This is a genomic window from Aquabacterium sp. (assembly GCF_044226965.1).
Taxonomy (GTDB): domain Bacteria; phylum Pseudomonadota; class Gammaproteobacteria; order Burkholderiales; family Burkholderiaceae_C; genus Pseudaquabacterium.
The window spans coordinates 1-95,241 of record NZ_JBGAGA010000018.1 but is presented as its reverse complement, the minus strand read 5'-3'; the positions used below and the strand labels follow the sequence as shown (position 1 = coordinate 95,241).

Here is a 95,241-nt window from a genome sequence, read left to right as displayed (position 1 = left end):
CCGATCACCTGATGCTGTTCAAGCTGGCGGCGCAGGCGCTGGCCGAAGCGCGCGGCATGGTGTTCTCGATGATGGCCAAGCCCTTCGCCCAGCAGCCGGGCAGCGGCATGCCGATGCAGCTGTCGCTGTGGAAGGGCCATGGCGACAACGCCACGCGGCTGTTCGTGCCGCATGCGCCCGATGGCAGCGCGCTGGCCAGCGGTCTCTCGCCCCTGGGTCAGCAGTTCGCCGCCGGCGTGCTGGCGCACGCGCCGGCGCTGTGCGCGCTGGCCGCACCCACCGTCAACAGCTACAAGCGCCTGCAGGCCGGCGGCAGCACGCCTGCGGAGAGTGCGGCGCCAACCCATGTCACCCATGGCAGCCACAACCGCAGCGCGATGCTGCGTACTTTGGGTGCCAGCATCGAATGCCGGCTGGCCGATGCGTCGTGCAACCCCTACCTGGTGCTGGCCGGACTGATCGCCGCCGGGCTCGACGGCATCGAGCGCCGGCTGCCGCTGCCGCCCGGCACCGACGAAGACCTGCTGACGCTGTCGGCGGCCGCGCTGCGCGAGCGCGGCATCGCGCCGCTGCCGCGGCAGCTGGACGACGCGCTGGCGGCGCTGGCGGCGGACGCGGTGATCTCGCACGCACTGGGCCCGGTGTTGAGCGAGCAGTTCCAGCGCCTCAAGCAGGCCGAGTGGGCCGATTACCAGCGCCAGGTCAGCCAGTGGGAGCTGCAGCGCTACGCCGCGGCGTTCTGACCCTCGAGTGCCAGACCCTGAGCCCGCGCCACCCCCCGCCCCCCTTGCTGGCCTACGGCTGCCTGGCTGCCAGCATGGCGCTGGTGGGCAGCTACGTGGGCCTGTCGCGCCTGCTGGTGGCCACCTTTCCGGTGTTCCTGCTGGCCTGGCTGCGCTTCGGCATCGCCGCCGTGGCCATGCTGCGCTGGACGCCGCGCGCGCCGGGCGAGCCGCCGCTGTCGCGCCACGACCGCTGGCTGCTGTTCTGGGAAAGCTTCCTCGGCAACTTCCTGTTCTCGATCTGCATGCTGTTCGGCGTGCTGCTGACCTCGGCGGTGTCGGCCGGCGTCGTGATGGCCGCCATTCCCGCCACCGTCGCGCTGATGTCCTGGCTGTTCCTCGGCGAACGGCTGACGCGCCGCGTCAGCGCGGGCATCGCCTGCGCGGCGGCCGGCATCGCGCTGCTGGCGCTGCTGCGGCCCGCCGCCAGCCATGGTGGCCCGGCACCGGCCGCGGCCAGCGCCCTGCCCGGCTGGCTGGGTCCGCTGCTGCTGGTGGGCGCGGTGGTCTGCGAGGCCAGCTACGTGGTGATCGGCAAGCGGCTGACCGGCAGCGTCTCGCCGCGGCGCATCAGCGCGCTGATCAACCTGTGGGGCCTGCTGCTGGTCACGCCGCTGGGGCTGTGGCAGGCGCTGTCCTTCGACTTTGCCGGCGTGCCCGCGCGGCTGTGGGGCCTGCTGGTGTTCTACGCGCTGGCCGCCAGCGTGGTGACGGTGTGGCTGTGGATGAAGGGCCTGGCCAGCGTGCCGGCGCAGCGGGCCGGCGTGTTCTCGGTGATGCTGCCGGTGAGCGCGGCGGCAGTGGGCGTGCTGTTCCTGGGGGAGCCTTTCGGTGCCGGCCACCTGGCGGCGCTGGCCCTGGCGCTGGCGGGCCTGCTGCTGGCCGCGTGGCCGGCCCGAGGCGCTGCTAAGCCAGCACCCGCGGCGCAATGAACTTCAGGCGCTCCACCTGCGCCGGGTCGCGCGCCGCCGGCGCGGTGATCAGCGCATGGTCCAGTGCCCGGCGGCAGGCGCAGCCGGGGCCTTGGCCATCGGCCGCGATCGAGCCGACGCTGCGCGCCACCAGGGCACGCGCATTCTCGGCGTTAGACATCAGCACGCGCAGCACCGCCTCCACCGTCACGTGCTCGTGCTGCGGATGCCAGCAGTCGAAGTCGGTGACCATCGCCACCGTGGCGTAGCAGAGCTCGGCCTCGCGCGCGAGCTTGGCCTCGGGCATGTTGGTCATGCCGATCACGTCGCAGTTCCAAGAGCGGTACAGGCGGCTCTCCGCCAGGGTCGAGAACTGCGGCCCCTCCATCACCAGGTAGGTGCCGCCGCGCGTGGCCGGCACGCCCTGCGCCAGCAGCGCCGCATGCAGGTGGGCGCCGAGCCGCCCGCACACCGGATGCGCCATCGACACATGCGCCACCAGGCCCTGGCCGAAGAAGGACTTCTCGCGCGCGAAGCTGCGGTCGATGAATTGGTCGACGACGACGAAGTGGCCCGGCGGCAGATCGGCCCGCAGTCCGCCGACGGCGCTGAGCGACAGCACGTCGGTCACGCCCAGGTGCTTCAGCGCCGCGATGTTGGCGCGGTAGTTCAGCTCGCTGGGCGCGAGCCGATGGCCCCGCCCATGGCGCGGCAGGAAGGCCAGCTGGGCCTCACCCTGCGGCGTGGCCAGCCGGCCGAGCAGGATCTCGTCCGACGGCGCGCCCCAGGGCGTGTCCACCGCCACCCAGCGCGTGTCCGCCAGCCCCGGCAGGTCGTACAGGCCCGAGCCCCCGATGATGCCGATCATGCGCTGATCTCCGTGCCGAGTTCGTGGTCGGCGCTTCCGCGCCGCGCCTGGGTGGCCATCCGCGCGACCTCTCGCGCAGCGTGCAGCTTGAGGCGATGGTCGCTCCACACCTGGCGCCAGCGGCGCGCCCCCGGGCGGCCATGCCACAGGCCCAGCATGTGACGCGCGATGTGCGGCCAGGGCACGCCATGACGGGCCTGCTGCTGCGCCATGTAGTCGAGCATGCGCGCTTCGATCGCCGAGCGCCAGTCGTCGCCGGGCTCGTCGTCCCCGGGCTCGTCGTTCCCGGTGTGGGCCGCGACATCGGCCCCCGCCTGCAGGAAGCGCCGGTCCCAGCTCGCCATCAGGCTCGGGCGGTGATAGGCCTCGCGGCCGACCATCACGCCATCGACGTGGGCCAGCTGCGCAGCCACCGTGGCGTTGTCGGCGATGCCGCCGTTGATCGCGATCGTGTACTGCGGAAACTCGCGCTTCAGGCGATGCACGACCTCGTAGCGCAGCGGCGGGATCTCGCGGTTCTCCTTCGGGCTCAGGCCCTGCAGCCAGGCGTTGCGCGCGTGCACGACGAACACCGTGCAGCCGCCCTCGGCCACCGTGCCGATGAAGTCGCGCACGAACTCGTAGCGCTCGGTCCTGTCGACGCCGATGCGGTGCTTCACCGTCACCGGCAGGTCGGTGGCCGCGCGCATCGCCGCCACACAGTCGCGCACCAGCGTGGCCTCGCGCATCAGGCAGGCGCCGAAGGCCCCCCGCTGCACCCGCTCGCTCGGGCAGCCGCAATTCAGGTTGACCTCGTCATAGCCCCAGCGCTGCGCCAGCCGCGCGCTCTGCGCCAGGTCCTCGGGCTCGCTGCCGCCGAGTTGCAGGGCCAGCGGATGCTCCTCGGCATTGAAGTCCAGGTGCCGCGGCACATCGCCATGCAGCAGCGCGCCGGTGGTCACCATCTCGGTGTACAGCCGTGTGTGGCGCGTGATCAGGCGATGGAAGAAGCGACAGTGGCGGTCGGTCCAATCCATCATCGGCGCGACGGACAGGCGCCAGGGATTGACCGATGGGGCGGCGGTGGCAGACATCACCGGACGGATTATCCCAGCCGGTGCTGTCCAGCGCGGCGGGCAGCTCTACCCGGCCCGCGACGCGTTCTGCGCAATGCCTTCGGCAATGTGCGGCAGCAAGGCCTCCGGCAGATCGTGGCCCATGCCAGGGATGATGTCGGCCTGCGCCTGTTCGATCTTCTTGACCAGGTCGTGCGCGGCATGCACCGGCACCAGGGCATCGTCCTTGCCGTGGATCACCCTTGTCGGCGCGGTGATGCGGCCGAGCAGTGGCGAGCGGTCGCCGTCCGCGGCAATCGCCACCAGCTGGCGCGCGACACCGGCCGGGTGCCAGGACCGCTCGATCGAATGGGTCAGGCGCTGGCGCAGCCGCGTCGGGTCGGGCGCATAGCCCGGGCTGCCGATCAGTGCCCAGATGCGCATTGCATGGTTCACGCGCGAGGCGGTATCGCTGCCCTGCGGCCGGCTCAGCAAGGCCCGGCGCACGGCCGGCCGCGCCTGCGGCAGGTGGCGTGCGCCGGAGCTGGTCATGATGAGCGTGAGGCTCTTGACCCGATCGGGGTGCGCGGCCGCGATGTGCTGGGCGATCATGCCGCCCATCGAGGCGCCGCACAGGTGCGCGCGGGGGATGCCCAGCTGGTCCAGCACGCCCAGCGCGTCGTCGGCCATCGCCTTCAGCGGATAGGGCGAACGCACGCGCAGGCGCAGGGCATGGCGCAGGCTGGCGCGCAGCAGGCTGGGCACCCCCAGGTGGTCGAGGTGGCTGCTCAGGCCGATGTCGCGGTTGTCCATGCGGATGACGCGAAAGCCGCGCCTCACCAGCTCGGCCACCAGTTCGTCGGGCCAGGCGATCAGCTGCATGCCCAGGCCCATGATCATCAACAGCGGCTCGCCATCACGCGGGCCCTGGTCGTCGACCTCGAATTCGAGGCCATTGGCACGTACACGCATCGTCGTCGGGCCCGTCAGTCGTGGCTCGCCGCCTGCAGCGGCGAATGGTGGGTCACCTTGTAGAACCAGCGCCGTGCACCGCGCAGGTCGAAGCGCTGCCAGCGCTGCGGGTCCTGCTGCAGCCGGTCGGAGATGACGTACAGCGCCAGCGGATTCATGCCCATGCCGACATGGCTGGCGTGGACCTCGATGTTCTCGGTGTGCGGCTCGCCTTCGTTCAGGCTGCACTGCCAGGCCACGACGCCATCGGTCTTGCTGTAGATCGAGGTGGTGGGCACGCTGGGCGGCACGCGCAGCTGCGCGATCAGCGCGGGGTCGTGCGCCACGCTCTGGCCGCTGACCATCTCGTAGAAGCGCCAGGCGTTGGTGGCACGCGGATGGCCGGAGAACGGCGACCCCAGCGTGATGACGCAGCGCGCAAGTTCTGGCATCTCCTTGGCCAGCTCGCGGGCGTAGACGCCACCCAGGCTCCAGCCGATGAGGCTGACCTTCTCGCGGTGGCGCCCAGCGGTGTGGCGCAGCTGCTCGCGCAGCGCATCCAGCACGCCATGGCGCGGGCCGAAGTTGAAGCCCTGCTTCCACGGGTAGGCGGTGTAGCCACGGTCGGACAGGAACGCCCGCAGCGGCGCGGTGGTGAAGTCGGTGGCGCCCAGGCCGGGGAACACGATGACCGGATGGCCGTCGCCCACGGGCAGCTGGCGCAGCCAGGGTGTCGCCGCCAGCAGCGCGGCCCATTCCCAGGGCGCGCGGGCCTCGAGCATCAGCTGGAAGGGGCCGGGCGGCCTGAGTTCGTCCAACGCCGGCGGCTCGGAACGGGCGGCCTGCTGGCGCCGATTCAAGGTCATGCAGTGCACCTCTCGTGGTGTGCGGGCCTCCAACTGGCCACCGGGCAATGGTATCGGTTGCACTGCGCCTTCATTGGGGCACTTGCCCTAGCCTCCCCTGTCGCGCTTGCGACACGGCAAACCGTCGGCCCGCGGGGCTGAGCCACAATCCCGGGATGTTTGCTCGCCTATCGTCCGTATTGCGCGGCTGCCTGACCAGCCTGGTGCTGGCCCTGAACACGCTGCTGATCTTTGCGCTGATGCTGCTGCCGGCCTTGATCAAGCTGCTGCCCATCGCCCCGCTGCGCGGGCTGTGCGACCGGGTGCTGAACGCGCTGGCCTCGGCCTGGGTGGCGGTGAACAACGGCTGGATCGCACTGGCCGCACCGCGCGCCCGCTGGGATGTGGCCGGTCTCGAGGGCCTGCACCCGCGCGGCTGGTACCTGGTGGCCAGCAACCACCAGAGCTGGGTCGACATCCTCGTGCTGCAGCGCGTGTTCCACGGCCGCATCCCGTTCCTGAAGTTCTTCCTCAAGCGCGAGCTGATCTACGTGCCGGTGATCGGCCTGGCCTGGTGGGCACTGGACTTTCCCTTCGTGCGCCGCGGCGGCGACCCCGGCGGCGCCGACCTGAAGGCCACGCGCGAGGCCTGCGAGAAATTCAAGCGCATCCCGACCTCGGTGATCAACTTCGTCGAAGGCACGCGCTTCAGCGCTGCCAAGCATGCCGAGCAGCGCAGCCCCTTCCGCCACCTGCTCAAGCCCAAGATCGGCGGCCTGGGCATGGCGCTGGCGACGATGGGCGAGCAGTTCGAAGCCCTGCTCGACGTGACCATCGTCTACCCGCAAGGCACGCCCACCTTCTGGCAGCTGCTGAGCGGCCGCGTCGAAGAAGTAGTGGTGCGGGTGGCCAGCCGCGAGCTGACGCCTGAATTACGCGGCAGCAACGTCATGGCCAACCGCGCCGAACGCGTGCGCGTGGGGCGCTGGATGGAGCAGCAGTGGGCCGACAAGGACCGCCTGATCGACGAACTGCTGGCCGGCCGGCGCAGCAGCGGCGCGGCGACCTGAAGCCGCCGCGGCCGCGGCCCGAGCCAGCTCAGGCCAGCCCGCTGCGGCGCCGCTGCAGCGCGAGCAGCTCGTTGCCGAGCAGCGCCCCGATCACCAGCACCCCGCCCTGCAGCGCCGTCGGCCCGGGCGCCTCGTCGGCGCCGACCCAGGCCAGCAGCACGCCGAAGATGACCTCCAGCAGCGCGATCAGCGCGACCTCGGCCGCCGGCAGCACGCGCGCCACACGCACCGCGATCAGGCAGGGAATGGCCAGTTGCACCACGCCCAGCAGGCCCAGCAGCGACAGGTCGTGCGCCGAGGCGCTCATCGGCCAGGCCAGCGGCAGCGTGATCGCGGCCGAGCCCAGCGCGCCGATCAGCACCGCCGGCAGCATGTCCGGTTCCGGGGCGTCCGGGTTGCGCCGCTGCCGCTGCTGGATGTGCTGCAGCAGCGTCCAGTTCGTGGCGCCGGCCAGCGGCACGCCCAGCGCGACCAGGATGCCGGTCAGGGACGAGCCCCCTTCCAGCGCCTGACGGCCGAACATCCAGGCGATGCCGATGCCGGCCACGCCGATCGCGGCCCAGGTGCGCGCCGGCAGCCGGTGGTGCAGGAACAGGCGCGCGAACAGCGCGGTGACCAGCGGCGCGATCGACATCGTCACCAGCACGGTGGCCACCGTCGTCATCGTGATGGCCACCATGAAGTTGGTGTACATCACGGTCCAGCACAGGCCGGAGAACCACAGCGCCTTGCCGCCCTGCGCGATGCGCTGCACCAGGCTCGGCCCGCGCATCAGCGCGAACGCGACCAGCAGCGCCAGCGCGTTGAACAGGCTGCGCCAGAAGGTGACCTCGAAGCTGCGCGCGGAGTCCAGATGCCGTGTCACGACGCCCGCGATGCTCCACATCAGCGTCACGAGCACCATCAGGCCGACGGCGCGGCCGTGGCTCATCACGCCGCTTCGCGCTGGGCGCGCTTGCGATCGTGCTCCTTGAGGTGACGCTTGCGGATGCGGATCGACTTGGGCGTGATCTCGACCAGTTCGTCGTCGTCGATGAACTCGACGCCGTACTCCAGCGTCAGTTCGATCGGCGGGGTCACCTTGATCGCGTCTTCCTTGCCGCTGACGCGGAAGTTGGTCAGCTGCTTGGTGCGGGTGGCGTTGACGACGAGGTCGTTGTCGCGGTTGTGGATGCCGACGATCATGCCTTCGTACACCGGGTCGCCGGCTCGCACGAACATGCGGCCGCGGTCATCGAGCTTGCCCAGCGCGTAGGTGAAGATCTCGCCGTCGTCCATGCTGATCAGCACGCCGTTCTTGCGGCCGGCGATCTCGCCCTTGTAGGGCTCCCAGCTGTCGAAGATGTTGCTGATCAGGCCGGTGCCGCGGGTGAGGTTCAGGAATTCGTTCGAGAAGCCGATCAGCCCGCGCGCCGGAATGCGGTATTCCAGGCGGACGCGGCCGCGGCCGTCGGTCTCCATGTTGACCAGCTCGCCCTTGCGCTCGCCCAGTGCCTGCATCACGCCGCCCTGGTGCTGGTCCTCGATGTCGGCCGTGACCAGCTCGATCGGCTCGCAGCGCTCGCCATTGATCTCGCGGAACACCACGCGCGGCTTGCTCACCGCCAGCTCGTAGCCTTCGCGGCGCATGTTCTCGAGCAGGATGGTCAGGTGCAGTTCGCCGCGACCGCTGACCTCGAAAACGCCGTCTTCGCCGGATTCCTTGACGCGCAGCGCAACGTTGCTCTGCAGTTCCTTCTGCAGCCGGTCCCAGATCTGGCGGCTGGTGACGAACTTGCCTTCGCGGCCCGCCAGCGGGCTGGTGTTGACGCAGAAGTTCATTGTCAGCGTCGGCTCGTCGACCTTCAGCATCGGCAGCGGCGCCGGGTTGTCGATGCTGGTGACGGTGACGCCGATGCCGATGTCCTCGATGCCGTTGATCAGCACGATGTCGCCCGGGCCGGCCTCGGTGGCCTGCCGGCGCTCCAGGCCTTCGAAGGTCAGCACCTGGTTGATGCGGCCCTTGTAGGACCTGCCGTCCGGGCCCTCCATCACCAGCACGTCCATCATCGGCTTGATCGTGCCGGCATTGACCCGGCCCACGCCGATGCGGCCGACGAAGCTGGAGTAGTCCAGCGAGGAGATCTGCAGCTGCAGCGGTGCGTTCGGGTCGCCTTCATGCGCGGGCACGTGCTTGAGCACGGTGTCGAACAGCGGCGCCATGTCGGTGCCCCACTGCTCGCCCTGTGCGCCCTCGGTCAGCGAGGCCCAGCCGTTCAGGCCCGAGGCATAGACCACCGGGAAGTCCAGCTGCTCTTCGGTGGCGCCGAGCTTGTCGAACAGCTCGAAGGCGGCGTTGATCACGTAGTCCGGCCGCGAGCCCGGCTTGTCGACCTTGTTGACCACGACGATGGGCTTCAGGCCCAGCGCCAGCGCCTTCTTCGTGACGAAGCGGGTCTGCGGCATCGGGCCTTCCTGCGCGTCGATCAGCAGCACCACGCCGTCGACCATCGACAGCGCGCGCTCGACTTCGCCGCCGAAGTCGGCGTGCCCGGGCGTGTCGACGATGTTGATGTGGGTGCCCTGCCAGGTGACGGCGCAGTTCTTCGCCAGGATCGTGATGCCACGCTCGCGCTCGATGTCGTTGCTGTCCATCACGCGCTCGGCCACCTTCTCGTGGTCACTGAAGGTGCCGCTCTGGCGCAGCAGCTGGTCCACCAGCGTGGTCTTGCCATGGTCGACGTGCGCGATGATGGCGATGTTGCGGATCTGACGGGTCATGGTGCTTCTCTCGGGGGATTCGGTGTGCTTCAGGTCGCGGTCGCGGGCTCGCGGCGCGGGGCCTGCAGGGCCTGCACTTCGGGCGGGCTGAGCAGGCGGTCGGCGATCAGGTCGCCGGCCTCGATGTGGGCGGTGCCCAGGAAGGCGCTGTCGGGCAGCGGGCCATACACGCGCACGGCCGGCGCATCGGCCTCGCGCACGCGGCGGCGCAGGCCGGTGAGGAATCGCGACGCCTCGTCGCCGGCCAGGACCAGCCGCGGCCAGTCGGCCAGCAGGGCGTCCGGCGGCAGCAGCAGCGCCTCGCGCTCGGGCTCGGTCATCGCTTCGAGTTGTTCGATGGTCACGGCCGCATCGGCCTGCAGCGGCCCGCAACCGGTGCGGCGCAGCGCGGCCAGGTGCGCGCCGCAGCCCAGCGCCTCGCCCAGGTCTTCGGCCAGCGTGCGGATGTAGGTGCCCTTGCTGCAGCGGACGTCGATCACCAGCGTGGCATCGTGCCAGTCGACGATGTCGATGCGATGAATGGTCACCGCGCGCGCGGGCCGCTCCACCTCGATGCCGGCGCGCGCGTACTCGTACAGCGCCTTGCCATCCTTCTTCAGCGCCGAATGCATCGGCGGGACCTGCTCGATGTCGCCGGTGAAGCGGGCGCAGGCGGCCTCGATGGCCGCGCGGTCGACCTGCACCGGCCGCTCCTCGACCAGCGTGCCTTCCAGGTCGCCGGTGCTCATGCGCTGGCCCAGTCGCAGCGTGGCGCGGTAGGCCTTGTCGGCATCCAGGCTGACCTGCGAGAACTTGGTGGCCGCGCCAAGGCACAGCGGCAGCAGACCGGTGGCCAGCGGATCGAGCGTGCCGGTGTGGCCGGCCTTCTCGGCTCGCAGCAGCCACTTGGCTTTCTGCAGTGCATCGTTGCTCGACCAGCCCAGCGGCTTGTCGAGCAGCAGCACGCCGTGCACGGCACGGCGCTGGATGCGCTGGCGCGTAGCGTTCACGGCGTCAGTCTTCCTTCGCCCGGGAGGCGTTGGCCTGGCGGATCAGCGCGCTCAGTTCGGCCGCATGCTCGGTGGTGCGATCGAACTGGAAGTGCAGCGTTGGCACCGTGTGGATCTGCAGGCGCTTGAACAGGCCGTTGCGCAGGTAGCCGGCGGCCTCGTTGAGGCCCTGCTCGCACTCCTGCGCGTCGCCCACCAGCAGCGAGAAGAACACCTTGGCATGGGCGTAGTCCGGCGTGACCTCGACGGCATTGATCGTGACCATGCCGACGCGCGGGTCCTTCAGCTCGCGGATCAGCTCGGCCAGATCGCGCTGGATCTGGTCGGCAACCCGGAAGCTGCGATTCGGAATGGCTCGCTTGTGGCGCATCGTCTTTCTCCTGCTGTGCCCCTAAGCACAAACCCCGCCTTCTTTTGGAGGGCGGGGTTTGCGGTCGAGGGCAAATCCGCCTTACAGCGTTCGGGCGACTTCCTTGACCTCGAAGAACTCGAGCTGGTCGCCCTCGGCGATGTCGTTGTAGTTCTTCAGCTTGATGCCGCACTCGAAGCCTTCCTTGACTTCGCGCACGTCGTCCTTCATCCGCTTCAGCGACTCGAGCTCGCCGGTGTAGATGACCACGTTGTCGCGCAGCAGGCGGAAGCGCGCATCGCGCCGCACCAGGCCGTTGGTGATCATGCAGCCGGCCACGGTGCCGATCTTCGAGGCCACGAACACCGTGCGGATCTCGGCCGAGCCGATGACTTCTTCCTTCTGCTCCGGCGCCAGCATGCCGGACATCGCCGCCTTCACCTCGTCCACGGCGTCGTAGATGATGTTGTAGTAGCGGATGTCGACGTCGTTGCCCTCGGCCAGCTTGCGCGCGCCGGCATCGGCCCGCACGTTGAAGCCGATGATCACCGCCTTCGAGGCGATGGCCAGGTTGACGTCCGATTCGCTGATGCCGCCGACCGCCGCATGCACGATCTGCACCTTGACCTCGGCGGTCGAGAGCTTGACCAGCGACTGCGACAGCGCTTCCTGAGAGCCCTGCACGTCGGCCTTGATGATCAAGGCCAGCGTCTGCGCCTGGCCCTCGCCCATGTTCTCGAACATGTTCTCGAGCTTGGCGGCCTGGCGCTTGTTCAGCGTCACTTCGCGGTACTTGCCCTGGCGGAAGGTGGCGATCTCGCGGGCCCGGCGCTCGTCGGTCAGCACCATGAACTCGTCGCCGGCCTGCGGCACTTCGGTCAGGCCCTGGATCTCGACCGGCATCGACGGACCGGCTTCCTGCGTGGGCTTGCCGTTCTCGTCCAGCATCGCCCGCACACGGCCGAAGCTGGAGCCGGCGAGCACCACGTCGCCGCGCTTGAGCGTGCCGGACTGCACCAGCACCGTGGCCACCGGGCCGCGGCCCTTGTCCAGCTGGGCTTCGATCACCAGGCCCTTGGCGTTGGCGGCCACCGGCGCCTTCAGCTCCAGCACTTCGGCCTGCAGCAGCACCTGCTCGAGCAGGTCGTCGATGCCCTGGCCGGTCTTGGCCGACACCGGAACGAAGGGCGAGTCGCCACCGAAGTCTTCCGGCACCACCTCTTCGGCCACCAGCTCGCTCTTCAGGCGTTCGATGTTGGCCTCGGGCTTGTCGATCTTGTTCATCGCCACGACGATGGGCACCTTGGCGGCCTTGGCGTGGTGGATCGCTTCCTTGGTCTGCGGCATCACGCCGTCGTCGGCGGCCACCACCAGGATCACCAGGTCGGTGGCATTGGCGCCGCGCGCACGCATCGCGGTGAACGCGGCGTGGCCCGGGGTGTCGAGGAAGGTGATCTGGCCACGCGGCGTCTCGACGTGGTAGGCGCCGATGTGCTGCGTGATGCCGCCGGCCTCGCCCGCGGCCACGCGGGTGCGGCGGATGTAGTCCAGCAGCGAGGTCTTGCCGTGGTCGACGTGACCCATGATCGTGACCACCGGCGGACGCGGCACGGCATCGGCCTCGGTGGCTGCATGCTCTTCCTCGAGGAAGGCCTCGGGGTCGTCGAGCTTGGCCGCCAGCGCCTTGTGGCCCATTTCCTCGACGACGATCATCGCCGTCTCCTGGTCCAGCTGCTGGTTGATCGTGACCATCTGGCCCAGCTTCATCAGCTGCTTGATCACCTCGCTGGCCTTGACCGACATCTTGTGCGCCAGGTCGGCCACGCTGATGGTTTCGGGCACGTGCACCTCCTGCACCACCGGCTCGGACGGCGCGTTGTAGCTCGGTGCATCGTCACCGCGGTCGCCGCGGCGGCCACCGCGAGGCGCGCGCCAGCCGGCCCGGCCGGCGCTGGAATCGGTGCGGCCCTTCAGCGCGGCGCGCTTCTTGGCCGCATCGTCGGCCCAGCTCGACGACAGCTTCTCGGACTTGACCGACTTCTTGTCGCCCGGCTTGGCCGCGCCGCCCGCCGGCGCAGCCGCACCCGGGCCGGTCGCCCCCTTGGGCTTGTGGATCGTGCCGGTGATGCCTTCCTTGGCAGCCGCGGGCTTGGCCTCTTCCGGCTTCTTCGCGGTGAGCACCTTCTTCGGCGCATTCATCATCGCGCGGATGGCCGCGGCCTCGGATTCGGCAGCCTTGCGGCGCTTCTCGAGGTCGGCCAGGCGCTGCTTCTCAGCCGCCTCGTCGGTGCCGGCCTTGACGACCCGCAGGCCGGGCTTTGGCGTCTCGGCCACCGGGGCCGGAGCAGGCGCCACCGGCGCGGCAGCAGCCGGCGCCGGGGCGGCGGCCGGCTTGGCAGCTTCGACGGCCGGCTTCGCAGCCTCGGCGGCAGCGGCCTTCTCGATCGCGGCAGCGGCAGCGGCCTTGGCGGCGGCCTCGGCGGCCTCGCGTGCAGCGGCTTCGGCGGCGGCCTTGGCGGCAGCGGCCTCGGCGGCTTCGCGGGCCTTGCGCTCCTCTTCCTCGCGCTGGCGCTGGGCCTGGGCTGCGGCCAGCTCTTCGGCCTGGCGGCGCAGCGCCTCGGCCTGGGCATTGGCCTCTTCTTCGCGGCGCTGCAGTTCGGCTTCCTCGGCAGCGGCCGAGCGGCCCTCGTCGGCGCCACCGGGCACGTCGTCGCGCTTGACGAACACGCGCTTCTTGCGCACCTCCACCTGGATCGTGCGCGCCTTGCCGGAGGCATCGGCCTGCTTGATCTCACTGGTGGACTTGCGCGTCAGCGTGATCTTCTTGCGGTCGCCGCCGGCGGTGCCGTGGGCGGTGCGCAGGTAATCGAGCAGACGTTCCTTGTCGGAATCGGTCAGCGCGTCGTCGGGCGACTTCTTCGCGACACCGGCAGACTGCAGCTGCTCGAGCAGCGTCCCGGCAGGACGGTTGAGCTCGGCTGCGAACTGGGCGACGGTCGTCACGGCCATTGGCGGTTTCCTTGCGTGGTCTTCAGGGTGAGGCTGCGAGGTGTTTCAGTGCGGCATTCATGCCGTGAACCAGTGCTCTCGCGCCTTCATGATCAGTGCCTTGGCGGCGGCTTCGTCGATCTGCGTCATCTCGACCAGTTCGTCCACCGCCAGGTCGGCGAGGTCGTCGCGCGTGTGCACCCCACCATCGGCGAGCTTGCCGATCAGTTCGGGTGACAGGCCGTCGAGGTCGCGCAGGTCCTGCGACACCTCCTCGACCGACTCTTCATGCGCGATCTCCATCGTCAGCAGCGCATCCTTCGCACGGGTACGCAGCTCGGTGATGGTGTCCTCGTCGAAGGCCTCGATCTCCAGCATCTCGTTCAGCGGCACGTAGGCCACTTCCTCGAGGCTGGTGAAGCCTTCCTCGATCAGGATGTTGGCGACTTCCTCGTCGACATCGAGCTTCTCGACGAAGAGCTTGCGGATGGAATCGCTCTCGACGGCCTGCTTGGCCTGCGATTCCTCGGCGGTCATGATGTTGATGCGCCAGCCGGTCAGCTCGGACGCCAGGCGCACGTTCTGGCCGCCGCGGCCGATCGCGATCGCGAGGTTCTCCTCGTCGACCACCACGTCCATCGCGTGCTTCTCTTCGTCGACGACGATCGACTGCACGTTGGCCGGGGCCAGCGCGCCGATCACGAACTGGGCCGGGTCCTCCGACCACAGCACGATGTCGACGCGCTCGCCGGCGAGCTCGTTGGTGACGGCATTGACGCGCGAGCCGCGCACACCGACGCAGGTGCCGATGGGATCGACGCGCTTGTCGTGCGACACCACGGCGATCTTGGCGCGCGAGCCGGCGTCACGCGCGCAGCTCTTGATCTCGAGCAGGCCCTGCTCCATCTCGGGCACTTCCTGCGCGAACAGCTCCATCATGAAGCCAGGCGCCGAGCGCGACAGCATGATCTGCGGGCCGCGCGCGGTGGGGTCGATGCCGGCGATGAAGGCGCGCACGCGGTCGCCGGTGCGCAGGTTCTCCTTCGGGATCATCTCGCTGCGCTTCAGGCGCCCTTCGACCCGGCCGCTCTCGACAATGATGTCGCCCTTGTCGAGGCGCTTGACGGTGCCGACGAAGATCTTGTCACCGCGCGACAGGAAGTCGTTGAGCAGCGTCTCGCGTTCGGCATCGCGGATCTTCTGCAGGATGACCTGCTTGGCCGCCATCGCGCCGATGCGACCGATCGGCACCGACTCGATCGGCTCCTCGATGTGGTCGTCGACCTCGATGTCGGGAATCTGCTCCTTGGCCTCGAACAGCAGGATCTCGGAATCGGGCAACTGCAGGCCGGCTTCGTCCGGCACCACGTGCCAGCGACGGAAGGTCTCGTAGTCGCCGGTTTCACGGTCGACCGAAACGCGGATGTCGACTTCACCGCCATGGAGCTTCTTGGTGGCCTGCGCCAGCGCGGCTTCGACCGCGCCGAACACGACATCGCGGTCCACGCTCTTCTCGCGCGAGATGGCATCGACCAGCATCAACATTTCGCGGTTCATCAGTTCTGACCTCCGTCGTTCTCCTGGGCCGGGCCTGCTGCGCGGCGCCGACCCTTGAAGTCGACCACCGGCACCAGCCGTGCCTCGCGCACTTCATCGAGTGCAAATTCCAAAGCCTGCTCGGGGGCCGGCGCCGTCTCGGCCGCGGCCTTCTTGCGGTTCTTGCCGGGCGCTTCGGGCGGCGGCAGCACCAGGCGCCAGCCACCGTCGTCCCGCGCCTGCAGCAGGCCGCGCCACTTCTTGCGGTTCTGGAACGCTTCGCGCAAGGTGAGCTCGACCTCGCTGCCGGCGAAGCGCTGGTAGTCCGCCGGCTTCTTCAGCGGCCGATCCAGGCCGGGCGACGACACCTCGAGCCGACCGTAGTCCACCGCCTCGACTTCGAGCACGTACTGCAGCTGCCGGGTGACGCGTTCGCAGTCCTCGACCAGCACCGATTCGCCGGGACCGGTCTCGTACGCCTGGCCGGGCAGCCGGTCGATCGTCACGCGCAGCAAGCCGCCCGCCGACCTTTCGATGTCGACGAGCTCGTAACCCATGCCGGTGACGGTACGCTCGATGGCGGCCTGCCCACTCATTGCTGCTGCGAAGATCCCTGCTGCGAAAAAAGGAAAGCAAAAAAGCACAAATCGCGGTCGAGCAAAAAAAATGGGCTGGATGAATCCGCCCACTTTTGCCCAACAGCGAAAGCGCGAATTGTAGCCCGCGGGAACACCGCCCGCAAGCCTGGGGGGTGGGCGCAGGCCAACGTGCCAGAATCCTGCCCCTCGTCAAATCGGATCGCGACCCATGGGCTTTCTCGCCGGCAAACGACTGCTGATCACCGGAGTGCTGAACAACCGCTCGATCGCCTACGGCATCGCCCGCGCCTGCCATCGCGAAGGCGCCGAACTGGCGTTCAGCTACGTGGGCGAGCGCTTCAAGGAGCGCATCACCGAATTCGCCGCCGAGTTCGGCTCGCAGCTGGTGTTCGACTGCGATGTCGGGGACGACGCGCAGATCGAGCGCCTGTTCGCCGACCTCGGCCAGCACTGGGATCAGTTCGATGGCTTCGTCCACGCCATCGCCTTCGCCCCGCGCGAGGCGATTGCCGGCGATTTCCTCGACGGCCTGACGCGCGAGAACTTCCGCATTGCGCACGACATCTCGGCCTACAGCTTTCCGGCCATGGCCAAGGCCGCGCTGCCGCGCCTGCGCCCGGGCGCTGCGCTGCTGACGCTGAGCTACCTGGGCGCGATGCGCTATGTGCCGAACTACAACACGATGGGCCTGGCCAAGGCCTCGCTCGAATCGAGCGTGCGCTTCCTGGCGCAGAGCATCGGCGCCAAGGGCGTGCGGGTGAACGGCATCTCGGCCGGCCCGATCAAGACCTTGGCAGCCTCGGGCATCAAGGATTTCGGCAAGCTGCTGACCGAGTTCGCCGCCAACACGCCGATCCGCCGCACCATCACGATCGACGACGTCGGCAACGCAGCGGCCTTCCTGCTGTCCGACCTGGCCGCCGGCATCAGCGCCGAGATCGTCTACGTCGACGGCGGCTTCAGCCACGTCGCCGTGAGCAACCCCACGTAGTCGTTGGCACCGGCCGCCTGACGGCCGGTACCCTCAATTCCTCACGCAGTCCACGGCGTAGCGGCGGCCACCCTGGCCGTCGTCGATCTCGACCAGGCCGTGCACGTCGGTGTCGAAGCCGGGGAAGCGGGCATTGAACTCGCGCGTGAAGCGCAGGTACTGCACGATCTTGCGGTTGAAGCGCTCCCCGGGGATGAGCAGCGGAATCCCCGGCGGGTACGGCGTCAGCAGCGAGGTGGTGATGCGGCCTTCGAGCTGGTCGATGTCGACGCGCTCGGTGTCGCGGTGCGCGATGCGCGCGAAGGCATCGCTGGGCTTCATCGCCGGCTGCAGGTCGGACAGGTACATCTCGGTCGTCAGCCGCGCGATGTCGCCCTTGGCGTAAGTCTCGTGGATGGCCTGGCACAGGTCGCGCAGGCCCATGCGCTCGTAGCGCGGCTGGTGCTGGCAGAACTCGGGCAGGATGCGCCACAGCGGCGCGTTCTTGTCGTAGTCGTCCTTGAACTGCTGCAGCGCGGTGAGCAGCGTGTTCCAGCGGCCCTTGGTGATGCCGATCGTGAACATGATGAAGAACGAGTAGAGCCCGGTCTTCTCGACCACCACGCCATGCTCGGCCAGGAACTTGGTGACGATGGCCGCCGGGATGCCGGTCTTGGCGAACTTGCCGCTCACGTCCAGCCCCGGCGTGATGATCGTGCTCTTGATCGGGTCGAGCAGGTTGAAGCCGGGCGCCAGGTTGCCGAAGCCGTGCCACTTCTCGTTGGCCTTCAGCACCCAGCCGGCCGATTCGCCGACGTCGTCGCTGACGCCCTTGTCCGGGCCCCAGACCTTGAACCACCAGTCCTTGCCGAAGTCCTTCTCGACCTTGCGCATCGCACGGCGGAAGTCCAGCGCTTCCTTCAGGCTCTCCTCGACCAGCGCGGTGCCGCCGGGCGGCTCCATCATCGCCGCGGCCACGTCGCAGCTGGCGATGATCGAGTATTGCGGCGAGGTGCTGGTGTGCATCAGGTAGGCCTCGTTGAACAGGTGGAAGTCGAGCTTCCGCGTCTGCGAGTCCTGCACCAGCACCTGGCTGGCCTGGCTGATGCCGGCCAGCAGCTTGTGCGTGCTCTGCGTGGCGTAGACCATCGCCTCCTTCGGGCGCGGGCGGTTCTTGCCCATCGCGTGGTAGCTGCCGTAGAACTTGTGGAACGCGGCATGCGGCAGCCAGGCCTCGTCGAAGTGCAGCGTGTCGACGTAGCCGTCGAGCTTGGCCTTGATGGTCTCGGTGTTGTAGAGCACGCCGTCGTAGGTGCTCTGCGTCAGCGTCAGGATGCGCGGCTTGACCTTCTTCGCGTCGACCCCGGCCAGCAGCGGGTTCGCGGCGATCTTCTTGCGGATGGTCTCGGGCGAGAACTCGCTCTCGGGAATCGGGCCGATGATGCCGAAGTGGTTGCGCGTCGGCGTCATGAACACCGGCACCGCGCCGGTCATGATGATCGAGTGCAGGATGCTCTTGTGGCAGTTGCGGTCGACGACCACCACGTCGCCCGGCGCCACCGTGTGGTGCCACACCATCTTGTTCGAGGTGCTGGTGCCGTTGGTGACGAAGAAGCAGTGGTCGGCATTGAAGATGCGCGCCGCGTTCTTCTCGCTGGCCGCCACCGGGCCGGTGTGGTCAAGCAGCTGGCCCAGTTCTTCCACCGCGTTGCAGACGTCCGCGCGCAGCATGTTCTCGCCGAAGAACTGGTGGAACATCTGGCCGACCGGGCTCTTCAGGAACGCGACGCCGCCTGAATGCCCGGGGCAGTGCCAGGAGTACGAGCCGTCCTGCGCATAGTCCATCAGCGCCTTGAAGAACGGTGGCGCCAGCCCGTCGAGGTAGCTGCGGGCCTCGCGGATGATGTGCCGGGCCACGAACTCCGGCGTGTCCTCGAACATGTGGATGAAGCCGTGCAGCTCGCGCAGGATGTCGTTCGGGATGTGCTCCGAGGTACGCGTCTCGCCGTACAGGTAGATCGGGATGTCGGAGTTCTTGAAGCGGATTTCCTCGATGAACTTGCGCAGGCTCAAGACCGCGGGGTCGAGTTCGGGGCCGGGCGTGAACTCCTCGTCGTCGATCGACAGGATGAAGGCCGAGGCGCGGCTCTGCTGCTGCGCGAACTGGCTCAGGTCGCCGTAGCTGGTGACGCCCAGCACCTCCATGCCCTCCTTCTCGATGGCCTGCGCCAGCGCGCGGATGCCGAGGCCGGAGGTGTTCTCCGAGCGGTAGTCTTCGTCGATGATGACGATGGGAAAGCGGAAGCGCAGCATCGGGAGGCTCCTTCGGAGCGAGGGGGTCGGAAATCGGCGGAGGGCGAAGTGTAGGGCCGCCGGGTCACCGCTTGATGAAGGCCGGCCGCTGGCTACACTGACCGCATTCCTGTCTGTCCGACAAGGCGGTGACGCATGAACTGGAACGCCCCCACCTGGTGGTGGCTGATCACCGGCGCGCTGGTCGCGGCGGAGCTCGCCACCGGCACTTTCTACCTGCTGATGCTCGCCGTCGGCAGCGCTGCCGCCGCGGTGGCGGCACACCTGGGGCTGGGCTCGAACGCCCAGCTGGTGCTGGGCGCACTGGTCGGCGGCGGCGCGGTCGTGGTGTGGCACTGGAAGCGACCACGGCCGACAGGTGACGTCACCAGCAGCCCCGACCTCAACCTCGACATAGGCGCCACCGTGCAGGTGGCGCACTGGCAGCCCGACGGCAGTGCACGGGTACAGTACCGTGGCGCGGGCTGGGACGCTCACTTTGCAGGCCAGGGTCACCCACGCCCTGGCGAGCATGTGATCCGTGCGGTCCAGGGCAGCCGGCTACTGCTGGACCGCCCCGCCGCCTGAGCCCCCTGCCCGCTTCCCTTACCCCTTCCTGGAGTCTCTGGTCATGGAAATCGTCGCGCTGGTGCTGTTGATCCTGGCCGCCATCTTCGTCGTGCGCTCGATCAAGGTCGTGCCGCAGCAGAACGCCTGGGTCGTCGAACGGCTGGGCAAGTACCACGCCACGCTGACGCCGGGGCTTAACTTCCTGGTGCCCTTCGTCGACCGGCTGGCCTACCGCCATTCGCTGAAGGAAATTCCGCTGGACGTGCCGAGCCAGGTCTGCATCACGAAGGACAACACCCAGCTCACCGTCGACGGCATCCTGTACTTCCAGGTCACCGACCCGATGCGGGCGAGCTACGGTTCGTCGAACTACATCGTCGCGATCACGCAGCTGGCGCAGACCACGCTGCGCAGCGTGATCGGCCGCATGGAACTGGACCGCACCTTCGAGGAACGCGAGGCCATCAACGCCTCGGTGGTGCAGGCGCTCGACGAGGCCGCGCTGAACTGGGGCGTGAAAGTGCTGCGCTACGAGATCAAGGACCTGACGCCCCCGGCCGAGATCCTGCGCAGCATGCAGGCGCAGATCACTGCCGAGCGCGAGAAGCGCGCGCTGATCGCCGCGTCCGAAGGCCGGCGCCAGGAGCAGATCAACATCGCCACCGGCGAGCGTGAAGCCTCGATCGCACGCTCCGAAGGCGAGAAGCAGGCCGAGATCAACAAGGCGCTGGGCGAAGCCGCGGCCATCACCGCGGTCGCCGAGGCCACCGCCGACGCCATCCGCAAGATCGCCGGATCGATCCAGCAGCCAGGTGGCGCCGAAGCCGTGCAGTTGAAGGTGGCCGAGAAGGCCATCGATGCCTACGGTGGCCTGGCCCGCACGAACAACACGATGATCGTGCCCGGCAACATGACCGAGGTGTCGGCGCTGATTGCCAGTGCGATGGCGGTCATGCAACGCGCCGGCGGCGCGACCCGATGAAGGGGTGCCAGGCCAGGCGTGAAGGTGGCGGAGGGAGCGGGATTCGAACCCGCGGTGGGCTGTTAACCCACACACGCTTTCCAGGCGTGCGACTTAAACCACTCATCCATCCCTCCGCAGGGATGCGAGACCCGCGCGATGCGCAGGTCCTTGAAGGCAAGCCGCGCATTCTAGCCGACCGCCAGCGCCGGGCCGTGTGCATCGGGCTGCACACGGCCCGATGAACCAGCTCTTCGTCACGCTCGGCATCGAGGCCTGGAAGCCGCTGGTCAACGTGCTGGCACTGCCACCGTTGCCGCTGCTGTTGCTGGCCTTGTTCGGCGGCTGGCGCTTGCGCCGCCAGCGCCGCTTCGGCTGGCCCCTGCTGCTGGCCGGACTGTCGGGGCTGTGGTTGAGCTGCACCACCGCGCTGGGCGTCACCCTGATCGATGGCCTGACGCAGCCGCCGCCCGCGCTGCAGGCTGCCCAGATCCAGGCCCTGAAAGGACAGCCGCACACGGTGGTGCTGGTGCTCGGCGCCGGACGACAGGTGCATGCGCTGGACTATGGCCAGCCCGATGTGTCGGCACTGACCCTGGCGCGGCTGCGCTATGGCGTCTGGCTCGCCCGACAGACCGGCCAGCCGCTGGCCTACAGCGGTGGCATCGGCTACGGTGGCGATGCCGGCCCGACCGAAGCGGCCATCGCGCGCGTGGTGGCCGAGCGTGACTTCGGCATGACGCTGCGCTGGGCTGAAGACCGCTCGCGCGACACCAACGAGAACGCCCTCCACAGCGTGGCCCTGCTGCGCGCGGAAGGCATCCGCCAGATCGTGCTGGTGACGCATGGCTTCCATCAGCGTCGCGCGCTCGCAGCATTCCAGCGTGCCATCACCGCAAACGCCGCGGCCATCACGCTCGTGCCGGCACCGGTCGGCATGCTGCAACGCAACGGCCTGAGGCCGGCCGACTGGCTGCCCACCACCGACGGTTTTGCCCTCACGCGGCTGGCCCTGCACGAATGGATCGGGCGCCTCGCGGGGGCATGAGGCTCCGAGCGGGACGCTCACTTCAGACGCCATCGAACGCCGGCCGCCGGCTCGCCCCTCAATCGAGGGGGTGCGACCGGTGCGATGATGCTGCGTCCAGGGAGGAACAACAGCATGACCGCCAAAGCGCGCGGCCCCGCAGCTGCCATCGGCCTGCGGCCCGCCACCCATGCCGGGCCCGGTCCGGCCGATCTGATCACCGGCACCGACGCCACCGACTACCTCATCGGCACGGCCGGCAACGACACGCTCAAGGGCTACGACGGCGACGACGTGCTCGCCGGGATGGCCGGTGACGACCGCCTGGATGGCGGCGGCGGCGAAGACGTGGCGGTGTACTTCGAGGCCACCGGCCCCGTGACCGTCAACCTGGGCAGCGGCAAGGTGACCGGCGCGTCGGGCAACGACACCCTGGTCGCCATCGAGGATGTCTGGGGCTCGCCATTCAACGACAGCCTCAGCGGTGATGTCAGCGACAACCGCCTGTTCGGCGACGCGGGCGATGATCAGCTGCGCGGCAGCAATGGCGACGATGTGCTGGCCGGCGGGACGGGCGACGATCGCCTCGACGGCGGCCTGGGCGTCGACACGGCGGACTACACCTTCGCCGATGGCGCGGTGCAGGCGGACCTGCAGTCCGGGCGAGCCACCGGCGCGGACGGCACCGACACGCTGGTGTCGATCGAGAGCCTCTTCGGCTCGGCCTATGACGACACGCTGAGTGGCGACGCGCTGCAGAACTACTTCTTCGGCGAAGAGGGCGACGACACCATCGACGGCCAGGGTGGCTACGACTACGCCAGCTTCTTCAGCGGCATCGAGGAGGCGACGATCCGCTACGACGCGGCGACCGGCTGGCTCACGGTCAGCACGCCACTGGATGGCACGGACCACCTGAAGAACATCGAATCGCTGTACTTCGCCGACGAGCAGTTCCTGGCGACGCTGTTCACCACGACCGCCCCGCCCTCGCCCATTGCCTTCGGCCCCGAGAACGGCTCGCACACCGCGAGCGCAGGCGGCAACCTGCGGCTGACCTTCAGCGAGCCGGTGCATGCCGGCAGCGGCAGCATCGTGCTGCGCGACGCCGCGGGCAACGAGGTCGAGCGCTTCGACGTGGCGAGCAGCGGGCGACTGAAGTTCTCGGGCAACAACCTCGTCGTCGATCCCAGCGCCACCCTCGCCCGCGGCACCACCTACCACCTCGAACTGCCCGCCGGCGCCGTGCTCGATGCCCAGAACCAGCCGAACGCGGCGTTCGACGGCTATCGGTTCACGACGAGCACCGCCCCGGAACTGTCGCTGCCCGAACAGCTGTCGGTCGCGGAGGGCAGCGGCTCGTTCACCGTGCGCCTGGATCTCGGCGGCGTGTCCACACAACCGGTGAAGGCCACGCTCACGGTGGCCGCCGACAGCACGGCCAGCGATCCGGCTGACATCGTGGCGTTCACCCGCGACATCCTCATCGAGCCCGGGCAGAGCGAACTGCTGGTCACCGTGTCGCTGCCCGACGACGGGATCGTCGAACCGACCGAAGGGTTCCACCTGCGCCTGAGCAATGCGAACGGGGTGCAGATCGGCAATTCGGAAACGCTGGTGCTGATCACCGACGACGACGCGCTGGCCGGCACGCCGCCGGCGGACCCGCTGCAGGCGCAGCAATGGCACCTCTATCCGGGCCCTGGCGCCGACGTGCTGGCCGTGTGGCCCGACTACACCGGCGCTGGCGTGCGCATCGGCGTGTTCGACCAGGGCATCGATGCGACCCTGCCCGACCTGCAGCCCAACACGGACCAGGCCGCGGGCCGCCGCACGGCCGACCTGGCCGCCGGCGGCGCGCCGGTCGGCAGCGGCGACAACCACGGCACCCTGGTGGCCGGGGTGATCGGCGCGGCGCGCAATGGCATCGACGGGGTCGGCGTGGCCTATGGCGCAACGCTGGTCTCGCTGTACTCGCCGCTGGACAAGAGCTCCACGCCAGCCGAGATCGCCAATGCCTTCGGCTATGCGAAGCAACTCGACATCCTGAACGACAGCTGGGGCTATGCGCCGCAGTACTACCTGTCCGCACCCTGGGCCTTCGAAGACAACTTCCTGGACGACGCCTTCCGCGCCAGCGGTGCCGCGCTGAAGGCCCTGGCCGAGGAAGGCCGGCATGGCCTGGGCACCGTGGTCGTGCAGTCGGCCGGCAACAGCTTCTCGTTCGGCGACGACACCAACCTGCACAACTTCCAGAACAGCCGCTACATCATCACCGTGGCCGCCACCGACGTGTTCGGCGAAGTCACCTCGTACAGCTCGCCGGGCGCCTCGATCCTGGTCGCGGCGCCGGGCGGCGACGGGGGCGGCCGGGACGACCTCGGCAACATCCTGACCACCGACCGCGCCGGCACCCTGGGCCTGAGCGAAGGCGACACGGTGCGCGCGGCCGGCACCTCGTTCTCGGCGCCGGTGGTGTCGGGCGTGGTGGCGCTGATGCTGCAGGCCAACCCAGAGCTGGGCTACCGCGACGTGCAGCAGATCCTGGCCTACAGCGCCCATATCACCGGGGGCGAGCAGGAACTGTGGCGCACGAACGGTGCGGCCGACTGGAACGGCGGCGGTCTTCACTATGACGCGGAGACCCACGACCTGGGCTTCGGCCTCGTCGACGGCCGCGCCGCGGTGCGCCTGGCCGAGAGCTGGCGCGGCAGCCCGGCCACCTCGGCCAACGACGTGGAGCTCAGCGCGAGCCGGCACACGGCGGTGGCCATTCCGGACGGCACGTCCTCGGTGAGGCAGAGCGTGACGATCCAGCAGCCCCTCGTCGTCGAGCGGGCCGAGGTCACGGTTGACATCACGCATGGCCACATCGGGGACCTGGCCCTGCTGCTGGAGTCTCCCTCCGGCACCTCGAGCTGGCTGCTCTCGCGCCCCGGGCAGGTGCCCCTCACCGCCTTCGGCAATGACCAGGACGACATCCACTTCACCTTCGACACGGTGCTGAGCCTGGGCGAGTCTTCGCTCGGCGAGTGGTCGCTGACGGTGTACGACCTGAAGACCGGAGAGTCCGGCACGCTGGACGACTGGACGCTCAATTTGGTCGGCAGGCCCGCCAGCGACGACAACACCTACTTCTATTCCGACGAGTACGCCCAGACGCTGGCCTCGTTGCCGGCGCGCGGCACCTTGAGCGACAGCGGCGGCCACGACACGGTGAACGCCTCGATGGTCACCGGCAACAGCCTGATCGACCTGCAGCCCGGCGCGGTCGGTCGGATTGCCGGCCAGCCGTTCACAATCGCCACCGGCACGCAGATCGAGCAGGCCTGGGGCGGCGATGGCGCTGACAGCCTGCTCGGCAACGATGCGGCCAATGAACTGCACGGCATGCGGGGCAACGACAGCCTGGACGGCCGCGCCGGCGACGACCTGGTCGATGGCGGTGCAGGCTTCGACACCGCCTGCTTTGCCGGCCCGCGGGCGCGCTATGCCGTGCAGCGCGGCAGCGGCCCCTGGACCGTCGAGGACCGCCAGGGCAGCGACGGGCGCGACACCCTGCAAGGCATCGAGCGCCTGCAGTTCAGCGACGGCGCGGTGGCCTACGACACCGCTGCCAACGAGCCGGCCGGCCAGGTGGCGCAGATCCTGCGCGGGCTGTTCGGCCAGCAGGGTCTGGCCAATCCGGTCTTTGCCGGCATCGGGCTGAAGCTGATGGACCAGGGCATGGGCTACGAGGCGCTGGTCGCCGCCGCCATCAGCACGCCTCAGTTTGAACAGCTGGCGGGCTCACACGCGCATGCCGACATCGTGCGTCTGGTCTACCAGAACGTCGTCGGCAGCGCGCCGAGTGCGGCCGAGCTGGCCCAGTACACGGCCCTGCTGGACAACGGCAGCTTCACGCCGGCCGCGCTGGCGGCACTGGCCTGCCACAGCGAGCTCAACAGCCACAGTGTCGAACTGATGGGGCTGCTGCAGACGGGGTTGGACTACCTGCCGCCGGCGACCTGACTCACCCCAGTGCGACGCGCGGCGACTCCGCCCGCGCCTGCCGGGCCTGGGCATACAGCGCCAGGTATTCCTGCGCCGGCCCGGCCCAGGACAAGTCCTGCACCATGCCGCGGCGCATCACGGTCTGCCAGGCGGCCTCGTTGCCACGCAGGGCCTGCGCCCGCTGCACGCAGGCATGGAAGGCGTCGGCCGTCGCGGCATCGAACACCAGGCCGGTGATGCCGTCGTGCACCGTGTCGGCCAGGCCGCCGACGCGCCGCACCAGCGGCACGGTGCCATAGCGCAGGCCGTACATCTGCGTCAGCCCGCAGGGCTCGAAGCGGGAGGGCACCGCGATCGCGTCCGCGCCGGCCACCAGTTGGTGAGCCCGGGTCTCGTCGTAGCCGACGTGCACGTGAACCCGCCCCGGGTGGGCCTGCTGCGCAGCGCGGAATGCGGCCTCGAGCGCCGGCTCGCCGGTGCCCTGCACGGCAAACTGCACGCCCTGCTGCACCAGCGCCGGCAAGGCGCCGAGCACCAGGTCCAGGCCCTTTTGCCAGGTCAGGCGGCTGACCACGGTCACCAGCAGCGCGGCATCGTCCTGCGCCAGGCCCAGGCTGGCCTGCAGCGCGCGGCGGCACGCGCGCTTGCCTTCCAGCCGTTCGGCGTCATAACGCGTATGCAGAGCGGCATCGGTGGCCGGGTTCCATACCTGGTCGTCAATGCCGTTGAGGATGCCCGACACATCCGCCGCGCGGCCGCGGATCACGCCGTCCAGGCCGCAGCCGAATTCGTGCGTGGCGATCTCGCGCGCATAGCTCGGGCTGACGGTGGTGACCCGGTCGGCGAATTTCAGCCCCGCCTTCATGAACGAGAGCTGGCCATGGAACTCCAGCCCCTGCGGCGCCATGAAGCGCGAGGGCAACCCGAGCAGCGCCCAGTCGTCATGCGGGAACAGGCCCTGGAAGGCCATGTTGTGCACTGTGTAGACCGAAGCCGCGGCGGTGGGGCGATGGTCGGCGATGTAGGCGCAGCACAGCGCGGCATGCCAGTCGTGCGCATGCAGCACGTGCGGCGCCCACGCGGCGTCGGCATCGCCCGCGGCCAGGTGCGCGGCCACCCAGCCCAGCAGCGCGAAGCGGCGCTGGTTGTCCGGCCATTCACTGCCGTCGCGGGCCTGGTAGGGGCCGCCCTCGCGGCGGTACAGGTGCGGTGCGTCGATCACATAGACCGGCAGGTGCGTCACCGGCATGCGGCCCAGCAGCAGCCGCACCCGCAAGGCACCGAAGCAGGGGCCGATGTCGATCACCTGCCGGGGCGATTCCACGGCGTCCAGGATGGCCGGGAGTCCGGGCAGCAGCAGGCGGACGTCGGCACCCTGTGCGGCCAGGGCCGGCGGCAGCGCGGCCACCACATCGGCCAGGCCGCCGGTCTTGATCAACGGGTAGATCTCGGCTGCCACGTGCAGCACGCGCAGCGCACCGGTCGCATCGGGCTTCACTTCGCCAGCGCCTCCAGCATGCCGCGCGTCACCAGCGTGATGCCCTGCTCGCTGCGATAGAAGCGCTGCGCATCGAGCACGGCGTCTTCGCCGATCACCATGCCGTCCGGAATGGTGCAGCCACGATCGACCACCGCGCGATTCAGGCGGGCGCCACGGCCGACGGTGACGCCCGGCAGCAGCACCGACCAGTTGACCTCCGAATGCGAGTGCACCCGCACGTTCGAGAACAGCAGTGTGCGGAACGCGCGACCGGAGACGATGCAGCCGCCGGACACCAGCGACTCGATCGCCATGCCGCGCCGGTCGTCCTGGTTGTGCACGAACTTGGCCGGCGGCAGCTGCGGCTGGTAGGTCCAGATCGGCCAGCGCGTGTCGTACAGGTTCAGCTCGGGCACGGTGGCGGTCAGGTCGATGTTGGCGTCCCAGTACGCATCGATCGTGCCCACGTCGCGCCAGTACGGCGGCGAGCCCGGCTTGGTGCCGACGCAGCTCATGTCGAAGGGGTGTGCCACCGCATGGCCGTTGCGCACCGCATTCGGGATGATGTCCTTGCCGAAGTCGTGGCTCGAGTTCGGGTCGTTCATGTCGCGCTCGAGCTCGCGGTACAGGTAGCGCGCGTTGAACACGTAGATGCCCATGCTGGCCAGCGCCCGGTCCGGCTTGCCGGGCATGGCCGGCGGGTCGGCCGGCTTCTCGACGAAGTCGAGGATGCGGCGCTGCGCATCGATGTGCATCACGCCGAACGCGGTGGCTTCCATGCGCGGCACCTCGATGCAGGCCACCGTGCATTCGCGCCCCTGCGCGACGTGGTCGGCCAGCATCAGCGCGTAGTTCATCTTGTAGATGTGGTCGCCGGCCAGCACCACGATGTAGTCGGCGCCGTAGGCCGCCAGGATGTCCTGGTTCTGGTAGACCGCATCGGCGGTGCCGCGGTACCAGCTTTCCTCGTCGACCCGCTGCTGTGCCGGCAGCAGGTCGACGAACTCGTTCATCTCGGTCTTCAGGAAAGCCCAGCCACGCTGCAGGTGGCGCAGCAGGCTGTGGCTCTTGTATTGCGTGATCACGCCGATGCGGCGGATGCCGGAGTTCAGGCAGTTCGACAGCGCGAAATCGACGATGCGGAACTTGCCGCCGAAGTACACCGCCGGCTTCGCGCGCCGATCAGTCAGCTGCTTGAGCCGGCTGCCGCGGCCGCCGGCGAGCACCAGCGCCACCGCGCGTTTCGGAAGGTCGAGGCTGGAGGCGAGTTCGCTGGCGGCCATGGGAAGTCTCCGTCGTCGGTGCCGGTCCGCTGCACCGCGGCCGGCTCATGCCATGGTGCCATGGCTGGCCGGGTGGCAACGCCGACCGGGGCATGAATAATGCATTTCCGTCTGCGGCACACGACGTGCCCAGCACCAGCGAGGACATCCATGGCCCCCACCCTTCCCAGCGCTGCCGAAGCCGGCCCGGTCGCTGAACGCATCGAACGCCATCTGCTGCACACCGTCGGCGTCGAGCCGTCGCAGGCCAGCACCCGCGACCTGATGGCGGCGGTCAGCCAGGTGGCGCGCTCAGAGCTCTCGCGCCGATGGGTGGCCGGCGACGCGGCCGACCGTGCCGCCAAGGCGCGCCGGGTGTACTACCTGTCGATGGAGTTCCTGATCGGCCGCAGCCTCGGCAACGCGCTGGCGGCGCTGCAGCTCGGTGGCCCTTGCGCCGCCGACCTGGCCCGGCATGCCCGCTCGCTGGAAGACGTGCAGTCCCAGGAGCCGGACGCGGCGCTGGGCAATGGCGGCCTTGGCCGTCTGGCGGCTTGCTTCCTCGATTCGATGGCCACGCTGGGTCTGCCCTCGTATGGCTACGGCATCCGCTACGAATTCGGGATGTTCGCCCAGACCATCCAGGGCGGACGCCAGGTCGAGCATCCCGACCCCTGGCTGGCCGATGGCACGCCCTGGGAATTCCCGCGGCCCGAACTGGCGTACCCGGTGCGCTTCGGCGGCTGGGTCGAGCGCTCGGAGTCGCCCGAGTCGCCGCCGCTGTGGCGCCATGCCGGCGAGGTCAGCGCGAAGGCCTACGACCATGTGATCCCCGGCCATGCCACCCAACGCGTGGCCACGCTGCGGCTGTGGCGGGCCGCGGCGCCGGCGCACATGGACCTGCAGGCCTTCAACAGCGGCGACTATGCGCGCGCCGCCGAGTACAAGAACCAGTTCGAGAACATCTCGTGGGTGCTGTACCCCAACGACAGCACGCCGGCCGGCCGCGAGCTGCGCCTGCGCCAGGAGTACTTCTTCACCTCGGCCTCGCTGCAGGACATCGTCGCGCGCCACCTGGCCGAGCATGGCCAGCTCACGCAGCTGGCCGACCATGTCGCGATCCACCTGAACGACACGCACCCGGCCATCGGTGTGGCCGAGCTGATGCGCTTGCTGGTCGACGAGCATGGCTTCAGCTGGGCGCCGGCCTGGCGCATCACGCAGCGCGTGTTCAGCTACACGAACCACACGCTGATGCCCGAGGCGCTGGAGACCTGGCCGGTGGCGCTGATGCAGCATGTGCTGCCGCGTCACCTGGAAATCATCTTCCGCATCAACCACGAGTTCCTGCTGGAGGCCGGCGCGCACCGGCCAGGCGACGCCGACTTCCTGCGCCGGCTCTCGCTGGTGGACGAACACGGCGAGCGTCGCGTGCGCATGGCGCACCTGGCCATCGTCGGCAGCCACAAGGTCAATGGCGTGTCGCAACTGCACAGCGACCTGCTGGTGCAGACCATCTTCGCGGACTTCGCCAGTCTGTGGCCGGACCGCTTCACCAACCTGACCAACGGCGTGACGCCGCGGCGCTGGCTGGCGCAGGCCAATCCGGGACTCGCTGCGCTGCTGGACCAGCGCCTGGGCACCGGCTGGCGCCGCGACCTGGGCCAGCTGAAGCAGCTGCTGCCGCTGGCCGACGATGCCGGCTTCCGCCAGGCCTTCCGCGACGTGAAGCTGGTCAACAAGCAGCGCCTGGCCGCGCTGATCCACCAGACCACCGGCGTCGTGGTGAACCCGGCCGCGCTGTTCGACGTGCAGGTCAAGCGCATCCACGAGTACAAGCGCCAGCTGCTGAACCTGCTGCATGCGGTGACGCGCTACCGCGCGATCCTGGCGCAGCCGCAGGCCGACTGGCAGCCGCGCGTGGTGGTCTTTGCGGGCAAGGCAGCGTCGAGCTACCACATGGCCAAGCAGATCATCCGGCTGATCCACGACGTGGGCCGCCTGGTCAACGGCGACCCGCGCATCGGCGACCGACTCAAGGTGGTGTTCATCCCGAACTACGGCGTCTCGGTGGCCGAGGTCATCATGCCGGGCGCCGATCTCTCCGAGCAGATCTCCACCGCCGGCACCGAGGCCTCGGGCACCGGCAACATGAAGCTCGCACTGAACGGTGCGCTGACGATCGGCACGGACGACGGCGCCAACATCGAGATTCGCCAGAACGTCGGCGATGACAACATCTTCATCTTCGGCAAGCTCACGCACGAGGTCGCGGCCATCCGCGCGGCGGGTTATCAGCCGATGCGCATCTACGAGAACAACCCGCAGCTGAAGGCGGTGCTCGACTGCATTGCCGCCGGCCTGTTTTCCCCTGAGGAGCCAGCGCGCTACCGACCGCTGGTGGACTCCCTGCTGTGGGGCGGCGACCACTACCTGCTGCTGGCCGACTACGAGGCCTACGTGGCCACGCATGCGCGCGTCGACGCGCTGTTCCGCGACCCCGAGGCCTGGGCGCGCAAGGCCATTGCCAACGTCGCCGGCATGGGGCCCTTCTCGGCCGACCGCACGATCGCCGAGTATGCCGAGCGGGTGTGGAACGTCGCGCCGCAAGCGCGCTGAGGCGGCATGAAAAAGGGGCGCCGCTGGCGCCCCTTCGATCCTGGGACTGAGCCGAAAGGCTTAGTTCAGCGGCGACTTCTTGCCGTCCTTGTAGACGTACAGGGTCATCGCCGGGTTCTTCAGCTCGCCATCGGCCTCGAACGCGACCTTGGCGGTCACGCCCTGGTAGTTGATGGACGCCAGCTTCGGCAGGTACACCTTCGGGTCGGCCGAGTTGGCCGCCTGCATCGCCGCCACCAGCACGTGCACCGCGTCGTACGTGTACGGCGAGTACACCTGGAACTGGTTCGGATAACGCTTGTCGTAGTCGGCCTTCCAGGCCTTGCCGCCAGGCATCTTGTCCAGCGACGCGCCGCCTTCGGCGCACACCACGTTGCCCAGCGTCTTCGCGCCACCGGACAGCTCCGCCAGCTTGGCCGTGCAGATGCCGTCGCCGCCGAAGAACTTCACGTTGGCCATGCCCAGCTGTTCCATCTGGCGCAGCATCGGGCCGGCCTGCGGGTCCATGCCGCCGTAGAAGATGCCGTCCGGCGCCTTGCTCTTGATGGCCGTCAGAATGGCCATGAAGTCGGTCGCCTTGTCGGTCGTGAACTGCTCGTCCACCACCTGGATGCCCTTGGAGGCCGCCGTCTTCTTGAACACCTCCGCCACGCCCTGGCCGTAGGCGGTGCGGTCGTCGATGATCGCCACCTTCTTCAGCTTCAGCGTGTCCGCCGCATACAGCGCCAGGCCCGCGCCCAGCGCGTTGTCATTGGCCAGCATGCGGAACGTGGTCTTGTAGCCCTGCTGCGTGAGCTTGGGGTTCGTCGCCGACGGGGTGATGTGCGGGATGCCGCACTGGTTGTACACCGTCGAGGCGGGAATCGTGGTGCCGGAGTTCAGGTGGCCCACCACGCCGTTGACCTTGGCGTCGCACAGCTTCTGCGCCGCGGCCGTGCCCTGCTTCGGGTCGGCTGCATCGTCTTCGGCCACCAGCTCGAGCTTGACCTTCTTGCCGCCGATCGTCACGCCCTTCTTGTTCAGGTCGTCGATGGCCATGCGCGCGCCGTTCTCGTTGTCCTTGCCGTAGTGCGCCTGTGCGCCGGAGACGGGGCCAACGTGACCGATCTTGACCACCATTTCCTGCGCCATCGTGGCGCCGGCAAACAGCGTGGCCGCTGCAGCGACGATCGCATTGAACTTGACTTGCATGCAAATACCTCCGGATGAGTATGTTGAGACTTGAAAGATGTCCGTAGGGTGTTTCTCAACGGGCGCAACCATACTCCAATTGAGAAGCCGCCCCACATCGGGAATCCTCGGGTCGCGATTGACGCAAGCCCCGTGCCCAAGACACCCGCCGCGCTCGGCTGAGGAGCTCAACGCGCGGCCGCGACCAGGGGCCGACTACGGGATGGCCATCCGCGGGTAAATGCGGAGAAGGCGGCCGCCCAGGGCCGCAGTCAAGCGGCCAGCTGATGCAGCTTGGGCGTGCATCCGGCGGCCTGGTAGCCGCGCCAGCGCTGGCGCCCCTGCTGCGCGTCCTCGGCATCGTCGCCGACGACTTCGATGACCCGCGCGAACTGCTCGTAGCCCGCGGCCAGGCGGGGCCCCAGGTTCACCAGCACCGTGGCCTGCAGCGCCGCGACCCGGGCTCCGTCGGCATCGTCGGCCAGCCAGATCGGCGTGCGGGCCAGGCCCGGGGGCACCTGCTCGCCGGAGCGCAGCCGCGCATGCGGCACGAACTCCTCGTGCTCGAAGGTCCACAGCAGGCTGTCGAGCTTGCCCAAGGTCGGCGCATCGGCGGTCACGACGACGCGCGCGCCCTGCCGCCAGGCCTTGCGCAGCAGGCGGCAGGTGTAGCCCAGCTTGTCGGACAAGCCGGTGTGGAACGCCACCTCAGGCATCGCGGGGGCTGCCCGGGCGCCTTACTTCGCGGTGCCCTTGCCGGCGTGCGCCTTGCCCTCCTGCGAGAGGACGAAGTGCGTCAACAGCCCCACCGGCCGGCCGGTGGCCCCCTTGGCCGCACCGGACTTCCAGGCCGTGCCGGCAATGTCCAGGTGAGCCCAGCGCAGCTTGGCGGTGAAGCGCTTGAGGAACATCGCCGCCGTGACGGCGCCGCCGGCGCGGCCGCCGATGTTGCCCATGTCGGCGAAATTGCTCTTCAGCGCTTCGTCGTAGTCCTCGTCCACCGGCATGCGCCAGCAGGGGTCGAGGGCCGCATCGCCCGCCGCCTGCAACTCGGTGGCCAGGCCATCGTCGGCCGAGAACAGGCCCGAGCGGACGTTGCCCAGCGCGATCACGCAGGCACCGGTCAGCGTGGCGATGTCCACCACCGCGGCGGGCTTGAAGCGCTCGGTGTAGGTCAGCGCGTCGCACAGGATCAGCCGGCCTTCGGCGTCGGTGTTGAGGATCTCGATGGTCTGGCCCGACATGCTGGTGACCACGTCGCCCGGCTTCACCGCGCGACCCCCCGGCATGTTCTCGGTGGCCGCAATGACGCCGATCACGTTGACCTTGGGCTTGAGCTGCGCGATGGCGCGCATCGTGCCGATCACGCTGGCCGCGCCGCCCATGTCGAACTTCATCTCGTCCATCTCGGGGCCGGGCTTCAGCGAGATGCCGCCGGTGTCGAAGGTGATGCCCTTGCCCACCAGGACCACCGGCGCCGCGTTCTTGGCGGCACCCTTCGGCACGCCTTCGTAATGCATCACGATGAAGCGCGGCGGCTCGGCCGAGCCTTGCGCCACGGCGAGGAAGGACCCCATGCCGAGCTTCTCGATGGCCTTCTTGTCCATCACCTCGACGCGCAGGCCTTGCGCGCGCGACATCTTGCGGGCCTCGTCGGCCAGCATCGTCGGGGTGCAGTGGTTGCCGGGCCGGTTGGCGAGCTCGCGTGCCAGCGTGACGCCTTCCACGATCGCCGCGCCGCGCGCCAGGCCTTCGCCCAGCGCTGTGGCTTCGGCCTTGCTGGCGGCCAGCAGCGTCAGCTTCTGCAACGCCGGCGCAGCGGGCGCACTGGGCTTGGTGGTGCGGTAAACGTACAGTGCGTCACCCCAGGCGGTGGCCACCGCCTCGGCATGGGCGGCACTGAGAGGACCGAAGCCGTGCAGCAGCACCGCCAGGTGCTTGGCACCCAGGCCCTTTAGGGTGCCGAGCGCGCCGGCCACCGCGGCCTTCAACGCCTTGGGCGAGCTTTGCAGCACCGCAGCCACCATCACACGGGCGGCCTTCACGCCGGGCACCTGGCGCAGGTAGGCCTGCTTGCCCGCCTTGTGCGCGAAGTCGCCGTGCGCGACGGCTTCGTTCACGGCGGTCGCCAGCGGTTCGTCCAGCCCCGGGGCCAGCGCGTCGCCGGCACACACGATCAGCAAGGCGTCGGCACCGAAGCGGCTTGTGGCCCCCGGCGCGATCACATGGGTACGGAAGTCCATAATTCGTGCAGGTTTGATGAGCCAACGATGTTATTCGATTCAACTGTGCGTCGCGAAGTGGCGCGGAGCTTCGGTGCCACGCTGGTCGTGATCCTGACGATCGTGATCACGATGATGCTGATCCGCACCCTCGGCCAGGCCGCGAACGGCCTGGCCGCGCCGGAAGACGTGGTGCTGCTGCTGGGCTACACCGCACTGCAGCACATCCCGACGATGCTGGCGCTGTCGCTGTTCATCGCGGTGGTGGTCTCGCTCGGCCGCATGTACCGCGACAGCGAGATGGTGATCTGGTTCTCCAGCGGCATCGGCCTGGCGCGCATCGTTGCGCCGGTGCTGCGCATGGCCTGGCCGGTGCTGCTGGTGGTGGGCGTGCTGCTGCTGTTCGTCTGGCCCTGGGCCAACCGCAGCGGCACCGAGCTGCGCCAGCGCTACGAGCAGCGCTCCGACCTCTCGCGTGTCGCGCCCGGGGTGTTCCAGACCTCGCGCGACGGCAACCGCGTGTTCTTCGTCGACCGCGCCAGCCACGAAGGCAGCGACGGCCACAACGTGTTCATCCTCACGCGCAAGGGCGAGGTGGAATCGGTCACCGCGGCGCGCAGCGGCCGGCTCGAGATGCTGGGCGACGACCGCATGCTGGTGCTGGAGTCCGGCCAGCGCAACGAGGTGAACAGCAGCACCCACACGCACACGCTGGCCAGCTTCGACAGCTACCGGGTGCTGGCCGACGACGGCAGCGTTCGCCGCGCCACCGAACGCCCGGCCAAGACGCTGGCCACACTCGAGCTGATGCGCCAGCCCACGCCGCGCAACCAGGGCGAGCTGGCGTGGCGCTTCGGCCTGCTGCTGGCGGCCGGCAACCTGGTGCTGCTGGGCGTGGGCCTGGCCGCCACCAACCCGCGTCGCGCGAGCAACTGGAACCTGCTGTTCGCGCTGATGGCCTTCATCGTCTACTTCAACATGATCAATCTGTCGCAGGCCTGGATCGGGGCCGAGCGGGTGGGCATGGGCCCGATGATGCTGTTGCTGCATGGCGGCGCCTTCTCGATGGCCCTGCTGCTGATCTGGTGGCGCGACTACGGCAAGGCCATGATGGCCGGCGCGCGCGGCCACCGGGCAGCGGCTGGCGGGAGCGCCGCATGAGGACGGTGCGGCGGCTGCTGTACCGTGACATCGTCTGGTCGGTGGCGTTCGTCGCCATCGCGTTCCTGTCGCTGTTCTTCTTCATCGACGTGGTCGACGAACTGGACGGCGTGGGTCGCGATGGCCAGACCCTGGGCCGGCTGATGCTGCGCACCGTGCTCGAAGTGCCGGGCCACTTCTACGAGCTGTTCCCGATCGCGGTACTGATCGGCACCATCTACGCCATGGCCCGCCTGGCCCAGTCCTCCGAGTTCACGATCCTGCGCACCGGCGGTCTCGGACCGGGCCGCGCGCTGATGCTGCTGGCGGCCCTGGGCGGGGTGTTCGCCGCGCTCACGTTCGTGGTGGGCGACTACGTCGCGCCCTGGACCGAGCGCGAGTCGGTGCTGCTGAAGGCGGGCGGCACCGGCTTCGCGGTGCAGCGCGGCGGCGCCTGGCTGAAAGAGCGGCGCGGCGAAGGCGAAGGCGTTCGCAATGTCTCGGTCAACGTCTCGGCCATCACCGGCAATGGGGAACTGCAGGGCATCCGCATCTTCGAGTTCGACGCCGACGGCCGGCTGCTGCGGCAACTGGCGGCCGGCGCCGCCCGCGTGGGCCAGGACGGGATATGGCATCTGCGCGCCGTTCAGCAGATCGACTGGCCGACGCCGGAGGCCGCCAAGCAGGGGACGCCGATGGTCAGCCGCAGCGTGGCCGCGCTGGACTGGCGCAGCACGCTCAACGTGCGCGTGGTGGCTGCCGCGCTGCTGCCGGTGCAGACCATGTCGACGATCGAGCTGTGGCGCTACAGCGCCCACCTGACCGACCAGGACCAGGCCGCGCAGCGCCACGAGATCCAGTTCTGGAAGAAGGCGCTGTACCCCGCGGCCTGCCTGGTGATGATGGCGCTGGCCCTGCCCTTCGCCTACCTGCATGCGCGCGCGGGCGGCGTCAGCTTCAAGGTCTTCGGCGGCATCATGCTCGGCATCAGCTTCGTGTTGCTGAACAACGTGGCGGGCCACGTCGGCCTGCTCAAGCAATGGACGCCCTGGCTGGTGGCGGCGGCGCCCAGCCTGCTCTATCTGCTGATGTCGATGGCCGCTTTCGCGTGGCTGGTGAGGTACCGATGAACCACGATGACACCCTGTCCGGCCTGCTGCTGTTCGCCCATGGCGCGCGCGATCCGCAATGGGCGCGCCCCTTCGAAGCCGTGGCCGCGCAATGCCGCGCGCGTGCACCGGGCAGGCCGGTGCAGCTGGCCTTCCTCGAGTTCATGTCGCCCGGCCTGGTGGCCGCCGGCGCACAGCTGGCGGCCGCGGGATGCCGCCGCGTCGATGTGCTGCCGCTGTTCCTGGGCGCCGGCGGCCATGTGCGCAAGGACATCCCGGCGCTGATGGCGCAGTTGATGGCCGAGCATCCGCAGGTGCAGTGGACCCTGCACCCCGCGGTGGGCGAAGCCGCCGCGGTGATCGACGCCATGGCCCAGGTGGCGCTGGCTGCCGCACAGCTGCCGGAGGTGGCCGTGCGATGAACCTGCACCAGTTCCGCTTCGTGCAGGAGGCGGTGCGCCGCAACCTGAACCTGACCGAGACGGCCAAGGCCCTGCACACCTCGCAGCCAGGCATCAGCAAGGCCATCCTGGAGCTGGAGGAGGAACTGGGCGTCGACATCTTCGCGCGGCACGGCAAGCGCATCCGCCGCGTCACCGAGCCGGGACAGCTGGTGCTGAAGTCGGTCGAGATCATCATGCGCGAGATCGCGAACCTCAAGCGCATCGGCGAGGAGTTCTCGAAGCAGGATGCCGGCACGCTGTCGATCGCCACCACGCATTCGCAGGCGCGCTATTTTCTGCCCGAGCCGGTGGCGCAGCTGCGTCGGCGCTTTCCGAAGGTGCAGGTCGAACTGCACCAGGGCATGCCGGCCGACGTGGCGCGCATGCTGCTGGACGACGTGGCCGAGATCGGCATCGCCACCGAGTCCCTGACCGATGTCGAGGGCCTCGTCAGCCTGCCGTGCTACCAATGGCAGCATGTGGTGGTGGTGCCCGCGCGCCACCCGCTGGCGCAGGTGGAGCGGCCCACGATCGAACAACTCGCCGCCGAGCCGCTGGTGACCTACCACCCCACCTTCAGCGGACGCTCGCACATCGACGCGGCCTTTCAGCGGGCGCGCCTGAAGCCGAACGTCGCGCTCGAGGCCATCGACGCCGACGTGATCAAGACCTATGTGCGCCTGGGCATGGGCGTGGGCATCGTCGCCGAACTGGCGGTGCGCGACGACCCGCCCGGCGGCGACCTGGTGTGGCGCCCGGCCGGCCACCTCTTCGGCCCCAACACCACCCGTGTCGCCTTCAAGCGCGGCGCCTACCTGCGCCTGTTCGTCTACGCCTTTTCCGAGTTATTGTCCGATCGCCTGACGCGCCCGCTGATCGACCGCGTGATGGGCGGCGGCAGCGACAAGCCCGACGACAAGCACTACGACCTGTGAACCCGCCTGACACCTGCATGAACACCGCCACGCCCCGAACACCCGTCCTGCACAGCCGCCTGCCCCGCGTCGGCACCACCATCTTCACCGTGATGTCGGCGCTGGCCGCCGAGCATGGCGCGGTCAACCTGGGCCAGGGCTTCCCGGACTTCGACAACGACACCCGTCTCTCGGACGCCGTGACGCAGGCCATGCGCGAGGGCCTGAACCAGTACCCGCCGATGGCCGGCATCGCCCCGTTGCGCGACGCGGTGGCCGCCAAGATCGAGGCGCTGTACGGCCACGCCTACGAGCCCGCCGACGAGATCACCATCACCGCCGGCGCCACCCAGGCCATCCTCACCGCGGTGCTCGCGCTGGTCGGCCCGGGTGACGAGGCCATCGTGCTCGACCCCTGCTACGACAGCTACGTGCCGAACATCGAGCTGGCAGGCGGCATCGTCAAGCGCGTGCCCTTGCAGGCCGGCAGCTTCCGGCCCGATTTCGCGGCCATCGCCGCCTCCATCACGCCCCGCACCAAGGCGCTCATCGTCAACACGCCGCACAACCCCAGCGCCACCATCTGGCGCCGCGCCGACATGCTGGCGCTGGCCGAGCTGCTGCGCCCGACCGAGGTGGTGCTGATCAGCGACGAGGTCTACGAGCACATGGTCTACGACGGCGAGTCGCATGCCAGTGCCGCCACCGTGCCCGAGCTGGCCGCCCGCAGCTTCGTGATCTCCAGCTTCGGCAAGACCTACCACGTCACCGGCTGGAAGGTGGGTTACGTCGCCGCGCCGAAGCCGCTGATGACCGAGTTCCGAAAGGTGCACCAGTTCAACGTGTTCACGGTCAACACGCCGATGCAGCACGGCCTGGCGCGCTACATGGCCGACCCCGCGCCGTACCGCGAGCTACCGGCGTTCTACCAGCGCAAGCGCGACTTGTTCCGCGAAGGGCTGGCCGGCACGCGCTTCCGGTTGCTGCCCAGCGAGGGCAGCTATTTCCAGTGCGTGGACTACACGGCCATCAGCAGCCTCGACGAGGAGGCCTTCTGCCGCTGGCTGACCACGGAGGTCGGCGTCGCGGCGATTCCGCTGTCGGCCTTCTACGGGGACGGCCGGAACCAGGGGCTGGTGCGCTTCTGCTTCGCCAAGCGCGACGAAACCCTGCACACCGCCCTGCACCGCCTGCGGAGGCTCTAGCCGCGCCGCGTCGGCTCGACCGGCGCGAGACCCAGATCCAGGTCGACCGCATGGAACTGGGTCGGCCCGTCGAGCCGCACTTCGGGTGTCAGCACCATCGTCGCTTCACCGACTTCCAGCGACTGCGGCAGCGGCGCGGTCGGCTCGAAGCCGGTGGCCTCCAGCGGCAGCAGCAGGTCGACATCGGCGCCCGGCTGGTCGAAGTGGTCGTGCAGGTCGCGCGCCACCGAGTACAGCAGCAGCAGTTCTCGGTAGGCCGGCAGCTCGAACAGCTCGCCACCTTCGGTGCGGAACAGCAGCGTCTGCAACTCGGTCATGGCATCGATCGGCGAAGGCCAGGCGCGCCGCAGGCGCATCAACACCTGCGGGTACTCGCCCAGCACGCGGCCCTGCTGCATGTCGGTGTCCCACTCCGGCGCGTAGGCATTGAAGCGCTGGTTGAAGCGCGAGCGCGTGCGGTCGTAGGCCTCGCGCTCACCGCGCCGCCGATAGATCTCCAGCAGCTTCAGGTAGGGCAGCGGGCTGGTGCCGCCGGAGTCGCGCAGGTGGCCCACCAGCAGATCGATCGCCGCCTCGTCCTGGCCCAGCACCACGAAGAACTCGGCCTGCTGCTCCAGGTCGATCAGCTCGTCGGCCGACACCGCGCGCGGTGGCGGGCTGGTGGCCGGCCAGCCGGGTTCGACGGTCACCGGGTTCAGCGCGGTCTCGGCCGGCTGGCTGTGCGCGGCCTCCCACCCGGCGGACGTCCTGTCGGCAACGCCTTCCAGGTCCAGCGCCAGGTCCGGCGGCGCGGGGACGGCCCGCAAGCGCTGCGCGGCAGCTTCGGCGGCGTCTTCGCTCGGCAGCACCAGGCCGCTCACTTTGCGCGTTGGATCCTGCGGGTCGGGCCGCACATCGGCCAGCACCTCGGCAGCGTCGGCCCACCAGCGTGACTGGGCCTCGCGCTGCAGCCGGCGCAGCCGCCAGGCCAGCCAGCCCGCCAGCGCCAGGCTGATCGCCAGGGCCGCGCCCATCCACGGCAGCCAGCGGCCCGCGGCGTCATTGCGCCCGGCCTGGGTTCGCAGCTGCTGCAGCTGTTCGCGCTGCTGCTGGCCGTCGGCCTGCAGCCGGGCCACCTGCGCTTCGAGCGCCTGCACGCGCGCGGCGGCAGAAGCCGCATCGGCCGCCGCCGCGCTGGCCGCCTGCGCAGCCTGGGCGGCACTGGCCTGCTGCTCGGCCAGCGCCGCAGCCATGGCGTTCTGCATCACCGCGGGATCCGGGGCTTCCAGCGCCAGGCGCGGCCCCGCGGTCGCCACGCGCGCCGCCGCAGGCGCGGTGGCCGGCTTGGGGGGCGCCGCCTTGGCAGACGGGGCGGTGCTGCGCCGAGGCGCCCTGGGCACGCGCTGCCGACCTGGCGGCGTGGCACTGGCCCCCGACGGCGCCGCCCCGGCCACCGGTGCCGGGGCGCGCGCCGCAGGCACAACGGCAGCGGCCGGAGCCACCGCCGGTGCCGCCACGCCACCCACCGGCGGATCGGCAAACGCCGTGAAGCGCCGGCTCACACGGGTGGTGCAACCGACAGTCACCTGCACGCTGACCACCGGCTCGTCGACCGCCACCAGCGAGATCACGCGGATCACGCGCTCGCTGTCCACCGCACCGGGCTCGACCGCCCAGCGCAGGTTGAACGCAGGCACCCGTCGTTCACCGAACTGCACCTGTGCGTTCACGCAATCCAGCTCGGCCGCCTCATCGCCGTCGAGCCGCACCGGCAGCGAGATGTCCAGCCCGGTCCCCAGCACCACGTTGGCCGGGGGACTGCCAAAGCCCACCGCATGGGCCGGCGCCACTGCGAACATCCAGCTCGAGCCGGCGATCAACAGCAGCAGTCGGGCAATCAAGGGCATGCGGCAATTTGGCGCGTGGGCGCCCGGGCCAGGGGGTCTGGAACCACTCTAGCACGAAGGGTTACAAATGCCGCCCGGGCCGCGCCCGTGGCCAGGCAGCGCCGACTCAGCTGTCGTAGCCCGGCATCTGGCGATCCAGGCGCCGCAGCAGGCCCGGCCAGGCCAGCGCACCCCCGCCCTGCCCGCGCGTGACCTGGCGCGACTGCGCGCCTGCCGTCGAGATGATCTCCGGGTGCACCGGAATCAGCTCGCCGCCGCCCGATTGCGCGCGGACCTGGATCGTGCACACCGCCTCGAACAGGTACATCGACAGGAAGGCGTCGGCGATCGTCTGGCCCACCGTCAGCAGGCCATGGTTGCGCAGCATCAGGAAGGTCTTGTCGCCCAGGTCCTGCTGCAGCCGCGGCTTCTCGTCGTCGCGCAGCGCCACGCCCTCGTAGTCGTGGTAGGCCAGGCTCGACAGCACGAAGATCGACTGCTGCGAGATCGGCAGCACGCCGCCTTTCTGGGCCGACACCGCCACGCCGTTGAGCGTGTGCGTGTGCAGCACGCATTGGACGTCATGCCGCGCGGCATGCACCGCGCTGTGGATCGTGAAGCCCGCCGGGTTCACGTGGTACGGCGAGTCCTCGAGCTTGTTGCCCTGCTGGTCGACCTTGATCAGGCTCGACGCGGTCATCTCCTCGAACATCAGGCCATAGGGGTTGATCAGGAACTCGCCTTCGGTGCCCGGCACGCGCGCGCTGATGTGGGTGAAGACGAGGTCGTCCCACTTGAACAGCGCCACCAGCCGATAGGCTGCGGCCAGGTCCACGCGGGTCTGCCATTCAGCCGCGCTGACACGTTGCTGGCACGAGGGAAAGTCGAGTCCGGGTCGGCTCATGAAGGTCTCCTGATGAGAGGCACGCAAGGGCGAAAACGCTCGTGGACAATAGGCTTCGGATGGTGGCGCCGCTGTCGCGCCTGGGACAAGCCATGAATACCCCGGTTCTTACAATCGAAGAGCGTCACAACATCGAATCGGCCTCGTGGTTTTCCAAACTCTCCCAACCCTTGCGCCAGGCGATCCTGTCGCGCGCAACGGTGCGGCGCATGCCCGACGGCGCGGCGATGGCCTCGCGCGGGACACCGGCCGAGGAATGGTGCGGCGTAGCCAAGGGCGCGGTGCGCGTCTCGCTGGTGTCGCTGTCGGGCAAGCAGGTGACGCTGACCTATGTCGAGCCCGGCACCTGGTTCGGCGACATCGCGCTGTTCGACGGCTTGCCGCGCACGCACGATGCCGATGCGCATGGCGACACCACCTTGCTGTGCGTTCGCAAGGCCGACTTCAAGGAACTGCTGGCGCAGCATCCCGAGCTGTACGAGGCGCTGCTGCGGCTGAACTGCCGCCGCCTGCGGCTGATGTTCAACCAGTTCGAAGACCTCAACACACGGCCGCTGTCGGCGCGCCTGGCCAAGCAGATCATCCTGCTGGCCAAGAGCTACGGCATCGAGCAGGGCGAGGAAATCCGCATCGGGCTGCAACTGGCGCAGGAAGACCTGGCGCAGCTGCTCGGCGCCTCGCGCCAGCGCGTCAACCAGGAGCTGAAGGGCTTCGAGCGCGAGGGCGCGGTGCGCGTGGAGCCGACGCGGCTGGTGGTGCTCTCGCGCGAAAAGCTGCTGGCCATCTCCGAACGCTAGCGTCCCGGTCCGCCACCTCGCGCCGACCGGCTGGTTCACGAGCAACAGCCCGGCTTCACGGGCGGGGAGTCTGATCGATGGAACACTTCGTCGGCACGCAGCCGGTGTCGCAGCAGCACGCCTTCGACGTCGCGGCCCTGGCGCGGTGGCTAACGGCCAACATGCCCGGCTTCGAAGGGCCGCTGACGGTGGAGCAGTTCAAGGGCGGCCAGTCCAATCCCACCTACAAGCTGATCACGCCGGCGCGTGCCTATGTGATGCGCAGCAAGCCGGGGCCGGCCTCGAAGCTGCTGCCCTCGGCGCACGCCATCGACCGCGAGTTCCGCGTGATGAGCGCGCTGGCCCTCACCGGTGTGCCGGTGGCGCGCATGCACGTGCTGTGCGAGGACGAGGCCGTCATTGGCCGCGCCTTTTACGTGATGGAGTTCATGGCCGGCCGCGTGCTCTGGGAGCAGGCGCTGCCGGGCATGGCCAACGATCAGCGCGCCGCCATCTACGACGAGATGAACCGCGTGATCGCCACGCTGCACAGCGTGGACGTCAAGGCGGTGGGCCTGGCCGACTACGGCAAGCCCGGCAACTACTTCGTGCGCCAGATCGGCCGCTGGAGCAAGCAGTACCAGGCCTCGGTCACCGAGTCCATTCCCGAAATGGACCAGCTGATCGACTGGCTGCCCGCCCGCCTGCCCGCCAGCGCGCTGGACGAGAGCCAGGTGTCCATCGTGCATGGCGACTACCGGCTCGACAACCTGGTGTTCCATGCCGAGCAGCCGCGCATCATCGCGGTGCTGGACTGGGAGCTGTCGACGCTGGGCCACCCGCTGGCTGACTTCAGCTACCACTGCATGGCCTGGCACATCCCGCCGGGCACCTTCCGCGGCATCGGCGGGCTCGACCTGGCCGCCCTCGGCATCCCGACCGAACGCGAGTACATCACGCGTTATTGCGAGCGCACCGGCCGCGGCTCGCCCGACGAGCTGCTGGCCGACTGGAACTTCTACCTCGCCTACAACCTGTTCCGGCTGGCCGCCATCACCCAGGGCATCGCCAAGCGCGTGGTGGACGGCACCGCGTCCAGCGCGCAGGCCAAGGCCACCGGCTCGCGCACCCGCGCACTGGCCGAAATGGCCTGGCAGTTCGCGCAGCAGGCCTGATCGCGCAGCCAGCCTGAACCGCCCGGATTCGACTCCGACACCTTCTTCCGAAAGGTCCGCCCCATGGATTTCGCCTACTCCCCCAAGACCCAGCAGCTGCGTGAGCGCATCAGCGCGTTCATGGACCAGCACATCTTCCCGAACGAGCGCGCCTTCGCCGAAGAGCTGGCCGCCAACACCGCCGCCGGCAAGCGCTGGACGCCGCTGCAGCTGATTGAAGGCCTGAAGGCCAAGGCCAAGGCCGAAGGCCTGTGGAACCTGTTCCTGCCCGAGAGCGAATACGGCGCCGGCCTGTCGAACCAGGAGTACGCGCCGCTGGCCGAACTGATGGGCCGGGTGCTGTGGTCCAGCGAGGTGTTCAACTGCTCGGCGCCCGACACCGGCAACATGGAAGTGCTGGTGCGCTACGGCTCGGCCGAGCACAAGAAGCGCTGGCTCGAGCCGCTGCTGGCCGGCGAGATCCGCTCCGGCTTCGCGATGACCGAACCGGCGGTGGCCTCGTCGGATGCCACCAACATCGAGGCCCGCATCGAGCGCCAGGGCGACGAGTACGTCATCAACGGCCGCAAGTGGTGGACCTCCGGCGGCGGCGACCCGCGCTGCAAGATCCTGATCTTCATGGGCAAGACCGATCCGTCGGCGCCGCGGCATTCGCAGCAGTCGATGATCCTGGTGCCGATGGACACCCCGGGGGTCAAGCTGGTGCGCCACCTGCCGGTGTTCGGCTATGACGATGCACCGCACGGCCACATGGAAGTCGACTTCGTGAACGTGCGCGTGCCGGCCAGCAACATGCTGCTGGGCGAAGGCCGTGGCTTCGAGATCGCCCAGGGTCGGCTCGGCCCGGGCCGCATCCACCACTGCATGCGCGTGATCGGCATTGCCGAGCGTGCGCTCGAGATGATGTGCAAGCGCGCCACCCAGCGCGTGGCCTTCGGCAAGACCATCGCACAGCACACGGTGACGCAGGAGCGCATTGCCGAAGCCCGCTGCATGATCGACCAGGCCCGCCTGCTGACGCTGAAGGCCGCGTGGATGATGGACGTGGCCGGCAACAAGGCCGCCAAGGCCGAGATCGCGATGATCAAGGTGGTGGCGCCGACGATGGCGCTGAAGGTCATCGACTGGGCCATGCAGGTGCATGGCGGCGCCGGCGTCAGCGAGGACTTCCCGCTCGCGTTCTACTACGCCCAGGTGCGCACGCTGCGTTTCGCCGACGGCCCGGACGAAGTGCACCGCAATGCCATCGCGAAGATGGAACTGGGCAAATACGCCCCGGCGAAGTCAGCAGGTCAGTAGTGCCTGAAGTGAGCGGCCAGCCTCAGGCCGGCCGACTCACTCGTCGTCGACCGGCCGCGAGGGCGGCCACACCGAGGGCTGCAGCGTGCCGGTGGCCCCGCCCGCGGTGGCATCGGTCCAGTCGCGGGCCAGCTTGCGCGCGACCGGCAGGATCTGCGAGAACACCGCGAACCAGCGCGTCAGCTGTTCGGCGTCGGGCTCGGCCATCGCGGTGCGCAGCGTAAGCCGGCCGCGGTTGATCACCAGCACCACGGGCACGTTCGGTGCCGTGTGAGCCACGGTTGTCGCCAGCGCAGACTCGAGCGCGTTGCTCAGCCACAGCTGCAGCCAGGGCTTGATGCTGGCGATGGCGGCATAGCGCTCGCGCAGGCGGCCGAGCTCGGTGCCGGTAAGCTTGGGGAACATCACGAGCCATCGCATCTCGGGCGGTGTCTCGGTGTCCATGCGGGTCTGCACGTCCTCGACGTACTGGTCGAAGACGATCTTCTCCATCGTCTCCATCAGTTCCTGGTTGAGCAGCAGCACCAGCAGTTCGCGCGGCGTGCCGACCTCGGCACTGAAGCGGATTTCGCGCGCATCGATGTAACTGCGCTGCGCATCGCCCCACTCGATGCGCCAGCCGCCGCTGTCGCCGGATGCGGCATCGCCCACGGGTTCGATCAGTCCGCCCTCGGCGTCACGAATGCGCTTGAACTGGAAGCCACGCGATCCGGCCCACTGCTGCAGCACCGACGTGTCGGCGGACTTGGGGCCTTTGTTCAACAGCCGCCGCAGCGATTCGAGCATGGTTTAGAGTCGGCCCGAAGACCAAGACCGAGGGGATGCAGATGATTGAAGTGTATTCCTGGGCCACACCCAACGGACACAAGGTTCACATCATGTTGGAGGAATGTGGCCTGCCGTATCGGGTTCATGCCGTTGACATTGGTGCCGGCGAGCAATTCGAGCCCGAGTTCCTGAAGATCAGCCCCAACAACAAGATCCCGGCCATCATCGACCCCGATGGTCCCGAGGGCAGGCCGATCAGCCTGTTCGAGTCCGGCGCGATCCTGCTGTACCTGGCCGGCAAGACCGGCAAGCTGCTGCCCGCCAGCGTCAGCGCCAAGTACGAGGTGCTGGAGTGGCTGATGTTCCAGATGGGCGGCGTCGGCCCGATGCTGGGCCAGGCCCACCACTTCCGCATCTACGCGCCCGAGAAGATCCCCTACGCGATCGAGCGCTACACGAACGAGGCCAAGCGCCTGTACGCGGTGATGAACCGGCGCCTGGCGAACTCGAAGTACCTGGGCGGCGGCGAGTACTCGATCGCCGACATTGCCGTGTTCCCCTGGCTGCGCTCGTGGAAGAACCAAGGCATCGACTGGAACGACTACCCGCACCTGAAGGGCTGGTTCGACGAGATCGCCGCCCGGCCCGCGGTGCAACGCGGCGTGGCGGTGCTGGCCGACCGCCGCAAGCCCTTGATCGACGACAAGGCGCGCAGCGTGCTGTTCGGCGAGCAGCAGTACCGCAAGCGCTGAGGGCGACCCGGGCGCGGCCTCCTAGAATCACGGCGCGCTGCCCGTAGCTCAACTGGATAGAGCAGCTGCCTTCTAAGCAGCAGGTCGGGGGTTCGAGTCCCTCCGGGCAGGCCAGCGCGCGCACCGACCGAGCCAACAATTGCAACCCGCCACCGCGCCCGGCTGAAGCCCCGCGGCAACCGCGCCGCGCGACGATCGCGGCATGTGCCTCCCCCTTCCCTTCCCCCTTCGCCGTTGGCGCGCGGCGGCCATGGCCCTGGCCGCCTTGTGTGGCTGGAGCGTGCCCGCCGCCGCGCAGGACTTCGCGGCACGCGCCGGCAGCCTGGGCGTCGAGCAGGTGACCCGGCGCAGCAGCCTGCAGTTCTCGGCCAACCAGGGCCTCCACCGCGTTGCCTACCTGCAGTTCCGCGTGCACCATGCGGGCCGCCTGGTGGCCGTGCCCGACGGGCGTGGCAGCGGCCGCACGGAGTTCCGCGACGCCTGGGTGCTGCCCGGCGCACGCTGGCCTGCAGTGCTGGTGCACAACGACCGCTGGGCGCTCATCACCGAACGCGACGGCCGACTGCAGATCGAGACCCTGCCGTCCGCCGACGTGCCCGCGCTGCAGTGGCTGGATGGCCCGGCACCGCCGCTGCAGGTGGGGCATGTGCGGACCGAACCGACGTCTGCGGAGGCGATGGCGCTGCGCGGCGGTCGCTGGCTGCAGCTCGATGGGCAGCTGCTGCTGGACCTGGAGACGCTGCGCAGCCACCGGCTCGACCCGCAGGTGCCGGCCGGCTACGCGGCCGTGCCCGACGGCGGGCTGGGCGTGTCGCCCGACGGCCGCGCCGTGGCACTGCTCTATCGCGGCGAATGGAACACGCCGCGGGATGCCCTGATCATGGTCGTCGGCACCGAAGCAGGCGCACCACAGCAACTGCTGCCGCTGGATCTGACCCCCTACACGCGCCTGGGCCAGGTGGTCGCGGAGCCGGGCTTGCTGGCGCGCCACTTCCGCTGGGTCCCGCAGCCCGGTGCGGCGCTGCCGCTGCTGCAGCCGCAACCGCTGGCGCCGGCGAAGGCCTGGCAGGCGCGTTACCTGTTCGGCCTGCGCGCGCCGCGCGGCGCCGCGGGCGTGTCGCTCTCGCGCTTCGAGCTGACGCCGGTGCGCGCCTCGATGCTCGAGGCTGCTCGCGTGCTGATGCGGGAAGCCTGCGACTGCGAGTTCACACCGGCGCCAGAGTCCGGTGCCTGGCAGCTGCGGATCCCGACCATCACCGCGACGATGCGATTCGACGCGGCGCGACAGGCCTTGTTGATCGAGGCCAGCAATGACGAGAACGCCGCGTGGGCCCAATCGATCACGCGCGAGCTGGGCGAAAAGATCGAGGCCCGGCTGAATGCGGGTGGACTGCGCGAGCACCTGGTGGCCCCACCCGGTCCGGCAACGCCGCGCTGACGTGCGCGGTGGCGCTGGACGAAGAAGATCGCCGCGCGGCATCACGCGCGCGCGGCGATGAAAGACCGGCCGCAAAGGGAGGGAGGGAGGAACGGCGACCGGACTTCAGCAGTCTGGGTCGGCCACGTGAACGGTGTGTTTCCGCCCGCCTGATGGACGGCCTGCGGACAGGCTGAAGATAGCGTTTGAAGTGAGCGGCCTTCGCTCCGGCGGGCCCGGCTTCACAAGCAGGCGTCGAACTGATCGTCTGCGGGCCATTGACGCACCTGGCCGGCCGCCTCGTGGAGCAGGCGGTCTATCTTCACCGCGGCCGGTCGCCCGTCTGGCGTGTACTGGCCATTGAACAGCACGGCCCAGTCCAGCCCGTCGTGCCGGCGCACCAGCAACGTGGAGCTGCCGTCCAGCATGCCGGTGTGCCAGGTGTTGATCTGGCCCGGCTGCGCGAGGCGGCGCACGCGCCATCCGCAGGCATAGTGCACCGGCACGCTGTCGGCCGCGCCATCGGGCCGCGCGAACATCGTGGCGATGCTGGCTGGCTTCAGCAGCGGGCAGTGCGCCGGGTCGTCGAAGGCGGCGGCAAAGCGCACCAGGTCGACGGCCGAGGCCAGCCAGCCGCCATGCGAGTCCATCGCCTCCAGCGACCAGGCCCCGTACGGTAGCGGCACTGCATCGTGCGTGAGCCCGGAGATCGGCCTGCCGAGCGGGTTGCGCTCGGCGTAGTAGCGCACTTCGCCGGGCGCACGTCCTTCCAGCGCGGTCTGGCCCAGCCGCATCCGGCGGATCCCCAGGGGCGACAGCACGTCGCGGCGAACGCTGACCTCGTAGCGCTCACCGCCCAAGTGCTCGAGCAGCCGCCCCAGCAGGCAGTAGCCGAAGTTCGAGTAGGCGTAGCGTTCGCCTGGCTCGAAGTCCAGCGGCTGCCGCAGCATGAAGGTGATGATGTCACGGGCTGTCGGCATGCCATCGAGCTGCAGCGCCTGCATGACACGCGAGGCGGCGAACATCGGATCGAAGCTGCGCTCGCGGTCCCAGCCGGCGCGGTGCTGCAGCAGCTGCCGCACGGTGATGCGGTGCCAACGCGCGTCGCGGGGCGCCGGCAGCGGCAGCTGCGCCAGCAGCGGCGCGTCCAGCGCGATGCGCCCGCGCTCCACGGCCTGCAGCACGGCCACGGCGGTAAAGGGCTTCGAGATGCTGGCGATGCGGAACAGATCGGTCGGCTGCACTGCGCGGGCGGGCACGCGCTCGGCCAGGCCGTAGCCGCGGGCATGCACCAGCCGGCGCTCGTGGGTGATGGCCAGCTGCGCACCAGGCAGCTGCTGTTCGATGATGAAACGCTGCATCAGCGCATCGAACACCGCCAGCGCGGGTTGCTCGCGGCCCGTGACGCTGGCCGCGCTCGCAGCCGCCTGCGCTGCACCAGGGGCAGGCCGGGGCAGCAAGGCCAGCGCCGCGGCGCCTTGCAGCCAGGCTCGTCGATGCAGGTGGGGCATGGCGCACTCCGCGCGGCCGACTCGGGTGGACAGGCACCGGTGGGCCGCTCATTTCGGCGCCTAGGCCGGCGCAGCATCCCGACGCTGACGGCCCCTGGGCTTGGATCTTGGTCGGGGTGAGACGATTCGAACGTCCGACCCACTGCTCCCAAAGCAGTTGCGCTACCAGGCTGCGCTACACCCCGAAGTGAAGGATTCTAGCGGCCGTGGCGGCCGGTGCCCGAAGTTCAGGCCGGTTCGGCCAGCACGACGATGCCATCGGCATCGGCGTACAGCCAGTCGCCCGGGCGGATCCACACGCCCTGCACCTGCACCGGCACGTCGACCTGGCCCGGTGCGCGGCGCTCGGTGGGCAAAGGCATCAGCGCCAGCGCACGGATGCCGACATCGCTCTGCCGCAGCTCCGCGATGTCGCGCACGCAGCCGTCGACCACCAGCCCGGCCCAGCCGTTGCGCGCAGCGGCCGCGGCCAGGTTGCCGCCCACCAGCGCACGCCGCAGCGAGCCGCCACCGTCGACCACCAGCACGCGACCGTTGCCAGGCGATTCGACCGCGGTCTTCACCGAGGTGTTGTCCTCGTGGCACTTGACGGTGGACACCGGGCCGCTGAACACCAGTCGGCCGCCGAAGTCCTTGAACACCGGCGGCAGCACCCGGAACGCGCCATCGCTGTCGCTCTTGTGCAGGTCGCACAGATCGCAGGTGGCAAACAGGCCCATCGTGTCCTCCTTGGATTGACGCAAGACGGCCGATGATAGTCAGGGCAGCACGTCGGCGATCTCGAGCTGCACGCCGCGCGCGCCCACCGCCACGGGTGCACTCAGGCCCTGCAGGTCGCCGGGCTGCGGCATCGCGTTGCCGCTCTTGCTGATGCGCGCGCCGACGACCACCTGCCCCGCACCGGACAGGCGCGCGGCCGGGCTCATCGCCAGGCTGTCGTCGAGCGTGAAATCGAGCGGCAGGTCCTTGACCTGCTTGCGCAGGATGGCCAGCGGCATCTTCGCGCCCTGCGCGGGTCGGGCGAAGACAAACAGCGTGTCCCCCGGTGCCACGCGCGACTGCAGCGCGGCGGCCAGCGTGATGCGCCCCTGGACGGCGCTGGCGGCGGCAGCGGGCGCCGCAGCGGTGGCCGTCGCCGCCGTGCCCGCAGGGGCCGAAGCCCCGGCCGCCGGCGGCAGGCCGGCCCGCTGGCGCGCCTCGGCGATCACGTTCTGCAGTTGCTGCGCCATCTCGCCCCCCGGCTCGGCCACCGCCAGCGCCTGCTCCCAGCGCTGCAACGCGCCCTTCGCATCGCCGCGGTTGAACGCCAGGCTGCCGGACAGCGCCAGTGCCTTGAGGTTGCGGCCATCGAGCTGCAAGGCCTTGGCCATCAGCTGCTCGGGCTCGCCGTCGAGCTTGCCGCCCTGCACCGAGCCGATCGCATCGGCCAGGTCCGCATGGGCCTGCGCGTCCTGCGGACGCAGCGCGACCAGGCGGCGGAAGGCCGGCACGGCTTCGTCGAAGCGGCCGAGGATGCTGTACGAGCGGCCGAGCATGGCCCAGCCTTCGGCATCGTCGGGCTTGTCCTTCAGGCGGCGCCGGCGGCCTGCGCGGCGACCGCGCCCGGCTCCACCCGCAACCCCTCGCGGTTGCCGAGCCAGGCGTATCCGCCCGCGGCAAACACCACCACGAAGGCCAGCAGCCCCGCCACCAGCGCACCCGATGGGCGGCGGGCCGGCGGTTCGGCTGCTGCGTCGTGGGCCGGCGTGGCGACGGGCGCCAGCGCCGGGGCGGGCGTCGGGGTCGGCGCAGGCGCGGCGCCCTGCATCACCTCGGCCAGCAGCTGCTGCTCCAGGTGCTGACGTGCAACATGAGCGGCCTCCGAGGTCAGTGCACCGCTCTTCAACAGGTCATCGAGCTGCGCGATCTGCGCCTTCAGCTCATCGATTCGGGACATGTATTTATCGCCTGGCGGCTGCTTCGTCGCCGCCGACGTCGTTATCGGGTACTTCAGGATCGAAGGCGTCGTCGCCCAGGCGCTGGCGGCGACGCAGCACCACGACCAGGCCGCCCAGCGCGCCCACCATCAGCAGGACCGGCCCCAACCACAGCAGCGCCGTGCTGGCCTTGAACGGCGGCCGGTAGAGCACGAAGTCGCCGTAGCGGTCGGTCATGTAGTCGCGGATTTCCCGCTCGCTCTTGCCCTGGGCCAGCTGCTCGCGGATCTGCTGGCGCAGGTCTTGCGCCAGGTCGGCATGCGAGTCGGCGATGGTCTGGTTCTGGCACACCAGGCAGCGCAGCTCGGCGGCCAGCGCCATCATGCGCGCCTCGATCGCCGGGTCCTTGGCCACCGGGGCGGCTTCGCCGGCCCACGCGCCAGGCAGGACCATGCAGCCGGCTGCAAGCAGCAGGGCCGCGAAACGGAGAGCGCGTCGGCGGATGTCAGGCATTGAGTTGCCTCAACAGCGGTTCAACCTTGTCGCGCAGCACCTCGGGCGTCAGCGGGCCGATGTGCTTGAAGCGGACGACGCCGGCCTTGTCGATCACGAAGGTTTCGGGCACACCGTACACGCCGTAGTCGATGCCGATGCGACCGTCGGGATCGAACAACGAATCGGTGTAGGGGTTGCCGAAGCGGCTCAGCCAGCCCAGCCCGTCCGGGCGCTGGTCCTTGTAGTTGAGGCCGTAGATCGGCACCAGGCCGCGCTTGGAAAAGTCCACCAGCACCGGATGTTCGTCGCGACACGCGGCACACCAGGACGCCCACACGTTCAGGATCCAGACCTTGCCCTGCAGGTCGTCGCGCTTGATCGTGCGTTCGGGGGCGGCCAGCGCGCTGGCACTGAAGGCCGGCGCCGGCTTGCCGATCAGCGGCGAGGGCACTTCGCGCGGGTTCAGGTTCAAGCCGATGGCGAGAAATCCCACCAGCACCAGGAACAGGCCCAGCGGCCACAGAAAGCGCGCCTTCATGTGCCGCTCCCGGCCACCGCCGCCGCCGGCAGCGCGGCGCTGCGCGTCTGCCGGGCGCGATAGCGGCGATCGGTGGCGGCCAGCAGGCCGCCGAACATCATGATCAGGCAGCCGCCCCAGATCCAGCCGATGAAGGGCTTGTGCTGCACGCGCACGATCCATTCGCCGGTGGGCAACTGCTCGCCCATCGAGACATACAGGTCACGCACCAGGTTGCTGTGCACCGCCGCCTCGGTCATCGGGTTGCTCTGCACGCGGTAGATGCGTTTCTCGGGCTGGAGCGTGGCAATGACGCGGCCGCCCTGCGTGACCTCGATCTGACCCTGCATCGCCACGTAATTGGGGCCCTGCACCTCGCGCAGGTCCTGCATCGTGAAGCGGTAGCCGGCGATCTCGGTGGTGTCGCCACGGCCCATCTTCACGTCGCGCTCGGTCTCGTAGGTCTTGACCATCGCCACGCCGAATGCGAACACCGCCACGCCCAGGTGCGCGGCGAACATGCCCAGCATCGCCCGCGGCAGCAGCGCGGCGCGGCCGGCGATGCTGCCGCCCTGGGCCTGGCCGGCACGCGGGCGCAGGCGCTCGACGAGGTCGACGATGATCGACGCGACGATCCAGTAGGCCAGCGTCAGCCCGCCGGTGGTGGCCACGGAGATGCGGCCTTCGATCGCCCCGGTGGCCAGCGCCGCCAGCACGGCGCCCGGCAAGGCCCAGCGCAGGCGGCGGGCCAGCGAACCGACTTCGTCGTGCTTCCAGCGCGTGAGCGGGCCGATGCCCAGCACCACCAGCAGCGGCGCCATCAGCAGGGCGAACACGGTGTCGAAGTACGGCGGGCCGACCGAGATCTTGCCCTGCCCCAGCGCATCCAGGAACAGCGGGTACAGCGTGCCCAGCAGCACCGCGCCGGTGGCCGCCGCCAGCAGCATGTTGTTGGTGAGCAGCATCGATTCCTTCGACAGCGCGCCGAAGCGCTGGCCCAGGCCGACACGCGGCGCGCGCCAGGCGAACAGCGCCAGCGAGGCGCCGATCACGATGACCAGGAAGCTCAGGATGAACAGGCCGCGCCGCGGGTCGGTGGCGAAGGCATGCACCGACGACAGCACGCCCGAACGGACCAGGAAGGTGCCCAGCAGCGACAGCGAGAACGCCATGATCGCCAGCAGCACGGTCCAGACCTTGAAGCTGCCGCGCTTTTCGGTCACCGCCAGCGAGTGGATCAGCGCGGTGCCGCAGAGCCAGGGCATGAACGAGGCGTTCTCCACCGGGTCCCAGAACCACCAGCCGCCCCAGCCCAGCTCGTTGTAGGCCCACCAGCTGCCCAGGCCGATGCCGAAGGTGAGGAAGATCCAGGCCGCGACGGTCCAGGGCCGTGTCCAGCGCGCCCAGGCCGCATCCAGCTGGCCGCCCAGCAGCGCGGCGATCGCGAATGCGAAGGCGACCGAGAAGCCGACGTAGCCCATGTACAGCATCGGCGGGTGCGCCACCATGCCAGGGTCCTGCAGCAGCGGGTTCAGGTCGCGGCCATCCGGCGCCGGCGGCAGCAGGCGGTCGAAGGGGTTGGAGGTGATCAGCGTGAACAGCAGGAAGCCCGCCGCCACCAGGCCCAGCACGCCCAGGATGCGGGCGACGAACACCCGCGGCAGCGAGGCGCTGAAGCTGGCCACCGCGATGGTCCAGACGTTGAGCATCAGCAGCCACAACAGCAGCGAGCCTTCATGCCCGCCCCAGACGCCGGCCAGGCGGTAGTGCAGCGGCAGCGCCGAATTGGAGTTCGACGCCACGTACAGCACCGAGAAGTCATGCCGCACGAAAGACGCGGCCAGGCAGGCGAAGGCGCCCAGCACCAGGCCGAACTGCGCCCAGGCCAGCGGCCGGCCCAGCAGCATCCAGTCGGTCCGGCCGCGCTGCGCGCCGGCCAGCGGCAGGGTGCCCTGCAACAGGGCCACCGCCAGCGCCGCGATCAGCAGCAATTGCCCAAGTTCGGGAATCATTTCTTCGCTCCGCCATCGATGGGGTGCCCGGCCATGCGGGCCTTCACCTGCTCGGCGCGCTGCACCGCATCGGCCGCCTCGGGCGGCATGTAGTTCTCGTCGTGCTTGGCCAGCACCTCGCGGGCGGTGAACACGCCGTCCGGGCCCAGCTGGCCCTGGGCCACCACGCCCTTGCCTTCCTTGAACAGGTCGGGCAGCACGCCGTCGTAGCGCACCGGCACGCTCTGCGCCGTATCGGTCACCGTGAAGCGCACGGTCACCCCTTCACGCACCACGCTGCCGGACTGCACCAGGCCGCCGATGCGGAAGGTGCGGCCCGAGGGCGCTTCCTTCGCGGCGATCTGGGTCGGCGTGTAGAAGAACACCAGGTTGCTGTTGAAGGCGTTGAGCACCAGGCCCACCGCCACGCCCACCAGCGCCAGCACGCCCACGACGATGGCGGCGCGTTTGTGGCGCGGCTTCATTGCCCGGTCTCCTGCTCATCGCCCAGCGCGTGGCGCGCGGCGCGCAGGCGCTGGCGGGCCAGCCAGGCTTCGCCCGCCATCACCACCAGCGCCACGCCATAGGAGCCCCACACATACAGGCCGTAGCCGCCCATGTGCCAGAAGGCGTCGAAAGAGGTCCAGTTCATCGTCGTCCATTGTCCGCGCCAGCGTGGCGCAGCGCCCTCACCCACTCGGTGTCGCTTTCTTGTTCGAGCACGATGGCCCTTGCGCGCGTGAACACCACCGCGAAACTGTAGGCCCAGAAGCACAGCGTCATCAGCAGCATGGACGTGAGCATCGTGCTCACCATCTTCGGCGCTGTGGTCATGCTGATCGTCGAGCCCTGGTGCAAGGTGTTCCACCAGCGCACCGAGAAATAGATGATGGGGATGTTCACCGCGCCCACAAGCGCCAGCAGCGCGCCGGCATTGGCGGCACGGCGCGGGTCGTCGATGGCCTCGGTCAGTGCGATGTAGCCCAGGTACAGCAGCAGCAGGATGAATTCCGAGGTCAGGCGTGCGTCCCACACCCACCAGGTGCCCCAGGTCGGCTTGCCCCACAGCGCCCCGGTCCACAGTGCCAGGAAGGTGAACATCGCGCCGGTGGGGGCCAGCGCCCGCGCGTACATCGAGGCCATGCGCGCATTGAGCATCCAGCCCCAGGCGGCCCAGAAGGCCATGGACAGGTAGATGACCATGCTCATCCAGGCAGCCGGCACGTGGATGAAGATGATGCGGTAGGCCTCGCCCTGCTGGAAATCGGTGGGCGCGATGGCGAAGCCGACGTACAGCCCGGCCAGCCCGGTGATCAGCGAGACGGCCCAGAGCCACGGCACCGCCGCGCCGGCGAACGCGAAGAAGCGCGAGGGCGCGGCCAGCATGGTCCAGGTGATCGGGGAGCGGCGCTCGTTCATCGTATGTCGTTCAGTCCAGCGAGATGCGCAAGGCGGCGGCGGTGGCCCAGGGTGCGCCGAGCAGCGCGGCAATCAGCAGCGCGCCCAGCAGCGACAGGTGCGCCTGCGGCGACTGCCCCCCTTCGACCGCGCCCACCGCGCCAGTTCCGAAGATCAAGGCCGGGATTGTCAACGGAAGCACGATCAGGAACACCAGCGCCGCACCACTGCGCAGCCCCAGGGTCAGCGCGCCACCCACCGCCCCCAGCAGGCTGAGCACCGGGGTGCCCAGCAGCAGCGTGGCCACCAGCACGCCGATGGCCGTGCCGCGCATGTCGAACAGCACGCCCAGCAGCGGCGCAGCCAGCACCAGCGGCAGGCCCGACGAGAGCCAGTGCGCCAGCACCTTGCCCAGCACCACCGCCACCAGCGGCTGCGGCGCCAGCAGCAGTTGTTCGAGCGAACCGTCCTGGTGGTCGCTGGCAAACATCTGGGTCACCGAGAGCATCGCGGCCAGCAGTGCGCAGACCCACACCACGCCAGGGGCAATGGTGCGCAGCATCTGCGGCTCGGGGCCGACGCCGATCGGGAACAGCCCGGCGGCCACGACGAAGAAGCCCAGCGGCAGCAGGGCCTCGACCCGGCGGCGGCGCGCCAGCAGCAGGTCGCGGCGGGTGACGGCAAGCAGCACCGAACTCATGCGCGTCCCATCAGGCGGCCCGGAACGGTTCGAGATCGAACGCGCTGGCACCGTTCAAGGCCACGCTCTGGTGGCTGGTCAGCAGCACCAGGCCGCCGCGCGCGGCATGCGCCTCGATCAGGCCCGAGAGCGTCTGCACGCTGGACTGGTCCAGCGCGTCGTAGGGCTCGTCGAGGATCCAGGCGCGTGGCGCCTCGTCCAGCGCCAGCCGGGCCAACGCACCACGCCGCCGCTGCCCCTGCGACAGGGTGCGCACCGGCGCGTTGCGGCGCGAAGCCAGGCCCATGAGCTCGAGCGCGCGCTGCGCCCTGGGCAGCGGCTGGTCCAGGCCCGCCAGCGCGGCCAGGAAGGCCACGGCCTCGGCCAGCGTGAGGTCTTCCTTCAAGGCATTGCTGTGCCCGATGTAGACGGTGCCGGCCCGCGCGGCATCGACCACGCGGCGCAACGGCTCGCCCTGCCACAGCACCTGCCCTTCGGCGGGCTGCGACAGGCCGGCCAGGATGCGCATCAGGCTGGTCTTGCCACTGCCGTTGGTGCCGCGCAGCCAGGTGATGCTGCCGCGGCGCAGGCCCAGGTCCAGGCCGCTGAACAGCAGCTGCCGGCCGCGGCGGCAGGCCAGCCCGCGGGTGGCCAGCGGCAGTTCGGCGCTCATCGTGGCAGGGCTCGGGGCGGAAGGGACAGCGGACATCAATCGGCAGGTGGGCGGCGGCGCTCGCGGCGCCCGGCACCGGACGGCTGCGCGGGACGCATGCTAACGGCTGCGCCGGTGTCGTCCTTAAGATTCGTCAAGCCCGCGTGAGCTTTCGAATCGGCGGCTTCACGTCCTCGGGCCGCGGCGGCAGCATGGCCTGGTGCTCGCGCGGGGCGTTCAGGATGATCGAGGTCGAGGTCTCGGCCAGCAGGCAGAAGCGGGTGACCACCGCGTCGAGGTGGGCCACGTCGATCACCGCGATCTCCAGGATCCAGCTGTCCTCGCCCGTGACATTGAAGGCGTTGATGACCTCCGGCGTCTGCTGGATCTGCTTGACCACGCGCGCGTACTCGGCCCGGGCGACCCGCACGATGGCGCGGATGCCGTAGCCCAGCGCGGCCAGGTTCACGGTGGCCCGGTAGCCCGAGACGACGCCGGCGGTTTCGAGCTTGCGCACCCGCTCGGTGACGGCCGGCTGCGACAGGTGCACGCGGCGGCCGAGCTCGGCCATCGAGACGCGGGCGTCGGCCTGCAGTTCGGCCAGGATGCGGGTGTCGTAGGCGTCGAGCGACGGGGGTTCTGGCATTTTCAAAGTCCTGGTGGCGCGGAATCTTGAAATCAAAGGTCGAGACCGCCGCGAAACTCGGATTCTGCATGGTCTGCGGGCCTTCGGCTTTCTAGGATGACGGCCATGAACACCACCGTGCTCACGAACGCCCGCGGCGGCCTGCCGCCGCTGATCCTGGCCTGCCTGGCCGCCACCTGGCTGATCTGGGGCTCCACCTACCTGGCGATCAAGATCGCCCTGACCGGCCTGCCGCCCTTCCTGCTGATGGCCAGCCGCTTCCTGGTGGCCGGCATCGCGCTGCTGGCCTGGACCCGCTGGCGCGGCGCGCCAATGCCCAGCCGGCGCGAATGGCGCAATGCCTTCGTCGTCGGCGGACTGATGCTGGGCGGCGGCATGGGCGGCACCGCGGTGGCCGAAATGACGGTGGGCTCCGGCCTGGTGGTGGCCTTCATCGCGGTGCTGCCGTTGATGATCGCGATGTTCAACCGCCTCTACGGCGTCAGGACCGCGCGCGGCGAGCTGGCCGGCATCGCGGTCGGCCTGGCCGGCGTGCTGCTGCTGACGCGCGGGGCCGGCTTTGCCGCCTCCCCGGCCGGGCTGGTGGCCATCAGCGTCGCCTGCCTGAGCTGGGCCGCCGGCAGCGTGCTCAGCCAGCAGAGCCTGCCGCTGGCGCCCGGGGCCACCGGCTTTGCCAGCGAGATGATCTGCGGCGGCGCCGTGCTGCTGGCACTGGCGGCCTGCCAGGGCGAGTCCTGGCCGGCGCAGCTGTCGGCGGCGGCGGCCAGCGCCTGGCTCTACCTGGTGGTGTTCGGCTCGCTGATCGCCTTCAATGCCTACATGGTGCTGCTGTCCCAGGCTTCGCCGGCGCTGGCCTCGAGCTACTCGTTCGTCAATCCGGTGATCGCGATGCTGCTGGGCATCGGCCTGGGCGGCGAGCATGTCAGCGCCGGCGAGTGGGGTGCCGCCGGCATCATCCTGCTGGGCGTGCTGCTCCTGCTGCGGGCCCGCGCCCAGGCCCGCTGAGCGCCGCGCGTGGCACCACCCCATTGGCCAGCGCCGCAGCGGCCGATTGGCCATGGCCGGCAGGCCCCTGCTTCGGCTAGGCTTGCCGCATGCCTGGAATGAAGCTTCTGTGCAGCCTGCTGCTGGCCGCCAGCGCGCTGTGCGCCCACGCGAGCGGGGCCGCGCTGCCCGCCGGCATCACGCTGGTGCCCGGCCACTGGACCCCCGGCGGGCAGCCCGACGGCAACAGCGTGCTGTTCGACGGCCCCGACGGCCTGGTCCTGCTGGACACCGGCCGCCATGTGGCCCATGCCCAGGCGCTGATCGAGGCCATCCGCACCCGCAGCACACCGCTGCGCTGGATCGTCAACAGCCACTGGCACCTCGACCACATCGGCGGCAACGGCTTGCTGCGCCAGGCCTTCCCGCAGGCGAAGCTGATGGCCAGCGACGCGATCGTCGGCGCGCGCGACGGATTTCTCGCCCGCTACCGGGCGCAGCTGGTCGAGCAACTGGCCGGCCTGGCCGAGGGCGATGCGAAGCGCCTGCCGCTGCTGCGCGAGATCGCCATCATCGACGACCGCGCGGCGCAAACGCCGGATGTGAGCGTCCAGGCCAGCGGCGAGCAGACCCTGGCCGGCCGCCGCTTGCTGGTCGGCCTGGCGCGCGACGCCGCCACCGCCGGCGACGTGTGGCTGTACGACCCACAGGCGCGGGTGCTGGCCGCCGGGGACCTGGTGACCCTGCCGGTGCCCTTTCTCGACACCGCCTGCGCGCCGCGCTGGTCGGGCGCGCTGGGCACGCTGGCGGCCCAGCCCTTCGAGCAGCTGATCCCGGGCCACGGCCCGGTGCTGACGCGCGCGGAATTCGAGCGCTACCGTCGCGGCTACGACGGCCTGCTGCAATGCGCGGCCAGCAGCGCCGCCGCGCCCGCCTGCATCAGCGGCTGGCTGGACACGCTGGGCCCGCTGGTGCCCGAGGGCGACCAGAAGCTGGCCCGGGCCTACCTCGGCTACTACCTGGACGAGCACCTGCGGGCGCCGCCCGCGAAGGCCCGCGCCTATTGCCCGAAAGACGCGGCCGGCGGTTGAAACCTCGCCCCTGGGTGCCGCCGGCACCCAGGGCGTTGGCGCGCGGGCTTCAACGCCCCGACTGGCGCGCCGCCTCGCGAATCGCCGACAGCGTCGTGCGCGAGGTGCTGACGTCTGCATCCAGCCGCAGGTGGATCAGCATCGGCGGTCCGGGCTGCAGGGCTTCGGCAAAGGCCGCCTCGAACTCGCTGGTCTGCTCCACCCGCGCCGCGCGCCAGCCATAGGCGCGGGCCAGCGCCGCGAAGTCCGGATTGAACAGGTCGCTGCCGCTGACGCGCCCCGGGTACTCGCGCTCCTGGTGCATGCGGATCGTGCCGTAGGTGCCGTTGTCCACCACCAGGCTGATGAGCCGGCCGCGGCCGCCGTTCGCGCCGTAGCCGGTGGCGGTGGCCAGTTCCTGGCCGGTCATCAGGAAGTCGCCGTCGCCGGCGACGTTGACCACGGTGCGCTCGGGGTACAGCAGGGCGGCGCCCACCGCTGCCGGCACGCCATAGCCCATGGCGCCCGAGGTCGGTGCCAGCTGCGTGCGGCCGTCGTGCTGCAGGCCGTGGTAGCGCACGTAGCGGTGCAGCCAGCCGCTGTAGTTGCCGGCGCCGTTGGTGTAGACGGTGTTGGCCGGCGCCAGGCGCTGCACGGTCTTCATCACGACTGCCATGTCCAGCGGCTCGACGGCGGGCGCCACGTGGTTCGCTTCGTAGTCGGCATGCGCGGCCTGGGTCCAGTCGGTCCACGGCAAGGCGGGGGGCGCGGTCAGCGCCTCCAGCGCCTTGGCCGCCGCAGCCACCGAGGCCTGCAGCAGCAGGTCGGCGGCATACACGCGGCCCAGCTCGTCGGCACCGGCATGGATGTGCACCAGCTTCTGCGCCGGCCGCGGCGGCTGCAGCAGCGTGTAGCCGCTGGTCGTCATCTCGCCCAGGCGCACGCCCAGCGCGATGATCAGGTCCGCCTCTTTCACGCGCCGGGCCAGCTTCGGGTTGATGCCGATGCCCACGTCGCCGGCATACAGCGGGTGGCGGTTGTCGAAGGTGTCCTGGAAGCGGAAGCCGCAGCCCACCGGCAGCTGCCAGTTCTCGGCAAAGCGCTGCAGCGCCTTGGCGCTCTCCGCATCCCAACCGCTGCCGCCGGCGATCACCAGCGGGCGCTGGGCGGCCAGCAGCAGCGTGCGCAGCTCGCGCAGTCCGCCCGGCGCGGGCCAAGCCTGCGCGGGCTCGGCACGCGGCAGCACCGGCGCAGTGGTCGCTTTCGTCAGCATGTCCTCGGGCAGCACCAGCACCACCGGCCCGGGGCGGCCCTGCAGTGCGGTGTGGAAGGCGCGGCCGATGTACTCGGGCAGCCGGTCGGCTTCATGCACCTCGCCGACCCACTTGGCCATGCCCAGCGTGCCGGGGCCGAACATCTGGCGGTAGTCCACCTCCTGGAAGGCCTCGCGGTCGCGCTGGTCGCTGGCCACCTGGCCGATGAACAGGATCATCGGCGTCGAGTCCTGGAACGCGGTGTGCAGCCCGATGCTGGCATTGGTGGCGCCAGGACCGCGGGTGACGAAGCAGATGCCGGGCCGGCCGCTCAGCTTGCCCTGCGCCTCGGCCATGAAGGCCGCCCCGCCTTCCTGGCGGCAGGCGATGAAGCGGATCCGATCGCGATGTTCATGAAAGCCATCGAGCACCGCGAGGTAGCTCTCGCCGGGCACGCCGAAGGCGGTGTCGACGCCCTGCGCGATCAGGGCCTCGACCAGCAGGTGGCCGGCAGGGCGTGCGTTGGCGGGTGAAGGCGCGAGGGAAGTGGACGATGAAGGGGCGGCTTGGCTCATCACCGAATCTTAGCGAGCCCCCCTGCCCCAACGGCCGATCCCTGATCGACATGACTTTCAGACACTTGACTGTCACTTATAGCTGTCAGATAGTTCGGCCATGCCTTCCGAATCCGCCGACCTCGACCCGCCCGAGACAGCCGATCGCCACACGATCGACGAGCTGGCCACGCTTGCCGGCGTCACGCCGCGCACGGTGCGCTTCTACATCGCGCAGGGCCTGCTCGACCGCCCGGCCGGCAGCAAGCGCGGCGCCTTCTACCAGCGCCGGCACCTCGAGCAGCTGCTGCTGGTGCGGCGCTGGACCGATGCCGGACTGAGCCTGGAGCGCGTGCGCGAGCTGATGGCCGGCGCGCCGGAAGACCCGCCGCCGCGCGCTGCCGCGCCCGGCACGGTGGAGGTCTGGAGCCGCGTCACCGTGGCCGACGGGCTGGAAGTGCATATCGAACCAGGCCGGGCCGGGCTCACGCCCGAGCAGGTGCGCGCACTGGTGCGCGGCATCACCGGCCTGTATCGCCAGCTGCGTGCCGAGGCCGAGCCCGGCGCCGAACCGGCACCCTGAGTCCTTCACCGCCCAAGGGAGACCTTCATGTCCCACGAATCCAGTGCCTTCCAACTCGTGAGCCGGCGTGACGGCCAGTCCGCGCCGGTGATGAGCCATGCCCAGGTCGATGCCCGCCTCGACGGCCTGATGTTCGATCTGACGCTGCGGCAAACCTATCGCAACACCAGCCCCGATGTGCTGGAGGTCGTCTACACCTTCCCGCTGCCGGTGCAGGCCGAGTTGCTGGGTTTTGCGTCCGAGCTCGACGGCCGGCGGCTCGAAGGCCAGATCACGGCCTGCGCCCAGGGCTCGGAGCGCTACGAGCAGGCGCTGAAGCAGGGCGATGCGCCAGTGATGCTGGAGATCGCGATGACGGCCGGCCGTCTGCACACCGCGAACATCGGCAACCTGAAGCCGGGCCAGTCCATCGTGCTGGAGGTGCGCTTTGCCCAGTTGCTGCGCATCGAGCAAGGTCGCTACCGGCTGGCTGTTCCGATGACGATTGCACCGCGCTACGGCGATCCGCTGGCCGCCGGGCTTCAGGCCCAGCAAGTACCCGAGTCCTCGCTGGCCGTGGAGTACCCGCTGGCCTTCCAGATGAGCGTCCACGGTCCGCTGGCGCGGGCCACCATCGAATGCCCGAGCCATGCCGTGCGCCACTGGCAGGAAGCCGGGGTGCAGCACCTGGCGCTGGCCAGCCGCGCCTGGCTGGACCGCGACCTGGTGCTCGTCGTCACGCCGGCCGGCGTGCAGCCTTCACTGGCGCTGATGGCCGCCGATCGGCTGGACCCGGACGCGCCGACCGTGGCCCTGCTGTCGCTGGTGCCACCGCCCTGCCCCGCACGACCGCGCCTGACCTTGAAGCTGCTGGTCGACTGTTCCGGCTCGATGGCCGGCGACGGCATCGGCTCGGCCCGGCGTGCGCTCGCCGGTCTGGCCGACAGCCTGCGCCCCGGCGACCGCGTCAGCCTGAGCCGCTTCGGCACCGGCTTCGAACATCTGCTGCCGCCGGCGCTGTGCAGCCCAGGCCATCTGGCGCAACTGCGCCGGCACGCCGCATCGATCGAGGCAGACATGGGCGGCACCGAGATGGACGCGGCGCTGCGCAACACCTTCGCACTGGCCGATCTCGAGCAAGCCGACGACGACAGCGCCGATGTGCTGCTGATCACCGATGGCCAGTACTGGCACTCGGACAGGGTGCTCGCCGCTGCACTCACCAGCGGCCATCGGGTGTTCGTCATCGGCGTGGGCAGCGCGCCGGTCGAAGGCGAGCTGCGCCGCCTGGCGAACGAGACCGGCGGTGCGAGCGAGTTCGCGCTGCCCGGCGAAGCCCTCGAGGCCGCCGCCCGCCGCAGCTTCCTGCGCATGCGACAGCACACCTGGCGCGACCTGCAGATCGACTGGGGCAGCACGCCGGCCTGGCAGCTGCCGCTGCCGGCACAGGTGTTCGAGGGTGATGCGCTGGTGACGCTGGCCGGCCTGCCGGGCACTGAGCCGAGCCGGGCCGTGCGCGTCACCGCGCTCGGCGCCCAGGGCGTACGCGTCACGCTGGCCGAGGTGCTGGCCGAGCCGGCCGACGGCGCGCAGGCCCTGCCCCGCTTGGCCGCCGCGCTGCGCCTGGCCCACGAGCCCCCCGAGCGGAAGACGGCACTCGCGCTGCGCTACCAGTTGCTGACCACGGACACCTGCTGCATGCTGGTGCACCCCCGCTCGGCGGAAGAGCGCACCCAGGCCGCTACTGAGCTGCGCCGCATGCATTCGATGCTGGCCGCGGGCTGGGGCGGCGTGGGCCATGTACCACCGCCCTCGTACATGATCAGCATGGACGCCATGGCGCTGCCCTCGTCCTCGGTATCGGACATCAACGCATTCGATTCGATCGTGCCGGCCGCGCCGGCCGCTGCGGCCGGCGCGGCGTCATCGATGCACCGAGCTTTCGTCGTACCCGCTGCACCGGCACAGCGCCCGCCCGAGCCGCCCGCTGCCACGCTGGCCGACCTGCTCTCGGCCGTGGCCGATCACTTCCGGCGTCATCAACCGCTGACCACGCTGGCGAACACGCTGGGCCAATGGCAAGCACCTCCGCCAGTCCGGCAGGCCCTGGGCCGCTTGTACCGGCTGGGCATCGATTTCGATGCGGCCTGGGTGCTGCTGGCGCACTGGCATGCCCAGCGGCATGGCGACGCCGAACGCCTGGCCCTGCTGCGCGGACCGCTGCGCCTGATCGAGCCGACCCTGTGCGCGCAGGGGCTGGCGGCACTCGATGCACCGCCGGCGTTCAGTGAATCGCCGCCGGCGGCATCCCCCGGGCGGCTGCAACGCCTGCAGCAAGCGATGACCCGCCCGCGCCGCTGATCAGCGCGGCCCGCGTCAGGGCACGGCCGGCAGTGCCGCTGCGCCATGCCAGGCGCGGCGCATGTTGAAGGCGCTGGCGATCATCAGGCATTGCACGATCGCCAGCCCCATCAGCACGCCCTGGTACTGGTGCGCGTCCATCAGCCGACCGAAGAACAGTGGCGCCAGCGCCTGGCCGATGTCCAGACCGGAGTAGACGACGCCGTAGACGCGGCCGGTGGCGCCCTCGGGCGTCGAGCGCTTGACCAGCAGGTCGCGCGATGGCGCCGACAGGCCGGTGGCCGCCCCCATCGCGCCGAACAGCACCGGCACGGCCGCCGCCGGCACGTCCAGCAGCGCCAGGGCCAGCGCCACGCAGGCGGCCACGCCGATGCCCAGGCCGATGACGCGCTCGCCGCGCAGCGGGTCGGTGGCCAGGAAGCCGCCCACCACCATGCCACCGGCGCTGCACAGCATGTACACCGAAAGGCACGCGGCCAGCAGCTGCACCGGCACCGCATGCAGCTGGCGCGCGGCCTCGGGGGCATAGGTCTGCACCACGCTCAACGCGGTGGCATACACCAGGAAGAATCCGAAGCACAGCCACACCGCGGGCAGGCGCAGGAAGCCCAGTGCCCCCGCGCCGCCGGCACGCGCTGCACCGGGCCGAGGTGCCGCAGCCGGCAACAGCAGGGGTTGCCGCTGCCACACGATCAGCGCCAGCACCGCAAAGGCCAGCACCGCGGCGCAGACCAGCGCGACGCGCCAGCCCTGGGCCACGGCCACCGGCACCATCAGCGCCGGCGCAATGGCCCAGCCCAGGCTGCCGGTGATGCCATGCACGCTGTAGGCATGGCCCAGCCGAGACTTGTGCACCTTGGCATTCAGCAGCGTGTAGTCCACCGGATGGAACACGCCATTGCCGATGCCGGCGACCACAGCCCATGCCGCCAGTGCCGCGTAGTTCGGCGCGCTGGCATAGCCCAGCGCCGCCAGCCCGATCAGCGCCAGCCCGCCCATCAGCACCGGGCGCGGACCGAAACGGTCGACGACGAAGCCGGACAGGGTCTGCACCGCGCAGGAGACGACGAAGAAGATGGTCAGCAGCAGCCCGAGCTGGGTGTAGTTGACGTGGAAGGCGTCCTTCAGCCACGGGAACAGGGGCGGCAACAGCAGCTGGCTGAAGTGGCTGATGCCGTGGGCCAGGCCGACGAGGCCGATCACGCCGGCATCCTGCCGCAGGCTGCCGGCAGGGCCGCCCGCGGCGGCCAGGGTGGAAGAGGAGGAACGCATGACGCCGATGGTAGGCAGCGACCGGCCGGCGCGTTTACGATAGCCAGCCAATTTCTGTCGAATTCATGCCAACCCGCCCTCGCCCGCTGCCGCGGCCGCCCACCACGCCGCACCTGTTCCAGCCCCATGTCGGTCGCCCGCTGCGCGCCAAGCGCCTGAAACTGCTGGCCGCCACCGAGGTGCTGCCGCACCGCCACCCCTGGGCGCAGCTGACCTTCTCCCGCGCCGGCGCGGTGCGCATGACGGCCGCCGCCGGCACCTACCTGGTCCCGCCGTCGCGCGCGCTGTGGATTCCGCCGGACGTCGAGCATGCGGTCACCGCCGTCGAGGAAGCCGAACTCATCACGCTGTACCTGCACCAGCCGCGCGGCCGCTGCGGGCCCGGCGTGCCGGCGGCCGAACAGGCGCCCTGGCGCGAATGCCGTGTGCTGGAGGTGTCCGACCTGTTGCGGGCCCTGATGCTGGAGCTGGACGCCACGCCGGAGGACCCGCTGCGGCCGCCGCCGCCCGAACGGCTGCAGCGCGACCGCCTGCTGGCCATGGTGATCCTGGACGAACTGCGCCGCGCCCGCCCGGTGCGCCTGGGCGTTGCGCTGCCGCGCGACAAGCGCCTGCGCGTGCTGTGCCAGGCGGTGCTGGACGACCCCGGCCGCCACCGCACACTGGACGACTGGGCGCGCGGCAGCGGCGCCAGCAGCCGCACCATCGCCCGCTTGTTCCGCGAGCAATTGGGCGTGAGCTTTGGCCAGTGGCGTCAGCAAGTGTTTCTGACGCGCGCATTGACGCTGGCCGAGCGCGGCACGCCGATGGCCCGCATTGCCGGCGAGCTGGGGTATGCCAGCGCCAGCGCATTCACGGCGATGGTCCGCCGCACCGTCGGCCAGCCGCCCAGCCGCTTCTTCACCGCGGGCTGAAGGCCACTGTCGGCCACCTGTCCGAACGCGCGGGCCACGCCTTTACACCCCCGACATGGGGGACGCGTTCGCAACAACAGGAAACCTCGCTGACACGGGTCACCCCCTAGAGTGCGCGGCTGGCAGTTCGGAGACCCGGTCCATGTTGCGCACCCTGTTTGGAGACCTCGAGCCACGGCGCCTGGCCGTGCCCCCCGAGGTCGGCGACGCGGTCACCGAATTCGATGCGCTCGGGCCCACCGCAGCGGCAGCCCGGCGCACCGGGGTGCGCGAGCCGATCACCGATGTGGTGGTGGACGTCTCGCCGGCTGCGGCGATGCGCGCGCACTTTGCCGCCAGCCGCGCCGACCTGGACCAGTCCAGCGCGATGATCACGCTGCTCGACCCCTCGCGGCTCTGGGCTTCGGAGGTGATCCACGCGCTGGCCGATGCCGCGCAGCGGCCGGTCGAACGCCTGTCGCTGCGTGAACGCGGCACGCTGCGCACGCTGGCCATGATCGAACGCACGCTGGTGCCGCGCCATGGCGCCACGCCGCTGAAGGTCTACCACGCCGACATCCGCGCCACCGGGCTGGAGCAGGAGGAGATCGCCAACGCGCTGGCCGAGGGCAGCCACATGACCGCGGTGATCCTCGGCGCGATGCAGCCGCATGCGGTGGTGGCCATGCTGCGCTCGATCCTGGCCGCCACCCGCCAGCCCGAATGGCGCTGCCCCTGGCTGGTGTTCATCCTGCCGCCGGGCTCGGCGCCGCTGCGCCAACGCATCCTCGACCAGGACTGGCCGGCCCACGTGAAGGTGGCCGCCATGTCCGAATCGCTCAACGGTGCGTCCAGTGTCTGGAACACCGTGCTCACGGCCTGGGAAGCAGCCTCCGAGGAGCACGACAAGCCCACGCTCGGCGCGAAGTCGGCCACCGAACTGGCCGCAGACGGGCTGGGGCCCCTGCTGGCCAAGGGTGTCAGCCGCGCGCTGGGGCTCGTGGCCCGCACCGACGGCCTGCTCGCCTGCGGCCTGGTGAGCCTGATCGCCGGCGATCTGCTGGCCACCGATGCGCGCCAGGACCATCGCCGCGAATTGGCTGCGCAGGCCGCGGCCCTGTGCGCCGCGCGCCAGGCCCACCAGCAGGCGGCGGGCGAGGACTGGCCGGCTCCGGACGAAATGCTGGTCACCGCCGGCCCGCACCAGGTGCTGCTGCACGCGCTGCCCGACGGCTCGGCCTTCGGGCTGGTGGCCCTGCTGGAACGCAGCCAGGCCAACCTCGCGCTGCTGCGATTCAAGCTGCTGGAAGCGGAAAAACACCTCATCTGATTATCATTTTTCACCGCCGCTGCGGCGGGTTCGCGTTCAGAATGGATCGTCGGTACAGCAGCCGCGAGGGCCATTCATGGACTTTTCGTCCGTCCACAACATCCACGAATCCGCTGTCTTCGAGGCCGTCGCACTGGCCGCCTCGCGCTACCCTGGCATCTCCGGCAATGCCGACCTGCTGGCCGACGTGGCCTGCGTGGCCCTGAACCGCGTCTCGCCGCGCTACATCCGGCACGACGTCGACCTCGCCTTCTTCCTCACCGAACGCGAGCGCGCCGACAACGAGCGCGCGATCGCCGACGCGGTGGATTACGCCTTCTCCTTCGTGCAGGCCCGCCACGCGATGGCCGCACGCCGGTAGCCAACGACCCATCATGAACGACCCGATCGGCCGCCGCAGTACCGCCCCCAGCGACGATGACGCCTGGGCCCGCACCCGCACGATGACGGCGATGCCGACCCAGCTGGCCGGCGACGAGGAAAGCTACCTCGCCACCACCAGCAAGGCGATCGGCCGCCGCATCGACGACGAGCAGCACGAGCTGTTCGTCGTCTGCGACCCGGCCGAGGCCATGCTGCAGCAGTTCGAGCACCACACGCCCGACTTCATCACGCTGCACGACCTGGGCGCCGACCATTCCAGCCGCCTGCTGCGCGGCGTGGCCCGCGCCACGCGCCGCAAGGTGCAGCAGCTGATCGTGCGGCGCCAGGGCTTCGGCGTGCCGCTGGCCACGCTGCAGTTCGTCGAACTGCCCGGACCCGAAGGCGCGCCGCAGGTGCGCATCTACAGCACGCAGGTCGAGGTCAGCGACGAGTCGCAGCGCACCGAGCTGGCCAAGGTGCTACTCGGCCACAGCCGGCTGGGGGTGATCCTCGTCGGCCCCGGTGCAGCGGCCCAGAACACCGCGCGGCTGCAGCCGCTGAGCGATGCCATGTACGACAGCAGCTGGCGCAATCGCCAACTGCTGTGGTTGCCCATCGGCAGCGAGGCCGCGACAACGCCCCCCACCTCGCTGGGATCGCGCCGCAGCGTCGTCCAGGTGCACCGCATGCCGCCCAGCGCCGACCTGGCGCACGCCTGGCCCGCCATCAGTGCGCTGTGGGACCAGCTGCGCAGCGGGCAGCCGGTCGACCCGGCTGCGGTGGCCGCACCCGCGGCGGCCGTGCCCGCCCCGGCCCCCACACCCGCATCCGCCATCGGCGCACCGGCCGTGCGCCCGGCGCGCCCTGTGCCCGACCCCCTGCCGATGCGACCGATGCCGGCCACCCGGCCGGCGGAGCTGGGGGAAGACGGCCACGACAACGGCATCTGGCGCGACTACGTGCGCGGGTGCGCGGTGATCCCCGGCATGGTCAGCTGCTGCGTGTTCGACCTCAGCAATCACCGCACACTGGCCCATGCGGGCACACGCCCTGGCGCAGCCGCGCTGGCCACGCACGGCGCGGCGCTGTACGAATCGCTGTGCAACACCGGCCGTGCGCTCGGCCTGTCGCCCGGCCAGCCCGATCTCGCGCTGACCCTGGCCGAACACCACCTGATCCTGCATCCGCTGCCCCAGCATCCGGGCCTGGTGCTGCATGCGGTGCTGGACGCGCACGTCGCCAACCTCACGCTGGTGCGCATGAAGCTGCACCGGCTCGACCCCGGCGGGCCCGGCGCCGGCCACTGATCCGGCAGGGCCGGGCCTTGGCGCCGGCCGATCCGCCGAAGGCGCTGGGCTAGGATGGCGGCCTTTGTCTGCCGACCCTGGCCCGCGCCCGCGGGCCGTTAGCCGTGACCCGCGTCTCCTTCGATTACCTGCGCCAGCAGCCCAGCGGCGGCAGCTGTGTCTCGCAAGCCTGGGCCCGTGTGCCCGAAGCCCTTGGCCCCCATGAGCGGCGCGCGCTGCGCGAGCAGCTGACGACCCGCCTGCGCAGCGGCGAGGCCGTGCTGATTGCGCATTACTACACCGACGGCGACCTGCAGGACCTGGCGCTGGCCACCGGCGGCTGCGTGGCCGATTCGCTGGAGATGGCGCGCTTCGGCCGCGATCATCCGGCCCAGACCCTGATCGTCGCCGGCGTGCGCTTCATGGGCGAGACCGCGAAGATCCTCTCGCCCCACAAGCGCGTGCTGATGCCAGACCTGGACGCCACCTGCTCGCTCGACCTGGGCTGCCCGGCCGATGACTTCGCGCGCTTTTGCGACCAGCATCCCGACCGCACCGTGGTGGTCTACGCCAACACCAGCGCGGCGGTGAAGGCCCGCGCCGACTGGATGGTGACCAGCGCCTGCGCGCTGTCCATCGTCGAGCACCTGAAGCGCGAGGGCCGCAAGATCCTGTGGGCGCCGGACAAGCACCTGGGCCGCTACATCGCCGAGCAGACCGGCGCCGACATGCTGCTGTGGCAGGGCGCCTGCATCGTGCACGACGAGTTCAAGGGGCTGGAGCTCGAACTGCTGCGCCGCGCGCATCCGGGTGCCCAGGTGCTGGTGCATCCCGAATCGCCGGCAGCCGTGGTCGCGCAGGCCGATGTCGTCGGCTCCACCAGCCGCTTGCTCAAGGCCGTCGTCGAAGGCAGCGCCGACAGCTACATCGTCGCCACCGACAACGGCATCCTGCACCGCATGCGCCAGCTGGCGCCGCACAAGACGCTGATCGAAGCCCCCACCGCCGGCAGCAGCGCCACCTGCAAGAGCTGCGCGCACTGCCCCTGGATGGCGATGAACGCGCTGCAGGGCGTGCGCGACGGCCTGGACGCCGGCCGCGGCGAGATCCTGCTCGACGAGACCGTGCGCGCCCGGGCGCTGGTCTGCATCGAGCGCATGCTCGACTTCACCGCCCGCACCCAACCGTCCGCCGCCAGCGGCCTGGTGCCGAACATCGGCGCCGCATGATCGACACCGCGATGTACATCCCGCCCGACCACAACGAAGACCTGGCCACCGCCCGCGCCCGCAACGTGCGCGACGCGCTGGCCGAAGACCTGGGCACCGGCGACTGGACCGCCCGCCTGGTGCCGGCCGGCCGCCGCGTGCAGGCCCGCGTGATCTGCCGGGACGCTGCCGTGCTGTGCGGCCGCGAATGGTTCGACGCCTGCCTGCTGGCGCTCGATCCTGACGCCCGATTGGCGTGGCAGTACGCCGAGGGCGACGACATGCGCCCGGGCGGCACGGTGGTCGAGATCGAGGCCGAGGCGCGCGCATTGCTGTCGGCCGAGCGCTGCGGGCTGAACTTCCTGCAACTGCTCTCGGCGGTGGCCACGCGCACCCGTGCACATGTGCTGGCGATGGCCGGGGCCTCGCCCAACCCGCGCGGCTGTGCGGTGCTGGACACCCGCAAGACGCTGCCCGGGCTGCGCCTGGCGCAGAAGTACGCGGTGCGCGTGGGCGGTGGCCGCAACCAGCGGCTGGCGCTGTGGCACGGCATCCTGATCAAGGAGAACCACATCGCCGCGGCGGGCGGCATCACGGCTGCGCTGAGCGCGGCCATGGCGCTGGACAGCGGCGTGGAGATCCAGATCGAGGTCGAGACGCTGGCGCAGCTGGCCGAAGCACTGGCCGCCGGCGCCGGCAGCGTGCTGCTGGACAACTTCACGCTGCCGCAGATGCGCGAAGCCGTGGCGCTGACTGCCGGCCGCGCGCTGCTGGAGGTGTCGGGCGGCGTCACGCTGGAACAGTTGCGCGACATCGCCGCCACCGGTGTCGACCGCATCTCGATCGGCGCGCTGACCAAGGACGTGAAGGCCGTCGACTTCTCGCTGCGCGTGCTCGGCCACGGCGCTTGAGCCCCGGGCCGGCGCCCGCCGGCTTGTTCCCGGTCAAGGCCGCCAGCGGCGCCACGGCCTACGCTGGCGCCATGCTGAGCGCCTTCATCACCCACCCCGATTGCGCCCGTCACGAGATGGGCCCCGGCCACCCCGAATGCCCCGAGCGCTTGGCCGCGATCCAGGACCTGCTGCTTGCCAAGGGGCTGCTCGACTACATGAACACCTACGAGGCGCCGGTGGCGACCGAGGACCAGCTCGGGCGCGCCCACGCGGCGCTGTACGTGCAGGAGCTCATCGCCGCCGCGCCGCGCGAGGGCTACCGCGCGGTGGACCCGGACACCAGCATGAACCCGTACACGATCCCTGCGGCATTGCGCGCTGCGGGTGCCGCGGTGCTGGCCACCGACCTGGTGCTGTCCGGCGAAGTGCCCTCGGCCTTCTGCTGCGTGCGCCCGCCCGGCCACCATGCCGAACGCGCGGCGGCCATGGGCTTCTGCTTCTTCAACAACATCGCGGTCGGCATCCGGCATGCGCTGGACGTGCATGGCCTGCAACGCGTGGCGCTGATCGACTTCGACGTCCACCACGGCAATGGCAGCGAGGACATCTTCCGCGGAGACAGCCGCGTGCTGATGTGCTCGGTCTTCGAAAAGGGCCTGTACCCGTTTTCCGGCGAGCAGGCCGTGGGACCGAACATGGTCAATGTGGGCCTGCCCGCGCGTTCGGGCAGCGAGGCCTTCCGCGCCGCGGTCGACGAGGCCTGGCTGCCCGCGCTCGAAAGCTTCGCGCCCCAGCTGGTCTACATCTCCGCCGGCTTCGACGCGCACCGCGAAGACGACATGGGCAACCTCGGCCTGACCGATGCCGACTACGCCTGGGTCACGCGCCGGCTGGTGGACCTGGCCAACCGCCACTGCGGCGGCCGCGTCATCTCCAGCCTGGAAGGCGGCTACGTGTTGCCGGCCCTGGCGCGCAGCGCCGCCGCGCATGTGCGCGTGCTGATCGGCGCCGACTGAACTACCCTTCTTCCCCATGGACAAGCACTACCTGACACCACTGTTCGAGCCGCGCTCGATGGTGGTGTTCGCCCGCGAGGCCGGCGACACCGGCGGCCCGATGCCGCCGACGCTGCAGGCGCTGGCCGAGTCCGGCTACGCCGGTGAATGCCGATTCCTGGACCTGCGCACCAGCGGCACGCTGGCCGACCTGGCCCAGGCACGTGCCGACCTGGCGGTGATTGCGCTGCCGGTCGACGAGGTCCAGCCCGCGCTCGAAGTCGCCGGCCGCATGCACTGCCGCAGCGCGCTGGTGCTGACGCCAGGCATCGACGCCACACTCGCCAGCGAGCTGGTCCGGATGGCACGGCGCGAAGGCATGGCCCTGCTGGGGCCCAACTGCATGGGCGTGCAGCGGCCGCCCTTGAAGCTGAACCTCGGCACGCTGGGCGCACTGGCCAGGCCCGGCACGCTGGCGCTGGTGTCCCAATCGGGCGCACTGACCGCGGCCATGCTCGACTGGGCCGGCCGCAACGCGGTGGGTTTCTCGTCGGTGGTGTCGCTGGGGCCGCACTCCGGGCTGGACATCGCCGAGGTGCTGGACTACCTGGCCGCCGACGGGCAGACCCAGAGCATCATCGTCTACCTCGAAGGCATCCGCAGCGCGCGGCGCTTCATGAGCGCGCTGCGCTCGGCCGCCACCGCCAAGCCGGTGGTGGTGCTGAAGGCGGGTCGCCGCCCCTCGGGCAACCAGGCGGCGCAGACCCACTCCGGCGCCATCGTCGGCAGCGACGCGGTGTTCGACGCCGCGCTGCGCCGCGCCGGGGCGGTGCGGGTGCGCTCCTTCGTCGAGCTGTTCTCGGCCGCGCGCTGCCTGGCCTCGCGCTACCGGCCGGTGGGGCGGCGCCTGGCCATCGTCACCAATGGCGGCGGCCCGGGCGTGCTGGCCGCCGACTGGGTCAACGAGATCGACCTTGTGCTGGGCCAGCTGTCGCCCGAAGCGGCCGCCGCCCTGGCGCCACAGCTGCCGCCGCTGGCGAGCCTTGCCGACCTGATCGACCTGTCGGAGCAGGCCGGGGCCGAGCACTACCGCGCGGCGATCGAGGCCGCTGCGCGCGACCGCGCGATCGACGGGGTGCTGGCCATCCATTCGCCAAAGCCCGGCATCGATGCATCGGCCATTGCCGCGGCGGTGGTGGAAGCCCGCGGCCACGTCGGCAAGCCGCTGCTGGCCTGCTGGATGGGCGATGCCTCGGTCGGCAGCGCCCGCGCGCTGCTGAACGAAGCGGCCGTGCCGAGCTTCCGCACGCCCGAGGCCGCCGTTGGCGCCTTCGGCAACATCGCCTCGTTCTACCGCAACCAGCAGCTGCTGCAGCAGACGCCGCCACCGCTGACCACGCTGGCCAAGCCCGACATCGAAGGTGCCCGCCTGGTGATCGAGAGCGTGCTGGCCGAGCGGCGCAAGGTGCTGACCGAGATGGAGTCCAAGACGCTGCTGTCGGCCTTCCACATCCCGGTCACCGAGACACTGCTGGCGCGCAGCCCGCACGAGGCGATGATGATCGCGACACAACTGGGCTTCCCGGTCGCACTGAAGATCGATTCGCCGGACATCAGCCACAAGTCCGACGTGCAGGGTGTGGCACTGAACGTGATGAATGGCGCCGCCGCGCGCGATGTCTACACCGACATGGTCGAGCGCGTGGCCAAGCTGATGCCGCAGGCGCGCATCAACGGCGTCACGGTGCAGAAGATGGCCCGCACGCGGCGCGGCCGCGAAGTCTGCGTCGGCCTGAAGTGCGACGAGCCCTTCGGCCCGGTGATCGTGTTCGGCTCGGGCGGCACGATGATCGAGCTGATCGGCGACAGCGCGATGGAGCTGCCGCCCTTGAACCAGTTCCTGGCGCGGCGGCTGATCGAGCGCTCGCGCGTGGCCGAGACGCTGGAGGCCTGGCGCGGCGCCGCGCCGGCCGACGTGGCGGCGATCGAGCGCATCCTGCTGCGCGTGTCGGAAATGGTCTGCGAGCTGCCGCAGCTGCGCGAGATGGACATCAACCCGATCATCGTCGACGAGAACGGCGCCATTGCGGTGGATGCGCGCATCGTGATCGACCATGCCCCGCGCGGCATCGCCGGCCGCGACGGGCGCCACGGCCACCTGGCGATCCTGCCCTACCCGGCCCACTACGAGCAGGTGTGGCCGCTGCGCGGCGGCGGCGAGTACACGGTGCGGCCGATCCATCCGGACGATGCGCAGATGCTGCAGGCGCTGGTGCAGGGCCTGTCGCCCGAGAGCCGCTACTTCCGATTCGCCTCGGCCATCGCCGAGCTGCCGGCGCCGATGCTGGCGCGCTTCACGCTGATCGACTACGACCGCGAGATGGCGCTGGTGGCCGTGGTGCACGAGCGCCGCGCCGAGAGCGACGGCAGCATCACCGAGCACGAGCGCATCGTCGGCGTCTCGCGCTACGTCACCAACCCGGACCAGACCAGCTGCGAGTTCTCGCTGGTGGTGGCCGACGACTTCAACGGCCGCGGCCTGGGCTCGAGGCTGATGGAAAGCATCATGGACGCCGCGCGCGACCGCGGGCTGTCCGAGATCGACGGGCTGGTGCTCGCCAACAACAGCGGCATGCTGAAGCTGATGCGCTCGCTGGGCTTCGCGGTCAAGCCCTTTCCCGACGACCCCGACTTCAAGCTGGTGACGCAGGCGCTCTAGCGCCGATGTGACGCGTCATCCGGCGCGGCCTGGCAGCACCGTCGGGAAACTCACCGGCAGCGGCCCGGGAAAGTCCAGGCTGTAATGCAGGCCGCGGCTCTCGGGCCGGGCCATCGCCGAACGCACGATCAGTTCGGCGCAATCGGCCAGGTTGCGCAGCTCCAGCAGGTCGGGCGTGATGCGGAAGCTGGCGTAGTAGTCGCGGATCTCGGCCTGCAGCAGCGCGATGCGGCGCAGCGCGCGCTCCAGCCGCTTGTGGCTGCGCACGATGCCGACGTAGTTCCACATCAGCAGGCGCAGCTCGTCCCAGTTGTGGGCGATGACCACCTGCTCGTCGGCGTCTTCCACGCGGCTTTCGTCCCACGCCGGCAGTGGCGGCAGCTCGGGCGCGGGCCGGGCCAGGATGTCGGCCGCACAGGCATGGCCGAGCACGATGCATTCCAGCAGCGAGTTGCTGGCCAGCCGGTTCGCCCCATGCAGCCCGGTGTAGCCCACCTCGCCGGCCAGGTACAGGCCGGCCAAGTCGCTGCGGCCGTGCAGGTCGCTGACCACGCCGCCGCAGCTGTAGTGCGCCGCCGGCACCACCGGAATCGGCTGGCGCGCGATGTCGATGCCCAGCGCCCCGCAGCGTGCATGAATGGTCGGGAAGTGTTCGCGCAGCGCGGCCTCGCCCAGCCCGGTGGCATCGAGCCACACATGGTCGAGGCCATGCTTCTTCATCTCGAAGTCGATCGCGCGGGCCACGATGTCGCGCGGCGCCAGCTCGGCGCGGGCATCGTGCGCGGCCATGAAGCGCGGGCCCCAGGGCTCGTCTTCCTGCGGCAGCGGCAGGCGCAACACCGCGCCCTCGCCGCGCAGCGCCTCGGTGATCAGGAAGCGGCGGTCCTGCGGGTGATACAGGCAGGTGGGGTGGAACTGGATGAATTCCATGTTCGCCACGCGGCAGCCGGCGCGCCAGGCCATCGCCACGCCGTCGCCGGTGGCGGTGTCGGGGTTCGAGGTGTAGCGGTAGACGCGGCCCAGGCCGCCGGTCGCCAGGATCACCGCGCGGGCGGGCAAGGTCAGCACCTGGTGCGCCGGCACATCCAGCGCATAGACGCCCAGGCAGCGTGCCGGCCCGGGCAGGCCGAGGCGGTGCGTGCTGACCAGGTCCACCGCCATCAGGTGCTCGCGCAACGTGATGTTCGGATGCTGGCGCGCGCGTGCGAGCAGCGCCTGGTGGATGGCCTGGCCGGTGGCATCGGCCGCATGCGCGATGCGGCGCACGCCATGGCCGCCTTCACGCGTCAGGTGCAGGCCCAGCGGGCCATCGGCATCGGGCGTTAGCGCCACGCCCTGGGCCAGCAGCCACTCGATGGCCCGGGCGCTGTGCTCTGAGATGAAGCGCGCGGCATGCTCGTCCACCAGGCCGGCGCCGGCGTCCTGGGTGTCGCGCACATGGGCCTCGATGCTGTCGTCCGAGCCCAGCACGCCGACGATGCCGCCCTGCGCCCAGGGCGTGGCCGCATCGGCCAGGCCGCGCTTGGCCAGCATCACCACCGGGCCGGTCTCGGCCAATTGCAGGGCAGCGCTGAGCCCGGCCAGGCCCATACCGACGATGACGACAGGGGAATGCGAAGCAGGTCTCATGCGGGGCAGCGAAAGGCCGCGGATTCTACGGAGGCAAACCCGATTGCCCGCCCGCGCGGCCCGCCCTAAGCTGCCACCTGCCGTGTTTTTCGAGTGGCAGGTCGTCCGGGATGTTCCAGCACAAGCCACCCTCCTCGCTGCTGCTGCCCCTGCTGCTGGCAACGCTGCTGCTCGCAGGGCCCGCGGGCGCGGCCGAAAACGATGACGACGAGCTGATTGCCGCCTATGGCGACAAGGCATCCATCAGCCTGGCCACCGGCCGCCGGCAGACCCTGCGCCGCGCGCCCGCGGTGGCCACCGTGATCACCGCCGAGGACATTGCCGCGCTCGGGGCCACCGACCTGGACCAGGTGCTCGAGACCGTGCCGGGCCTGCACGTCAATGTGGCGGCCAGCATGCACAACACGCTGTACGTGATGCGCGGCGTGTTCAGCCTGCAGACACCACAGGTGCTGATCTTGCAGAACGGCATCCCGATCACCGTGCAGCTGACCGGCGGCCGCGGCAACCTGTCGGGCGGGCCGGCCGTCGAGAACATTGCCCGCATCGAGGTCATCCGCGGCCCCGGCTCGGCACTGTTCGGCGCGGACGCGTTTTCCGGCGTCATCAACATCATCACCCGCGCGGCCGGCGATGCGCCGGGCACGCAGGCCGGGTTGCGGCTCGGCTCCTTCGACACCGCCGAGGCCTGGTGGCGGCACAGCGGCCGCCGCGACGGCCTTGCCTGGTCGGCCTTCGCCAAGCTGGCGCGCAGCGACGGTTTCGACCGCACGATCGAATCCGATGCGCAAACGCGCAACGACAGCGCGTTCGGCACCCATGCCAGCCTGGCACCGGGCGCGGTGAACACCGGCGGCCGCACGGCCGACGCCGGGCTCGAACTGGCCTGGGACGCCTGGCGCTGGCGGGCGCTGTACAAGCTGCGCGACGACCTCGGCACCTATGCCGGCCTGGGCTCGGCGCTCGATCCGGTGGGGCGCGGGCGCGGCGAGCGCTTCATCACCGACCTGGGCTGGGCCACGCCCGAATCCGAAGCGCCCTGGCACTTCGCCGCCGATGCGTCGCTGATGCACTACAAGCAGCGCTACCCGGTGCCGGCGCAGATCTTTCCGCCCGGCACGCAGCTGCCCACCGGCGTGTTCACCGAGGGCATGTTCGGCGGGCCCGAGGTGTCGGACCGTTCCTGGCGGCTCAGCGCCAGCGCCACCTACACCGGCTGGCGCGGGCATGCGCTGCGCATTGGCGGCGGGGTCGACGACCTGAACATGTACCTGGCGCGCGAGGTCAACAACTTCCTCTACTCCCCCACCGGCGTGCCGATCCCGAACGGTGCGGTGCAGCTCAGCGACACGCCCTTCATCTACCCGCACCGCCGCCGCATCGGCTACCTGTTCGTGCAGGACGAGTGGCGCCTGCAGGGGGACTGGACCGTCACCGCCGGCCTGCGCCACGACCGCTATTCCGACGCCGGCGCCTCGACCAGCCCACGGCTCGCCCTGGTGTGGGACGCGGCCGCGAACTGGACCGCCAAGCTGCTGTACGGCCAGGCCTTCCGCGCACCCAGCTTCTCGGAGCTGTACGCCGCGAACAACCCGATCGCGCGCGGCAACCCGCAGCTGGAGCCGGAAACCACGCGCACGCTCGAAGCCGTGCTGGCCTGGTCGCCGCGCGCGGACGTGCAGACCAGCCTGAACCTCTTCACCTACCGCATGCACGACATCATCCGGGCCGTGCCCAATGCAGCGCCCACGCCCGGCTCGACCTATGCCAACGTGGGCGCCCAGCGGGGCAAGGGCCTGGAGGCCGAGGCGACGTGGGAGCCGCTGCGGGCGCTGCGGCTGACCGCGCAGCTCTCGTACCAGCGTTCGGTGAATCCGGCCACCGGGCTGGACGTGGGCTATGTGCCGCGGCGCCACGCCGTGCTGCGCGCCGACTGGCGGCCCGCCGGCAACCTGCGCGCGAACCTGCTGGTGAACCAGGTGGCCGACCGCCGGCGCGCGCCGGGCGACACGCGCCCGCCGGTGGCCGACTACACCACGGTCGACCTGGCCGTGGGCACCGACCGGGGCATCGGCCAGTGGAACCTGCAGGCCGGCGTGCGCAACCTGTTCGACGCCGACGTGCGCGAGCCGAGCCTGGCGCCCGGCCTGATTGCCAACGACCTGCCACAGGCTGGCCGCAGCGTGACGCTGCAGCTCAGCCGCTCGCTTTAGCCGTCAGCAACCGGCCGTCAGTGCAGCTGGCGGCCGAAGCTGAACTCGGTGCCCTGCACGTCCACCGGGATCACGTCCTTGGGCCCGAAACGGCCCTGCAGGATCAGCTTGGCCACCGGGTTCTCGATGCGCTGCTGGATCGCGCGCTTCAGCGGTCGCGCGCCGAACACGGGGTCGAAGCCGACCTTGGCCAGCTCGGCCAGCGCCGCGGGCGAGACCTCGAGCTTCATGTCCATCTTCTCGATGCGCTGCTCCAGGTAGCGCAGCTGGATCTTGGCGATGGCCTCGATATTCTTCTGGTCCAGCGCATGGAACACCACGCTCTCGTCGATGCGGTTCAGGAACTCGGGCCGGAAATGCTGCTTGACCTCGGCCATCACCGCCTCGCGGATCAGCTCGGACGACTGGCCGGCCATCTGCATGATCATGTGCGAGCCGAGGTTGCTGGTCATCACGATCACGGTGTTCTTGAAGTCCACGGTGCGGCCCTGGCCATCGGTCAGGCGGCCATCGTCCAGCACCTGCAGCAGCACGTTGAACACGTCCGGATGCGCCTTCTCGACCTCGTCGAGCAGCAGCACGCTGTAGGGCTTGCGGCGCACCGCCTCGGTCAAGGTGCCGCCTTCGTCATAGCCCACGTAGCCGGGGGGCGCACCGATCAGGCGGCTCACCGAATGCTTCTCCATGAACTCGCTCATGTCGACGCGCACCATGTGATCCTCGCTGTCGAACAGGAAGCCGGCCAGGGCCTTGCACAGCTCGGTCTTGCCCACGCCGGTGGGGCCGAGGAACAGGAACGAGCCCAGCGGCCGGTTCGGGTCGGACAGCCCGGCGCGCGAGCGGCGGATGGCATCGGCCACCGCGACGATGGCCTCGTCCTGGCCGACCACGCGCTCGTGCAGCTTCGTTTCCATCTGCAGCAGCTTGTCGCGCTCGCCCTGCATCAGCTTGCTCACCGGGATGCCGGTGGCGCGCGAGACGACCTCGGCGATCTCCTCGGCGCCGACCATCGTGCGCAGCAGCTGCGGCGCGCTGCCGCTCTTGGCCTTGCCGGTTTCCTTGGCCTGCGCTTCCTTCAGCCGGCTTTCCAGCTCGGGCAGCCGGCCGTACTGCAGCTCGGCCACCTTGTTGAAGTCGCCCTTGCGCTTGAGCTCCTCGATCTGGTGCTTGATGCGGTCGATCTCTTCCTTCACCTGTGCAGAGCCCTGCGCAGCGGCCTTCTCGGCCTTCCAGATCTCTTCCAGGTCGGCGTACTCGCGCTCGAGCTTGCCGATCTCGTCCTCGATCAGGCCCAGGCGCTTGATGGAGGCCTCGTCCTTCTCCTTCTTGACGGCCTCGCGCTCGATCTTCAGCTGGATCAGCCGGCGGTCGAGCTTGTCCATCGCCTCGGGCTTGGAGTCGATCTCGATCTTGATCTTGGCCGCGGCCTCGTCGATCAGGTCGATCGCCTTGTCCGGCAGGAAGCGGTCGGTGATGTAGCGGTGCGAGAGCTCGGCCGCGGCCACGATGGCCGGGTCGGTGATCTCGACGCCATGGTGCACCTCGTACTTCTCCTGCAGCCCGCGCAGGATGGCGATGGTGGCCTCGACGCTGGGCTCGTCGACCAGCACCTTCTGGAAGCGGCGCTCCAGGGCCGCGTCCTTCTCGACATACTTGCGGTACTCGTTGAGCGTGGTGGCGCCGATGCAATGCAGCTCGCCACGCGCCAGCGCGGGCTTGAGCATGTTGCCGGCGTCGATGGCGCCTTCAGCCTTGCCGGCACCGACCATCGTGTGCAGCTCGTCGATGAACAGGATGATGCGGCCTTCGTCCTGCGCCACTTCCTTCAGCACCGCCTTCAGGCGTTCCTCGAACTCGCCGCGGTACTTGGCACCGGCCAGGAGGCCCGCCATGTCCAGCACCAGCACGCGCTTGTCGCGCAAGGTGTCGGGCACCTCGCCGGCGACGATGCGCTGCGCCAAGCCTTCGACGATCGCGGTCTTGCCGACGCCCGGCTCGCCGATCAGCACCGGGTTGTTCTTGCTGCGACGCTGCAGCACCTGGATCGCGCGGCGGATCTCGTCGTCGCGGCCGATCACCGGGTCCAGCTTGCCCAGGCGGGCGCGCTCGGTCAGGTCCAGCGTGTACTTCTTCAGCGCCTCGCGCTGGCCTTCGGCCTCGGCCGAATCCACCGTCTGGCCGCCGCGCACCGCGGTGATCGCGGCTTCCAGCGCCTTGCGCGTCAAGCCATGGCCGCGCACGATGCCGCCGATGTCGCTCTTGGCATCGGCCAGCGCCAGCAGGAACATCTCGCTGGCGATGAACTGGTCGCCACGCTTGGTGGCTTCCTTGTCGGCGGCCTGCAGCAGTTGCACCAGATCGCGCCCCGGCTGCACCGGGCCACCGCCCTGCACGCTGGGCAGGCCGCTGTTGGCCGTCTCCATCGCGGTCTTCAGCGCCGCGGTGTTGGCACCCGCACGGTCCAGCAGGGCCTTGGGACCATCGGGCTGGGCCAGCATCGCGGCCAGCACGTGGGACGGCTCGATGTACGGGTTGTCGCGGGAAACGGCCAGGCTCTGGGCATCGGCCAGGGCCTGCTGGAAGGCAGTGGTCAGTTTGTCGGCACGCATCGGTGAAATCCTCCGGTTGCGTCAGGATCTTGGGGGCATGCCGGCCAAATCAAGAGCCCCGGCACGGCACTTGCCGGGCCGGAGTTTGCGCCAGATCAGCGCAGTGGGACCGGCCGCGCCTCGTCCATGCCCCGCATGCCGCCGGCCGGCAACAGCGAGAGCATCACGATGCCCACCAGCAGCAGCCCGGCACTGGTGAACACCGTGGCCGGCGACACCCAGCGCATCAGACCGCCCGTGGCCGCTGCCGACAGCGGCGCCAGTCCGACGAAGATGAACATGAACAGGCTCATCGCCCGGCCCATCATCGCCGGGGCCACGCGGCGCTGCAGCCAGCTGAAGACCATCACCTGCACGAACCCGCCGAGCACGCCGATCGGCAACAGCAGCGCTGCGCCCTGCCACACGCTGGCGATGCGGCCCAGCGGCATGAACAGCAGGCCGACGATCGCATCGATGCCCAGCACCGTGAGGCCCAGGGTGCCCAGCCGCCAGTGCGGCCGCGCGCCGGCCACGGTCAGGCCCAGCAGCGTGCCCGCGCCGTGCAGCCCGACGAGCAAGCCGAAGGCCGACGCGCCCAGCCCCGGCGTGCCGCTGGCCAGCAGCGGCAGCGCGATCTGCACCGGGCCGGCGATCATCAGGCTGACCAGCGCCCCGTAGAGCAGGAAGTTGCGCAGCGGCCGATCGGCCCAGCAATGGCGCAGGCCTGCGGCCACCGCCTGCAGCACCGCCTGGCGCGAAGGGGCCTCCACCGGCCGGGTGCTGACCCTGGCCAGCGTCCAGGCCGACAGCGCGAAGCTCAGCGCATCGAGCCCGAAGGCCAGCGCCAGGCCCGGGGCATCGCCGCGTTCGGGCAGCAGCCGCCCCAACGCCGCCATCATCAGCGCCGCCAGCAGCGGCCCGGCGAACATCGACAGCTGGCGCAGGCCCATCAACAGCCCGTTGGCCGCGGGCAGCTGTGCCGGCGCCACCACCTGCGGCAGCATCGCGCTGCCGGCCGGGATGCTGAAGGCCGCCGCCAGGCCGATGCCCAGCGCCAGCGCGCACAGCAGCGGCAGGCTCATCCAGCCACCCAGCATGCCGGCGGCCAGCAGCGCCAGCAGCACGGTGTTGGCGTGCTTGGTCAGCATCAGCACCCGCTTGGGTGAATGGCGGTCGACGAAGGCGCCGCCGATCAGGATGAAGGCGGCGCGCGGCACGCCGACCATGGCCGTGACCAGGCCCAGCGTCAGCGGGTCGCGCGTCAAGGTCAGCACGGCCCAGGGCAAGGCGATCAGCGTGAACTGGTCGCCCAGCAAGGAGATCGCGCTGCCGGCCATCAGCCAGCGCACCGCCGGGTTGCGCAACAGCGCCGCGCGCTGGGCGCGCGGGTCGGGCCCCGCGCCGGGGGCAGAAGAGGTGTTGTTCGTTTCCATGCCGCGCACTGTGCGGCCTGACGTGACGTGAGGGTCAAGCCCCCGCGGCACGGCGCGCTACCAGATCGGCGGCGCGGTGCAGGAACTCGCGCACCGGCGGCGGCAGCACCGCCCCTTCGCGCAGCAGCGGCTCTGCCGCGTGGGCCTGGAGCAGGCGCGCGCGCAGCCCGGCGTCGCCGCCGCTCAGGCGCTGCGCCAGCCCGTGCCACTGCGCGAGCAGCGGCAGCACGGCCGGGTCGTCCGGCGGCGTGCCGGCATCGATCAGCGCCTGCGCCGGCTCGGCCAGTGCGCGCCATTCGCGCTCGGACACGCAGCCCAGCTGGCGCAGGTCGTCGTCGCTGAGGTAGCGGCGCAGCAACGCCAGGCGCAGCGAGACTGCCTGCTCGATGTAGCGCACCACGGCGAGGTCCATGCCGCCCCGGCCATGCATGCTGGGCTCGGCCTCGTACATCTGGCCCCAGCGCAGCATGCGGTCGAAGTCGCCGCCCATCCAGTCGTGCATCAGGTTCATCCAGCGCTGGGCCAGGCGTTGCACCGTGCCGTCCTCCGCGGCCAGCCCGGCGGCCATCGCAACCCGGATCTCGTCGACCAGTTGCTGCCACTGCTCATCGACCTCGGCCCAGTTGCCGAAGATCTGCTGCAGTTCCTCGCCGCTGAAGTAGCGGGCGGTGGTGTTCATCATCTGCAGCGTGGCCAGCCAGTCCTCGAGCTCGGGCTCGCCGCCCGCCGCGAACTTGCCCTGCACCAGCCGCAGGCGGTCGCGCAGCTCGCCGGCCTGGCGGATCTGCGCCTCCAGCACGCCCAGCTGGCGTTCGACGATGCCCTGCAGGTTGCCGCCACCGGCCTGCAGCGCATGGGCGATGTCCTCCAGCGGCAGGTTCAGCGCGCGCAGGGCCTGGATCGCGTGCAGCCGCGCGACGTCGGCCGCGCCATACAGGCGATAGCCGCCGTCGGAGCGGCCGCTGGGCCGCAGCAGGCCGATCTCGTCGTAGTGGTGCAGCGTGCGCACGGTGAGCCCGCTGCGCCGCGCCAGCTCGCCGACCTTCAGCAGCATCGGGCGCCCGCCGGCGGTGCGGCGCGGCCGCTCACTCGATCGCCTCGTCGCGCTCGCCGTCCTCGTACAGGCATTCGCGGCCGAGCCGATCCATGCAGAGCTCGGCGGTCCACGGCAGCATCAGCGAGCCGCAGCGCGAATCGCGGTACAGGCGCTCCAGCGGCAGCGACTTCAGCATCGACTGCCCGCCACAGGTGCGGATGGCCAGCCGGCACAGGTCGTTGGCGTTCTCCATGATGGTGTAGTGCGCCGCATAGAGCCGCATTCGCGCGTCCTTGTCGGGATCGAGCCGGGCATCGTGCGCGGTCTGCAGGAACAGCGCGCGCGTGGCCTCGAGCTTGATGCGCATCTCGGCCACCGCGAACTGCTTGGTGTGGTACATGCGGCGCAGCACCGGGGGCATGCCGGGCAGCTCGGCGCGCAGGTACTGGACGGTGAAGTCGTAGGCTGCCTGCGCAATGCCCAGGTAGGCCGGCGACAGCGTGGCGTACATGTGCGGGAAGCGGTGGGCCGCCGGGTGGTACAGGCCCTCGGGCAGCAGCCGGGCCTCGTGCGGCACGAACACTTCGTCGAACACCAGCGTGCGGCTGACGGTGCCGCGCATGCCCAGCGGGTCCCAGTCCCCGGTGATGCGCACGCCCGGCGCACCGGCCGGCACCGCCAGGAAGATCGCGTCGCGGCGCGAGCCGCCGCCGGGCTGCCCCGGTGGCTGCAGCGTGCACAGCACGCCGTAGTAGTCGGCCGCGCCGGCCAGCGACGCGAAGATCTTGCGGCCGCTGACGACGTAGCCGCCCTCGGCCGGCCGCGCCACCGTGCCCCAGGGTGCCGCGCCGGCCGCCGCCGGCCCGCCTTCGGAGAAGGGTTGCGCATAGACCATGCCCTCGCCGACGATGCGACGGTAGTGGATCGCGCGGATGCGCTCGTGGTCCGCACGCTGCGCAGCCGACATCGGCAGCGCATCGGCGACGGCACCCGACCACAGGCAGGCGCAGACATGCATGTTGAAGCTCAGCGCGGTCGATCCGCACCAGCGGCCGAGCTCCGCGGCGACCATCACATAAGTCGCAAAGTCAGCGTCCAGGCCACCGTGCGCGGCCGGCACGCAGATGCCCAGCAGCCCGGCCTCGCGCAGGTCCGCGTAGTTCTCGAACGGGAAGCTGGCCTCGCGGTCGTAGCGCGACGCGCGCTCGGCAAAGCGCGGCCCCAGCGCGGCCACGCGTCCGATCAGCTCGCGCTGCAGCGGCGTCAGGCGCGCCGGGTCGCCGGCGATGTGCGAAGGCTGGTAGCGCGACGGGGCCGCGCTGTCGGTGGCCATCTCGTTCACAGGATTTCCCCCAGCATGCGGTAATGCCCGCCCTGGAACAGCAGCGGCGGCACTGCCAGATCGGCCAGCCGGCGCACGCGGCCGATGAACAGCTGGTGGTCACCGGCTTCGTGCTGTGCCTGCAGCTCACATTCGAACACCGCAGCGCAGCCGCCCAGCACCGGCACACCGCCAAGGCCGGCATGCCAGACACCCTCTTCGAACTTGTCGGCCACCTTCGACGCGAAGCGGCGCGACAGGTCGACCTGCGTCTCGGCCAGCACATTGACCGCGAAGTGCGTGGCCGCCGAGAAAGCCACCAGGCTGGGACTGGCCAGCCGCAGCGACCACAGCACCAGCGGCGGCTGCAGCGACAGCGCGTTGAACGAATTGGCGGTGAGCCCCACCCGGGCACCCGACCCATCGAGGCAGGTGATGATCGTCACGCCGGTCGCGAAGCGGCCCAGCGCGCCGCGCAGGGCCTGGCTGTCGAAGGCTTCCGGCTGAACCATGTCGAACCAGCGGCGGCCGCCCCCGCCGTTCATGGGGCGTTGCCCGAGCGCAGGCCCCAGCGCTGCAGCGCCGCGTCGTCGGCCACCCGCGCGTCGACCCAGCGCGCCCCTTCCGGCGTGCTCTCCTTCTTCCAGAACGGCGCCTGGGTCTTCAGGTAGTCCATCAGGAACTCGCAGCCCTGGAAGGCCGTGCCGCGGTGCGCCGAGCTCACCGCCACCAGCACGATCTGGTCGCCCGGCTGCAGCAGGCCCACGCGGTGGATGACTCGCACCGCCCGCAGCTCGAAGCGCGCGCAGGCCTCGTCGATCATCCGCTCGATTGCGGCCTCGGTCATGCCGGGATAGTGCTCGAGCTCCATCGCGCTGACATCGCCCGAGGCGCCACCGCCGTTGCGGTCGCGCACCGTGCCGAGGAACGTGGCCACGGCGCCGACGCCCAGGTCCTGCGCCCGCAGCGCCGCCACCTCGGCCGAGAGGTCGAAGTCGGCGGTTTGGATGCTGACGCGGGTCATCAGTGCCCGCCCGGCCGCCCGTAGGGCACTGAGCCCCCCTCGGGGGGAGCGAACAGAGTGAGCAGGGGGCTGTCCATGCCTCGAATTGTGTCATCGCTAGAATGCCACCCCATGTTCTCCGCCCACCGCTCCAGCAGTCCGGCCCCTGCGGCCGCTGCCGCCTGGGTGGAGAAATCGAAAAAGCAGCCGCTCGTCTGACCGGGGCAGCTGTTCCGTCGTCGGACGAGCGACGGAACATGCGGGCCTTGTGCCGCTGCGCTTCGCCGTCCCGGCGACCTCCTCTCCTCCAGCCAGCCGCCCTCCTCCCGCTGCGCCGCAGCCCGGCCGACCGGTTCACCACACGGTCGTGATTGCCATTGGAGAGTTCGTGATGCTGAAGTTCTCGGGGATCTGGGTGCCGCTGGTCACTCCGTTCGACGCGCAAGACCAGGTGGACCTGCCGGCGCTGCGCCGGCTCGTCGCGCACCTGGTCGACCAGGGCGTGGCCGGCTTTGTCGCCTGTGGCAGCACCGGCGAGGCCGCGATGCTGGATGAAGCCGAGCAGGCCGCGGTGCTGCAGGCCACGATCGCCGCTGCGGCGGACAGGCCGGTGCTGATGGGCTTGTCGGGCGTGCGGCCCGAACGCGTGGCGGCGCGCGCGCGGCAGCTCGCCGCGGCCTTCCCGCTGGCCGGCTTCCTGCTCAGCCCGCCGGCCTACGTGCGACCTTCTCAGGCCGGGCTGCTGGCCTGGTACCGCGCCGTGGCCGATGCCTCGCCAGTGCCCATCGTGGCCTACGACGTGCCCTCGCGCACCGGCGTGCGCATCGCGGCCGACACGCTGCTGGCGCTGGCGGCACACCCGCGCATCGTCGCACTGAAGGACTGCAGCGGCGATGCCGATGCGGCCCTGCGCCTGCTGGTGGACGGGCGGCTGGCGCTGCTGGCCGGCAATGACGACGAGATCTTCCGCCAGCTGACGGCCGGCGCGGTGGGCGCCATCGCAGCCAGCGCGCACCTGCGGCCCGATCTGTTCGTGCGACTGCATCGGCTGGTCGCCCAACAGCAATTGACGGCAGCGCAGACCTTGTGGCGCTCACTGCAGCCGCTGTGCGAAGCCTTGTTCGCCGAACCGAACCCGATGCCCGTGAAGACCGTGCTGGCGCGCCAGGGCTGGTGCCTGCCCGCGTTCCGCGCACCGATGCATGCGGCCGGCGAGGCCACGCGGGCGCGCGTGCTGGCGCTGCTGGACCGGCTGGCAGAAGACTGGCCGGCCGAACCCGCGGCCGCGGGCCTGGCACGCGCTCAGGCCGTCGCCAGCTGAACCTCGCGCAGCACCAGCCGGGTGTAGGTCTCGCGCACGCCGGCCTTCTGGCGCAGGTGTTCGGTGACCTGCACCAGCTCGTCCCGGTCGGCGCAGGCCACGCGCACCGCGTAGTCGAACGAGCCGGTCATCAGGGTCGCGCTCACCACCTGCGGCAGGTGGCGCAGCGCGGTCTCGAAGGCCAGCGCCGCGGTGTCGGACTGCAGCTTGACCTCGATCATCGCCTCCAGCGCGTGGCCCAGCGCCGCCGGGTTGAGCGTGGCGCGAATGTGGCGGATCGCGCCATCTGCCTGCAGGCGACGGAAGCGCTCGGCCACCGCATTCGGGCTCAGGTGCACCTGCTGGCTCAGCTCGCGGAAACTGAGCCGGCCATCGCGCGCCAGCAGGCTGAGTATTTCGCGGTCAATACGATCCATCGCTTCACTATACGCGGCCCAATCGCCTCCCATTCCACCGTTTCGAGCGAATTCGCAGTGGCCTGCGCTGCACAATGCCGGCCATCCCAACCACCCCCTGCCAGCCATGACGCTGTTGTCGCGCCGTCTGCTGATCGTCCCGCTGTTCCTGCATGCCGTCAGTGCCTGTGCTCAGGGCCAAAGCCCTGGCCCGGCCATCGATGCCGCCACCCGGCAACAGGTGATCCAGGCCACCATCCGCGAGCTGAACGCGCAGTACGTGTTCCCGGAGAAGGCCCAGCAGGTGGAACAGGCGCTGATGAAAGACTGGCGCGCAGGCGCCTTCGACCAGGCCACCGGCGCCAACGCGTTTGCCGACAAGATGACCGAGGCCATCCAGGCCGTCACCCACGACAAGCACATCCGCATGCGCTACAGCGCGCAGCCGCTCGAAGACCGCCAGGCCGACCGCGCCCCGACGGCCAGCGAACGCGAGGCCTACCTGCGCAGCGAGCAGGCGCGCAATTTCGGCCTGGAGCGCGTCGAGCGCCTGCCCGGCAACATCGGCTACATCGATCTGCGCGGCTTCGCGTCGGCCGATCTGGCCGGCGAGGCCATTGCCGCGGCGATGAACCTGGTCGCCCATGCGCAGGCCTTGATCATCGACCTGCGCCGCAACGGCGGTGGCGATCCGGCCACGGTGGCGCTGATGAGCAGCTACCTCTTCCCCGAGCGCACGCACCTGAACGACATGTACTGGCGCGAGGGCAAGCGCACCGAACAGTTCTGGACCCAGGACTGGGTGCCGGGCAAGCGCTTCGATGCGAAGAAGCCGGTCTACGTGCTGACCTCGCGCCGCACCTTCTCGGGCGCGGAGGAGTTCAGCTACAACCTGAAGAACCTGAAGCGCGCGACGCTGGTCGGCGAGACCACCGGCGGTGGTGCGCACCCCGGCGACATGGTCAAGGTGGCCACGCATTTCCAGGTCTTCATCCCGGGCGGACGGGCGATCAATCCGATCACCAAGACCAACTGGGAAGGCACCGGCGTCGAACCCGACGTGAAGGTGCCGGCGGACGACGCGCTGCGCGTGGCGCAGGTGATGGCGCTCAAGCCGATCGTCGAGCAGGCCGACGATGTGGACCTGAAGGCCGCGCTGCAGACCCGGCTGGCCGAACTGGAGCGCGGGGCCGGCAAGCCCCAGTGACCGGGGAGCGGCTCAGCCGCCGGTGACCGGCGGGAAGAACGCGACTTCCGCGCCGGGCTCGACCACGCGGGCCTCGTCGGCCATCGCCTGGTTCAACGCGCAGCGCACCGCGCGGCCGCGCGCCAGCACCTCGGCATGCCGGCCGCCGCGGGCGATCAGCTGGTCGCGCAGCTGGCCGAGCGTGGTGCCGGCGGGCAGCTCGACGCTTTCGGCCGCGCCCAGCGCTTCGCGCAGCGAGGCGAAATAACACACATTGACAGCGGCCATGGCGTGTGCCCCTCAGGCGCCGATCAGGCTGCTCAGCAGCAGCAGCTGAACCGTGTCGCCGCGCCGGATGGCCTGGCCCGGCGGGTTGTCGACCAGGCCGTCGGCCCACACGGCGGAGGTGAGGACACCGGAACTCTGGTTCGGGAACAGCTCGAGCCCGCCCTGCGCATTGAAGCGTGCGCGCAGGAATTCGCGCCGCTTGTCGGGCTTGGGCCAGTCGAAATCGGCACGCACCGCCAGCGCCTGCGGCAGGGCTGCCAATGGGCTGCCCTGCAAGGCCCGCAGCACCGGCGCCACGGCCAGCAGGAAGGTCACGAAGCTCGACACCGGGTTGCCCGGCAGGCCCATGAACAAGGTCTCGCCGCCGGCGCCGCGCCGCACGGCACCGAAGGCCAGTGGCTTGCCCGGCTTGATGGCCACCTGCCAGGCCTCGAGCCAGCCTTCGGCCTGCACAGCCGGCTTCAGGTGGTCTTCCTCGCCGACCGAGACGCCGCCCGAGGTCAGGATCAGGTCGTTGCCCTCGGCGGCGCGGCGCAGGGCCTCGCGCGTGGCGTCGAGCCGGTCCGGCACGATGCCCAGGTCCTCCACCTCGCAGCCCGCGGCCCGCAGCAGCGCGCACAGCGTGAAGCGGTTGGAGTTGTAGATCGCGCCCGGCTTCAGGGGCTCACCGGGCATCACCAGCTCGTCGCCGGTGGAGAACAGTGCCACGCGCGGCCGGCGCAGCACCGCCAGGCGCCCGGCACCGACCGATGCGGCCAGCCCCAGCGCCTGCGGCGTCAGGCGCAGGCCCGCCGCCAGCACTTCGGCGCCCTGCATCACATCTTCGCCACGGCGGCGGATCCATTGCCCCGTCTGCGGCACGGCCTGCACGCGCACCGCGCCAAGGCCATCGCCGGCCACGGCCTCGCACTGCTCCTGCATCACCACCGCGTCGGCGCCGGCTGGCACCTGCGCGCCGGTGAAGATGCGTGCCGCCGATCCGGCGGCCAGCGGCTGGCCCACCACGCCGGCCGGGATGCGCTGGCTCACCGGCAGCACGACGCCCGCTGCCGGCACGTCGGCCGTGCGCAACGCGTAGCCATCCATCGAGGTGTTGTCGGCCGGCGGCACGTCCAGCGTCGAGCGCACGGCTTCGGCCAGCACGCGGCCGAGGCCGTCGAAGGTGGAGACGTGTTCGGTGTCGCGCAGGCGGCGCTCGCGCGCCACTTGCAGCAGGCGGGCCAGCACCTCGTCGAGGCTCAGCATCGCGCGGGGTGCAGCAGGGTCAGCCATGGATCTCGGGCCGGTAGTGGAAGCGATCGGCAGTGTCCATCAGGTACGAAGCCAATGCCGGCACGGCGGCCATGTCGAACACCGGCCGCTGCGTGGGTTCCGGCAGCGTGTCCGGCGTGTCGGTGGCCACGGCCAGCACGAAGGGCTCGTGCGGATACAGCGGCGGCTCGTTCTTCGCCGCCCGCCAGACCTCGATCTTCGGGATGTCGGCGTGCTTGAAGCCCTCCACGAGCAGCCAGTCGCACTCGACCATCTCGGCGATCAGCTGGTGCACGCTGGGCTGGCCCTCGACCTCGTACTCACGCATCTTGGCCAGGCGGTGGCCCGAGGCGATCAGCACCTCGAAGGCACCGGCCTTCCGGTGGCGCCAGGTGTCCTTGCCCGGATGGTCGATGTCGAAGGTCTTGTGCGCATGCTTGATCACCGAGACGCGCTGGCCACGGCCCTTCAGCTCGGCGACCAGGCGTTCGATCAGCGTGGTCTTGCCCACGCCGGAAGGACCGCAGAAGCCGACGACGTTCATGCGCCGGTGACTTGCGCGATGTAGGCCTTGACCCGATCCGCGTCCACCGGCATCACCGTGAAGCGCTTGGGCAGGTTCTCGATGCCTTCCAGCGCCGCGGGGCGCGCGGGCTGGCGGCCCAGGGCTTCCTCGATCGTCGCGGCGAACTTGGCGGGCAGCGCCGTCTCGAGCACGATCATCGGCACGCCCGGCTGGCGCTTTTCCAGCGCCACCTTCAGCCCATCGGCCGTGTGCGTGTCGATCATGTCGTTGTGCTGCTGCCAGGTCTGGCGGATCGTCGCCAGCCGGTCGGCATGCGTGCTCCTGCCCGAGGTGAAGCCGGACAGCGGAATGCGCGCCACCTCCTCGGGCGTCAGCGTGAAGCCGCCCTCCTTCACCAACTGCGGACCGAACAGCTGCGCCAGCCGCGCGGCATCGCGGTGCGTCAGGTCGAAGACATAGCGCTCGAAGTTCGAGGCCTTGCTGATGTCCATCGAGGGGCTGGAGGTCTCGTAGGTCTCGGCGCTGCCGCGCACGCGGTAGGTGCCGGTGCGGAAGAACTCGTCGAGCACGTCGTTCTCGTTGGTGGCGACCACCAGCTGCTCGATCGGCAGGCCCATCATGCGCGCGACATGGCCGGCACACACGTTGCCGAAGTTGCCCGAGGGCACCGCGAAGCTGACCTTCTGCGTGTTGTTCTGCGTGGCCTGGAAATAGCCCGCAAAGTAGTAGACCACCTGCGCCAGCAGCCGTGCCCAGTTGATCGAGTTGACGGTGCCGATCTTGTGGCGACGCTTGAACTCGAGGTCGTTGCTGACGGCCTTGACGATGTCCTGGCAATCGTCGAACACGCCCTCTATCGTGATGTTGTGGATGTTCTCGTCCTGCAGGCTGAACATCTGCGCCTGCTGGAACGGGCTCATCCGGCCATGCGGCGACAGCATGAACACCCGCACGCCCTGTTTGCCGCGCATCGCGTACTCGGCCGCGCTGCCGGTGTCGCCCGAGGTCGCGCCCAGGATGTTCAGCTGTTCTCCGCGGCGGCCCAGTTCGTACTCGAACAGGTTGCCCAGCAGCTGCATCGCCATGTCCTTGAAGGCCAGCGTGGGCCCGTTGGACAGCGCCTCGATGTACAGCCCCTCTTCCAGCCGGCGCAGCGGCACGATGGCCTCGCTGCCGAAGGTAGCCGCGGTGTAGGTGCGCTCGACGAGCGCCTTCAGGTCGGCCGCCGGGATGTCGTCGATGAACAGCGAGAGGATCTCGAAGGCCAGCGCGTGGTACGGCAGCGTGCGCCAGCGCATCATCTGGAAGGCATTGACGCGCGGGTACCGCTGGGGCATGTACAGCCCGCCATCGGGCGCCAGGCCCTCGAGCAGGATCTCGCAGAAGCGGCGTTCGGTCTGGTCGCCGCGGGTGCTGATGTAGCGCATCAGTTCAGTTCTTCCTTGCGGATGTTGACGATCGGGGCCAGGACGGTGGGCAGGGCCTGCATCGTGGCCAGCGCACGGCGCATGCGGCCTTCGACGGTGTCGTGGGTCAAGATGATCAGGTCGGTCTGCTTCTCGCCTTCCGCGCTCTCGCGCTGCAGCACCGCGTCGATCGAGATGTCGTGCTCGGCCAGGATGGTGGTGATCTTCGACAGCACGCCGGTCTGGTCGGCCACCTGCAGCCGCAGGTAGAACGAGGTGACGACGTCGTCGATCGGCAGCACCGGCGTGTCGTGCATCGCGTCGGGCTGGAAGGCCAGGTGCGGCACGCGGTGGTCGGGATCGGCGGTGTGCAGCCGGGTGATGTCCACCAGGTCGGCCACGACGGCGGAGGCCGTGGGCTCGGCGCCGGCGCCCTTGCCGTAGTACAGCGTGGTGCCCACCGCATCGCCCTGCACCACCACCGCGTTCATCGCACCCTCGACATTGGCGATCAGGCGCCTGGCCGGGACCAGGGTCGGGTGCACCCGAAGTTCGATCCCCTGCTCACGGCGCTTCGTGATGCCCAGCAGCTTGATGCGGTAGCCCAGCTGCTCGGCATAGCGGATGTCGGCCGCCTGCAGCTTGGTGATGCCCTCGACATGCGCCTTGTCGAACTGCACCGGCGTACCGAAGGCGATGGCACTCATGATCGAGACCTTGTGGCCGGCATCGATGCCCTCGATGTCGAAGGTCGGATCGGCCTCCGCGTAGCCCAGGCGCTGGGCCTCCTTCAGCACGACGCCGAAGTCCAGCCCCTTGTCGCGCATCTCGCTCAGGATGAAGTTGGTGGTGCCGTTGATGATGCCGGCGATCCACTCGATGCGGTTGGCGGTGAGGCCTTCGCGCAGCGCCTTGATGATCGGGATGCCGCCGGCCACCGCGGCCTCGAAGGCCACCATCACGCCCTTGTCGCGCGCGGCGGCGAAGATCTCGGTACCGTGCACCGCGAGCAGCGCCTTGTTGGCGGTGACCACATGCTTGCCGGCCGCGATGGCTTCCATCACCAGGGCCTTGGCAATGCCGTAGCCACCGATCAGCTCGATCACGATGTCGATGTCCGGGTTGGCGATCACCGCGCGGGCATCGCCGACCACCTCGACACCGCTGCCCCCCATGTCGGCGACGATGGCCTTGGCGCGCGCCACGTCCAGGTCCGCGACCATCGTGATCTCGATGCCGCGGCCGGCGCGCCGGCGGATCTCCTGCTGGTTGCGCGACAGCACCTTGAAGGTGCCGGAGCCGACAGTACCGATGCCGAGCAGGCCGACCTGAATAGGTTTCATACGAAGCTCTTTCTCTCTCACTGGGAATGGCGTTTGCGGTAGTGCGCCAGGAAGCGTTCGATGCGGCCGATCGCTTCGGTCAGGTCGTCGGAATTGGGCAGGAACACCAGGCGGAAGTGGTCCGGTGCGATCCAGTTGAAGCCGGTGCCCTGCACGATCAGCACCTTCTCCTCGGCCAGCAGCTCGTAGGCGAACTGCTGGTCGTCGGTGATGGGGTACATCTTGGGGTCCAGCCGCGGGAACATGTACAGCGCGCCCTTGGGCTTGACCACCGACACCCCCGGAATCTGCGTCAGCAGTTGGTAGGCCAGGTCGCGCTGCCGGCACAGCCGGCCGCCCGGCGCCACCAGGTCCTTGATGCTCTGGTACCCGCCCAGCGCCGTCTGGATCGCCAGCTGGCCCGGCGTGTTCGAACACAGCCGCATCGACGAGAGCATGTTCAGGCCCTCGATGTAGTCCCTGGCGTGCCGCTTGTCGCCCGAGACGATCATCCAGCCGGCGCGGTAGCCGCAGCTGCGGTAGTTCTTCGACAGGCCGTTGAAGGTGAGGAACAGCACGTCGTCGGCCAGCGAGGCGATGCTGGTGTGGACGTTGCCGTCATAAAGCGTCTTGTCGTAGATCTCGTCGGCGAACACGATCAGCTGGTGCTGGCGCGCCAGCTCGACGATCTCCCGCAGCAGTTCCACCGGGTACAGCGCGCCGGTCGGGTTGTTCGGGTTGATGACGACGATGCCAC

At 70.0% G+C, this 95,241-nt stretch carries 82 protein-coding genes, 3 tRNA genes and 1 pseudogene; 35 read left to right on the top strand and 51 right to left on the bottom strand.

Annotated elements, in window-relative coordinates:
• Positions 1-743: pseudogene (locus tag ACILR4_RS10890) on the top strand (type III glutamate--ammonia ligase); the annotation flags it as partial.
• A gap of 74 nt (positions 744-817) precedes the next feature.
• Positions 818-1,714: a DMT family transporter gene (locus ACILR4_RS10885; protein ID WP_395700872.1), complete on the top strand. Its 897-nt coding sequence runs from the start codon at positions 818-820 to the stop codon at positions 1,712-1,714.
• Here the strand turns inward: ACILR4_RS10885 and ACILR4_RS10880 are convergent.
• From ACILR4_RS10880 to ACILR4_RS10865, 4 genes are read right to left on the bottom strand one after another with little or no spacing between them, the layout of a single operon-like run.
• Positions 1,689-2,561 carry an S-methyl-5'-thioadenosine phosphorylase gene (locus ACILR4_RS10880; protein ID WP_395700867.1) on the bottom strand — a complete coding sequence of 291 codons (873 nt, stop codon included), beginning with the start codon at positions 2,559-2,561 and terminating at the stop codon, positions 1,689-1,691. The two genes, ACILR4_RS10885 and ACILR4_RS10880, sit on opposite strands and share 26 nt — an antisense overlap.
• Positions 2,558-3,634, bottom strand: a complete 1,077-nt coding sequence (dusA, locus tag ACILR4_RS10875; protein ID WP_395700866.1) for a tRNA dihydrouridine(20/20a) synthase DusA — start codon at positions 3,632-3,634, stop codon at positions 2,558-2,560. Before dusA ends, ACILR4_RS10880 begins: the two co-directional genes overlap by 4 nt.
• A gap of 48 nt (positions 3,635-3,682) precedes the next feature.
• Positions 3,683-4,567, bottom strand: coding sequence for an alpha/beta fold hydrolase (locus ACILR4_RS10870; protein WP_395700865.1), 885 nt, complete (start codon positions 4,565-4,567; stop codon positions 3,683-3,685).
• Between the two features lie 14 nt (positions 4,568-4,581).
• Positions 4,582-5,412, bottom strand: coding sequence for an esterase/lipase family protein (locus ACILR4_RS10865; RefSeq protein ID WP_395700864.1), 831 nt, complete (start codon positions 5,410-5,412; stop codon positions 4,582-4,584).
• Positions 5,413-5,567: 155 nt separating this feature from the next.
• Between ACILR4_RS10865 and ACILR4_RS10860 the strand changes: the two genes are divergently transcribed.
• Positions 5,568-6,461, top strand: a complete 894-nt coding sequence (locus ACILR4_RS10860; RefSeq protein ID WP_395700863.1) for an acyltransferase — start codon at positions 5,568-5,570, stop codon at positions 6,459-6,461.
• A 28-nt stretch (positions 6,462-6,489) separates the two neighbouring features.
• Here the strand turns inward: ACILR4_RS10860 and ACILR4_RS10855 are convergent, their stop codons facing one another.
• The 7 genes from ACILR4_RS10855 to rimP all read right to left on the bottom strand — a co-directional run bounded on the left by ACILR4_RS10855 (position 6,490) and on the right by rimP (position 15,679).
• A complete protein-coding gene (locus ACILR4_RS10855) occupies positions 6,490-7,392 on the bottom strand; it encodes a DMT family transporter (RefSeq protein WP_395700862.1) in 903 nt (300 codons plus the stop codon).
• The gene (gene typA, locus ACILR4_RS10850; protein ID WP_395700861.1) at positions 7,392-9,221 is read right to left on the bottom strand and encodes a translational GTPase TypA; all 1,830 of its coding nucleotides are present in this window, start codon (positions 9,219-9,221) and stop codon (positions 7,392-7,394) included. Before typA ends, ACILR4_RS10855 begins: the two co-directional genes overlap by 1 nt.
• Positions 9,222-9,250: 29 nt before the next feature.
• A complete protein-coding gene (gene truB, locus ACILR4_RS10845; RefSeq protein ID WP_395700860.1) occupies positions 9,251-10,210 on the bottom strand; it encodes a tRNA pseudouridine(55) synthase TruB in 960 nt (319 codons plus the stop codon).
• Positions 10,211-10,214: 4 nt separating this feature from the next.
• On the bottom strand, positions 10,215-10,580 hold the full coding sequence (gene rbfA / locus ACILR4_RS10840) for a 30S ribosome-binding factor RbfA (protein ID WP_395700859.1): 366 nt from the start codon (positions 10,578-10,580) through the stop codon (positions 10,215-10,217).
• Between the two features lie 81 nt (positions 10,581-10,661).
• Positions 10,662-13,568: a translation initiation factor IF-2 gene (infB, locus tag ACILR4_RS10835; RefSeq protein ID WP_395700858.1), complete on the bottom strand. Its 2,907-nt coding sequence runs from the start codon at positions 13,566-13,568 to the stop codon at positions 10,662-10,664.
• A 57-nt stretch (positions 13,569-13,625) separates the two neighbouring features.
• Positions 13,626-15,104 carry a transcription termination factor NusA gene (nusA, locus tag ACILR4_RS10830; protein WP_395700857.1) on the bottom strand — a complete coding sequence of 493 codons (1,479 nt, stop codon included), beginning with the start codon at positions 15,102-15,104 and terminating at the stop codon, positions 13,626-13,628.
• A complete protein-coding gene (gene rimP / locus ACILR4_RS10825) occupies positions 15,104-15,679 on the bottom strand; it encodes a ribosome maturation factor RimP (protein WP_395700856.1) in 576 nt (191 codons plus the stop codon). The genes nusA and rimP overlap by 1 nt, the downstream gene beginning before the upstream one ends.
• Before the next feature lie 211 nt (positions 15,680-15,890).
• Here rimP and fabI point away from each other — a divergent pair, with 211 nt between their 5' ends.
• Positions 15,891-16,673 (top strand): enoyl-ACP reductase FabI, encoded by a 783-nt coding sequence (gene fabI / locus ACILR4_RS10820; RefSeq protein WP_395700855.1) that lies wholly within the window; start codon positions 15,891-15,893, stop codon positions 16,671-16,673.
• 33 nt (positions 16,674-16,706) lie between these two features.
• Here the strand turns inward: fabI and ACILR4_RS10815 are convergent, their stop codons facing one another.
• On the bottom strand, positions 16,707-18,965 hold the full coding sequence (locus ACILR4_RS10815) for an Orn/Lys/Arg decarboxylase N-terminal domain-containing protein (RefSeq protein ID WP_395700854.1): 2,259 nt from the start codon (positions 18,963-18,965) through the stop codon (positions 16,707-16,709).
• 135 nt (positions 18,966-19,100) lie between these two features.
• Here ACILR4_RS10815 and ACILR4_RS10810 point away from each other — a divergent pair, with 135 nt between their 5' ends.
• Both ACILR4_RS10810 and ACILR4_RS10805 read left to right on the top strand, forming a co-directional pair.
• Positions 19,101-19,532: an NfeD family protein gene (locus ACILR4_RS10810; RefSeq protein ID WP_395700853.1), complete on the top strand. Its 432-nt coding sequence runs from the start codon at positions 19,101-19,103 to the stop codon at positions 19,530-19,532.
• Positions 19,533-19,575: 43 nt separating this feature from the next.
• The gene (locus tag ACILR4_RS10805; RefSeq protein WP_395700852.1) at positions 19,576-20,496 is read left to right on the top strand and encodes an SPFH domain-containing protein; all 921 of its coding nucleotides are present in this window, start codon (positions 19,576-19,578) and stop codon (positions 20,494-20,496) included.
• A 25-nt stretch (positions 20,497-20,521) separates the two neighbouring features.
• Here the strand turns inward: ACILR4_RS10805 and ACILR4_RS10800 are convergent.
• A tRNA-Ser gene (locus ACILR4_RS10800) sits at positions 20,522-20,612 on the bottom strand.
• A gap of 104 nt (positions 20,613-20,716) precedes the next feature.
• Here ACILR4_RS10800 and ACILR4_RS10795 point away from each other — a divergent pair.
• Both ACILR4_RS10795 and ACILR4_RS10790 read left to right on the top strand, forming a co-directional pair.
• Complete coding sequence (locus ACILR4_RS10795) at positions 20,717-21,523, top strand: YdcF family protein (RefSeq protein ID WP_395700851.1); 807 nt, start codon at positions 20,717-20,719, stop codon at positions 21,521-21,523.
• A 114-nt stretch (positions 21,524-21,637) separates the two neighbouring features.
• A complete protein-coding gene (locus ACILR4_RS10790) occupies positions 21,638-25,513 on the top strand; it encodes a S8 family serine peptidase (RefSeq protein ID WP_395700850.1) in 3,876 nt (1,291 codons plus the stop codon).
• A gap of 1 nt (position 25,514) precedes the next feature.
• On the opposite strand, the gene glgA is transcribed toward ACILR4_RS10790, so the two are convergent.
• On the bottom strand, positions 25,515-26,969 hold the full coding sequence (gene glgA / locus ACILR4_RS10785; protein WP_395700871.1) for a glycogen synthase GlgA: 1,455 nt from the start codon (positions 26,967-26,969) through the stop codon (positions 25,515-25,517).
• Positions 26,970-26,989: 20 nt separating this feature from the next.
• Positions 26,990-28,258: a glucose-1-phosphate adenylyltransferase gene (gene glgC / locus ACILR4_RS10780; RefSeq protein WP_395700849.1), complete on the bottom strand. Its 1,269-nt coding sequence runs from the start codon at positions 28,256-28,258 to the stop codon at positions 26,990-26,992.
• A gap of 150 nt (positions 28,259-28,408) precedes the next feature.
• Between glgC and ACILR4_RS10775 the strand changes: the two genes are divergently transcribed.
• Positions 28,409-30,856, top strand: a complete 2,448-nt coding sequence (locus ACILR4_RS10775; RefSeq protein ID WP_395700848.1) for a glycogen/starch/alpha-glucan phosphorylase — start codon at positions 28,409-28,411, stop codon at positions 30,854-30,856.
• Positions 30,857-30,916: 60 nt separating this feature from the next.
• Here the strand turns inward: ACILR4_RS10775 and ACILR4_RS10770 are convergent, their stop codons facing one another.
• From ACILR4_RS10770 to ACILR4_RS10760, 3 genes are all read right to left on the bottom strand, one after another.
• On the bottom strand, positions 30,917-32,047 hold the full coding sequence (locus tag ACILR4_RS10770; protein ID WP_395700847.1) for a branched-chain amino acid ABC transporter substrate-binding protein: 1,131 nt from the start codon (positions 32,045-32,047) through the stop codon (positions 30,917-30,919).
• 251 nt (positions 32,048-32,298) lie between these two features.
• On the bottom strand, positions 32,299-32,742 hold the full coding sequence (locus ACILR4_RS10765) for a DNA polymerase III subunit chi (RefSeq protein ID WP_395700846.1): 444 nt from the start codon (positions 32,740-32,742) through the stop codon (positions 32,299-32,301).
• Between the two features lie 21 nt (positions 32,743-32,763).
• Complete coding sequence (locus ACILR4_RS10760) at positions 32,764-34,269, bottom strand: leucyl aminopeptidase (protein ID WP_395700845.1); 1,506 nt, start codon at positions 34,267-34,269, stop codon at positions 32,764-32,766.
• 27 nt (positions 34,270-34,296) lie between these two features.
• Here ACILR4_RS10760 and lptF point away from each other — a divergent pair, with 27 nt between their 5' ends.
• From lptF to ACILR4_RS10735, 5 genes are read left to right on the top strand one after another with little or no spacing between them, the layout of a single operon-like run.
• Entirely contained in the window at positions 34,297-35,409 is a 1,113-nt protein-coding gene (lptF, locus tag ACILR4_RS10755) for an LPS export ABC transporter permease LptF (protein ID WP_395700844.1), read from the top strand.
• Entirely contained in the window at positions 35,406-36,518 is a 1,113-nt protein-coding gene (lptG, locus tag ACILR4_RS10750; protein ID WP_395700843.1) for an LPS export ABC transporter permease LptG, read from the top strand. The genes lptF and lptG overlap by 4 nt, the downstream gene beginning before the upstream one ends.
• Positions 36,515-36,919: a sirohydrochlorin chelatase gene (locus tag ACILR4_RS10745; protein ID WP_395700842.1), complete on the top strand. Its 405-nt coding sequence runs from the start codon at positions 36,515-36,517 to the stop codon at positions 36,917-36,919. The genes lptG and ACILR4_RS10745 overlap by 4 nt, the downstream gene beginning before the upstream one ends.
• Entirely contained in the window at positions 36,916-37,875 is a 960-nt protein-coding gene (locus ACILR4_RS10740; protein WP_395700841.1) for a CysB family HTH-type transcriptional regulator, read from the top strand. Before ACILR4_RS10745 ends, ACILR4_RS10740 begins: the two co-directional genes overlap by 4 nt.
• Before the next feature lie 17 nt (positions 37,876-37,892).
• The gene (locus ACILR4_RS10735) at positions 37,893-39,059 is read left to right on the top strand and encodes a pyridoxal phosphate-dependent aminotransferase (RefSeq protein WP_395700840.1); all 1,167 of its coding nucleotides are present in this window, start codon (positions 37,893-37,895) and stop codon (positions 39,057-39,059) included.
• On the opposite strand, the gene ACILR4_RS10730 is transcribed toward ACILR4_RS10735, so the two are convergent.
• On the bottom strand, positions 39,056-40,945 hold the full coding sequence (locus ACILR4_RS10730; protein ID WP_395700839.1) for a hypothetical protein: 1,890 nt from the start codon (positions 40,943-40,945) through the stop codon (positions 39,056-39,058). The genes ACILR4_RS10735 and ACILR4_RS10730 overlap by 4 nt on opposite strands.
• A gap of 106 nt (positions 40,946-41,051) precedes the next feature.
• The gene (locus tag ACILR4_RS10725; RefSeq protein ID WP_395700838.1) at positions 41,052-41,828 is read right to left on the bottom strand and encodes a class II aldolase/adducin family protein; all 777 of its coding nucleotides are present in this window, start codon (positions 41,826-41,828) and stop codon (positions 41,052-41,054) included.
• Positions 41,829-41,920: 92 nt separating this feature from the next.
• Between ACILR4_RS10725 and ACILR4_RS10720 the strand changes: the two genes are divergently transcribed.
• From ACILR4_RS10720 to ACILR4_RS10710, 3 genes are all read left to right on the top strand, one after another.
• A complete protein-coding gene (locus tag ACILR4_RS10720) occupies positions 41,921-42,625 on the top strand; it encodes a Crp/Fnr family transcriptional regulator (protein ID WP_395700837.1) in 705 nt (234 codons plus the stop codon).
• A 77-nt stretch (positions 42,626-42,702) separates the two neighbouring features.
• The gene (locus ACILR4_RS10715) at positions 42,703-43,779 is read left to right on the top strand and encodes a phosphotransferase (protein ID WP_395700836.1); all 1,077 of its coding nucleotides are present in this window, start codon (positions 42,703-42,705) and stop codon (positions 43,777-43,779) included.
• Positions 43,780-43,842: 63 nt separating this feature from the next.
• On the top strand, positions 43,843-45,078 hold the full coding sequence (locus ACILR4_RS10710) for an acyl-CoA dehydrogenase family protein (RefSeq protein ID WP_395700835.1): 1,236 nt from the start codon (positions 43,843-43,845) through the stop codon (positions 45,076-45,078).
• A gap of 36 nt (positions 45,079-45,114) precedes the next feature.
• Here the strand turns inward: ACILR4_RS10710 and ACILR4_RS10705 are convergent, their stop codons facing one another.
• On the bottom strand, positions 45,115-45,864 hold the full coding sequence (locus tag ACILR4_RS10705; RefSeq protein ID WP_395700834.1) for a hypothetical protein: 750 nt from the start codon (positions 45,862-45,864) through the stop codon (positions 45,115-45,117).
• Between the two features lie 41 nt (positions 45,865-45,905).
• Here ACILR4_RS10705 and ACILR4_RS10700 point away from each other — a divergent pair, with 41 nt between their 5' ends.
• From ACILR4_RS10700 to ACILR4_RS10690, 3 genes are all read left to right on the top strand, one after another.
• Positions 45,906-46,598: a glutathione binding-like protein gene (locus tag ACILR4_RS10700; RefSeq protein WP_395700870.1), complete on the top strand. Its 693-nt coding sequence runs from the start codon at positions 45,906-45,908 to the stop codon at positions 46,596-46,598.
• Between the two features lie 37 nt (positions 46,599-46,635).
• Positions 46,636-46,712 (top strand) — tRNA-Arg (locus tag ACILR4_RS10695).
• A 136-nt stretch (positions 46,713-46,848) separates the two neighbouring features.
• Positions 46,849-48,036, top strand: a complete 1,188-nt coding sequence (locus ACILR4_RS10690) for a hypothetical protein (protein ID WP_395700833.1) — start codon at positions 46,849-46,851, stop codon at positions 48,034-48,036.
• Positions 48,037-48,257: 221 nt separating this feature from the next.
• Here ACILR4_RS10690 and ACILR4_RS10685 read toward each other — a convergent pair whose 3' ends face one another.
• From ACILR4_RS10685 to ACILR4_RS10620, 14 genes are all read right to left on the bottom strand, one after another.
• Complete coding sequence (locus tag ACILR4_RS10685) at positions 48,258-49,526, bottom strand: serine hydrolase domain-containing protein (protein WP_395700832.1); 1,269 nt, start codon at positions 49,524-49,526, stop codon at positions 48,258-48,260.
• A gap of 108 nt (positions 49,527-49,634) precedes the next feature.
• A tRNA-Pro gene (locus tag ACILR4_RS10680) sits at positions 49,635-49,711 on the bottom strand.
• A gap of 42 nt (positions 49,712-49,753) precedes the next feature.
• On the bottom strand, positions 49,754-50,245 hold the full coding sequence (rraA, locus tag ACILR4_RS10675; protein WP_395700831.1) for a ribonuclease E activity regulator RraA: 492 nt from the start codon (positions 50,243-50,245) through the stop codon (positions 49,754-49,756).
• 39 nt (positions 50,246-50,284) lie between these two features.
• Entirely contained in the window at positions 50,285-51,097 is an 813-nt protein-coding gene (locus ACILR4_RS10670; protein WP_395700869.1) for a tetratricopeptide repeat protein, read from the bottom strand.
• On the bottom strand, positions 51,094-51,462 hold the full coding sequence (locus ACILR4_RS10665; RefSeq protein ID WP_395700830.1) for a hypothetical protein: 369 nt from the start codon (positions 51,460-51,462) through the stop codon (positions 51,094-51,096). Before ACILR4_RS10665 ends, ACILR4_RS10670 begins: the two co-directional genes overlap by 4 nt.
• Before the next feature lie 4 nt (positions 51,463-51,466).
• Positions 51,467-51,895, bottom strand: coding sequence for a cytochrome c-type biogenesis protein (locus tag ACILR4_RS10660; RefSeq protein ID WP_395700829.1), 429 nt, complete (start codon positions 51,893-51,895; stop codon positions 51,467-51,469).
• A gap of 52 nt (positions 51,896-51,947) precedes the next feature.
• Positions 51,948-52,475, bottom strand: coding sequence for a DsbE family thiol:disulfide interchange protein (locus ACILR4_RS10655; RefSeq protein WP_395700828.1), 528 nt, complete (start codon positions 52,473-52,475; stop codon positions 51,948-51,950).
• Entirely contained in the window at positions 52,472-54,466 is a 1,995-nt protein-coding gene (locus ACILR4_RS10650; RefSeq protein WP_395700827.1) for a heme lyase CcmF/NrfE family subunit, read from the bottom strand. Before ACILR4_RS10650 ends, ACILR4_RS10655 begins: the two co-directional genes overlap by 4 nt.
• The gene (gene ccmE / locus ACILR4_RS10645) at positions 54,463-54,930 is read right to left on the bottom strand and encodes a cytochrome c maturation protein CcmE (RefSeq protein WP_395700826.1); all 468 of its coding nucleotides are present in this window, start codon (positions 54,928-54,930) and stop codon (positions 54,463-54,465) included. Before ccmE ends, ACILR4_RS10650 begins: the two co-directional genes overlap by 4 nt.
• Positions 54,927-55,097, bottom strand: a complete 171-nt coding sequence (gene ccmD, locus ACILR4_RS10640) for a heme exporter protein CcmD (RefSeq protein WP_395700825.1) — start codon at positions 55,095-55,097, stop codon at positions 54,927-54,929. Before ccmD ends, ccmE begins: the two co-directional genes overlap by 4 nt.
• The gene (gene ccmC, locus ACILR4_RS10635) at positions 55,094-55,864 is read right to left on the bottom strand and encodes a heme ABC transporter permease CcmC (RefSeq protein ID WP_395700824.1); all 771 of its coding nucleotides are present in this window, start codon (positions 55,862-55,864) and stop codon (positions 55,094-55,096) included. Before ccmC ends, ccmD begins: the two co-directional genes overlap by 4 nt.
• A 10-nt stretch (positions 55,865-55,874) precedes the next feature.
• Positions 55,875-56,543, bottom strand: coding sequence for a heme exporter protein CcmB (ccmB, locus tag ACILR4_RS10630; protein WP_395700823.1), 669 nt, complete (start codon positions 56,541-56,543; stop codon positions 55,875-55,877).
• Between the two features lie 10 nt (positions 56,544-56,553).
• Positions 56,554-57,195 (bottom strand): cytochrome c biogenesis heme-transporting ATPase CcmA, encoded by a 642-nt coding sequence (ccmA, locus tag ACILR4_RS10625; protein WP_395700822.1) that lies wholly within the window; start codon positions 57,193-57,195, stop codon positions 56,554-56,556.
• A 133-nt stretch (positions 57,196-57,328) separates the two neighbouring features.
• A complete protein-coding gene (locus ACILR4_RS10620; protein WP_395700821.1) occupies positions 57,329-57,820 on the bottom strand; it encodes an Lrp/AsnC family transcriptional regulator in 492 nt (163 codons plus the stop codon).
• A gap of 105 nt (positions 57,821-57,925) precedes the next feature.
• Here ACILR4_RS10620 and yedA point away from each other — a divergent pair, with 105 nt between their 5' ends.
• Both yedA and ACILR4_RS10610 read left to right on the top strand, forming a co-directional pair.
• Positions 57,926-58,825, top strand: coding sequence for a drug/metabolite exporter YedA (gene yedA, locus ACILR4_RS10615; RefSeq protein ID WP_395700820.1), 900 nt, complete (start codon positions 57,926-57,928; stop codon positions 58,823-58,825).
• 98 nt (positions 58,826-58,923) lie between these two features.
• Positions 58,924-59,895, top strand: coding sequence for an MBL fold metallo-hydrolase (locus ACILR4_RS10610; RefSeq protein ID WP_395700819.1), 972 nt, complete (start codon positions 58,924-58,926; stop codon positions 59,893-59,895).
• A 49-nt stretch (positions 59,896-59,944) separates the two neighbouring features.
• Here the strand turns inward: ACILR4_RS10610 and ACILR4_RS10605 are convergent, their stop codons facing one another.
• A complete protein-coding gene (locus ACILR4_RS10605; RefSeq protein ID WP_395700818.1) occupies positions 59,945-61,702 on the bottom strand; it encodes a thiamine pyrophosphate-binding protein in 1,758 nt (585 codons plus the stop codon).
• A gap of 100 nt (positions 61,703-61,802) precedes the next feature.
• Between ACILR4_RS10605 and ACILR4_RS10600 the strand changes: the two genes are divergently transcribed.
• Both ACILR4_RS10600 and ACILR4_RS10595 read left to right on the top strand, forming a co-directional pair.
• Positions 61,803-62,264 carry a helix-turn-helix domain-containing protein gene (locus ACILR4_RS10600; RefSeq protein WP_395700817.1) on the top strand — a complete coding sequence of 154 codons (462 nt, stop codon included), beginning with the start codon at positions 61,803-61,805 and terminating at the stop codon, positions 62,262-62,264.
• Positions 62,265-62,291: 27 nt separating this feature from the next.
• Positions 62,292-64,604, top strand: a complete 2,313-nt coding sequence (locus ACILR4_RS10595; RefSeq protein ID WP_395700816.1) for a VIT domain-containing protein — start codon at positions 62,292-62,294, stop codon at positions 64,602-64,604.
• 15 nt (positions 64,605-64,619) lie between these two features.
• On the opposite strand, the gene ACILR4_RS10590 is transcribed toward ACILR4_RS10595, so the two are convergent.
• Positions 64,620-65,876: an MFS transporter gene (locus tag ACILR4_RS10590; RefSeq protein WP_395700815.1), complete on the bottom strand. Its 1,257-nt coding sequence runs from the start codon at positions 65,874-65,876 to the stop codon at positions 64,620-64,622.
• 65 nt (positions 65,877-65,941) lie between these two features.
• Here ACILR4_RS10590 and ACILR4_RS10585 point away from each other — a divergent pair, with 65 nt between their 5' ends.
• The 8 genes from ACILR4_RS10585 to ACILR4_RS10550 all read left to right on the top strand — a co-directional run bounded on the left by ACILR4_RS10585 (position 65,942) and on the right by ACILR4_RS10550 (position 75,563).
• Entirely contained in the window at positions 65,942-66,790 is an 849-nt protein-coding gene (locus ACILR4_RS10585) for an AraC family transcriptional regulator (protein WP_395700814.1), read from the top strand.
• A 142-nt stretch (positions 66,791-66,932) separates the two neighbouring features.
• Positions 66,933-68,099, top strand: coding sequence for a hypothetical protein (locus tag ACILR4_RS10580; protein WP_395700813.1), 1,167 nt, complete (start codon positions 66,933-66,935; stop codon positions 68,097-68,099).
• Between the two features lie 76 nt (positions 68,100-68,175).
• Positions 68,176-68,460, top strand: coding sequence for a late competence development ComFB family protein (locus ACILR4_RS10575; protein WP_395700812.1), 285 nt, complete (start codon positions 68,176-68,178; stop codon positions 68,458-68,460).
• A 13-nt stretch (positions 68,461-68,473) separates the two neighbouring features.
• The gene (locus tag ACILR4_RS10570; RefSeq protein ID WP_395700811.1) at positions 68,474-69,769 is read left to right on the top strand and encodes a hypothetical protein; all 1,296 of its coding nucleotides are present in this window, start codon (positions 68,474-68,476) and stop codon (positions 69,767-69,769) included.
• Between the two features lie 104 nt (positions 69,770-69,873).
• Complete coding sequence (nadA, locus tag ACILR4_RS10565) at positions 69,874-70,977, top strand: quinolinate synthase NadA (protein ID WP_395700810.1); 1,104 nt, start codon at positions 69,874-69,876, stop codon at positions 70,975-70,977.
• The gene (gene nadC, locus ACILR4_RS10560; protein WP_395700809.1) at positions 70,974-71,867 is read left to right on the top strand and encodes a carboxylating nicotinate-nucleotide diphosphorylase; all 894 of its coding nucleotides are present in this window, start codon (positions 70,974-70,976) and stop codon (positions 71,865-71,867) included. The genes nadA and nadC overlap by 4 nt, the downstream gene beginning before the upstream one ends.
• Positions 71,868-71,938: 71 nt before the next feature.
• Positions 71,939-72,865 (top strand): histone deacetylase family protein, encoded by a 927-nt coding sequence (locus ACILR4_RS10555; RefSeq protein ID WP_395700808.1) that lies wholly within the window; start codon positions 71,939-71,941, stop codon positions 72,863-72,865.
• A 16-nt stretch (positions 72,866-72,881) separates the two neighbouring features.
• A complete protein-coding gene (locus ACILR4_RS10550) occupies positions 72,882-75,563 on the top strand; it encodes a GNAT family N-acetyltransferase (protein ID WP_395700807.1) in 2,682 nt (893 codons plus the stop codon).
• A 15-nt stretch (positions 75,564-75,578) separates the two neighbouring features.
• Here ACILR4_RS10550 and nadB read toward each other — a convergent pair whose 3' ends face one another.
• Positions 75,579-77,192: an L-aspartate oxidase gene (gene nadB, locus ACILR4_RS10545; RefSeq protein ID WP_395700806.1), complete on the bottom strand. Its 1,614-nt coding sequence runs from the start codon at positions 77,190-77,192 to the stop codon at positions 75,579-75,581.
• A 110-nt stretch (positions 77,193-77,302) separates the two neighbouring features.
• On the opposite strand from nadB, the gene ACILR4_RS10540 reads away from it, so the two are divergent.
• Positions 77,303-79,405 (top strand): TonB-dependent receptor plug domain-containing protein, encoded by a 2,103-nt coding sequence (locus ACILR4_RS10540; protein WP_395700805.1) that lies wholly within the window; start codon positions 77,303-77,305, stop codon positions 79,403-79,405.
• A 17-nt stretch (positions 79,406-79,422) separates the two neighbouring features.
• Here the strand turns inward: ACILR4_RS10540 and clpB are convergent, their stop codons facing one another.
• From clpB to ACILR4_RS10510, 6 genes are all read right to left on the bottom strand, one after another.
• Positions 79,423-82,014: an ATP-dependent chaperone ClpB gene (gene clpB, locus ACILR4_RS10535; protein WP_395700804.1), complete on the bottom strand. Its 2,592-nt coding sequence runs from the start codon at positions 82,012-82,014 to the stop codon at positions 79,423-79,425.
• 95 nt (positions 82,015-82,109) lie between these two features.
• Positions 82,110-83,429 (bottom strand): MFS transporter, encoded by a 1,320-nt coding sequence (locus ACILR4_RS10530; protein ID WP_395700803.1) that lies wholly within the window; start codon positions 83,427-83,429, stop codon positions 82,110-82,112.
• Between the two features lie 34 nt (positions 83,430-83,463).
• Complete coding sequence (locus tag ACILR4_RS10525) at positions 83,464-84,483, bottom strand: MerR family transcriptional regulator (RefSeq protein WP_395700802.1); 1,020 nt, start codon at positions 84,481-84,483, stop codon at positions 83,464-83,466.
• A gap of 31 nt (positions 84,484-84,514) precedes the next feature.
• Positions 84,515-85,798 carry an acyl-CoA dehydrogenase family protein gene (locus ACILR4_RS10520; RefSeq protein WP_395700868.1) on the bottom strand — a complete coding sequence of 428 codons (1,284 nt, stop codon included), beginning with the start codon at positions 85,796-85,798 and terminating at the stop codon, positions 84,515-84,517.
• Positions 85,799-85,803: 5 nt separating this feature from the next.
• The gene (locus tag ACILR4_RS10515) at positions 85,804-86,331 is read right to left on the bottom strand and encodes a flavin reductase family protein (protein WP_395700801.1); all 528 of its coding nucleotides are present in this window, start codon (positions 86,329-86,331) and stop codon (positions 85,804-85,806) included.
• Positions 86,328-86,810: a molybdenum cofactor biosynthesis protein MoaE gene (locus ACILR4_RS10510; protein ID WP_395700800.1), complete on the bottom strand. Its 483-nt coding sequence runs from the start codon at positions 86,808-86,810 to the stop codon at positions 86,328-86,330. Before ACILR4_RS10510 ends, ACILR4_RS10515 begins: the two co-directional genes overlap by 4 nt.
• 370 nt (positions 86,811-87,180) lie before the next feature.
• On the opposite strand from ACILR4_RS10510, the gene dapA reads away from it, so the two are divergent.
• Positions 87,181-88,110, top strand: a complete 930-nt coding sequence (dapA, locus tag ACILR4_RS10505) for a 4-hydroxy-tetrahydrodipicolinate synthase (RefSeq protein WP_395700799.1) — start codon at positions 87,181-87,183, stop codon at positions 88,108-88,110.
• On the opposite strand, the gene ACILR4_RS10500 is transcribed toward dapA, so the two are convergent.
• Complete coding sequence (locus ACILR4_RS10500) at positions 88,092-88,526, bottom strand: Lrp/AsnC family transcriptional regulator (protein WP_395700798.1); 435 nt, start codon at positions 88,524-88,526, stop codon at positions 88,092-88,094. The genes dapA and ACILR4_RS10500 overlap by 19 nt on opposite strands.
• A gap of 106 nt (positions 88,527-88,632) precedes the next feature.
• On the opposite strand from ACILR4_RS10500, the gene ACILR4_RS10495 reads away from it, so the two are divergent.
• Positions 88,633-89,712: a S41 family peptidase gene (locus ACILR4_RS10495; RefSeq protein WP_395700797.1), complete on the top strand. Its 1,080-nt coding sequence runs from the start codon at positions 88,633-88,635 to the stop codon at positions 89,710-89,712.
• A gap of 12 nt (positions 89,713-89,724) precedes the next feature.
• Here the strand turns inward: ACILR4_RS10495 and moaD are convergent, their stop codons facing one another.
• From moaD to ACILR4_RS10465, 6 genes are all read right to left on the bottom strand, one after another.
• Entirely contained in the window at positions 89,725-89,979 is a 255-nt protein-coding gene (gene moaD / locus ACILR4_RS10490) for a molybdopterin converting factor subunit 1 (protein WP_395700796.1), read from the bottom strand.
• A gap of 12 nt (positions 89,980-89,991) precedes the next feature.
• Positions 89,992-91,251 carry a gephyrin-like molybdotransferase Glp gene (glp, locus tag ACILR4_RS10485; protein ID WP_395700795.1) on the bottom strand — a complete coding sequence of 420 codons (1,260 nt, stop codon included), beginning with the start codon at positions 91,249-91,251 and terminating at the stop codon, positions 89,992-89,994.
• Positions 91,244-91,774 (bottom strand): molybdopterin-guanine dinucleotide biosynthesis protein B, encoded by a 531-nt coding sequence (gene mobB, locus ACILR4_RS10480; protein ID WP_395700794.1) that lies wholly within the window; start codon positions 91,772-91,774, stop codon positions 91,244-91,246. The genes glp and mobB overlap by 8 nt, the downstream gene beginning before the upstream one ends.
• Complete coding sequence (thrC, locus tag ACILR4_RS10475; protein WP_395700793.1) at positions 91,771-93,183, bottom strand: threonine synthase; 1,413 nt, start codon at positions 93,181-93,183, stop codon at positions 91,771-91,773. Before thrC ends, mobB begins: the two co-directional genes overlap by 4 nt.
• Positions 93,183-94,505, bottom strand: coding sequence for a homoserine dehydrogenase (locus ACILR4_RS10470; RefSeq protein ID WP_395700792.1), 1,323 nt, complete (start codon positions 94,503-94,505; stop codon positions 93,183-93,185). The genes thrC and ACILR4_RS10470 overlap by 1 nt, the downstream gene beginning before the upstream one ends.
• A gap of 17 nt (positions 94,506-94,522) precedes the next feature.
• A partial coding sequence (locus tag ACILR4_RS10465) for an aminotransferase class I/II-fold pyridoxal phosphate-dependent enzyme (RefSeq protein WP_395700791.1) occupies positions 94,523-95,241 on the bottom strand: 719 nt, incomplete at its 5' end.

Excerpts from the sequence above, each read along its gene's own strand:
- ACILR4_RS10885 (WP_395700872.1), top strand. The coding sequence starts at position 818 with ATGGCGCTGGTGGGCAGCTACGTGGGCCTGTCGCGCCTGCTGGTGGCC.
- ACILR4_RS10880 (WP_395700867.1), bottom strand. The coding sequence starts at position 2,561 with ATGATCGGCATCATCGGGGGCTCGGGCCTGTACGACCTGCCGGGGCTG.
- dusA (WP_395700866.1), bottom strand. The coding sequence starts at position 3,634 with ATGTCTGCCACCGCCGCCCCATCGGTCAATCCCTGGCGCCTGTCCGTC.
- ACILR4_RS10870 (WP_395700865.1), bottom strand. The coding sequence starts at position 4,567 with ATGCGTGTACGTGCCAATGGCCTCGAATTCGAGGTCGACGACCAGGGC.
- ACILR4_RS10865 (WP_395700864.1), bottom strand. The coding sequence starts at position 5,412 with ATGACCTTGAATCGGCGCCAGCAGGCCGCCCGTTCCGAGCCGCCGGCG.
- ACILR4_RS10860 (WP_395700863.1), top strand. The coding sequence starts at position 5,568 with ATGTTTGCTCGCCTATCGTCCGTATTGCGCGGCTGCCTGACCAGCCTG.
- ACILR4_RS10855 (WP_395700862.1), bottom strand. The coding sequence starts at position 7,392 with ATGAGCCACGGCCGCGCCGTCGGCCTGATGGTGCTCGTGACGCTGATG.
- typA (WP_395700861.1), bottom strand. The coding sequence starts at position 9,221 with ATGACCCGTCAGATCCGCAACATCGCCATCATCGCGCACGTCGACCAT.
- rbfA (WP_395700859.1), bottom strand. The coding sequence starts at position 10,580 with ATGCGCCACAAGCGAGCCATTCCGAATCGCAGCTTCCGGGTTGCCGAC.
- infB (WP_395700858.1), bottom strand. The coding sequence starts at position 13,568 with ATGGCCGTGACGACCGTCGCCCAGTTCGCAGCCGAGCTCAACCGTCCT.
- nusA (WP_395700857.1), bottom strand. The coding sequence starts at position 15,104 with ATGAACCGCGAAATGTTGATGCTGGTCGATGCCATCTCGCGCGAGAAG.
- rimP (WP_395700856.1), bottom strand. The coding sequence starts at position 15,679 with ATGAGTGGGCAGGCCGCCATCGAGCGTACCGTCACCGGCATGGGTTAC.
- fabI (WP_395700855.1), top strand. The coding sequence starts at position 15,891 with ATGGGCTTTCTCGCCGGCAAACGACTGCTGATCACCGGAGTGCTGAAC.
- ACILR4_RS10815 (WP_395700854.1), bottom strand. The coding sequence starts at position 18,965 with ATGCTGCGCTTCCGCTTTCCCATCGTCATCATCGACGAAGACTACCGC.
- ACILR4_RS10810 (WP_395700853.1), top strand. The coding sequence starts at position 19,101 with ATGAACTGGAACGCCCCCACCTGGTGGTGGCTGATCACCGGCGCGCTG.
- ACILR4_RS10805 (WP_395700852.1), top strand. The coding sequence starts at position 19,576 with ATGGAAATCGTCGCGCTGGTGCTGTTGATCCTGGCCGCCATCTTCGTC.
- ACILR4_RS10795 (WP_395700851.1), top strand. The coding sequence starts at position 20,717 with ATGAACCAGCTCTTCGTCACGCTCGGCATCGAGGCCTGGAAGCCGCTG.
- ACILR4_RS10790 (WP_395700850.1), top strand. The coding sequence starts at position 21,638 with ATGACCGCCAAAGCGCGCGGCCCCGCAGCTGCCATCGGCCTGCGGCCC.
- glgC (WP_395700849.1), bottom strand. The coding sequence starts at position 28,258 with ATGGCCGCCAGCGAACTCGCCTCCAGCCTCGACCTTCCGAAACGCGCG.
- ACILR4_RS10775 (WP_395700848.1), top strand. The coding sequence starts at position 28,409 with ATGGCCCCCACCCTTCCCAGCGCTGCCGAAGCCGGCCCGGTCGCTGAA.
- ACILR4_RS10770 (WP_395700847.1), bottom strand. The coding sequence starts at position 32,047 with ATGCAAGTCAAGTTCAATGCGATCGTCGCTGCAGCGGCCACGCTGTTT.
- ACILR4_RS10765 (WP_395700846.1), bottom strand. The coding sequence starts at position 32,742 with ATGCCTGAGGTGGCGTTCCACACCGGCTTGTCCGACAAGCTGGGCTAC.
- ACILR4_RS10760 (WP_395700845.1), bottom strand. The coding sequence starts at position 34,269 with ATGGACTTCCGTACCCATGTGATCGCGCCGGGGGCCACAAGCCGCTTC.
- lptF (WP_395700844.1), top strand. The coding sequence starts at position 34,297 with ATGTTATTCGATTCAACTGTGCGTCGCGAAGTGGCGCGGAGCTTCGGT.
- lptG (WP_395700843.1), top strand. The coding sequence starts at position 35,406 with ATGAGGACGGTGCGGCGGCTGCTGTACCGTGACATCGTCTGGTCGGTG.
- ACILR4_RS10745 (WP_395700842.1), top strand. The coding sequence starts at position 36,515 with ATGAACCACGATGACACCCTGTCCGGCCTGCTGCTGTTCGCCCATGGC.
- ACILR4_RS10740 (WP_395700841.1), top strand. The coding sequence starts at position 36,916 with ATGAACCTGCACCAGTTCCGCTTCGTGCAGGAGGCGGTGCGCCGCAAC.
- ACILR4_RS10735 (WP_395700840.1), top strand. The coding sequence starts at position 37,893 with ATGAACACCGCCACGCCCCGAACACCCGTCCTGCACAGCCGCCTGCCC.
- ACILR4_RS10730 (WP_395700839.1), bottom strand. The coding sequence starts at position 40,945 with ATGCCCTTGATTGCCCGACTGCTGCTGTTGATCGCCGGCTCGAGCTGG.
- ACILR4_RS10725 (WP_395700838.1), bottom strand. The coding sequence starts at position 41,828 with ATGAGCCGACCCGGACTCGACTTTCCCTCGTGCCAGCAACGTGTCAGC.
- ACILR4_RS10720 (WP_395700837.1), top strand. The coding sequence starts at position 41,921 with ATGAATACCCCGGTTCTTACAATCGAAGAGCGTCACAACATCGAATCG.
- ACILR4_RS10715 (WP_395700836.1), top strand. The coding sequence starts at position 42,703 with ATGGAACACTTCGTCGGCACGCAGCCGGTGTCGCAGCAGCACGCCTTC.
- ACILR4_RS10710 (WP_395700835.1), top strand. The coding sequence starts at position 43,843 with ATGGATTTCGCCTACTCCCCCAAGACCCAGCAGCTGCGTGAGCGCATC.
- ACILR4_RS10705 (WP_395700834.1), bottom strand. The coding sequence starts at position 45,864 with ATGCTCGAATCGCTGCGGCGGCTGTTGAACAAAGGCCCCAAGTCCGCC.
- ACILR4_RS10700 (WP_395700870.1), top strand. The coding sequence starts at position 45,906 with ATGATTGAAGTGTATTCCTGGGCCACACCCAACGGACACAAGGTTCAC.
- ACILR4_RS10690 (WP_395700833.1), top strand. The coding sequence starts at position 46,849 with ATGGCCCTGGCCGCCTTGTGTGGCTGGAGCGTGCCCGCCGCCGCGCAG.
- ACILR4_RS10685 (WP_395700832.1), bottom strand. The coding sequence starts at position 49,526 with ATGCCCCACCTGCATCGACGAGCCTGGCTGCAAGGCGCCGCGGCGCTG.
- rraA (WP_395700831.1), bottom strand. The coding sequence starts at position 50,245 with ATGGGCCTGTTTGCCACCTGCGATCTGTGCGACCTGCACAAGAGCGAC.
- ACILR4_RS10665 (WP_395700830.1), bottom strand. The coding sequence starts at position 51,462 with ATGTCCCGAATCGATGAGCTGAAGGCGCAGATCGCGCAGCTCGATGAC.
- ACILR4_RS10660 (WP_395700829.1), bottom strand. The coding sequence starts at position 51,895 with ATGGTCCTGCCTGGCGCGTGGGCCGGCGAAGCCGCCCCGGTGGCCAAG.
- ACILR4_RS10655 (WP_395700828.1), bottom strand. The coding sequence starts at position 52,475 with ATGAAGGCGCGCTTTCTGTGGCCGCTGGGCCTGTTCCTGGTGCTGGTG.
- ACILR4_RS10650 (WP_395700827.1), bottom strand. The coding sequence starts at position 54,466 with ATGATTCCCGAACTTGGGCAATTGCTGCTGATCGCGGCGCTGGCGGTG.
- ccmE (WP_395700826.1), bottom strand. The coding sequence starts at position 54,930 with ATGAAGCCGCGCCACAAACGCGCCGCCATCGTCGTGGGCGTGCTGGCG.
- ccmD (WP_395700825.1), bottom strand. The coding sequence starts at position 55,097 with ATGAACTGGACCTCTTTCGACGCCTTCTGGCACATGGGCGGCTACGGC.
- ccmC (WP_395700824.1), bottom strand. The coding sequence starts at position 55,864 with ATGAACGAGCGCCGCTCCCCGATCACCTGGACCATGCTGGCCGCGCCC.
- ccmB (WP_395700823.1), bottom strand. The coding sequence starts at position 56,543 with ATGAGTTCGGTGCTGCTTGCCGTCACCCGCCGCGACCTGCTGCTGGCG.
- ccmA (WP_395700822.1), bottom strand. The coding sequence starts at position 57,195 with ATGAGCGCCGAACTGCCGCTGGCCACCCGCGGGCTGGCCTGCCGCCGC.
- ACILR4_RS10620 (WP_395700821.1), bottom strand. The coding sequence starts at position 57,820 with ATGCCAGAACCCCCGTCGCTCGACGCCTACGACACCCGCATCCTGGCC.
- yedA (WP_395700820.1), top strand. The coding sequence starts at position 57,926 with ATGAACACCACCGTGCTCACGAACGCCCGCGGCGGCCTGCCGCCGCTG.
- ACILR4_RS10610 (WP_395700819.1), top strand. The coding sequence starts at position 58,924 with ATGAAGCTTCTGTGCAGCCTGCTGCTGGCCGCCAGCGCGCTGTGCGCC.
- ACILR4_RS10605 (WP_395700818.1), bottom strand. The coding sequence starts at position 61,702 with ATGAGCCAAGCCGCCCCTTCATCGTCCACTTCCCTCGCGCCTTCACCC.
- ACILR4_RS10600 (WP_395700817.1), top strand. The coding sequence starts at position 61,803 with ATGCCTTCCGAATCCGCCGACCTCGACCCGCCCGAGACAGCCGATCGC.
- ACILR4_RS10595 (WP_395700816.1), top strand. The coding sequence starts at position 62,292 with ATGTCCCACGAATCCAGTGCCTTCCAACTCGTGAGCCGGCGTGACGGC.
- ACILR4_RS10590 (WP_395700815.1), bottom strand. The coding sequence starts at position 65,876 with ATGCGTTCCTCCTCTTCCACCCTGGCCGCCGCGGGCGGCCCTGCCGGC.
- ACILR4_RS10585 (WP_395700814.1), top strand. The coding sequence starts at position 65,942 with ATGCCAACCCGCCCTCGCCCGCTGCCGCGGCCGCCCACCACGCCGCAC.
- ACILR4_RS10580 (WP_395700813.1), top strand. The coding sequence starts at position 66,933 with ATGTTGCGCACCCTGTTTGGAGACCTCGAGCCACGGCGCCTGGCCGTG.
- ACILR4_RS10575 (WP_395700812.1), top strand. The coding sequence starts at position 68,176 with ATGGACTTTTCGTCCGTCCACAACATCCACGAATCCGCTGTCTTCGAG.
- ACILR4_RS10570 (WP_395700811.1), top strand. The coding sequence starts at position 68,474 with ATGAACGACCCGATCGGCCGCCGCAGTACCGCCCCCAGCGACGATGAC.
- nadC (WP_395700809.1), top strand. The coding sequence starts at position 70,974 with ATGATCGACACCGCGATGTACATCCCGCCCGACCACAACGAAGACCTG.
- ACILR4_RS10555 (WP_395700808.1), top strand. The coding sequence starts at position 71,939 with ATGCTGAGCGCCTTCATCACCCACCCCGATTGCGCCCGTCACGAGATG.
- ACILR4_RS10550 (WP_395700807.1), top strand. The coding sequence starts at position 72,882 with ATGGACAAGCACTACCTGACACCACTGTTCGAGCCGCGCTCGATGGTG.
- nadB (WP_395700806.1), bottom strand. The coding sequence starts at position 77,192 with ATGAGACCTGCTTCGCATTCCCCTGTCGTCATCGTCGGTATGGGCCTG.
- ACILR4_RS10540 (WP_395700805.1), top strand. The coding sequence starts at position 77,303 with ATGTTCCAGCACAAGCCACCCTCCTCGCTGCTGCTGCCCCTGCTGCTG.
- clpB (WP_395700804.1), bottom strand. The coding sequence starts at position 82,014 with ATGCGTGCCGACAAACTGACCACTGCCTTCCAGCAGGCCCTGGCCGAT.
- ACILR4_RS10530 (WP_395700803.1), bottom strand. The coding sequence starts at position 83,429 with ATGGAAACGAACAACACCTCTTCTGCCCCCGGCGCGGGGCCCGACCCG.
- ACILR4_RS10525 (WP_395700802.1), bottom strand. The coding sequence starts at position 84,483 with ATGCTGCTGAAGGTCGGCGAGCTGGCGCGGCGCAGCGGGCTCACCGTG.
- ACILR4_RS10520 (WP_395700868.1), bottom strand. The coding sequence starts at position 85,798 with ATGGCCACCGACAGCGCGGCCCCGTCGCGCTACCAGCCTTCGCACATC.
- ACILR4_RS10515 (WP_395700801.1), bottom strand. The coding sequence starts at position 86,331 with ATGAACGGCGGGGGCGGCCGCCGCTGGTTCGACATGGTTCAGCCGGAA.
- ACILR4_RS10510 (WP_395700800.1), bottom strand. The coding sequence starts at position 86,810 with ATGACCCGCGTCAGCATCCAAACCGCCGACTTCGACCTCTCGGCCGAG.
- dapA (WP_395700799.1), top strand. The coding sequence starts at position 87,181 with ATGCTGAAGTTCTCGGGGATCTGGGTGCCGCTGGTCACTCCGTTCGAC.
- ACILR4_RS10500 (WP_395700798.1), bottom strand. The coding sequence starts at position 88,526 with ATGGATCGTATTGACCGCGAAATACTCAGCCTGCTGGCGCGCGATGGC.
- ACILR4_RS10495 (WP_395700797.1), top strand. The coding sequence starts at position 88,633 with ATGACGCTGTTGTCGCGCCGTCTGCTGATCGTCCCGCTGTTCCTGCAT.
- moaD (WP_395700796.1), bottom strand. The coding sequence starts at position 89,979 with ATGGCCGCTGTCAATGTGTGTTATTTCGCCTCGCTGCGCGAAGCGCTG.
- glp (WP_395700795.1), bottom strand. The coding sequence starts at position 91,251 with ATGGCTGACCCTGCTGCACCCCGCGCGATGCTGAGCCTCGACGAGGTG.
- mobB (WP_395700794.1), bottom strand. The coding sequence starts at position 91,774 with ATGAACGTCGTCGGCTTCTGCGGTCCTTCCGGCGTGGGCAAGACCACG.
- thrC (WP_395700793.1), bottom strand. The coding sequence starts at position 93,183 with ATGCGCTACATCAGCACCCGCGGCGACCAGACCGAACGCCGCTTCTGC.
- ACILR4_RS10470 (WP_395700792.1), bottom strand. The coding sequence starts at position 94,505 with ATGAAACCTATTCAGGTCGGCCTGCTCGGCATCGGTACTGTCGGCTCC.